The 115343-nt window shown below is 43.5% G+C and carries 93 protein-coding genes and 1 tRNA gene (2 of these 94 running past the window's edge); 44 read left to right on the plus strand and 50 right to left on the minus strand.

Annotated elements, in window-relative coordinates; translation table 11 throughout:
* The 3 genes from X939_RS0119190 to X939_RS0119200 all read right to left on the minus strand — a co-directional run.
* Nucleotides 1-3334, minus strand: the 5' portion of a protein-coding gene (locus tag X939_RS0119190; protein ID WP_025764905.1) for a SusC/RagA family TonB-linked outer membrane protein. 233 nt of this gene lie to the left of the window's left edge; only the first 3334 of its 3567 coding nucleotides appear in the window; its start codon is at nt 3332-3334; its stop codon lies beyond the left edge, outside the window.
* A 123-nt stretch (nt 3335-3457) separates the two neighbouring features.
* Entirely contained in the window at nt 3458-4489 is a 1032-nt protein-coding gene (locus X939_RS0119195; RefSeq protein WP_025764906.1) for a FecR family protein, read from the minus strand.
* Between the two features lie 122 nt (nt 4490-4611).
* The gene (locus X939_RS0119200; RefSeq protein ID WP_025764907.1) at nt 4612-5175 is read right to left on the minus strand and encodes a sigma-70 family RNA polymerase sigma factor; all 564 of its coding nucleotides are present in this window, start codon (nt 5173-5175) and stop codon (nt 4612-4614) included.
* A 1001-nt stretch (nt 5176-6176) separates the two neighbouring features.
* Here X939_RS0119200 and X939_RS0119205 point away from each other — a divergent pair.
* Together X939_RS0119205 and X939_RS0119210 are read left to right on the plus strand one after the other, a co-directional pair.
* Entirely contained in the window at nt 6177-8417 is a 2241-nt protein-coding gene (locus X939_RS0119205; protein ID WP_025764908.1) for a T9SS type A sorting domain-containing protein, read from the plus strand.
* Nucleotides 8418-8679: 262 nt separating this feature from the next.
* Nucleotides 8680-9303: a Pr6Pr family membrane protein gene (locus X939_RS0119210; RefSeq protein ID WP_025764909.1), complete on the plus strand. Its 624-nt coding sequence runs from the start codon at nt 8680-8682 to the stop codon at nt 9301-9303.
* Nucleotides 9304-9378: 75 nt separating this feature from the next.
* Here X939_RS0119210 and X939_RS0119215 read toward each other — a convergent pair whose 3' ends face one another.
* A complete protein-coding gene (locus tag X939_RS0119215) occupies nt 9379-9954 on the minus strand; it encodes a precorrin-2 dehydrogenase/sirohydrochlorin ferrochelatase family protein (protein ID WP_025764910.1) in 576 nt (191 codons plus the stop codon).
* A gap of 218 nt (nt 9955-10172) precedes the next feature.
* Here X939_RS0119215 and X939_RS0119220 point away from each other — a divergent pair, with 218 nt between their 5' ends.
* Together X939_RS0119220 and X939_RS0119225 are read left to right on the plus strand one after the other, a co-directional pair.
* The gene (locus X939_RS0119220; RefSeq protein WP_025764911.1) at nt 10173-12116 is read left to right on the plus strand and encodes an ABC-F family ATP-binding cassette domain-containing protein; all 1944 of its coding nucleotides are present in this window, start codon (nt 10173-10175) and stop codon (nt 12114-12116) included.
* 202 nt (nt 12117-12318) lie between these two features.
* Nucleotides 12319-13623: a type IX secretion system plug protein gene (locus tag X939_RS0119225; RefSeq protein ID WP_025764912.1), complete on the plus strand. Its 1305-nt coding sequence runs from the start codon at nt 12319-12321 to the stop codon at nt 13621-13623.
* A 264-nt stretch (nt 13624-13887) separates the two neighbouring features.
* Here the strand turns inward: X939_RS0119225 and porN are convergent, their stop codons facing one another.
* The 8 genes from porN to sucD form a co-directional block, all read right to left on the minus strand.
* Nucleotides 13888-14925 carry a type IX secretion system ring subunit PorN/GldN gene (gene porN, locus X939_RS0119230; protein ID WP_025764913.1) on the minus strand — a complete coding sequence of 346 codons (1038 nt, stop codon included), beginning with the start codon at nt 14923-14925 and terminating at the stop codon, nt 13888-13890.
* Between the two features lie 57 nt (nt 14926-14982).
* Nucleotides 14983-16575 (minus strand): type IX secretion system motor protein PorM/GldM, encoded by a 1593-nt coding sequence (gene porM / locus X939_RS0119235; protein WP_084299570.1) that lies wholly within the window; start codon nt 16573-16575, stop codon nt 14983-14985.
* 100 nt (nt 16576-16675) lie between these two features.
* Nucleotides 16676-17488, minus strand: a complete 813-nt coding sequence (gene porL, locus X939_RS0119240; RefSeq protein ID WP_025764915.1) for a type IX secretion system motor protein PorL/GldL — start codon at nt 17486-17488, stop codon at nt 16676-16678.
* A 108-nt stretch (nt 17489-17596) separates the two neighbouring features.
* Nucleotides 17597-18664, minus strand: coding sequence for a T9SS ring complex lipoprotein PorK/GldK (porK, locus tag X939_RS0119245; RefSeq protein ID WP_025764916.1), 1068 nt, complete (start codon nt 18662-18664; stop codon nt 17597-17599).
* 328 nt (nt 18665-18992) lie between these two features.
* Complete coding sequence (locus X939_RS0119250) at nt 18993-19970, minus strand: PorP/SprF family type IX secretion system membrane protein (protein WP_084299572.1); 978 nt, start codon at nt 19968-19970, stop codon at nt 18993-18995.
* A gap of 140 nt (nt 19971-20110) precedes the next feature.
* Nucleotides 20111-20893: a uroporphyrinogen-III synthase gene (locus tag X939_RS0119255; RefSeq protein ID WP_025764918.1), complete on the minus strand. Its 783-nt coding sequence runs from the start codon at nt 20891-20893 to the stop codon at nt 20111-20113.
* 44 nt (nt 20894-20937) lie between these two features.
* Nucleotides 20938-22119: a DUF4271 domain-containing protein gene (locus X939_RS0119260; RefSeq protein WP_025764919.1), complete on the minus strand. Its 1182-nt coding sequence runs from the start codon at nt 22117-22119 to the stop codon at nt 20938-20940.
* 65 nt (nt 22120-22184) lie between these two features.
* Nucleotides 22185-23063, minus strand: a complete 879-nt coding sequence (gene sucD / locus X939_RS0119265) for a succinate--CoA ligase subunit alpha (RefSeq protein WP_025764920.1) — start codon at nt 23061-23063, stop codon at nt 22185-22187.
* A gap of 259 nt (nt 23064-23322) precedes the next feature.
* On the opposite strand from sucD, the gene X939_RS0119270 reads away from it, so the two are divergent.
* The 7 genes from X939_RS0119270 (at nt 23323) to X939_RS0119300 (ending at nt 32072) form a co-directional block, all read left to right on the plus strand.
* Nucleotides 23323-23769 (plus strand): hypothetical protein, encoded by a 447-nt coding sequence (locus X939_RS0119270; protein WP_131694639.1) that lies wholly within the window; start codon nt 23323-23325, stop codon nt 23767-23769.
* 96 nt (nt 23770-23865) lie between these two features.
* Nucleotides 23866-24354: an azurin gene (azu, locus tag X939_RS0119275; protein ID WP_025764922.1), complete on the plus strand. Its 489-nt coding sequence runs from the start codon at nt 23866-23868 to the stop codon at nt 24352-24354.
* Between the two features lie 142 nt (nt 24355-24496).
* The gene (locus tag X939_RS0119280) at nt 24497-25186 is read left to right on the plus strand and encodes a response regulator transcription factor (RefSeq protein WP_025764923.1); all 690 of its coding nucleotides are present in this window, start codon (nt 24497-24499) and stop codon (nt 25184-25186) included.
* A complete protein-coding gene (locus tag X939_RS0119285; protein WP_025764924.1) occupies nt 25176-26546 on the plus strand; it encodes a HAMP domain-containing sensor histidine kinase in 1371 nt (456 codons plus the stop codon). Before X939_RS0119280 ends, X939_RS0119285 begins: the two co-directional genes overlap by 11 nt.
* A gap of 74 nt (nt 26547-26620) precedes the next feature.
* Nucleotides 26621-27865: a TolC family protein gene (locus X939_RS0119290; RefSeq protein ID WP_025764925.1), complete on the plus strand. Its 1245-nt coding sequence runs from the start codon at nt 26621-26623 to the stop codon at nt 27863-27865.
* 7 nt (nt 27866-27872) lie between these two features.
* On the plus strand, nt 27873-28955 hold the full coding sequence (locus X939_RS0119295) for an efflux RND transporter periplasmic adaptor subunit (RefSeq protein ID WP_025764926.1): 1083 nt from the start codon (nt 27873-27875) through the stop codon (nt 28953-28955).
* Nucleotides 28956-28961: 6 nt separating this feature from the next.
* Nucleotides 28962-32072: an efflux RND transporter permease subunit gene (locus X939_RS0119300; RefSeq protein WP_025764927.1), complete on the plus strand. Its 3111-nt coding sequence runs from the start codon at nt 28962-28964 to the stop codon at nt 32070-32072.
* 75 nt (nt 32073-32147) lie between these two features.
* Here X939_RS0119300 and X939_RS0119305 read toward each other — a convergent pair whose 3' ends face one another.
* Nucleotides 32148-32681: a TlpA family protein disulfide reductase gene (locus tag X939_RS0119305; RefSeq protein WP_084299580.1), complete on the minus strand. Its 534-nt coding sequence runs from the start codon at nt 32679-32681 to the stop codon at nt 32148-32150.
* Between the two features lie 183 nt (nt 32682-32864).
* Here X939_RS0119305 and X939_RS0119310 point away from each other — a divergent pair, with 183 nt between their 5' ends.
* The 4 genes from X939_RS0119310 to X939_RS0119325 all read left to right on the plus strand — a co-directional run bounded on the left by X939_RS0119310 (nt 32865) and on the right by X939_RS0119325 (nt 36519).
* Nucleotides 32865-34235 (plus strand): tetratricopeptide repeat protein, encoded by a 1371-nt coding sequence (locus X939_RS0119310; protein ID WP_025764929.1) that lies wholly within the window; start codon nt 32865-32867, stop codon nt 34233-34235.
* A gap of 194 nt (nt 34236-34429) precedes the next feature.
* The gene (locus tag X939_RS0119315) at nt 34430-35833 is read left to right on the plus strand and encodes a tetratricopeptide repeat protein (RefSeq protein ID WP_025764930.1); all 1404 of its coding nucleotides are present in this window, start codon (nt 34430-34432) and stop codon (nt 35831-35833) included.
* 234 nt (nt 35834-36067) lie between these two features.
* Complete coding sequence (locus X939_RS0119320; protein ID WP_025764931.1) at nt 36068-36280, plus strand: hypothetical protein; 213 nt, start codon at nt 36068-36070, stop codon at nt 36278-36280.
* Nucleotides 36280-36519, plus strand: coding sequence for a hypothetical protein (locus X939_RS0119325; protein ID WP_025764932.1), 240 nt, complete (start codon nt 36280-36282; stop codon nt 36517-36519). The genes X939_RS0119320 and X939_RS0119325 overlap by 1 nt, the downstream gene beginning before the upstream one ends.
* An 84-nt stretch (nt 36520-36603) precedes the next feature.
* Here the strand turns inward: X939_RS0119325 and X939_RS0119330 are convergent, their stop codons facing one another.
* Together X939_RS0119330 and nhaA are read right to left on the minus strand one after the other, a co-directional pair.
* Entirely contained in the window at nt 36604-37920 is a 1317-nt protein-coding gene (locus X939_RS0119330) for a DUF389 domain-containing protein (protein ID WP_025764933.1), read from the minus strand.
* 87 nt (nt 37921-38007) lie between these two features.
* Nucleotides 38008-39225 (minus strand): Na+/H+ antiporter NhaA, encoded by a 1218-nt coding sequence (gene nhaA / locus X939_RS0119335; protein ID WP_025764934.1) that lies wholly within the window; start codon nt 39223-39225, stop codon nt 38008-38010.
* Nucleotides 39226-39539: 314 nt separating this feature from the next.
* On the opposite strand from nhaA, the gene X939_RS0119340 reads away from it, so the two are divergent.
* The 4 genes from X939_RS0119340 to X939_RS0119355 all read left to right on the plus strand — a co-directional run bounded on the left by X939_RS0119340 (nt 39540) and on the right by X939_RS0119355 (nt 44436).
* A complete protein-coding gene (locus tag X939_RS0119340) occupies nt 39540-40961 on the plus strand; it encodes an alanine/glycine:cation symporter family protein (RefSeq protein ID WP_025764935.1) in 1422 nt (473 codons plus the stop codon).
* Between the two features lie 235 nt (nt 40962-41196).
* Nucleotides 41197-43206 (plus strand): histidine kinase, encoded by a 2010-nt coding sequence (locus tag X939_RS0119345; RefSeq protein WP_198034461.1) that lies wholly within the window; start codon nt 41197-41199, stop codon nt 43204-43206.
* A gap of 2 nt (nt 43207-43208) precedes the next feature.
* The gene (locus X939_RS0119350) at nt 43209-43967 is read left to right on the plus strand and encodes a LytR/AlgR family response regulator transcription factor (protein WP_025764937.1); all 759 of its coding nucleotides are present in this window, start codon (nt 43209-43211) and stop codon (nt 43965-43967) included.
* Nucleotides 43968-44211: 244 nt separating this feature from the next.
* On the plus strand, nt 44212-44436 hold the full coding sequence (locus tag X939_RS0119355) for a hypothetical protein (RefSeq protein ID WP_131694638.1): 225 nt from the start codon (nt 44212-44214) through the stop codon (nt 44434-44436).
* A gap of 56 nt (nt 44437-44492) precedes the next feature.
* Here X939_RS0119355 and X939_RS0119360 read toward each other — a convergent pair whose 3' ends face one another.
* From X939_RS0119360 to X939_RS0119385, 6 genes are all read right to left on the minus strand, one after another.
* On the minus strand, nt 44493-45806 hold the full coding sequence (locus X939_RS0119360; protein ID WP_052353504.1) for a DUF5690 family protein: 1314 nt from the start codon (nt 45804-45806) through the stop codon (nt 44493-44495).
* Nucleotides 45807-45904: 98 nt separating this feature from the next.
* Nucleotides 45905-47272 carry an aspartate aminotransferase family protein gene (locus X939_RS0119365; protein WP_025764940.1) on the minus strand — a complete coding sequence of 456 codons (1368 nt, stop codon included), beginning with the start codon at nt 47270-47272 and terminating at the stop codon, nt 45905-45907.
* A 156-nt stretch (nt 47273-47428) separates the two neighbouring features.
* Complete coding sequence (locus X939_RS0119370; RefSeq protein WP_025764941.1) at nt 47429-48376, minus strand: alkaline phosphatase family protein; 948 nt, start codon at nt 48374-48376, stop codon at nt 47429-47431.
* Between the two features lie 89 nt (nt 48377-48465).
* Nucleotides 48466-49605: a TIGR03364 family FAD-dependent oxidoreductase gene (locus tag X939_RS0119375; RefSeq protein WP_025764942.1), complete on the minus strand. Its 1140-nt coding sequence runs from the start codon at nt 49603-49605 to the stop codon at nt 48466-48468.
* A complete protein-coding gene (locus X939_RS0119380) occupies nt 49602-50297 on the minus strand; it encodes an HAD family hydrolase (RefSeq protein WP_025764943.1) in 696 nt (231 codons plus the stop codon). The genes X939_RS0119375 and X939_RS0119380 overlap by 4 nt, the downstream gene beginning before the upstream one ends.
* A gap of 300 nt (nt 50298-50597) precedes the next feature.
* Nucleotides 50598-51176 (minus strand): helix-turn-helix domain-containing protein, encoded by a 579-nt coding sequence (locus X939_RS0119385; protein WP_025764944.1) that lies wholly within the window; start codon nt 51174-51176, stop codon nt 50598-50600.
* A 144-nt stretch (nt 51177-51320) separates the two neighbouring features.
* On the opposite strand from X939_RS0119385, the gene X939_RS0119390 reads away from it, so the two are divergent.
* From X939_RS0119390 to rbp, 10 genes are all read left to right on the plus strand, one after another.
* Nucleotides 51321-52886: an ATP-binding cassette domain-containing protein gene (locus tag X939_RS0119390; RefSeq protein ID WP_229236115.1), complete on the plus strand. Its 1566-nt coding sequence runs from the start codon at nt 51321-51323 to the stop codon at nt 52884-52886.
* A 96-nt stretch (nt 52887-52982) separates the two neighbouring features.
* Nucleotides 52983-53429, plus strand: coding sequence for a peptide-methionine (R)-S-oxide reductase MsrB (gene msrB, locus X939_RS0119395; RefSeq protein ID WP_025764946.1), 447 nt, complete (start codon nt 52983-52985; stop codon nt 53427-53429).
* A complete protein-coding gene (gene msrA / locus X939_RS0119400; protein ID WP_025764947.1) occupies nt 53426-53968 on the plus strand; it encodes a peptide-methionine (S)-S-oxide reductase MsrA in 543 nt (180 codons plus the stop codon). The genes msrB and msrA overlap by 4 nt, the downstream gene beginning before the upstream one ends.
* A gap of 72 nt (nt 53969-54040) precedes the next feature.
* Nucleotides 54041-54628, plus strand: coding sequence for a uracil-DNA glycosylase family protein (locus tag X939_RS0119405; protein ID WP_025764948.1), 588 nt, complete (start codon nt 54041-54043; stop codon nt 54626-54628).
* A gap of 65 nt (nt 54629-54693) precedes the next feature.
* Nucleotides 54694-56253, plus strand: coding sequence for an acyl-CoA carboxylase subunit beta (locus X939_RS0119410; protein WP_025764949.1), 1560 nt, complete (start codon nt 54694-54696; stop codon nt 56251-56253).
* Nucleotides 56254-56485: 232 nt separating this feature from the next.
* Nucleotides 56486-57430, plus strand: a complete 945-nt coding sequence (locus X939_RS0119415) for a family 16 glycosylhydrolase (protein ID WP_025764950.1) — start codon at nt 56486-56488, stop codon at nt 57428-57430.
* 217 nt (nt 57431-57647) lie between these two features.
* Entirely contained in the window at nt 57648-58925 is a 1278-nt protein-coding gene (locus X939_RS0119420) for a Gfo/Idh/MocA family oxidoreductase (protein ID WP_025764951.1), read from the plus strand.
* Between the two features lie 80 nt (nt 58926-59005).
* Nucleotides 59006-62452, plus strand: a complete 3447-nt coding sequence (locus tag X939_RS0119425; RefSeq protein ID WP_025764952.1) for a 3-keto-alpha-glucoside-1,2-lyase-like domain-containing protein — start codon at nt 59006-59008, stop codon at nt 62450-62452.
* A 250-nt stretch (nt 62453-62702) separates the two neighbouring features.
* Nucleotides 62703-63536 (plus strand): SMP-30/gluconolactonase/LRE family protein, encoded by an 834-nt coding sequence (locus X939_RS0119430; protein ID WP_025764953.1) that lies wholly within the window; start codon nt 62703-62705, stop codon nt 63534-63536.
* A gap of 44 nt (nt 63537-63580) precedes the next feature.
* A complete protein-coding gene (gene rbp / locus X939_RS23970; RefSeq protein ID WP_025764954.1) occupies nt 63581-64108 on the plus strand; it encodes an RNA-binding regulator in 528 nt (175 codons plus the stop codon).
* A gap of 84 nt (nt 64109-64192) precedes the next feature.
* On the opposite strand, the gene X939_RS0119440 is transcribed toward rbp, so the two are convergent.
* The 8 genes from X939_RS0119440 to X939_RS0119475 all read right to left on the minus strand — a co-directional run bounded on the left by X939_RS0119440 (nt 64193) and on the right by X939_RS0119475 (nt 74843).
* Nucleotides 64193-65923, minus strand: a complete 1731-nt coding sequence (locus X939_RS0119440; protein WP_025764955.1) for a phosphoethanolamine transferase — start codon at nt 65921-65923, stop codon at nt 64193-64195.
* 230 nt (nt 65924-66153) lie between these two features.
* The gene (locus tag X939_RS0119445) at nt 66154-67347 is read right to left on the minus strand and encodes a nucleoside permease (RefSeq protein WP_025764956.1); all 1194 of its coding nucleotides are present in this window, start codon (nt 67345-67347) and stop codon (nt 66154-66156) included.
* A gap of 42 nt (nt 67348-67389) precedes the next feature.
* A complete protein-coding gene (gene mutS / locus X939_RS0119450; protein WP_025764957.1) occupies nt 67390-70026 on the minus strand; it encodes a DNA mismatch repair protein MutS in 2637 nt (878 codons plus the stop codon).
* Nucleotides 70027-70121: 95 nt separating this feature from the next.
* Nucleotides 70122-70712 (minus strand): pseudouridine synthase, encoded by a 591-nt coding sequence (locus X939_RS22665; protein WP_044200100.1) that lies wholly within the window; start codon nt 70710-70712, stop codon nt 70122-70124.
* Nucleotides 70713-70831: 119 nt separating this feature from the next.
* A complete protein-coding gene (locus X939_RS0119460; protein WP_131694637.1) occupies nt 70832-71398 on the minus strand; it encodes a GNAT family N-acetyltransferase in 567 nt (188 codons plus the stop codon).
* Nucleotides 71399-71439: 41 nt separating this feature from the next.
* Nucleotides 71440-72210, minus strand: coding sequence for an exodeoxyribonuclease III (locus X939_RS0119465; RefSeq protein WP_025764959.1), 771 nt, complete (start codon nt 72208-72210; stop codon nt 71440-71442).
* A gap of 22 nt (nt 72211-72232) precedes the next feature.
* Nucleotides 72233-74062, minus strand: coding sequence for a hypothetical protein (locus X939_RS0119470; protein WP_131694636.1), 1830 nt, complete (start codon nt 74060-74062; stop codon nt 72233-72235).
* A 145-nt stretch (nt 74063-74207) separates the two neighbouring features.
* On the minus strand, nt 74208-74843 hold the full coding sequence (locus X939_RS0119475; protein ID WP_025764961.1) for a hypothetical protein: 636 nt from the start codon (nt 74841-74843) through the stop codon (nt 74208-74210).
* A 196-nt stretch (nt 74844-75039) separates the two neighbouring features.
* On the opposite strand from X939_RS0119475, the gene X939_RS0119480 reads away from it, so the two are divergent.
* Entirely contained in the window at nt 75040-75555 is a 516-nt protein-coding gene (locus tag X939_RS0119480) for a DUF4494 domain-containing protein (RefSeq protein WP_025764962.1), read from the plus strand.
* A 49-nt stretch (nt 75556-75604) separates the two neighbouring features.
* Here the strand turns inward: X939_RS0119480 and X939_RS0119485 are convergent, their stop codons facing one another.
* Both X939_RS0119485 and X939_RS0119490 read right to left on the minus strand, forming a co-directional pair.
* Nucleotides 75605-76339 (minus strand): hypothetical protein, encoded by a 735-nt coding sequence (locus X939_RS0119485; RefSeq protein WP_025764963.1) that lies wholly within the window; start codon nt 76337-76339, stop codon nt 75605-75607.
* Between the two features lie 53 nt (nt 76340-76392).
* Nucleotides 76393-77742 (minus strand): OmpA family protein, encoded by a 1350-nt coding sequence (locus X939_RS0119490; protein WP_025764964.1) that lies wholly within the window; start codon nt 77740-77742, stop codon nt 76393-76395.
* A gap of 173 nt (nt 77743-77915) precedes the next feature.
* Between X939_RS0119490 and X939_RS0119495 the strand changes: the two genes are divergently transcribed.
* Nucleotides 77916-78713, plus strand: a complete 798-nt coding sequence (locus X939_RS0119495; RefSeq protein ID WP_025764965.1) for a UDP-2,3-diacylglucosamine diphosphatase — start codon at nt 77916-77918, stop codon at nt 78711-78713.
* A 20-nt stretch (nt 78714-78733) separates the two neighbouring features.
* Here the strand turns inward: X939_RS0119495 and X939_RS0119500 are convergent, their stop codons facing one another.
* The 4 genes from X939_RS0119500 to X939_RS0119515 all read right to left on the minus strand — a co-directional run bounded on the left by X939_RS0119500 (nt 78734) and on the right by X939_RS0119515 (nt 81574).
* Entirely contained in the window at nt 78734-79483 is a 750-nt protein-coding gene (locus tag X939_RS0119500; protein WP_025764966.1) for a carboxypeptidase-like regulatory domain-containing protein, read from the minus strand.
* Nucleotides 79484-79574: 91 nt separating this feature from the next.
* Entirely contained in the window at nt 79575-80408 is an 834-nt protein-coding gene (locus X939_RS0119505) for a phosphatidate cytidylyltransferase (RefSeq protein WP_025764967.1), read from the minus strand.
* A complete protein-coding gene (locus X939_RS0119510; RefSeq protein ID WP_025764968.1) occupies nt 80380-80601 on the minus strand; it encodes a putative signal transducing protein in 222 nt (73 codons plus the stop codon). Before X939_RS0119510 ends, X939_RS0119505 begins: the two co-directional genes overlap by 29 nt.
* Before the next feature lie 16 nt (nt 80602-80617).
* Nucleotides 80618-81574, minus strand: coding sequence for a CPBP family intramembrane glutamic endopeptidase (locus X939_RS0119515; protein ID WP_025764969.1), 957 nt, complete (start codon nt 81572-81574; stop codon nt 80618-80620).
* A gap of 120 nt (nt 81575-81694) precedes the next feature.
* Here X939_RS0119515 and dusB point away from each other — a divergent pair, with 120 nt between their 5' ends.
* From dusB to frr, 4 genes are all read left to right on the plus strand, one after another.
* Entirely contained in the window at nt 81695-82684 is a 990-nt protein-coding gene (dusB, locus tag X939_RS0119520; protein ID WP_025764970.1) for a tRNA dihydrouridine synthase DusB, read from the plus strand.
* Nucleotides 82678-83193, plus strand: a complete 516-nt coding sequence (locus X939_RS0119525; RefSeq protein ID WP_025764971.1) for an acyl-CoA carboxylase biotin carboxyl carrier protein subunit — start codon at nt 82678-82680, stop codon at nt 83191-83193. The genes dusB and X939_RS0119525 overlap by 7 nt, the downstream gene beginning before the upstream one ends.
* A gap of 65 nt (nt 83194-83258) precedes the next feature.
* Complete coding sequence (gene pyrH, locus X939_RS0119530; RefSeq protein WP_025764972.1) at nt 83259-83978, plus strand: UMP kinase; 720 nt, start codon at nt 83259-83261, stop codon at nt 83976-83978.
* A gap of 21 nt (nt 83979-83999) precedes the next feature.
* The gene (gene frr, locus X939_RS0119535) at nt 84000-84560 is read left to right on the plus strand and encodes a ribosome recycling factor (RefSeq protein ID WP_025764973.1); all 561 of its coding nucleotides are present in this window, start codon (nt 84000-84002) and stop codon (nt 84558-84560) included.
* 63 nt (nt 84561-84623) lie between these two features.
* On the opposite strand, the gene X939_RS0119540 is transcribed toward frr, so the two are convergent.
* A complete protein-coding gene (locus tag X939_RS0119540; protein WP_025764974.1) occupies nt 84624-85616 on the minus strand; it encodes a UDP-glucuronic acid decarboxylase family protein in 993 nt (330 codons plus the stop codon).
* A gap of 160 nt (nt 85617-85776) precedes the next feature.
* The gene (locus X939_RS0119545; RefSeq protein WP_025764975.1) at nt 85777-87099 is read right to left on the minus strand and encodes a UDP-glucose dehydrogenase family protein; all 1323 of its coding nucleotides are present in this window, start codon (nt 87097-87099) and stop codon (nt 85777-85779) included.
* A gap of 206 nt (nt 87100-87305) precedes the next feature.
* Here X939_RS0119545 and X939_RS0119550 point away from each other — a divergent pair, with 206 nt between their 5' ends.
* From X939_RS0119550 to X939_RS0119560, 3 genes are all read left to right on the plus strand, one after another.
* Nucleotides 87306-88469 (plus strand): acyl-CoA dehydrogenase family protein, encoded by a 1164-nt coding sequence (locus tag X939_RS0119550; protein ID WP_025764976.1) that lies wholly within the window; start codon nt 87306-87308, stop codon nt 88467-88469.
* Between the two features lie 126 nt (nt 88470-88595).
* Nucleotides 88596-89507 (plus strand): SPFH domain-containing protein, encoded by a 912-nt coding sequence (locus X939_RS0119555; RefSeq protein ID WP_025764977.1) that lies wholly within the window; start codon nt 88596-88598, stop codon nt 89505-89507.
* Nucleotides 89507-89944, plus strand: a complete 438-nt coding sequence (locus X939_RS0119560) for an NfeD family protein (protein WP_025764978.1) — start codon at nt 89507-89509, stop codon at nt 89942-89944. Before X939_RS0119555 ends, X939_RS0119560 begins: the two co-directional genes overlap by 1 nt.
* Nucleotides 89945-90052: 108 nt before the next feature.
* Here X939_RS0119560 and pafA read toward each other — a convergent pair whose 3' ends face one another.
* Nucleotides 90053-91690, minus strand: a complete 1638-nt coding sequence (pafA, locus tag X939_RS0119565; RefSeq protein ID WP_374754304.1) for an alkaline phosphatase PafA — start codon at nt 91688-91690, stop codon at nt 90053-90055.
* 469 nt (nt 91691-92159) lie between these two features.
* On the opposite strand from pafA, the gene X939_RS0119575 reads away from it, so the two are divergent.
* Together X939_RS0119575 and X939_RS0119580 are read left to right on the plus strand one after the other, a co-directional pair.
* Nucleotides 92160-92552 carry a hypothetical protein gene (locus X939_RS0119575; protein ID WP_025764980.1) on the plus strand — a complete coding sequence of 131 codons (393 nt, stop codon included), beginning with the start codon at nt 92160-92162 and terminating at the stop codon, nt 92550-92552.
* A 38-nt stretch (nt 92553-92590) separates the two neighbouring features.
* Entirely contained in the window at nt 92591-93106 is a 516-nt protein-coding gene (locus X939_RS0119580; protein ID WP_025764981.1) for an acyl-CoA thioesterase, read from the plus strand.
* 21 nt (nt 93107-93127) lie between these two features.
* Here the strand turns inward: X939_RS0119580 and X939_RS0119585 are convergent, their stop codons facing one another.
* Entirely contained in the window at nt 93128-97723 is a 4596-nt protein-coding gene (locus tag X939_RS0119585) for a translocation/assembly module TamB domain-containing protein (RefSeq protein ID WP_025764982.1), read from the minus strand.
* A 105-nt stretch (nt 97724-97828) separates the two neighbouring features.
* On the opposite strand from X939_RS0119585, the gene tsaD reads away from it, so the two are divergent.
* Genes tsaD through X939_RS0119600 form a run of 3 tightly spaced genes read left to right on the plus strand, consistent with a single transcriptional unit; the run spans nt 97829 to nt 100456 of the window.
* Entirely contained in the window at nt 97829-98827 is a 999-nt protein-coding gene (gene tsaD, locus X939_RS0119590; protein ID WP_025764983.1) for a tRNA (adenosine(37)-N6)-threonylcarbamoyltransferase complex transferase subunit TsaD, read from the plus strand.
* 23 nt (nt 98828-98850) lie between these two features.
* Nucleotides 98851-99642, plus strand: coding sequence for an MOSC domain-containing protein (locus X939_RS0119595; RefSeq protein WP_025764984.1), 792 nt, complete (start codon nt 98851-98853; stop codon nt 99640-99642).
* Nucleotides 99643-99655: 13 nt separating this feature from the next.
* The gene (locus tag X939_RS0119600; RefSeq protein WP_025764985.1) at nt 99656-100456 is read left to right on the plus strand and encodes a hypothetical protein; all 801 of its coding nucleotides are present in this window, start codon (nt 99656-99658) and stop codon (nt 100454-100456) included.
* A 69-nt stretch (nt 100457-100525) separates the two neighbouring features.
* Here the strand turns inward: X939_RS0119600 and lpxA are convergent, their stop codons facing one another.
* The 4 genes from lpxA to X939_RS0119620 form a co-directional block, all read right to left on the minus strand.
* The gene (gene lpxA, locus X939_RS0119605) at nt 100526-101338 is read right to left on the minus strand and encodes an acyl-ACP--UDP-N-acetylglucosamine O-acyltransferase (RefSeq protein ID WP_025764986.1); all 813 of its coding nucleotides are present in this window, start codon (nt 101336-101338) and stop codon (nt 100526-100528) included.
* Nucleotides 101335-102726, minus strand: a complete 1392-nt coding sequence (locus tag X939_RS0119610; protein ID WP_025764987.1) for a bifunctional UDP-3-O-[3-hydroxymyristoyl] N-acetylglucosamine deacetylase/3-hydroxyacyl-ACP dehydratase — start codon at nt 102724-102726, stop codon at nt 101335-101337. Before X939_RS0119610 ends, lpxA begins: the two co-directional genes overlap by 4 nt.
* Nucleotides 102727-102796: 70 nt before the next feature.
* Nucleotides 102797-103846 carry a UDP-3-O-(3-hydroxymyristoyl)glucosamine N-acyltransferase gene (lpxD, locus tag X939_RS0119615; RefSeq protein ID WP_025764988.1) on the minus strand — a complete coding sequence of 350 codons (1050 nt, stop codon included), beginning with the start codon at nt 103844-103846 and terminating at the stop codon, nt 102797-102799.
* A gap of 93 nt (nt 103847-103939) precedes the next feature.
* Nucleotides 103940-105175, minus strand: a complete 1236-nt coding sequence (locus X939_RS0119620) for an HD domain-containing protein (protein WP_084299574.1) — start codon at nt 105173-105175, stop codon at nt 103940-103942.
* Nucleotides 105176-105430: 255 nt separating this feature from the next.
* Here X939_RS0119620 and X939_RS0119625 point away from each other — a divergent pair.
* Nucleotides 105431-105504, plus strand: a tRNA-Ile gene (locus X939_RS0119625).
* Between the two features lie 278 nt (nt 105505-105782).
* Here X939_RS0119625 and X939_RS0119630 read toward each other — a convergent pair.
* The 7 genes from X939_RS0119630 to X939_RS0119660 all read right to left on the minus strand — a co-directional run.
* Nucleotides 105783-108629 carry a type I restriction endonuclease subunit R gene (locus X939_RS0119630; RefSeq protein WP_025764990.1) on the minus strand — a complete coding sequence of 949 codons (2847 nt, stop codon included), beginning with the start codon at nt 108627-108629 and terminating at the stop codon, nt 105783-105785.
* 18 nt (nt 108630-108647) lie between these two features.
* On the minus strand, nt 108648-109853 hold the full coding sequence (locus X939_RS0119635; protein ID WP_025764991.1) for a restriction endonuclease subunit S: 1206 nt from the start codon (nt 109851-109853) through the stop codon (nt 108648-108650).
* A 3-nt stretch (nt 109854-109856) separates the two neighbouring features.
* The gene (locus X939_RS0119640; protein WP_025764992.1) at nt 109857-111485 is read right to left on the minus strand and encodes a type I restriction-modification system subunit M; all 1629 of its coding nucleotides are present in this window, start codon (nt 111483-111485) and stop codon (nt 109857-109859) included.
* A 356-nt stretch (nt 111486-111841) separates the two neighbouring features.
* On the minus strand, nt 111842-113173 hold the full coding sequence (locus X939_RS23220; RefSeq protein ID WP_025764993.1) for a toprim domain-containing protein: 1332 nt from the start codon (nt 113171-113173) through the stop codon (nt 111842-111844).
* 112 nt (nt 113174-113285) lie between these two features.
* On the minus strand, nt 113286-114353 hold the full coding sequence (locus X939_RS0119650; RefSeq protein ID WP_025764994.1) for an AAA family ATPase: 1068 nt from the start codon (nt 114351-114353) through the stop codon (nt 113286-113288).
* Entirely contained in the window at nt 114343-114636 is a 294-nt protein-coding gene (locus X939_RS0119655; RefSeq protein ID WP_025764995.1) for a helix-turn-helix transcriptional regulator, read from the minus strand. Before X939_RS0119655 ends, X939_RS0119650 begins: the two co-directional genes overlap by 11 nt.
* Before the next feature lie 98 nt (nt 114637-114734).
* Nucleotides 114735-115343, minus strand: the final stretch of a protein-coding gene (locus X939_RS0119660; RefSeq protein WP_025764996.1) for a hypothetical protein. It continues 687 nt past the right edge of the window; only the last 609 of its 1296 coding nucleotides appear in the window; its start codon lies off the right edge, out of view — the gene reads right to left on this strand; its stop codon occupies nt 114735-114737.

Below are 115343 nucleotides of genomic sequence, written 5' to 3' on the forward strand. Positions count from 1 at the left end.
TCTTATGGATATTCCCTTCTATCTGATCTCGCTCATACATGGCATTATAATAATATGGAGCCGGCGCAGAGCTGCGATTGGGAACATACTGGCCCGATTCCTTATCCAACATGACCCCATCTCCTATGACACCGAAGCGGCCATCCTGATTCTGCACCCAACTACCAGAGGCCATATCATACTCTGCTCCGGATGGAAAGGGTGCTCCACTTTGGCGACCGTAAATCGTCTTCTCTGACTTACCCGTGTAATTCATCAGAAAATGGGTGATGGAATAGGCATTTCCTCCGTGGGTGTAGTCGAACTGAAACGAAAGACTAAGATTTTTATAGCGAAGGTTATTCACAAGACCTGCTCGCCAATCTGGAAATACATTTCCAAGATAATCCTCTTCATTGTCCCGCTGAGCTAAACCATCTTTAAAGATAATCTGCCCCTCATGCCGATCGTAACCTTTGCCATAGATGCGCCCTAGTTGCTCTCCTGGCTCGGCCTTTACCAATACCCGCGAACCTACATATGAACCAATGACATATACATCGATAACGCCTGGAACGAGTTCCTCTACCCGCCCTCGATTGGTAGACCAATTGGCGGTCACATCCCAATTAAATGATTTAGATTTTATTGCTTTGGCATTTAACTGTACTTCAAAGCCACGATTGGATACTGACCCTGCATTCATCAGTGCACTCTGGTACCCAGAAGCCGGATCTACAGGCAAAGAGAGTATCTGGTCCTTGGTAACGGCCTTATAATAGGTCATATCCAAATTTAACCGGTGATTGAAAAGATGCGTATTAATTCCGAATTCCATAGAATTGGTGCGCTCTGGGCGCAAATCGGGATTGGGCAGTGTAGAAGGATTGCTATACCCCCCGTTGATGGCCGAGGATGAAACATAGTAGCGATTGAGCCGATAAGGATCGGTGTCGGAACCTACCTGTGCATAAGATGCTCGAAGTTTCAGATAGGACAGTACGGAACTTTCAATCCCAGACAATTCGGTCACATCCACGGCCAGGGCAGTAGAGGGATAAAAATAGGAATTATTGCTCTTGGACAATGTTGAGGTCCAGTCATTCCGCCCCGTAATATCCAGGAAAACAATGTCCTTCCACGACATGTTGGCGACCCCATATGCAGAAACCAGTTCTTTTTGTCTCCGACTGTTGCTCACACGAGGTAGTTCTTCTGAATTTTGCAGATTAAAAGCCCCAGGAATTTTCAGGCTGGTAGCTTCTGCATACATGCCATTTCCATTGGTATAGCGATGGTTAAAACCTAAGGTTCCACTGAAGTTAAAATCACCTAATTTCCCGGTTTGTGTCAATATCACGTCGGTATTTAGGAGGATAGTTTTCAGAGCCGTTTCATTATAATTCCCATAGGCATCCCGAGGCTCCGACCAGGCACGTTCGCGAGTACGGAGTTCAGTATAAAAATCGAGACCGGTACGGGCGGTCAGTTGAAGCTGATCCGTAAAAGAATGGTCTAACTGAAGATTTCCAAATACCCGATCCTTATCCAGGGTATTGATCGAGTTATGTAATAACCAGTATGGATTGGCACTTAATGCCCCAATGGTATTCTGCTGTACATCCGTTTGTCCATCGAGCCAGTGTTTATCCTTATACCATTGCAATTGTTCGTTGGCACTTAGCCAGAATACCTGGTAATGCGCATTGGTCCGATCATAGCCTTCGGCAGGTAAGTTTGCCGACGACTGGCGCACATAGTTCACTTTGGTGGCGAATTGGGTCTTACCCGTCTTAATTCCCGAAGAAAGGGATAAGTTTAGCCGGTTATAGCCCGTATTCTCCATGATGTATTTATTACTCAGATGATTGACAGACCCACGGAAATATGCGATATTGTTCCCTGCAGAGACGGAGAGACCCGTCGAATGTGTATATCCGGTTTGGTAAAAATTCTGTTCTATCTCGTTTCCTATCCACGGCGTCTGCCCTCCTGGTTCAAACTCCCAAATCTCATCGCGCCGGGCGGCATCGTAAACAGCCGTATGAGGAGAGTCATATTGATAAAACTTTTGCCCCATAAATTTGGGACCCCAGGAATGTGAGTTCCGGTTCTGAACGCCATCGGGAGAATCCTTAAAGGCGTAATAATCGTTTTCTGAACGGTTTCCAGAGCCAAACATCGTCTGACGGGGGAGCCAACGATTTACCTGCTGAAGGGATGAGGACTGGTTCAGGCTAACTTTTAACCCCTGGTTATATTTCCCAGCTTTGGTGGTAATCATCAAAACTCCATTTACGGCTTGTGAACCGTAAAGAGCGGCGGCTGACGCTCCTCTAAGTACGGTTATATCTTCTATATCCTTGGGGTTTAAGGCAGACAATCCATCTCCATAATCTACTGCTGCACCCAGATACGACTCCTGACCATCGCCATTCTGATCGTTGGTAACAGGAACCCCGTCGATTACTAAAAGGGCTCTATTTTTTTGCATATCTAAGGAAGCTTCTCCCCGAAGTACAATGCGGGAAGAACCCATGGGGCCCGATGAACGGGTGAGCTGCATTCCCGGCACTTTTCCTGCAAGAGAAGTAGCTAAATCAGTATTACCGCCTACATTGATGGCATCGCTTTTCAAATTGGAAACGGCATAACCTAGCGCCTTCGTTTCCCGCTCTATACCAATGGCTGTCACCACTACTTCATTCAATCCGTTGGTGGCCATAACCAGTTGAACATTCAACTCTGAACGCCCTTTTATAGGGATTTCCAGGGTTTCGTAACCGATGAAAGAGAAAACTAATACGGCATTTTCATCCGGGACCGTGATTTGATAGCTGCCGCTTACATCAGAAACTGTACCGATGGTGGTAGACTTTAACAAGACGTTCACTCCTGGCAATGCTTCATTATTGGCCGCATCGGTAATGTTACCTTTAATTTTCAGGCTGGTTGTTTTCGATTCATTGGTGCGTGGAACGACCACGATATTCTCCCCAACTTGCTTATAGGACAGGGTAGTACCGGCCAATAATCCGTCGAGCACCAGGGCGATCTCCTGATTGCGAATACCTTGCTTTTGTACGGTAAAAGGCTTCAACTGTTCTGGATTGTAGACAAACTTTTGTCCGGAAAGCTTTTCTATACGTTTTAAGGCCTCTTCCAGTGAACAGTGATCCAGATTTAATGTGATTTTTTGCCCCTCTACCAGGGTAGGTTCTTTCCCATACGCCGATATCGATGGACTATATAATGCAAGAAATAGTAGCACACCCAATCCTAAGAGAAGGCGTTGCCCTGGCAGCCAGGACGGTTGACCGTGGAGAATATACCGGTTTAGATAATATTTTTTCATAAATTTGAATTGATTTAATAATTATTGCAAATTGTTTCATCTTCCCTTGCTATTGACCGTAGCAAAGGAGACGGGGGCCAGGTCGCTCAGGTGAACCTGGCTCTTAGTTTATCCATAGGCATATTATTGATTAGGTGAACGTATACATCCCTTACCGCTTATAAGCACTCTTTTCTCACTCTTGAATTCATGTTCAGACTCGGACACCAGACAGAGCATATATAAGATTTGCTCTAATGACTCTTGTCCATCAAACCGAGCCGTTACCGGACAACGCTTTATATCAATATTTTGAAAAGTAATTTCCACTTGAAACCGGCGTGCGAGTATTTGAGCTACATCCCCAAATGGCTCCGAATCAAAGATAAGCTGACCGTTTTTCCACTGCTGCATCTGTTGATTGGCTACTAACTGTCTGGTAGAGCGACCACTAGACTTTTGGTAGGCAATTTGTTGGTCCTTAATAAGCTCTCCTATCACCCCGGTCGAATCTGCCACCGACACCTTTCCACTGGCCACTGTAACCTCTATATCGGCCTGCTCAGGGTATGCCCTAATATTGAAAGAGGTTCCTAATACCCGGGTAGAAATGCCTTCAGTATGCACTATAAAAGGCCTCTCTTCATCACGCTGCACCTCAAAAAATGCCTCCCCTTCCAGATAAATTTCCCGTGTGTCACTCAGAAAGGTCTCGGGATATCTAATATTACTAGCGGCATTTAGCCACACCCTGCTACCATCTGGTAAGACGACTTCCCTAGGTGGGCCAATATTTTCAACGACCTTAGCCCTAACCATTTCTGCGTGTGTCCGCTCGTCTGATGCATACCAGTAAAAACCTATGGCGCATATGATTAAAGCTGCGGCTAGCTGTCCAAAATATTTAGCACGTATTTTCCATTTCGGATTATACCCGGCACTACCCTTCTCCCGTTTGTCATTAGCAATTTTTTCAAACACCCGATTTTTGCCCCTTATCAATAGCTCTGGACTTTCTTTTCTTTTTTTGTCAGACCAGTTTTGCTCGATTTCTTTGAACAATTGAAGATTATCCTTAGACTCCTGCATCCAGATCCTTAAGGCGCGCTCCTCTTCTTCCGTACTTTCGCCGGATAGGTATTTCGCTATATTTTCCCAGTTATATTCGTGCTTCATCCTATGCGTTTTCAACACAAGGATCCATTTTAGGGGAAATCTTCCCGTCGAAATGAGTTAACAAATTGTTAAGAGATAAATGCCCAGGACCAAATCGGTGAAGGGGCCAATGGAAACGGTCTTCAGGAGAACCGGTTCTGGAAAGAATTACTGTAGTTACGGAGATATTTTATTGCCAAGCTCATTTGGTTAAGAACAGTCTTCTCAGAAATCTGAAGTAGCTCGGATATCTCTTTGTAAGTAAAAGATTCAAAACGATTTAACTCGAAAATAACCCGCCGCTTTTCAGGAAGGGTATGTACCAGATCTATGATATCCTGGTTCAGTTCCTTCAATATTATTTGCTCCAAAGCATTTGGCATTTCATTTGACTGTTCTTCTGCTTCCTCCAGACATATATAGGGAAGGCTATCTGCTCTACGTTTACATTGAAGGGCTTTATTCTTTACAGATACATACAGGTAAGATTTTAAACTGGTATGGATTTCTAACTCTGCACGTTTGCACCATATGGTATAAAATAGGTCTGCTACCAGCTCTTCCGTAAGGGACATTTCTTGCAAATAAATATTGCCAAAGTTACAGAGAGCAACATAGTATCGATCCATCAGACCAGATAAGGCCTCCTCTTGATTGGCTCTTAATCCTGCGAGCAGTTGTTCATCCGTAACAGTTCGGCTATGCATTTTTTTGAGAATATATAAATTTCAATTCCACCCCTCTACCTTTCTTTACTTTCATAGATTACAAAGAAATAAATAGAGACGATATTCGCTTTACAAAGCAAATCTGTTGAGAGGCAGAATAAAAATTTGGAGGATTAAGCTTTTGTTGTCATTCGAGTCTTTACTGCCGATTTAGATGGCTTGATTTACTCAATCCAATAATTACGGAGATAGATAAATTATAGCAAAGTGAAAGTTTAATCGGATTCAAATTGGAGAAAAGTATATCCATCTTCATTAGCATATCAATTTGAAAACCACCTCATCCATCAGCCTTTCAAACTAATACTATACACTCATACTTTTTAAATAATCTATCCTATAATTTATAGTACTCAAATAGTTAATATATTTTACTATAACTACAATTAACTCATTGACAATACATATTAATTTTAATAGTCATTATACAGAATACTAAATAAAACATATACTTTTCAAATATACATGAACATTACTAGTACATAAAATTTTAGATATAATTTAAGTAAAAAATAGAAATATTAGTTGAATATATAAATAAAACTCTAAACGTTCTCCCCACTAAAGGCGATTTAAACCCCAGCAAAATAGATAATAGCCCCAAAATATCCTTTTTTGAATGAGTTAATCCTATATTTATTAAATCTCATATCAGGTATAGATCTTAACCTTGTTATCTATATTTTTCTATATATAGATTATTTTATTTTGATATTTTCTTACAACTTTATACAAAGTTTTATTTCATTTTTTCAAAATACCTATAATACTTATTAATCACTTAGTATACCAAGTAGTATATATTAATTTAGTGGTAGAATTACTTATTTATAACATAGAATGGTTTTTAATTTCACCATTATTATCCTTCAAGAAAAATCGAGTCAACCTAATCTATCAATTAATCAGTTTAAACACAGATGATCATGAAAAACCGTTTTACAAATTGCTTTTCAAACCTATATAAGTGGACAAATGGAATGTTACCTTGTTCATTATTAATTGCGCTACTTTCATTCACGTCCCTAGCTGCACGATCGCAAAATTGCCCTATTGGGGGTGTCCCCCTAGGTAACCTGACGGACTATTTATTTGTATTCACCGATGGTAACGACGATGCCAACTGGCAGGGAGCAACCAAAGGTTTTGCTGGTAAGGTGGCAGTCAACGGACTGATTGCTTCCGAAAGAACATCTGGCACGGTCCCTTTTAAGGGTGTTATATATACCAATGAATCAAGCTTGAACGCATGGCAGGACATCGTGGACGATAATTTGGGACAAGCCACCGTGGTGGCTAATCAAACTGCAAGGCTTACAAACCTTGATTCTACACTACAGGCAGCTTTCACTTATATCAATGCATTACCGGTAACCCCAGGTTATAATGGGATTAAACCAACTGACCTAGATGGTTTAAATACGACGGATGGCGTAGCACAAACAATTGTTATAAACGTCACGAGTGGTTTTTCAGTGTCGTCCAAAATCAATATCACAGGTGATGCATCAGACGTATTCATTTTACGTTGGGATCAGGATGCCGATTATAGAAATGGATATGATGGTCAGGTAAAGTTTCAAAGTGGAGGCGCCATCGTTCCCCTGGGAGGCCTAAATCCATCTAACTTTATTCATGTCGCTGGAGACCTCAACTCCAGTGGCGGAGGCAGCACCCCTAACAGTCCTTACCCCCAGGGACCCCGAGTAGACAATGGCTCTGGGGCTTTAATTTCTGGTGGGGATGATTTCAGTGGAGGAGGATTCTTTACGGGCTATTGGCTAACAACAGGAAGCCCTTCTGATGGAAAAAACTCCAGTTTGAGCAACGGCATATTTGTCGGAGGTTGGTATACTACTGCCACTAAATTTAGTATGACATCGGGAACAAGTGGTGTATATGTTTCGCCAAACCCATGCCCAGTATCCGTTAGCGGGAATGTTTTTAACGATCCTAATGCTGGCAATGTAAATAACAGCATCTTGCCCGTTGGCCCCAATATGATCACTGAGGGAATAAATGCTTATTTAGTAAAGAATGGCGTCATATTAGCTAAAACTACAGTAGGGGTAGATGGAATATTTAAATTCACCAATGTTCCTAGCGCTACTGGATACACCGTGATGATAAGTAGCACCCCTGCAAATATTGGAGAACCAACTCCAGCGACAACCCTACCCTATCCATGGGTTATCACAGGTGAATATATTGGAACACCCAATACTGGAAATAGTGGCAATGATGGAATAAGTGAAACTTTTAATGTTGCTAATACGGATATCACCCATGTCAATTTCGGAATAGAAAGGCCCTCCACTCCACTGGATGGATTATGTCCCTCTGTAACGAATCCAGGTGGGACGGTACAGTCGGCTGATGCTTCTGAAAAATTCACTGGGACCGATTTCGATGGCGGATTTGTTACACATATTATTATTACGGGATTCCCTGTGCGAGCTAAGAGTCTAGTTGTAAATGGGACATTTTACTTGGCCGATGATCCTATCTGGGCTACTACCGGAATTAAGGTACCTACTACTGAATCAGGAATACCTTTACAAGTAATTACGGTAGATCCTGCAGAGGAAGGTGGAACCACTGTCATCATTCCCTATATCAATGTTGATAATGCCGGGGTTAACTCACCTACATCTGCCACCGTCACTTTGCCGTTTGAAGTACCACTACCCGTTAAATTAATTTCTTTCGAAGCACTGAAAGCTGAAGCAGATATCCTGCTAAACTGGTCAACCGCTGAAGAAAGCAATAGTAATTTCTTCGTGATTGAACGTAGCACAGATGGCCACCAATGGGCAGATCTGGGAATAATCTGGTCCTCAAAGAATAGCAAGGCTGTACAGCGTTACCAGTTCAGAGACACTAATCCAGCATTTGGTAAAAATTTATACCGACTAAAAATGGTGGATCAGGATGAGAGTTTTGCTTACAGTAGAATGGTAGTAGTAGATTCTCCTTTGCAGGTTACCTCACTAAAAGCATATCCCAGCCCGGCCTCAAGGTATGTTCAATTTGAGATTGACGATTGGAGTTCCGTAAACCGGATTAGAGTATTCAATATGTTGGGACAGATTGTATTTACTTCTAAACCATCCACTACTCCCCAAATTAATATACAAACCTTGCCGGAAGGTCTTTATATGATAGAACTTACTAAACAAGATTTCAGCATTTCAGCTGTAAAAATCTTAGTTCGACGATAAGATTTTCAAACCGATTTACCACCATAAAAGTACAATTCCTAAAAGTTCTTTAAAGGGCACACTTTGAAGGAATTGTGCTTTTATGATTTGGTACGTTATATTGTTATCGGTCTTTTATAATTATATTATTACCATTCCAACCCCATTTATAATTTTTTCGATTAATTTAGATAGAAAAACTAATTCTCAAGTTCAGTTTATAAAATCTTTTAGAATAGAATTGAGAAACATAGGAATATGATAGCTAAATAACAAACTAGTTATGCAAAGTAGATTTTCCGCATTTATTGCTGCTGTAGCATGGTTTGCAGTAATTACCCAGTTTATCCTTATGCTTCAAAACCGAATAGCTCCTGTACTTGAAACGACGCTACGGTTCTTTAGTTTTTTTACCATTCTAACCAATACGCTGGTAGCCATTTATTTTACTTATCAATCTTTTAAGAAACCGCTTAGTCCCAACGCTGTCCTGAATAAACCTGGCACCCTAACTGCACTTACCGTCTATATTACGGTGGTAGGCATTGTTTATCAAATAGTGCTTAGGCAAGTTTGGGAACCTACCGGACTCCAGAAATGGGTGGACGAATTATTACATAGCATCATCCCAATTCTGGTAGTCTCTTACTGGTATCGTTACGAAAACATAGCCCAGGTATCTATGAAGCGAATTCCTTATTGGCTAGTCTTCCCTCTTGTCTACTTACTTTATATCTTATTGAGAGGGCATTTATCAGATTTCTACCCCTATCCATTCGTGAATATAGTAGAAATTGGACTCCCTCAGGTTTTGATTAATTCTGCGATCCTTTTTGTCGTTTTTGCCACCCTGTCGGCCGCTTTTATCGGGTTGGGCCGTTTTTTCCAGAAAAGGTCAAGCGAATAATTCCAATCCAACTTTTTGGCCTACCGTCTTAAGAAGAAAACTTTTCGTTTGAGAGTGAAATATCCCTTTCCTTTATTATTTTTTATCTACTAAAACTGAAGTAATTCGGTTCAGCTCTTCTACCTTATAAGCGAAATCCCCACGCAGCATATCACGAACTGCTTTTAGTTGTTCCATAGCTGTTTCTAAGTTATCGGGCAGGGCATCATTAAGCACCTCTTTCAGGCGTTTGGCCATAGTAGGAGACATTCCATTGGTTGAGATAGCCACCTTTAAATTGCCTTTTCGAACCACTGATGATAAATAAAAATCACATAATGCAGGGGTATCGGCCACATTACAAAGCAAATGTTTCTCAGCCGCCAGGGTCTTAATACGTCGATTTTCCTCCTTATCGTTTGTAGCCACCAGGATCAGATCCTTATGTTCAAAGTCCGAAGGGTCAAAACGTTTCGATATCAGCTCTACACCAGGGTTTGCCTCTGCCAGAGCCACGATCTCGTCTCTTATTTGGGGTGCTACCAAGGTGATACGAGCGGTGGGAGCATTATCTAATACGGCGGTAATCTTTTCAAGACCCACATAGCCCCCTCCCACGATTAGCGTATGCAGGTTCTCGAGCTTTAAAAATATAGGAAAAAGATGATTCATAATCAATTGCTAAAATGGTAAGGAGAGTCATCGCTGATACAGGGATCATATGTACTCCCGGTTAGAACCCATAATTTAAACAAAAAAGTGCCCATAAATAGCAATTTATCCGCATTTGGTCCTTAATTCATCAGATCCCCTGAATGGCTGATTTACTATTATAACTATTCCAACAAGCAGTCCTTCAAATTCTGATACATTCGGTGTACCTTTGTGGCATGATCGCGATTACGAACCTCAGTTATTTTCTCGGCGACCGAGCACTTTATGATAGTGCGTCGCTACATATTAAGCCCAAACAAAAAATAGGCCTGATTGGCCTGAATGGTACGGGCAAATCCACCCTTCTTCGGATGATCAACGGCGAGTTTCAGCCAGATGAAGGTAATATTTCTATGTCGGGAGACTGTACCATCGGTTTCCTTAACCAGGACTTATTGTCCTATCAGACAGATGATTCCATCTTATCGGTTGCCATGCAGGCCTTCGAGCGCCAGAATGAGCTACAAGCCCAGATAGACAACATCCTCCATGAAATGGAGGAAAACTATCGGGACGAACTGGTAGACCGGCTGGCACGTGTACAAGACGAATTCGATGCCTTAGATGGATATAGCGTTCAATCCAAGGCAGAAGCTATATTGGAAGGACTTGGATTTGCTACGGCAGATCTAGAGCGCCCCCTTCGCCTATTTTCCGGTGGTTGGAGAATGCGGGTGATGTTGGCAAAGCTGTTACTTCAGAAACCGTCTTTGCTGATGCTGGATGAGCCTACTAACCATTTGGATTTACCCTCGATTCAATGGGTCGAAAAATACGTTCAATCCTACGAAGGTGCTGTCATCGTTGTTTCACACGACAGACAATTCCTGGACAACACCATTGATACCACAGTGGAAGTTTCAGGGGGAAAACTGAATTTATATTCCGGTAATTACTCATATTATCTGGAAGAAAAGGCCCTGAGAAACGAAATCCAAAAGGGTGCTTTTGAAAACCAACAGGCAAAAATCCGTCAAACCGAACGATTTATAGAACGGTTTAAAGCCAAAGCTACTAAGTCCAGACAGGTACAAAGCAGGGTAAAAGCTCTGGACCGGATGGAGGTAATCGACCAGGTAGTCGACGAGGCGGCCAAGGTTCATTTTCGTTTTCAGTTTACTACCCAGCCAGGTCGTCATGTATTCCAGTTAGAAGACGCTTCCAAGGCTTATGGTGATAAGGTGATCCTAGACGCTACCAGTGTTACCATGGAACGGGGCGATAAGATTGCCTTGATAGGTGCCAACGGTCGTGGAAAATCTACCGTATTGCGCATCGTTTCAGGAAGTGAACCCATAGAGGGAAAGAGAAGGTTAGGACATAATGTTTCGTTTACATTCTACGCCCAGCATCAGCTCGAATCGCTGAATGTAAAGCACAATTTGCTGGAAGAGCTTAAATATGCCAATCCAGAAAAAACGGAAACAGAACTACGGACTGTTTTGGGCTGCTTTTTGTTTTCCAGCGACGATGTCTTCAAAAAAATCAAGGTACTATCAGGAGGTGAAAAATCCAGGATAGCTTTGGCGAAAGTCCTTCTTTCTCAAGCAAATTTCCTCCTACTCGATGAGCCTACCAACCACCTGGACATGCAGTCGGTGAATATACTTATCCAGGCCCTTCAACAGTACGAAGGAAGTTATATTGTGGTTTCCCACGATCGATATTTCGTGGAAAATATCGCCAACAAAATTTGGTATATCGAAGATCACCAGATAAAAGAATACCCTGGGACCTACGAAGAATATGAAATCTGGGTGGCAGAAAGAGGTTTGGAGTCGGCTGTAAGTGAAAACGCCACGGTCAGCAGTGCTCCTCCACAAAAACCCAAAAATACAACTGCAGCCCCGGTTGAGGCTCCTACGAAATCTATTTCCAATGAGGACGTTCAGAAGCGTAAAAAAGCGCAAAAATTAGTAGACGAATTGGAAAACAGCATTAATACGCTCGAACAGGAGAAGAAAGTTCTGGAAATCAAACTCGCCAGCCCTGAAATCTATCAGGATCAGGAGGCACTTAACAAAACCAATCAGGCCTACGCCTCGCTCAAGAAACGCCTTGACGATGCCACATCCCAATGGGAAGAAGCGATGATGACCGTCGAAGAATTTGCTAATTAATAATTTACGACCTGCAAAAGACCATTTCCCCGGAGATGGTCTTTTTGTATATACTCCCAGATCCGAAAATCGAATAAATGATTACTCCAGTACGTTACCTATTCGGGAACCGGACACTGATAGCATATCATCCAGTCCTAGCATTTAAACCGTACTCCCCTGAAGGGATTATCAGCTATAGATAACCAATCTTTTACGACGCATGCTGCAAACCAAGAAACTACCAACCCTACGATTAATCTTTGTAATGCTACTGGGTATTCCAGGGTTCTCAAACGGTCAGAGTGAAGAATTGCTTCTTAATGATGCAATTTTCAACTCCAAAATAGCCACTGTTCTTCTTTACCCTGATATTGGCGAACCCGAGAATCCAAAAAGGCTCCTGAGCCCTCCAGTTACATCCCTTCAAAATCCGAACAGTCTCATGTTGGAATTTGACGATTTATCGGGACAATATGATAGCTACCGGGCCAAAATTCTGCATTGTAACGCCGATTGGACCAAATCCAACCTGAATGAAATAGAATATACCTTCGAATATAATGACTATCCCATTCAAGACCAGCAGCAGTCGTTCAGCACGAAGATCCCCTATTTCCATTACAACTTCTCAATTCCGCGTTTAAAACTTTCGGGCAATTATGTGATTGTGGTATACGACCAAGACCGTAAACCAGTGCTGAGCAGGCGATTTATGCTGTATGACCTGAGACTGAATATCAGTGCAGAAGCCCGTTTTTCCCAAGGAATACAGCAACAGTTTACTGACCAACAAATTGACTTTAAAATAGACTATAAAGGTCTGAACCTTGCTGCTCCCCAGTCCGATTTAAAGGTGATTATGCGAAAGAATTTTCGCTGGGATCAGATCCGAACCGGTTTTAAGCCTTCCAACGTCCGTCCCTTTGACAAACTACTTGAATATACTTTTTTCGAGCTGGAAAACACATTTCCAGGAGGGAATGAATTCCGTTATTTCGATAGCCGTTCGCTCACCGGTAGGGGTTATGGAATTTATGAAATTAACAGGACGGTAGATCATACCCAGTTAGTTTTATTCCCTGACAAACCCAGAAACGATGATAGATATATCCAAACCGATGATTTTAATGGTCAATACGTGGTCGATCAAAGGGAAAGTGGTCGGGGAAGTACGGATGCCGATTATACTCCCGTCCTGTTCCGTCTAAAAATTTCGGAAGACCCTACCCGAGATTTCTATGTAAACGGAGCCTTTAATCTATGGAACCTCGACGACCGAAATAAAATGATCTACAACCCCCAGGCTGAAGAATATGAGGTAGAGATCTTAGTAAAGCAAGGGGTAATCAACTACAATTATGTAGCGGTTAATCCCAGCGATCACCATCGGGATGAGACATGGATAGAGGGCGATTATGTAGCGACTGAAAACGACTACGATATTCTCGTATACTACCGCCCCCTGGGAGGCCGATCCGACCTATTGGTAGGCTATAGGACAGTAGAATGGAATAGGAGGCGATGAAAGTCGGTTCTCCTCTTATGGAAATTAAAATAGATTGTAGTTAAACAGGGGGAATAATAACGTTCTAAACTATCCATTTCTCATTCGAATAAATGCAAGAGCAATGGGGACTCAGGAAGCATAATAATAAAGAACCATAACCTTATCACTAGCAAGATAGCCAAATATTGCTGAGCAGTACTGAAAGCCATTACCCATAAACTTGATAAAAAAAGGGGAGTAATCGATAGCGACTACTCCCCTTTTTTAACTAATAAGCAGGTATTAGTATTCCCAAAGTCCATGCTCCAGCTCCATCAATTCTTGCTCATAATTAAGCGATTTGATAAGGGCTTCCTTCTCTCCGCCATAGATGTCCAAGAAGGCCCGATCATTGGCGTTAGAGTACTTTATAATTCTTCCGTAAAACAATCTAAGGTCGAATGCATCCGCCAGATTTTTATTTTGAGCCGTGTTGTGGGTATTATACCAAATGTATTTTTTAGGGTCACTTCTAAATAAACGGTCTACATCCTTATAACGGAATGATGCCACGACCAATTCCAGACCTGTAGCCGTTTGGTCGGAAGGTAACATGATGGTAATGGTTTGGATATCGTTATACAGTCGTGAACGTTTTTTGTCAAAAACCCAGTCCTCTTTAATTTCCAGGAGGGATAGCTGCTGAGGGAAGTATTCTTCCTCAGTAACCATGTTATTTCCAAAGGAATTATCGAAGGATGCTTCTACGCTGGTAGAATCCACCTTAGCCGCTACCTCCGTTTTAGGATCGGCTTTCTTGGTGGTTTTCTTCTTTGGAGGCCCCCAGCCATCGTCTTCGATCGGTTCCTCCTTTTTTGCCGGTGCACCCCAGCCATCATCTGTTACTGCATTGGCCGATTTGGTAGGATCCGTTTTAGCATCACCCCAACCCGCATCTGCTCCTGCAGGAGCGCCAAATCCAGCGGCAAGCTCTTCTTCTGAAAGACCTGCGGCCTGGTTAGGAATGAGCAGGCGTTTATGAAGCTCCTCCTGAGTAAGCAAAGTCACACAGGAATCGGTCCGGTAAGCATCTATCAACCCTGCCTTGGCAGCATCTATCAAGTATCTTGTAATCTCATTATTGGCAGAAAACATGGAGATATTTTGCTTCTCGTTAAGGTCCACCCTTCTCCATAATGTGCGTTTCATCATGATGTCTTCATCACCAATGGGACGCGCCGAAAATTGATTCCCTGTCGTATCTGCACGTTCCTGGGCCGAAACGGCCCCGGCTCCTAGAGTCAGAGACAACATCGTCAATACGATCGATTTTCCATTCATTCTTCTCATATCATGCTTTTATTTTTTCTTTGTTTAAGCAACGTAGAAAAGTCTTGTTTAGTACAAATTGATTTGACGTACCTGGCTTCCCATTTCAACACTGCTCACGGCTCCTTTAAAATTCTGTCTTTCGACTTTCATGATCGTAACTACATAACGATCACCAGGCTGAGCTTGTTGTGCAAGAGATGAAATGGATCCGCCTCCGCTGTTCAAGGTTACCCCTGCAATACGGCGGTTACCCCTGGCAAGTGAAATTTCAACCTGAGAAACCCTGAATCGTGCATCTTCAGGCGAAAAGGTTTTAAAGCTCTCATCAGCAACTGCCAATACCTGTATGCTACGGGCTGCGCTGGCTGATACACCACGGCGCTCATCGAAGCCGGCACCATTGACACGAATTTCCAGTGAAGGCTTAGGCACTCTATTCACCCGGAAGGGTTCAGAACCCAATACATTTCCGCCATTGCTTACAGTAATGTTCAGCTGAGCTTTGCTCGGTACAATTGTAAATTTACCTTTAGCGCCGCTGGGGATGATCTCTCCACCATCGGTAGAAAAAGTAGGAGCCCATAAGGCACCCAATGCCGGGCTCTGAATACTTAGCTTGTTGGCACAACCCAAATATAAAGGAGGAAGTGTACCGGTTTCAATCTGGTAAGAAGGCTTCACCACGAAATATTCCTGCGTCATAGAATAGGTGGTATCACGCCCTGAAGGAGTCGGGATGGTAATGGTACCCTTCAACTCACGACGTGCGATACCCTCCGCATTATATCCACCGCCTTGAGCAGTAAATTCGATTAGCCCTACTCCGTTCTGAACTTTTACCGGCGCACCATTCAGGCTCATCCGGGGGGTCAATCCACTCGCTGAGGCAGCGATAAACATTTGCCCTTTAAATTTGGTACCAGCCACTACAGTTTTGGCATCAGCACTCACCATAGCCAACACTCTATCAAATTTGATATCTGCAGCACCGACCTTGCTCGCCAGGTAATTCAAAGCCTCTCCTTCCATACGGCGGACATCCGTCTGCTTCTGGCTAAGCACAGCCAAGGCTGCTGCTACAGGAGTCTGGGCAAAATTGAGCTCAGCAAAATCCTTGTTTTTTTGTTCTTTATTATCTCTGGTAATGGGGTCGTCTTTACCATCCAGAGCCAGAGGTTGAAATTTATTGGGAACCATGCTGTTCAACTCAGTCACATACTGGTTCAACGTCTGCTTCAGCTTATAGGCTTTACCATTTTTCTGGCCACCGATCATCATTTCGGCAACCTTACCTTCTTCCTGGGGATTTTTAATACTGCCCTCTTCATTAAGGCCACCACCAGCTGTTGTGATCAGCTCCTGCTTTAGGCTGTTGAGCTCATTGATCAGGGCTATGGATGTTTGACGCACCTCATCGGCTTGCTTCATCACCGCCACATCTGCCGCCCGGTTACCCGATTTTTCGACAGCGGCCTTGATTTTTAATACCGTTTCCTGGTTTAATTTATTGGCTGCTCCGGAAGACAGCTCCAGAGAATTGTTCAAGAGAATGAATTTTTCGATGATGGCTGAACTTACCTGCAATGCGAGCATTGCCATAAGTACCAGATACATCATTCCAATCATCTTTTGACGGGGAGTTTCTTTTCCACCTGCCATATTGTTCAGTAATCAGTTATCAGTGATTAATTAGTTTAGATAAACAAACATTTAAAAGGGATCTCAGCAGATATTACAAATGGTTGTTAGGGGTAAGTCCTTAGGCATTGCCGCGCATAGCCGTCAGCATATTACCATAAATACCGTTTAAGGACGATATATTGGTCGTAAGCTTGGACATTTCGTTTTTGAATACCTGCGACTCCTTGGTAGCATCAGCCATATTTTCCATTGCTGTGGTCAGATTACCATAGAAAGCATTCATGGCTTTAAGATGCTTGGTAGTATCTTGTAATTCCAGTTCGTATACCGCATTAAGGGCACCCATATTCTTGGTAATTTCCTGAAACTGTACCCGGTAACTCTGTGCATCTTTGGTAGCGTCAGCCATAGAAGACATAGCCGTAATGGCTACTCCATACGACTTATTCATTTCTCCTATTGAAGAAGATGCCGATTTTACGTTCTTGGCATATTCGTTTGTAGCAACAGTGGCATCGGTTAGATCAGAAATTTTACTTACCGTTTCCGACAGATTTCGGAATCCCTTACCCAGACTGTCAAACACTTCCGGGGAGAGCTTGGCATTATCAAGCATATTATCCAGCTTAGCCGTTACGCCACTGCTAGGTCCTGCACTACGAGAAAGAGGGGCACCGCTATAGTCATCGGCTAATTCAGGATAAACCTTGGTCCAATCGGGATCCTTATCAACGGGCTGAACAAAGGTCTGTAAAGCATATACTAAGAAGATTACTACTTCAGTTCCAAGACCTATGGTCAACATAGGACCACCACCGTCCCAGTGCTGGATTTTGAATAAAGCTCCTAAAATAACAACGGCAGCACCAGCGCTGTATATGGTTGGTACGAGTCTGTCCCAAAAGAAACTAGGTCCGCTTTTCTTAGCCATAAATAAATGTAATCAGTTACAGTGAATAATAAGGAAAAATAGATATATAAAAACATATATTAGCCAAGGCAGTACCTTGCCAATAATTAAGATTAGGCATGCAGATGATTAACGACGTCCCCGGGCACCACCTCTGTCATTGACATTATCCATTACACAACGGAAGCCAATAAAAGCACGGGTTTCTGTTTCGAATTCATAACTTCTGGTACCAGTCTGAAGATAATAAGCAATATCTTTCCATGACCCACCTTTGATTACCTTGCGAGGTTCATCAGGGTTGTCATATCTAGGGTTCATATCCCATACTATTGCTGTAGCGTTGTCCGTGTAAGCATCCAAAGTCCATTCAGCCACGTTTCCAGCCATATTATACAGGCCGAAGTCATTGGGATTGTAGGCATTGGCGGGGGCAGTATACGGATACCCATCGGCATCATAATTCCCTCTTTGAGGCTTGAAGTTAGCAAGGAAACAACCCTTAGCGTTCATGGTATATGGATTACCCCAAGGATATTTGGCAACAGCACGCCCTCCACGAGCCGCCCACTCCCACTCCGCCTCCGAAGGCAATCGGAAGCCTGTAGAGTTAAATTGCCCTTCCTGATTTTGAAAATCGTGTAGAAGATTGGTCCTCCATTTGCTGAAATACTGTGCTCCTAGCCAGCTTACCCCTACCACGGGATAGGTATCGAAACCAGGATGCTGATAATAATATTCCTGAAAAGGATCACCATTTGAATATGCGAAGTCCTTTTTCCATACCGTGGTATCCGGATAATACTTTGACATAATCTCTTCTTCACCTAATACAGAGATAGAATCTACCAGAAGGGCGTCTACAAACTGTCTGTATTCATTATTTGTAATTTCCGTATCATCCATAAAGAAGGAGCTGATGGTAACACGGCGATTCATATTGTTCATCGAAGAGGCAATGTCTTCATCAGCCTGTCCCATGATGAATGATCCCGAGGGGATTACCACCATACCAGCAGGTGTCGATTGCTTAAAACCTTTTCTTGCTGTAGCCGTAATTTCACCATTTGAGATACCGCTTTCCTCTTTCCCTCCCCCAAACTTGTTCTTTACAAAACTACAGCTCTGCATCAGCACAATTGCAGCCAGTAAAAACAAGCCTTTGATTCCATCCCGATAGAATACTTTCACATTCATAGTGGTTCTTATATTTGAGTATTAAATGTCAGCCTAAAAACGTCGGCTAGTGTTTATATAGTATACCTTAAAAAAAACAAAAGTAACATTCTGATTAAAAGGAACTACCATTTTATCTAAAATTAGGCTTTAAATCAGTTTTACCCCGTATTTAACAACCCTTTTGATATATGCCAAGGATAATTTTCCAAAAACAATATCGCAAATATAAATTAAAGTTTGCCAAACTATTGCCATTACCTCCAGTCGCTGAGCAGAATTTAATTTATCATCGTTACGCTATATTACTATTTGAATATAGAATAGTAATTTAATTTAATCATCGAATTTAAAACCGAAATCTCGGAGTACGGATAATTGTTTTTTTGCCTGCCTTGGGGGCTGCCAATGAATAGGTTAGTAATACTTCAAAAGACGAAGGAGCCTTGGATTTATTGCCCCCCATCACCAAATCATATGCTCCAGACAATCTCAGAGACTGATCGGGCAATAAATAAATCCCTCCCATCAAAATAATAAATGCGTCCTGCTGACGGTAAGTACCTCCTAACCAATAGCGATTGTTATAAGTTACCGTCGCACCACCTTCAACGGACACAGTAGAAATATCTGTTTTCGCCAATACAATCGGTTGGATGTCTAATAGATATCCCATATTGATATTTAAACCGGCGTTTAGATAAATGGTTTGAGGTAGCGGGTTAGTTCCTAATTCAGAGCCTAGTTTATATTTGGGTTGAAGTAAATGATTCAGCGATACTCCTACATAATAATCATCATGTTCGAATCGGGCGCCTACGGCGAAGTCTGGATTTATTTCAGAAATTACCCCGGTTTGAATCAAAGGATCATCAGGATCGCGAGCCCTGAGCTGCCCAAAATCCAGTGACTGGCGAAAAAGCCCGGCACTAGCCCCCAGCTGTAGCTTACCCCCAGCTACCGGGAAGTGGTAGGAAGCCGAGAGATTAAAGGCCTGATCGGTTCTTGGACCACTTTTGTCATTTAATGCATAAAATCCAAACCCAAAGTTTTTATAGGGAGTGCTGGCAGAGAACATTTGAGTCGATAGCGCACCACCCATATCATTGGGGTTGCTGGCCTGATATCCGGCGTATTGAGTCCTGTGGGTTAGTTGAAAGGTTGTAAGACCACCTGCCCCTGCCGCCGCAGGATTGAGATACAGTTGATTAAGTGAAAACAGACTAAATTGAGCATCCTTCTGGGCTAAAGCCTGAAAGGAAATCATCAAACAAAAGGCCGTCAGTCCTTTCCAAACTTTTTGTCTCAGGGTAAACGTAGGAATCATGTGGCTGAAATGGTTTACAAGAATGTTTTTGCCGCTGGTTAATCAATAACGCATATTGCCCAAAAAAATTGACATATAATAAAAAATGGCCCGGAATTTTTCCAGGCCATCTGCTTTATTTTCGTAAATCTAATTAAAGACTACAATGCATTTACCTTTTTTATATACAATTCCAAAGCCCCTGTCATAGACGGTGCATTGGGCAAGGGAGCCTGAATATCCAGAATCAGTCCGGCATCTTCTACAGCCTTAGCGGTAGTAGGCCCAAAAGCGGCAATTCGTGTAGAGTTTTGCTTAAAGTCGGGGAAATTATCAAATAAGGACTTGATACCAGAGGGACTAAAAAAGGCAATGATATCATAATATACATCTTCCAAATCGCTGAGGTTCGAAGATACGGTTTGATACATGGTAGCCTCTGTGAAGTGGAAATCTCCAGTATCCATAAACTCGGGTATGTCATTTTTCCGGACATCCGAACAGGGGTAAAGGAATTTCTCCTTTTTATGCTTTTTCATCAACTCCACAAGCTCTACAGCCGTCTTCGTCCCTGTAAAGATCTTCCGTTTTCTGATGACAATATATTTCTGAAGATAGTTAGCTGTCTGTTCAGAAATACAGAAGTACTTCATGGTAGCAGGCACTTCGATACGTGCTTCAGTGCAAATTCTAAAGAAATGATCAATCGCATTCCGGCTGGTAAATATTACCGCTGTATGATCGAGGATATTGACCTTTTGCTTGCGAAAGTCCTTGTAAGACACCCCGTCAATTTGGATAAAGGGGCGAAAATCTACTTTTACCGAGTACTTATTTGCTAGTTCAAAATACGGAGAATTTTCGTCTGCCGGCCTTGACTGGCTTACCAAAAGGCTGGTTACCTTTTTTAACCGATCCTGATCAATGTTGATATTCTCACTCATGTACAATTTTCAATTAGTTTTAAAGCTCCCACATTTTGCAACGATTAAAGAGCAAATTTAATGCCAATTATAAGGGGGATTACTTCCACGACGCAAAGGTAAGAAAATAAATATAGATTAATAAACTTGCCCGCAGGGTTTGCGATCAGATAGAGTGCGACAAATCGTACGAAATAGAAGGCTAGGAAAGGGATATGCATATATGGTTCCAGGTACTCTCCCCATCCTGGAAAGTGTAAACTTAGTACCCAGAAAATAAGAAAAAACAAGGAATGAAATAGAAAACTGGATTGTATTATTTTCAGAAACAGGGTATCGACTAATTTGTCCAGGTTAAGCATATTCCCCACCAGCACCATCAGAAAATACTTTAAGAAAAGTACTATAAAACAGGAGAAAGTCAGAAAGGCAAAGTCACCTATTAATTCCCCTAAAGTAGAGCCATCAGAAAGTAGCGACCCGAGCATAATCAATTGATGATGGCTGTTATTAAGCATAATAAAAACAAATGACATCACCATCGAAAGTACGAGCACATACAATATGGAGAAGGTATTATAAGGTTTATTAACCTTCGACAGCGGGTCCCGATCCGAATACGAGAAAAAATCGTATGGGTTGATCAATCTGGTAAAATACCCTTGATTCAAATTGAAGAGTATGCCACATATAAACGTAACCAGCAAAGCTACAATCACCAAAAAATTATGAATTGGGCTCGCAAAGATGGGTTTTATATTAATGATACTGCTGGCCCCGCCAGGCATTTGCAGTTCATATTCAGGGCGTTTTTTATTGCAAATAAGCAAGGTCTTACCCGCCACGCCAGTGCTTCCGTAAAGGGTAATCAGGAGTTCATCTTTTCTATACTTTTGATATAGACTATCTATGTTAAGCCTTAGCCATTCCTTAGGTAATAATTTTTTCTGAAGAGCCCCTTCAATAAATAAGTAATCTTGTTTTTCTGATTGAAGGAGCAAAAAATACTTTCTATTTTTTACTAAATCGACATAAACACTCACGGAGCGAATATCATTGTCCAGATCTTTAGAAAAAGGTACAAAATTCTCGTACTTCTCACTATATACCAGCCAGTCATGATTGAAATTATAAATGGGAAGGTAGTCCGAGGGGGGGGCTGCTTGCTCCATTCCACGACAATAGCCTGCCACTGCCCCGAAAATCAGTAGCAATGCCCAACATAATGCAAGGGAAACAAACCTCATAGCGAAAAAATAGGGCCGGGTTTCCCCAGCCCTATCTGAAAATTAGATATAAATAATCGGTAATTTTAGCGCTCTCCTAATGCAATCAGCATGGTTTCGCCAATCAGAGCCGGCGACTCAGCCACGTAGATGCCAGAATCCTGCATGATGCGGATTTTCGCCTCAGCAGTATCATCAGCACCACCGATGATCGCTCCAGCATGGCCCATTCTCCGTCCCTTAGGAGCCGTTTTTCCGGCAATAAATCCTACAACGGGTTTAAGGTTGCCAGTCGATTTAATATAATTGGCCGCATCAGCTTCCATGCTTCCACCGATTTCACCGATCATGACGATGGCTTCAGTTTCTGGATCATTCATCAATAATTCAACCGCTTCCTTAGTGGTAGTACCAATGATTGGGTCTCCACCGATTCCAATGGCTGTAGTCTGTCCTAGTCCAGCACGTGTAAGTTGGTCTACTGCTTCATAGGTTAGCGTCCCTGATTTGGAAACTATTCCTACTGTGCCTTTTTTGAAGATAAAGCCAGGCATAATCCCTACTTTACACTCTTCGGCAGTAATGATACCTGGACAGTTTGGTCCGATCAACCGTACATTCTTGCCCTTGATATACTCCTTAGCCATTAACATATCCTTAGTAGGGATACCTTCCGTAATGGCTACAATGACACGAATTCCAGCGTCGGCTGCCTCCATGATCGCATCGGCTGCAAAAGCTGGTGGTACAAATATGATGGACACGTCTGCACCCGTCGATCTCACGGCCTGGTCCACTGTGTTGAATACTGGTCGATCCAAATGCGAAAGCCCACCTTTGCCAGGAGTTACTCCTCCTACTACATTGGTGCCATATTCGATCATTTGCTGGGCATGAAAAGAACCCTCAGAACCGGTAAATCCTTGAACAATAACCTTAGAATTTTTATTTACTAAAACGCTCATGTTGGTAAATCAGTTTTTTTGGTAAAAGTAGGACGAAAAGCACGAAGTAGCAAAATGTAGGTATAATTTGTAAATTGCTTTTTTGAGAACCTGTCCAACTTTTATGAAGATTATAGCCAATCCGCATTTCTTTTCAAACCTTGTACTATGTTTTTTCTGTATTTTTATCCTGTGGAAAAGATCCAAAGATCAAAGGCTATATAATTTTTTACTGCTCGGCGTATTTATCCTTTGCATATTTCTCACCGCCCTGACCGATATGCTTGCCTTCCTGGGTCTAACGGCCTTGGCAAACAGTTATCGTTTCTTCAATGTAAGTGCCATGGTGCTGGGCCCTGTCTGTTTGGTTTCGGTTACCTGGTCTCTTATTCGTCATAAACCTGCGAGCGGCCTTCAATTCTGGACTTCCGTAAGTTTGGGCATCCTTTTGCTCACTTCCTTATACTGGTACCAGGTAAGCTACCTTGGAATTATTATTCAATCATTCTGTATTTTATTAGTCATGCTCATTTCCATTTTGGGCCTGGCCGCCAGACAAAAAAGCGCCCTCTACCTCATTATAGCGATGGTGCTATATGCCCTGATAGCTAAGGCAGGGAAGATCCCGCTCCCGATGGTCCCCAAAGATATGGAGCATTACCTGCTTACCTTAACCCTGGTCAGTATTGGAAAGGCTTTTAACACCGAATTCCGATATATCTTTTGAACATTGTTTTCAAACATTTGTTAACAGACTATATTATTTGTAGACCATATAGTATCTTGCAGGCATTAAATTAACATTTAACAAGTATATCAGAACATGAAAAAGTTGAAAACCGGGATGTTTTTGTTCGCTTCTGTTTTAGCTCTTACCAGTTTGAACACAAATGCATTCGCAGATAAGCCAGTAACTGAGATCGTTGATAGTAAGCAGGTTAAAACAATCGAGATCAAAGGGACAGATGCCATGCAGTTTGACCTTAAAGAAATCAAGGTAAAGGCTGGTCAAAAAGTTAAATTGAAGCTGACGCATGCTGGCAAGCTTGCTAAAGCCGCTATGGGGCATAACTGGGTTTTGCTTAAAGAAGGTGTGGATGTAGCCGCATTCGGCTCCAAAGCTGCCGCTGCTCGTGATAATGAGTATATTCCCAAATCGGAAGAAGCCAGCATCATTGCCCATACAAAGCTTTTAGGAGGTGGAGAAAGTGATACCATCGAATTTACTGCTCCTAAAAAAGGAAAATATACTTATATCTGTAGCTTCCCAGGGCATTATGCACTTATGAAAGGTACCTTTATAGTGGAATAACTTTTTAAATACAGATTAGTACAAAAGCTGCTCCTTATTTCCGGAGCAGCTTTTTTTTGTATTGATCAGTAAAATTTCGGAGTCGGAGGCACAGGCTCCCCATGCATTTACTAAATTTGCTCATTCAATAATTACGCGGCTGATGGATAAAATACTGCTCCTGGAAGATGATCCCATCCTTTCTAAAGAAATATGCGCCTTTTTAAACAGTAAGGGATTTCGATGCGAAGCGGTATATGATGGGGATTTGTTCTTCCGGGCGTTACATGCTAACACCTACTCCCTGTATCTGCTGGATATTAATGTTCCTAAAATAAATGGTCTGGAGGTCTGTAGTATGATCCGACAGAGCGACCAGGTGACCCCTATTTTAATGCTAACCGCCTATGGAGAAATTCAAGATAAACGCGACGCCTTTCAGAATGGTGCTGACGATTATCTTGTCAAGCCCTTTCATTTGGAGGAATTATATATACGTATCCTGGCACTGCTCCGCCGGAGTTCGCGTCCCCAGGAATCAGAAGAACTCCTGCGAATTGACGATTTGGAAATTAATCTTAGTCAAATGACCGTACGCAGGAACCACATGCCCATCGAACTTACCCCCAAGGAGTATCAACTCCTAGTATTTCTGGCCCAGGCCAAGGGCCGAACGCTTTCCAAACAAACTATTGCTGAAAGAATCTGGGATATACACTTCGATACTAATCTGAATACCATAGAGGTCTATATCAATTTTTTAAGAAAAAAGATTGACCGGGATCATACAAATAAACTAATCCACACCCGTCCCGGGTACGGCTATTATCTGAGCAATCATCATGACGCTTAAAAGACGTATCTCTATATATATCAGTTTGGCCTTTTCTATTCTTTTTGGAATAAGCATAACGGTTGTATATATCTTGTTTGCTTCCTTCCGCCAGACGGAGTTTGAACAAAGATTGCAGGAAAAGGCCTTGACAACGGTTAATCTGTTGCTAACGGTAAAGGAGATCGATAAAAAGCTATTGCAAGTAATAGATCAGAATAGCATTAATCAGCTATACAATGAAAAAACCTTGATCTTCGATGAGAACTACCAGTTGATATACAGTAGTATCGACGATGCAGCTATCCACTGGAACCGTCAAGATCTGATCGATTTAAAAAAAACCAAAACTTCTTTCCGGGTAGATCAGGAGCTGGATTTAATAGGGGTATATTTCGATTTTGAGAAAGCCGATTACTATGCATTGGTAGCGGCGGAAGATCTTTATGGAAATAGCAAACTGGAGTATCTTAAATATCTCCTACTCGTAACCTTCTTCGTGGGGAGCCTGTTGGTATCGGTAGCCACTTACTATATTGTTCGGCGCCTTACGCTTCCCTTGGACCTTTTTCAAAAGAAAATTGACCATATATCGGCCGCCGAATTAAATACAGAACTTCCCGTTGCTGTAAACGATAAAGACGAAATATCACAACTAACCAGAACTTTTAACCGCATGTTGGTAAGGATCGATCAATCCTTTTCTGCTCAGCGCGAATTTACAGCAAATGCCTCCCATGAGCTGAGAACGCCCATTAGCCGCATCATGCTTCAGGTCGAAAATTTACTTGAAAACGATCAGATTGATGGGGATACCAGAACCTATCTACAAAGTATTGGGGAAAATGTCAATCAATTATCGGCCCTGATCAATTCCTTACTGCTATTGGCTAAAAATAACCAAAAAGATGCCAAAGAGCGTTTCCGGCCCGAACGAATAGACGAGATTATTTTTGCTGCCTATGAGCAGGTACGCAGGACATATCCTGACTTCAAACTTCATTTTGAAATAGCAGATCAGGGTGATTTTCAGGGGGAGTTAGAAGTTAGAGCGGCACGCAGCGTACTGGAACTAGCCTTCGCCAACCTCTTCAGAAATGCCTATCAATACTCTTCTGATAGGTCAGCCACCGTATCGGTATCACAGCATACCAATGGACAAATGGTAATAGTCATTTCGAATGAAGGAGAAAGTTTAACTGTATCGGAACAGAACAAGATTTTCCAACCATTCACCAGAGGGTCCAATGCACGGCACAGCAATGGCTCCGGACTAGGCCTGGGCATGGTCAAGCGTATTCTTGACTACCATCATGCTACCATAGTTTATTCCACTCCTGGCCCCAATACCCATCAATTTGAACTTACTTTTATAGTTTAAGTTTTTTTTAAGGTTACTTAAAGGCTGTTTTAAGGCTGCTGATACACCTTTGCGAAACATCATTAAATTGTTTCATGAAATCGTATTGGTTATGCCTCTCCCTTCTAATATTAAAAGCCTACTCCCTAAGGGCGCAAACGACTATTTCGGAAGCGGAGGAACTCTTTAGAAAGAATAATATTCAACTGCTTGCAGCTCATTACGACATCGATGCCGCGGAGGCAGGGGTCATACAGGCAAAAATTTGGGAACTACCCTATCTTAGTGGTGAATTCAATGCAGTTAATCCTCAGGACAATCAACTATTTGACTTGGGAAGAGCTGGTCAAAAGGGTATTGCCGTTCAGCAATTAATCTACTTAGGTGGCAAGAAGAAAAGCGAGATAGCCCTGGCCAAATCCAATGTTGCGTTGGCCGAGCTTCAGTTCGAACAACTGCTTGTAACCTTACGCTATAGACTACGCCAACAGTTCTACGAATTGTATTTCAACCGACTAAAGATGGAGTCCGTTGAGAATCAGGCCAGACAGGTAGATACCCTCATTGCAGCCTATGCCCAACAAGTCGAGAAACGCAACCTACCACTTAAAGACTTGGTACGATTGCAATCTTTAGCTCTAAATCTTCGCCAGGAACTGGGTGCACTGAAGCAGGAGACTATCGCCCTAAGTAACGAATTAAGTCTTTTGACAGGCTCGAACCAGCCTATTATTCCTAGTGTGGAACTTAGCCAACTTCAAGATCGGTACGCTAAAAAAATAGATATAAAGCTGGATAACCTGCTACAACTGGCCCAACAAAATAGCCCTGAATATCGCAGCTATTTACAGTTAGCGGAAAATCAGACTTTAAATCTTAAATGGCAGGAAGCACTAAGTCGCCCCGATATAACAGCCGGTCTCGCCTATGACCAGAGCGGGGGAGCATTTAAAAATCAGATTAATATAACCTTCGGAATCCCGATACCCTTATGGAATAGGAACAAGGGGAATATCAAATTAGCTCAGGCTGAACTGACCCAATCTGGCCTTCAGAGGGAATATAAAGCCCAGGAACTTCGGAGTCAGCTGCAGAGCCGATTCCAAACTTGGACTTACTATCAGGAACAATATCTTCAGTTCGCCCAAAACTCTGAAAACATCGAACGGGTATACACGGCAGTGATGCAAAATTTCCAGAATCGAAATATTTCAATTTTAGAATTTACCGACTTCGTAGAAAGCTACCAGCAGAGCATGCTGCAAATTCAGGAAATGCGTAAACAGCTCATCCTATCTCAAGAAAACATCAACCAATTAGTGAACCGTACCATTTTTTAATCTTCCTATGAAGCAACTAATTATTCTCCTTGTGAGTGGCCTGTTCTTGGTCACGGCCTGCCAGCAGGAAAATGAGGCAGTCAAGACGGATCAGTCTTTTGTTCTCAGTGACAAAATGATGAGCACGACTACCTTTTCGGAAGTGACCGCTCAGCCCTTGAAAAATGAGCGTTCCTTTTATGGGAGCATATCTCCCGACCATAATAAAATGATTGAAGTCTACCCCGTGGTAGGTGGAAGTGTGACTAAGGTTTTTGTGGAGCTGGGCGATTATGTAAAAAAAGGACAACTGCTGGCCACCATCCGCAGCACGGAAGTAGCGGGTTTCGAGCAGGAACTCGACGATGCCAAAAATGATGTTATGGTGGCTAAAACCAATTTGCGGATTGCTCAAGAGCTGTATGAAGGAAAACTAAATGCAGAAAGAGACGTCCTGCAGGCCCAAAGCCAGCTAGATAAGGCTCAGGCCCAACTACAGCGAATTCAGGAGACCTTCAAAATATACAATATAAAAAAAGGAGCGATATATGAGGCCCGGTCGCCGATTAGTGGATTTGTAATTGAAAAGAATATCAACGAAAATATGCTGCTGCGGAGCGATAAAACGGATAATATTTTCGATATCGCCGAAATCGACAAGGTATGGGCCATGGCCAATATAAATGAAAGCGATATTAACCAGGTTAGGTTAGGGATGCAGGCGGAGGTTACTACACTAAGCTATCCAGATAAAGTATTTCGGGGAAAAGTGGATAAAATATTTAATTTAATAGATCCCGACACCAAAGCAATGAAAGTACGAATTGTACTTCCCAATGCTGAATACCTGTTAAAACCTGCCATGAGGGCTAATATTAAACTCTCTTATACGGAAGATCAACAGTTTCCAACCATTCCGTCATCCGCCATCATTTTCGACAAAAGCAAGAGCTTTGTCATGGTGTTTCACGATAAAAATAATATAGAGACCAGACCTGTTGAGGTTTATCGCCAGGTGGGCGACTTTGGCTATATAGCATCAGGACTGAAAACGGGAGAAAAAGTAATCACTCGTAACCAAATGCTCATTTACGACGCTTTAAACGACTAATTGGTTATGAACAGATTCATTAGAAATATAATAAGTTTCAGTCTAAAAAATAAAGGATTCACCTTCTTTTGGGTAGGTATTTTAGCCATAGCAGGAGTTATTGCCTTTCGGAACATGCCGATCGAAGCATTCCCTGATGTCACCAATACCCAGATTATTATTGTTAGCGAATGGAATGGTCGCAGTGCCGAAGAGATAGAGCGCTTTGTTACCACCCCGGTTGAAATCGCCATGAACTCCGTTCAAAAGAAAACGAGTGTTCGCAGCATTACCATGTTTGGACTTTCGGTCATCAAAATCATCTTTGAAGACGGGGTAGACGATTTTTTCGCTCGCCAGCAGGTAAACAATCTATTGCGCAATGTTTCTCTGCCCGACGAGGTAGAACCGGATGTCCAGCCACCCTATGGCCCTACCGGAGAAATTTTCCGCTATGTACTCCGCAGTGATACCCGAGATACTCGGGAGCTGCTTACCATACAAAACTGGACCATTGACCGGCAGTTAAGAGGTATCCCGGGAGTGGCTGACATTGTTGCTTTCGGAGGCCAGGAAAAGACCTATGAAGTCAGCGTGGACCCCAACCGTCTATCTAAATATGACATAACTCCATTGCAGGTTTTCGAGGCCGTCAATCAGAGTAATATTAATGTAGGGGGGGATATTATCGAAAAGAATGGTCAAGCATATGTCGTTCGCGGCGTTGGCCTGGTAAGTAGTATCGCCGACCTGGAGAATATCATCGTCGACGAGGCAGGAGGTAATCCTATTTTGGTAAGACATCTGGCCGACGTTCAGGAAAGTTCAATGCCCCGGGTCGGACAGGTTGGCCTCAACGACAACGACGATGTGGTAGAAGGAATTGTGGTCATGCGTAAGGGTGAAAATCCCAAAGAAGTTCTGGAACGTGTAAAAGCTAAAATTGCCGATCTAAATCAGAACACCTTGCCTTCCGATGTAAAAATGGAAACTTTTTATGATCGGGACAACCTAATGGACTTTACCACCCGTACCGTAATGCATAACGTAACGGAAGGTATCGTGTTGGTCACTGTTATAGTCTTTTTGTTTATGGCCGACTGGCGCACCACCCTCACGGTGTCCATTGTGATTCCCTTATCCCTACTTTTTGCCTTCCTTTGCCTCAAACTTATGGGAATGAGTGCCAACCTCTTGTCTTTGGGAGCGGTAGACTTTGGCATTATTATCGATGGGGCCGTGGTTATGGTAGAGGGTATTTTTGTTTCCCTGGACCACCTTGCCAGAAAAAGGGGCATGGAACGCTTTAATAAGCTGGCTCTGGGAAGTGTGATCAAAAAGACAGGAACCGAGCTGGGGAAAGCAATATTTTTCTCGAAATTGATTATAATCACTGCTCTCCTACCCATCTTCGCTTTTCAGAAAGTGGAAGGGAAAATGTTCAGCCCATTAGCCTATACGCTCGGCTTTGCCCTGCTAGGCGCTTTGCTCTTCACCCTTACCCTCGTACCCGTTCTCTGCCATATATTTCTAAATAAGAATGTTAAAGAAAAACATAACCCATTCGTAACCTTCTGGGATAAATGGGTAGGAAAGGGTTTCTCATGGACCTTCAATCATAAAAGAAAAACGATTACAGCCTCGCTGATCCTGATGGTAGGCACTTTTTACTCCGCCACCTTTTTAGGAACCGAATTCCTTCCTCAACTCAACGAAGGAGCCCTGTGGGTGGAGGCCAAAATGCCTATGAGCTACAGCCTCGATGAAACGGTAAAGATGACGGCTACACTCCGGGAGCAGCTAGGCAAGTTCCCAGAGGTCAATGCCGTGCTCAGCCAGGCGGGACGTAGTAATGATGGTACCGACCCCAGCGGTTTTTACTATGTCCAGATGCAGGTGAATCTCAAACCTAAGGCAGAATGGGACCGAAAACTTTCGATGGACGAGCTCGTGAAAGAAATGGACGACACTTTGCGACTTTATCAGGGAATAGGTTATAATTACTCCCAGCCTATTATTGATAATGTGGCCGAAAGTGTGGCAGGAATTAATGCTTCAAATGCCGTTAAAATTTATGGAGACGACTTGGACAAATTAGACCAATTGGCCAATGAGGTAATACCACAGATCGCAGATGTAGCCGGTATTAAAGATGTGGGCATCTTGCGGAATATAGGACAACCTGAAGTAAGCGTCTTACTCGATAGAGAAAAAATGGCAGCCTATGGCATTAAAGTCGCCGACGCCCAGGCAGTATTAGAAATGGCATTTGGTGGTAAGACTGCCACTCAAAAATATGAAGGCGAGAAAAAATTCGATGTTCGTGTTCGATATCAAAAAGAGTATAGAAAAAATGAAGAGGACATTGCCGCGCTGAAAGTGCCAACCATCGATGGAAATAAAATACCATTGAAAGCCATCGCCAGTATCCAGAGGGTCACAGGCCCAGCATTTATTTATAGAGACAATACCAAGCGTTTTATAGGGGTCAAATTTTCAGTACGCGACCGGGATCTCGGCAGCACCATTGCAGAAGCACAGAAAAACGTAGAGGAAAATATCAAACTGCCCCCTGGTTATAGCATTGGCTGGACAGGAGAATTCGAAAACCAGGTAAGAGCCAGTCAAAGACTAACCGAAATGGTCCCCCTCAGCCTGATCGGAATATTCGTAATTCTCTTCGTGATGTTCGGAAATATCAAAGATCCTATCATCGTTTTGGCTAATGTTCCATTTGCACTTATTGGAGGTATTCTGGCCTTACATTTAACAGGAATAAATTTCGGTATTTCGGCCGGCGTAGGTTTTATTGCCCTTTTGGGTATATGCATCCAAAACGGAGTCATTCTGATATCAGAGTTTCATAAAAACCTTCGAGGCCATATGCCCTTGGCTTTGGCAATTCAGGAAGGAATTAAAGCCAGAACCCGCCCTGTGGTCATGACCGCCCTAATGGCCTCGTTAGGACTACTTCCTGCGGCCATTTCTACAGGAATAGGATCCGAGTCACAAAAGCCTCTAGCCGTAATTATCATAGGAGGACTTATTACGGCTACCCTCCTAACTTTATTAGTGTTCCCTATTATTTTCTGGCTCTCCTACCGAACGCGGCCGGAAGCTGCCGTTACAACCCCCTAGCACCTCGCTACTCCTTAAAAAAGCCAGCAAAAATAATTTTTGCTGGCTTTTTATATGGTTAAATCCTAATCGAATTTATATTTCCGCAAGTTTCTGATCGATCAGCTGATGTACTTCTGGACGGTCCCATTGAGCAGCGCCCACCTCCTGAGCCAGTACCTGACCATTATGAATAATATATGTCCTCGGAATAGCGTTGCCATCCAGTGCCGCCGGATAAGGACCGACAAACTGATAAAAAGGCAACTCGTATCCCTTGCGGGCTATAAACGGATTGACGGTAGCAGCATCTTCGTCAGAGACGATATAAAACTCAACTTTCTCGTGGTCTTTATACTTATTATATAAGGCTTGAATTCCGGGCATCTCTATATTGCATGGGCCACACCAGGTCGCCCAGATATTCAGGAAAACAACTTTATCCTCCGCCATGGTTACAGGATTACCCTCCAGGTCGGTAAGCCCAGTCAAATAAGTGCCTGTTGGAGCATTCTGTTGGAGTACTGCCTGATCCTCTTCCGAACCTACCTGGTTATTATCACCCGTAAAGGCATAATATAGAGCTCCGGCCAAAACCAATATTAACAGGACCAGTGCTAGTTTCTTCATTCCCTGCATTTCGAATTTATTTTAGTGACTAATTATGTTTAAAAACAGCGTAAATTTAAATAAATTCCCATAAAACCATTTTGCCATAAAATTAGGCAATTCTGATTTGATGCCCATCTGGAAATTAAATACTTTTATAGCCCGTAACTATCCGCATCAGAATCGAAGAAAAGATTACCATTCATGAAATACTTCTTTTTAAGCCTTCTGGCTTCAATGACCCTCCTGACTATTACTCCTTCCAAGGCCCAACGATCGGCTGCCGATTTTTTTGAAGAAGGCAATACTAAAGCTAGAACCGGCAATTATGTAGGTGCCATTCAGGATTTCACCACCGTTCTCACCATGAGTCCCGATCATGCTCCGAGTCTTTTTAACCGTGGACTTTCCAAAGCCAGTCTAAAAGATTATCGAGGTGCCATCGTGGATTACGATCGAGCTATAGAAATCAACCCGAAAGAGTCTCTCTATTATGAGAGTCGGGGTGTATGTAAAAGCTTACAAGAAAATTATACCGAGGCGCTACAGGATTATAGCAAGGCGATAGAATTAGACCCTTCACAAGCCAAGGCATACTATAACCGAGGTGTGAGTCATGCCAAACTCAATCATTTACGTCAGGCCATACAGGACTTAGACAAGGCGTTATCCTTGGAGCCCGATGATGTGCCTGCTCTGTATGCCCGAGGCAATTGCCGGCAAGATATGCAGGAGTATGCGGGAAGTTTAGCCGATTTCACCCGGGTTATTGAACTAAGTCCTAAGAGAACCGGTGCCTATGGCAGCCGTGGGCTCGCCAAACTAGAACTAGGAGATTACCAGGGAGCCTCCAGCGATTTCACCAAAGCCCTGGAGCTCAGCCCCAACGAAGCCTGGTACCATACCAACCGAGGATTTTGCAAGAATAAGCTGGAAGATTTTCAGGGCGCGTTAATGGATTATGATAAAACAATTGAACTGGACCCTTCCAATTATGAAGCATTTTACGGTCGGGGTTTCGCCAAAAGCAAATTGGGCGATCAGCTAGGCGCCATCAAAGACCTGGATGAGGCCATAACCCTCAAAAATAAGTTTGCAGGAAGTCCACCGAAGAAATTTTATCAGTTTTGGATTAAAACAGAGCATCCTTCAGGTCCCTTGGATCAGTCGACACTAGACCAATTGCGCAAACAAGTTTTGGTTTCCACTGAAATTCAAGATTTGAGCAGTGACCGTGCCGAGGCATATTTTATAAGGGGCCTGAGCAAGACAAAATCGGGTAATACCAAGTCTGCCCTGGCCGATTATACAAAGGCAATAGAAATTACACCTACCTATACAGACGCATTTTACAGCAGGGCCCTAGCCTATTCTGAACAGGGTAACCAATATCAAGCCATCCATGATTTGACAAGCGCCCTTAAATTGAAGCCCAGCTTTACAGAAGCCTTTTATCTTCGGGGAGTTTTTAAGCTAAATCTGGGTGCTACCCAGGAAGGTTGCCTGGACTTAAGCACTGCCGGCTCCATGGGATATAAAGCCGCATATACGCTAATTGATACTTATTGCGATTAAATAATTTCGCCATGAGAAAGGATAACATAAACTTTTTCATGGCCCATTTTTATCCGTCTCCTCCCATTACAATATTTTTAAACTCGAATGGTTAAAAGTATGTTATGATTTAAGTGACCAAAGCTGCGAATCCAATTCCAAAGAGGAAACATTCCTAAAGCTTCCTATTTCGCAATAAATCATACTTACGTTTTATGATCCATAACAATACCTACTGGAAATGTAGGATAACTTTAAATGGTCTATCCAAAGTATTCTGGACCTTAATATTGTTATCAGCTGTGCTTCCCGTGCGGGGCCAGCAAAGCGCACAGGATTTTTTCCAGGAGGGCATCGTCAAGGTGCGAAGTGCTAATTACCTTGGGGCCATTCAAGACTTCAGTAAAGTACTGGCCTTAAGTCCGAGCCATGCCCCTAGCTATTTTAATCGGGGACTGGCAAAGGCCAGTCTAAAAGATTATTCAGGGGCAATAACCGATTATGACCAAGCCATAGAACTGGATCCAGGCGTGGCCCTTTATTACGACAGCCGTGGAGTGAGTAAGAGTCTTCGGTACGATTATAAAGGTGCAGTCCTGGATTATACCAAGGCTATTGAGCGGGATCCCGAGCAGGCTATTACCTTTTATAATCGAGCCGTAAGCTTGGTGAAACTTAATAATCTAAAGAAGGCTCTCCCCGATTTTAATACAAGTCTCGAACTTCAACCCGATTATGTCCCTGCTTTGTATGCCCGTGGTAATTGCTATCAAGATCTTGGCAATTATGCGGCCAGCTTGGCTGATTTTTCCAGAGTGATCACCCTCAGCCCCAAACGTACGGGAGCTTATGGAGGGAGAGGACTGGCAAAACTGGAATTAGGTGACTACCAGGGAGCTATAGATGACTTCACCAAAGCCTTAAGCCTGAACCCCAATGAAAGCTGGTATCATAACAACAGGGGTATGGCCCGCTTAAGATTAAAGGACTTCACTGCAGCTATAGCGGACTATAATAAGACCATCAGTCTAGATCCGGCTAATTATCATGCATTTTATGGTCGAGGTTATGCCAGAAGTCAGCTGAATGATCAGAGCGGGGCTATTAAAGATTATAATCGGGCCATAGAAATCAAAAATAAATTCCTTAAAACGTCCCAGAATAATCATCCAGGAAAGAGCAATAAAACGGAGAGTAAAATCGATCAGGACCGTTTGAATAGTCTAAGGGATTTGGTAAAGGTAGAATTTGAAATCAAAGAGCTAAGTAATGACAGAGCCGAGGCCTATTACATGCGTGGCATAAGCCAATATCGATTAGGCAAAGAAAAAACTGCAATGACCGACTTTACTCGTGCCATCGAGCTTGACCCCTACTTGGCACAAGCCTTCTATTATCGGGCCTTACTTCATTCCCGCAATAAAGATCAATATTCGGCCATTCATGACCTTACCAGCGCCTTAAAAATTACCCCCTATTTCGCTGAGGCGCTCTACCTTCGGGGAATTTTTCAGCTCTATCTGGGAATGGAGGCGGAAGGCTGTTACGACCTTAGCATCTCGGGCTCTATGAACTTTGCACCCGCCTATAAGATCATCGAATCGTATTGTGACAATTAGCACCTACAATTCAGTCTCATTTTTAGGCTGTAATTTCTACACTAATCTGCGCATTCCACAGTATTACCTAAAAATTACCCACTTCCGAACACAACATAAATCATTATATAACAATGATTTATAAATAATAATCGAAATTTCAATTCTAAAAACATTCATTTTTTCATCTGCTGGCACGCTAATTTATTAAATGGGATCAAACGTAATGAAAAAGACCATTTAAACTTCACAGTCATGATAGCATCTATTGGAAATAACGGAATTGAAAATATTAAAGCTGGTTCGGTGATCATGGTATCTGATGTGCAGAACGGAACGGAAGCTCAACAGGAAATCAATCGTTTTTTAGCAGAACAAAATAAAGAAGATCTAGGCTACTTTGCCATCTCGGATCAGTATTTCATATTATTTCATAAATCAGCAACAAGCACTGCAGCAGTAGCATAATGGACAAAAACAGTCAATACACCGCCCCCGAAAGTAAGGGAACCTTTAAACTCCTAGGCCAAAAACTAATTCGCATTATCATTCATCGCAAGGATGTTCTGAATATTTCCCCCATAAAAAAAGGGAAAGCATGTATCATTAGTTTGAAGAATAATGTCACTTACCCTGTGCATGCCTCTCAGGAAGAAGTATACCGAACCTTGCGGTGGGGACAGCCTCAAGAAGTAGAAGTTGCTTAAGCAGGGATTCGAAAACGAATCCCTGCACCGTAACTCGGGGCATTCGCCGGTAATTCGGAGCCTTAATAAATGGGCAGCCCCGCTTTATCGTTCTACAAATAACAGTAGAGAGTCATGGGCCATACGAACCTGAAGCCATTTCTTAATCTTAGGAAGTTCTTTCATGGTTTTTGCCGTCTTCCTAGATCCTAAAACGACCACTTCATAAGGCACCGCACTAGAGTCGGCGAAGATGGTCTGCCGTCGGGCAGAGAAATAATAGATTTCAGGAAAGAAGGTCTTCAATTCTTTATAAATGGCTGCAGATTGCATTTCCACCTTCATCACACTATCTTGGGCGGCAATATTACGAGTCAACGCGGCCTTTAACTGATTAATTTCAGCCTGGTATTTGTCATTAACACTAAGGTCCTGAATTACCTGGACCTCATCATTAATAGAAAATCCCTGTTGAATGATGATGGAGGCATCTTCTAATCCATAAATTGGGAGCCGTTTCTGCAATCGTTCCTTTTCATCTTCTCCTATCTTTCGTCCTCCATAAGTGAGCATTATCTCCCTCTTACTGTAACTGAGATCGGTTTTCAGTAGATAATCCCCCTCAATATAACTTTCATTGGTTACAAATCGATTGGCGTTTTGGGTAAACTGCTCCTGCTGAACCAGCAGATAGCCATAGTACAAACTGGGCACGGCAGTAAGTACCACTATAAATGACACCCATCTATTGGCTGCTTTCTTTTTATTCTCGTCAGTGTAAAATCGGATCGGAAAATTAAGAATACGAACCGTTAATAATGTAGCCGTTCCAATGAATACCGTATTGATCAAAAGGAGATATAATGCCCCGAGAAAAAAATTCCACTGCATGGTAGCTAAGCCGTATCCCGCTGTACAAAGCGGGGGCATCAGGGCTGTAGCAATGGCTACTCCGGGGATAACATTGCCACGGTTTCGACTCGATAAGGCGACCATTCCCGCTAAACCACCCAGCAAGGCGATCAGTACATCATAAATATTAGGCTGTGTGCGCGCCAGCAACTCCGAATGAGCCTGATAAATTGGGGTTACAAAAAAGTAGATTGCTGAAGTTGCCAGTCCTGCGAAAACTGCGAAAAGGTAATGAACTATTGCTTTCCGAAGCAGTGGAAAGTCATAGGTGGCTATGCTGTAACCAATTCCCAAGATAGGCCCCATGAGTGGCGATATTAACATAGCCCCTATAATGACGGCCGTACTATTAACGTTTAGGCCTATGGAGGCTATAAATATGGCGAAAATAAGAATCCAAAGGTTTGTCCCCTTAAATTCTATTCCCAACTCTACTGTATCATGAATTGTAGTATAATCTTCCCGCTCCGACGAAATATCGAATCGGGAAAGTATCTCTTTAAGGCCCATAAATCTCCCCTGATAAAATAAGGATGTTAAATTAGGTAACAGAGGTTAATAAATTGACGAATAGTCATTAAATTTTATGGACTTCGCCTATCTAAGGTCCGAGGTTTCAGCTTCCTGGCGGGCTCTTCTGACGACCGCCCGTTTTTCTAACATGGAAAGCCAGAGATAGCCCATTCCTCCCGAAATAATTGAGCCGAGCAGAATGGCGAATTTTGCCTCGGCCATAATCAATTCTTCGCCGGCAAAGGAAAGAATTGCAATAAATACGGACATGGTAAAACCGATTCCACCCAGCATACCCACTCCTATCACGTGTTTCCACCCTGCTCGATTGGGCAGATTAGAAAAGCCCAGCTTCACCGAAATCCAGGAGAATAGTGCAATCCCAATAGGCTTACCCAATACCAAGCCTGCAATAATTCCCAGCCCTAAGGGAGTAGTAAGACCATCTATCATTTCAGATTGAAAGCGAATATTCGTATTCGCCAAAGCGAAAAGGGGCATAATGATAAAGTTCACCGGATTCACCAAGATATGTTCCAACTTTTCTAGTGGTGATTCTTTAGCATCAGGGGTCGTCGGAATTGCGAAAGCTGTAAGTACCCCAGCGATCGTAGCGTGTATACCTGAATGATGAATGAAATACCAGATAAAGACGCCGGGAATCAAATAGGCCCATAGTTGTTTTACTCCTGCCTTGTTAAGGGCCAGAAGGAATAAGAATATGCCTGCGGCAAAGAATAAGTATTGAAAGTGAAGATCGGAAGAATAGAATATGGCGATAACCAAAATGGCCATCAGATCGTCTACAATAGCTAATGCAGCCAGGAAAATTTTCAGGGATGCGGGCACTTTATCGCCTAGCATATTGATAATAGCGATCGCAAATGCAATATCCGTGGCCATGGGGATTCCCCATCCACTGGCCGTATGGGTGCCCTGATTGATAAATATATAAATACTTGCGGGAAGTATTACCCCCCCTAAGGCGGCAAAAATTGGCAAGGCAGCCTTCTTTAACGAAGAAAGCTCCCCCTCAACCAGCTCCCGTTTTATTTCCAAACCGACCAATAAGAAGAAAATGGCCATTAATCCATCATTGATCCAGAGTAAAATGGGATATCGGAGATGTAAACTCTCAGTGTGAATCCCTAATTCTTTGCTCAAGAGAGCTTCGAATGCGGGACCCGCCTCAGTATTGGCGATGATCATTGATATGAAAACACAGCCAATCAAAATAAGTCCACCGATGGACCCTGATTGGAAAAATTCCTTGAAAGGTTTGAGATTTATAAGCTTTGCCATGGTAGCAAAAATAGCCAAAATTATCGGCTCCCCTTAATATTTCCTCGGCTTGTTCTCCAGCAAATTGATTAAATTAAATAAAATATTAATTACATCATATTTCACAAAATTATCCAAAAACCAACGAACTATTATATACTGAAGCAACAGACCAAATTTTTATTAATACTTTTCATAAATATCGAATTAAAACAGAAGTTTCTATTACTTTACAGCTTTAATGGCGCTTTAATGTTCCTTAAACTAAAATTACCTTTCTTTAGAAAATTTTAAATCAGAATCGTAGTACCCTTACAGTCTACTCAATATCATTTATGGAAGAAATCGTTGGAACGATCAATACAATTGTATGGAGCAATGCGCTCATTATTTTATGCTTAGGAGCGGGGATATATTTCTCGATTATAACAGGCTTTTTACAAGTTCGGTATTTAAAAGATATGATAGCCTTATTATTTGGAGGCAAATCTTCCCAACAAGGCGTGAGTTCATTTCAGGCTTTCACTATTGCTATTTCTGGACGAGTGGGTACGGGCAATATTGCTGGTGTGGCCACCGCCATTGCCATGGGAGGGCCTGGAGCAATTTTCTGGATGTGGGCCATTGCATTTCTTGGGTCTGCCTCTGCCTATATAGAAGCTACCTTAGGGCAGATTTATAAGCAAGTAAATAACGGTCAATATCGTGGGGGCCCTGCTTTTTATATCGAAAAGGGGCTCGGTATCAAATGGTATGCCATCCTTTTCGCTGTAGCCACTATTATTAGTACTGCATTATTTCTTCCGGGGGTACAAAGCAATAGCATTGCCTTAAGTGCCAATACCGCCTTTGGTATACCTGTGGAGTACACCGGAGCCTTTGTGACCGTTGCTTTGGCTATGATTATTTTTGGCGGAGTCAAGCGAATTGGTAAAGTAGCAGAATTTGTTGTGCCCTTTATGGCAGGCGCCTATATGCTGATGGCCATTGTCATCATTGCCATAAATATTAAAGAGGTACCCGCTATTTTTGGCTTAATATTCCGCTCAGCTTTCGATCTGGAGGCTACCTTCTCGGGTATTTTCGGCATGGCCGTAGCTTGGGGGGTCAAACGCGGCATCTATTCTAATGAAGCGGGACAAGGTACTGCCCCCCATGCCGCCGCAGCGGCAGAGGTCGATCATCCTGCAAAACAGGGTTTGGTCCAGGCTTTTTCAGTCTATGTCGACACCTTCTTCGTATGTACGGCCACCGCCCTGATGATCCTTTTCACTGGAAAATATAACGTAGTTAATCCAGAAGGGGGATTTATTGTAGAAAATGTCCCTAGTCTTGTCATAGGTTCCGATTATACCCAAGCCGCTATCAACACCCATTTGCCCACTGTAGGCAGCGGATTTGTTTCGGTAGCACTCCTATTTTTTGCCTTTACTACCATCATGGCCTATTATTATATAGCAGAGACCAATTTAAGCTATTTGCTTGGTCGCAAACAAGGCACGTTTTACATTTATGGGCTCCGACTACTGATTCTGATAGCCACTTTTTATGGCACCATCAAAACGGCAGAGCTCGCCTGGACCATAGGGGATATAGGGGTAGGTATAATGGCTTGGCTCAATGTGATTGCCATTCTGCTGCTTAGAAAACCTGCCCTAGCGGCTTTAAAAGACTACCGACAGCAAAAAGCCGAGGGAAAAGACCCAGTGTTCAGCGCAAAGAAGCTCAACATCAAAAATGCCGATTTATGGGACTGAAAGTCTGATTTACGAGTGGGCCAATCAGATCCACCCTTTCACAATTGAAGACAAAAAATAATCGTTAAGGGAATAAAAAAGGATGCTGCCAGAGCCCTCAGGAATGACAAGAACCGGTTACTAACCGAAAGTCTATGCCGGCTAATCAGTACGAAAATTATCGCAATAAGCTTGTATTTTTGTACTGATCTCAATGACCTGGGACATGCTCAAACCTGTGATAAACATACTGATAATGACCTGCCTAGCTCTGCAAGCGTTAGGACAGGACACGCTAGCCTGGTCAGAAGTAAAAAATTACGAATATCTATGGAAGCATGGCAATCTCTATCATAGTTCAGATTCGTCTCACCTGCCCGGTGAAGTGCCCAGCGCATCATGGAAACTGATAAAAGATAGTAGCTACAGCAGTTTAACTCAAACCAATTGGCTTAAAACTCTGGTTCATAATGACCAGAAGCATCCCATTTATTTCGATTTTGATATCTGGTACGCCGACAGTATTACCATATGGGCCATAGCCCCCGATACTATGTTCATGGCTCATGCGGGCCCTTACACCAGCATGGACACCTGGCCCTTCTACGATGACCCCAATATCGTCCCTATCCTCTGCGCACCTGGCCAAACCCTAACTCTTTATTTCCGCTTATGGAGCGACCGTGGCCGGATGCACTCTATTCAGGATGTTTATATTCAAACCCGGGAACAAAGCCTCCTGGAAACCCTGCAGAGCTACAGAAATTTCATAGGTCAAATCGAATTTAATGGATTCTTTTTAGGAGCCGTATGCTTTGCCATGGTCTTTTTTATCTTTATTTATATAAAAGTCAGGGAGACGCTATTTTTGCTCTATTCCCTTTATTTATGTGGTGCCGCACTTTATGCGCTGATCGTAAAATCACTGCCTTATTCCTTTATTGCACGACTGGCCTACCTGGATTATCCCCTCACATATAAATTAGGAGAACCTATTCAGTACCTTTTTTTCGCCGCTTATGTAGGCTTTGGTAAGTCACTTCTGGATATTGATGATAGATACCCCAGACTCAACAAAGCCTTACAATCCTTCATCCTTTTACTGGTTAGCGGGGGACTGACACTCCTAGCCTATAATCTCTATCAGCTGGATTTTGTCCTACAGAAAAAAGCATTTCAGATTTCAAGGCTAATCATCCTTCCCCTTTCCATTGGAGGGCTTATCTGGATAGGAATTAGTGTTAAAAATTCTTTGAAATGGTTCCTGATTACCGGGAGCTCATTTTTTGTACTGGGAGGCCTTGCAGCCATTATGGTTGATCCCAAAACAAGACATTTCTTTTTTGGAGATATTGGACTAAATCCAATTGTACTCTTTAAGTCAGGAATCCTACTGGAAAGCATCTGTTTTGCCCTCGCTTTAGGTTATAAAATTCGGCTAACTCAGGTTGCCAAGGAGCAGGCCTCCAAAGATTATATAGACCAACTGGTTCTGAACCGCCATATGGCTGCCACCGAAAACGAACGATTAGAGCGCATGGTAGCCGAAAGGACGGCAGAGGTAATTGACAAAACACGGCAGGTAGAAGTTCAGAAGCAGAAAAGGCTTCGTGCCGACTTTGAACGACGGCTTTCTGAAATGGAAATGAAGGCCCTGAGAAGCCAGATGAACCCCCATTTTATATTTAATAGTCTAAACTCAATTCGCTATCAAATTCTTTCTGAGAATTATGAGATGGCTTCCAATTACCTTACCCGGTTTGCAAAATTGCTACGATATATATTACAAAACTCCCGGGAACATATTATCAATCTGGACGAGGAAATTGAAATGAACCGGCTCTACCTGCAATTGGAGAGCCTACGTTTTAGCCAGGGTTTCGAATTTCATTTCAACATCCCTGAAGACATAGACCTTTCCGACATTATTGTCCCGCCTATGCTCCTTCAGCCTTATATAGAAAATGCCATCAAACATGGGCTCGGTCCTAGCCAACGTAATCCCAAACGGGTTGAAATTTCCGTAGCTCACTGGGAAAATGGATACCTTATTACCATTGAGGATAATGGAATAGGCAGAAAAATGGCCGCTAATCATAATCGCTTCCACGAGAAACAAAGTTTAGGAATGATTATCTCCGATGAGCGCATCGCCCTTTTTAACGATCATTTCCAAACCAATATTGAAGTGTCTGTCACCGACCTATATGAAGATACGGAAGCTTCTGGCACCCGCATCAGCTTCATATACAAACCCAATCCATAAAGATGTATACAACCATATTAGTAGACGACGAACTCCACTGTACCGAGAGCCTGGCATTTTTACTTACAAAAAGCCATCCGGAGCTTAAGATTCTGGCCAAGTTCAATGACGCCAGAATGGCCCTCGATTTTCTTAAAACCAATCAGGTCGATCTGGTTTTCCTGGACATTGAAATGCCTGGCATGAATGGCTTCGAACTACTAAGTAGCGTCGAAGATCTGAACTTTGATGTCGTCTTCGTAACGGCTTATGACCAATATGCTATTAAGGCCTTTACCTATAGCGCCATCAGCTACCTTCTCAAGCCCATTGACGATGAAGATCTTCACGACACCATTGCTCGCTGGAAGGAAAAGAAGAATAAAACGTTGGCCCTGAATCAGCTTCATATGATGCACGATCTGCTCACTAACGCCAACCGGCTGAAAACTAAGGTAGCTCTACCGACCTCTGACGGACTAGAGTTTATTGAAATCAAAACCATTATGCGCTGCGAAAGTGAGAGCAATTACACCAGGTTATACTGTATTGACAAAACTAAGCACCTGATTTGCCGGACTTTGAAAGAGGTAGAAAGAGTCCTCCAGGAAAGCGGCTTCGTTAGAGTCCACCACTCCCATCTTATTAATCCTCAGTATATCAGGAAGTTCGTCAGAAATGACGGAGGCTATATTATCATGGATGATGGGGAGCAAATCTCCGTTTCCAGAACGAAAAAGGATCGGCTCTTTGAATTATTCAATCATGTTGAAAGGTTATAATGCAATAAATGAATTAAATTTTAATTGCACTTTTTTAATCTTCAAAAATTCACGTAGCAATAGACCTTAATATTGAAATAGTACAATTTAAATTTAAAAAAGGCCGTTTTTAGCCATTTTTGAAGTTTTTAATATTTTTTCAAAATAATTTTCTTCAAATTGTTTTATAATTGTGAAACATTTTTCTGTACCTTTGTGTTGTAATAATAAAAGAATCAGACAACAACAGAAAAATAACATAACTATGAAATATACAATAAAAAACACCGCTATTCTCGCAGCATTTAGTCTTGCTCTAGTTTCTACAGTAGAAGCATCTAACAAAGATTTGGCAAGCCACCTACCTGCGAATATCCCCGTAATGGAAAGTCCCTCACCAGAGGCACGTAAGACCGTAGAAACGGAGAAACAATACACGCCTACTCAGAAAGCAAAAATTGTGGACCTCAAGTTGGATCACAACAAATAAAACCTTCTATCAGGGATATAAAAAAAGAGGCTGTCTCAATACGACAGCCTCTTTTTTTATGCCTGATTAAAAACCAACCTTTCCCGTTTTCGTCTTATTCTATGCCATTCTAAATAGGAATTGGCCAAAATTAACAACGCCAACCCGCCCCCAGCCTGTAGATAAGCGAATTGCGTAAGTACGGAAACCCAACTTAACTCCTGAAAATAAAATTCCTTAAATAAAAGCAATACCCCACTCCCCAGATAACCTAAACTTTCGCATAGATAAATGAAATATCCAGCATTAGCTTTAAGCCTAAACAAGGCGATAAAACGTTCGAACACGACGGTTTGAAGTGCGGTATAGGACAAAAAAGCCCCTACCCCTAGAAACAGCATCCAATAGAAGCCATTCATCCAACCGATTTCGAAGAGATAAGTAGAGAAGCCACAAAGCACCAGACCTACCAACACGATAAGATTACAAAGCCTAAAGCCCAGTAAATTGCTTTTTACAAACACCAAAAGCCCGATGATCACAAATACCACTAATCCACAAATCAACTCAGTTTGAGCCAATACTCCATTTTCCCAGGCTGCATCGATTTCATTCCAAATTTCCACTGTAAAGTTATCTCTGAAATCCCTAACAACTACAAGGCCGGAATAACAAAGCACCAAACACATAATTGGAAATCCAAACCGGGCTAATACTTCATATTTATCCCTTCTGGTCATGGGCACACGCAGAGTCCTCGATTTTATATCCGCTTCGGTAGGCCCCGGGATCATTCCTAGCATCCATACAAAAATTAAAAACATAGGAAGGAAGATAGAACCCATCAGAAAGGGCATCCAAAACTCTCCTACCTCCGGGAAATAATCGGACAAATTCAGATAAATTGTTTTTAAAATTCCCGAGGCTACTACCACACTTACGCTTAGCCCCATCGCCAGCAACTCGGTAAGCCGCCGACCTTCGACAAAACTAAATACAACGCCATAGACCATTCCCAGGGGCAGTCCGTTTACAAAAAGAAAGATGAAATTATAAGGGAAAGGATTGACTGCAAACAATAATAATGCGAGATGGGCCAGCAAAATTAATCCTATAATGAGCGCCAGACGATGTCCTTTTTTTAGTTCTGAAATGACTTTGATCCCAATAAACTTGGAAAGGGTATAACCGGCTAGCTGGGAAATAATTAAGATAGCCTTATATCCGACACCCCATAATGTCAATCCCTCATAAACTCCGGCACTAAAGGGCTTCCTGAACGAATACATACAAAAATAGACACCAAAAGAAGAAAATATCGTCCAGAGTATCAATAACCCCTTAGAATTTTCCAACCCAGATTTCAATTTACCAATCAATATTGTATACATAAGTCTACCGGAAAAGACTAAAAAAAGCGTAGTTAAACATATTTATCTTCCTCCTAAAAGCTCAATTGGCCCTGCTGCGACACCCCATTCATTTTGAGCTAGGACTGGTCGTCGCGCACACGACCAACCATCTCTAATGCCTCTTCCAAAATATTCAAGGCCCTTTGCAGTTCACTTCTGCTGATATTTAAAGGTGGGGCTAATTGAATGACGTTCCCTTGCGATATTTTAAAACTCAAACCATTTGCCAAGCAGCCGTACATAATTGCCTCGGCCTCCATAATTGCTTTCTCTTTAGTAGCCGCGTCCAAAACCAGTTCAACCCCCCAGAGCAGGCCTATTCCACGAATATCCCCAATAATCGGATATTTTTCCTTTAGGGCTAACAGAGCAGTTCGTACAAATTTCTCGTCTGCCTGCACTTTGACCAACAAATCTTCATGCTGCAAAACCTCCAGCATAGCCAAAGCCGCCACCGCACCCAATGGGCTCTTTTCATGAGTAAAATGTCCCAAAGAAACATTGGCAGCCACATTATACTGCTCTCTCGCTATGATACCCGCCATAGGCATGATGCCCGCACCCAGCCCCTTTCCCAAGCAAAGAATATCGGGCTCGATGTCAAAATGTTCAAAAGCAAACATTTTCCCCGTCCTTCCAAAGGCAATAGGAATTTCATCGAGTATTAACAAGACATCATGTTTGTCACAAATTTCCCGAATTCGTTTCCAATAGGCATTCGATGCGATCTGAACATCGGTATTCCGTATGGTCTCAATGAGAAATGCCCCAATATCTCCCTCTTTTTCAATTACATATTCCAGATAATCGGCATAAGGCAGATCCCCGTTTTCGGCAGATTGAAAGGGTCCTCGATAGGTAGTTGGAGGAGGTATGCGCTCTACCCCCGGCATCATCGGCCCCAGATTCTTTCTGAAGTCCAGTTCCCCACCTGCGGCTATAGCATCCATCGATGCACCATGAAAGGAGTCCCAAACTGATACCACTTTGTGCTTCCCCGTAACAACACGAGCCAACTTTAATGCCATACTGATAGCCGAAGTCCCGCCCGGAGCAAATAATACTCTATTAAGATCCCCCGGTGTTAGCTCCGATAGTTTTTTGGCAAGATTAATGGCAGGCTCATTGGTGTAGCGCCGTGGAGAAAATGGTAATACATCCATCTGCTGTTTTACTTTTTCCAACACATAAGGATGGCGATACCCTATCTGATGCACATTATTTCCATGGAAATCCATATAACGCCTACCTTGCATATCGGTGATATAGATTCCTTCACAGGACTGTAATACGTCTAGGCAAGGGGTCGATAATGACTGATGCAAGAAAGAAGCTGCATCTTCTTTGAGCAAAGACAGAGTCTGAGCGTCATCTATCACGGCATACCACTGCGTTCGAGCCGAGGAAATATTAACATCACCTTCTGTTCTATTCTGTTCTGACATATTATTATTGGATTAAACGCCCTTTTATCGACCTTCAAATACGCAAAACAACCTATCAATACCAAAATTCGGCACCTGGAATCAAATCCCCTACTGCCCCTAATGAGGTAAACCACTGCCATCACCCTCCTGCAGAGTAGCGGCCATAGCTATTGGCTAGTCTCCTATGGAAATATATTCTGGCTCAGGATGACCTTTAAATGCTGCCTTAACAGGGCGTCCGATCCAAGCATACGGCTGGGCAATACCCAGTACATAGGCGATGGTAGCCGCCAGGTCGTATGTATTGACCTGCTGCTTTATCTCATAGGCAGGTTTCACACCGGGCCCCGAGAATATCATGGCAATCTCGGCCTCTTCAGGCGTGGCACCACCATGTCCTTTACCCTTACCTCCATGATCTGCCGTGATAAGAACCAAGGTTTTATCCTGAAGACCAGCCTTTTGAATCCCTTGAAGCACCAAACCAATAAGTGAATCAGCCTTGGTAACGGATTCATAATAAGGCAAGGTACCATGCCCGTCGTGATGTCCCGCATGATCGACATGATCGAGGTGTAAAAAACCAAGCACTGGTTTTTTCTCCATAAAATATCTAACAAAATCTACTGCCGACGAATCTTCTGTAGAGAAATGTCGATCGTAATTCAGAGCATTTTTCTGAAACAGCCTCCCAAAACCTCTCCAATGATAAACTGTCCCAATTTCTGCATCTGGCCGAGCCCGGTGCAGCACACTGAATATAGTAGGAAAACGTCCGTCCTTTTCGGCTACCACCGGGGGCAAAGTATGCTTATCAATTTCCCAGTCGTTATTAATGATTCCATGCTGCTCCGGGCCTGCGCCCATAATCATCGAACCCCAGTTTTGACTACTTGCTGTGGTAAGTACCGTCCTCACCTGCCATTTCACACTGCCCTGATGCAATAGCGTATCCATAACTGGAGTATGCGCCTTCCGGATACCGTCGGGGCTCATCCCGTCCACCCCAATCACTACGACATGTTCTATTTGGTTAACTAACGTTTCCCTCTGGGCATTGGCAGCAGAACAAAAGACGGCCAATCCTGCTGATAATACGGATTTAAGAATAAGATCATTCATACTTATAAGGATTTAGGAATATATTGATTTTAGATAGCCTATACTGCTTTATGCAAATGCAAAAAACAGTGAAGAAAAATATCGGTATACTATATACGACCCTGAACATAATGGCCATTGACCACTTCTTCACAAAGTCCAAATGACAAAGTCATTCCAGCCCCTCCCAAACCATTGATGATTGTCACCCCTTGTACAGGGGACATAACGAGTTCGGTGGCGCCGTTCGTCATTTTAGGATATATCCCGTTCCAGGTCTGCGACACCCTCGTCGATTTAAAATGGGCAAAACTATTTAAATAGTCCAAAATAAGTCTATTTACAATTTCTCTATCGAAAGGGTCAAAAGTGAGTCCATATTCATGCGAATCTCCTATTGTAATTTCGCCTAATCCATTTTGCGAAGCCATCACATGGATTCCCCATTGGATATGTTCAGGATATTGAGCCGCATAACGTTCTTTTAATGCCACTAGGCTGGGTGCCACTTTAAAGCCTTCATAATGGGTTAGAGACAAGCCTCCACATAGAGAAGGACCAATTTTCCAGTCATTAGGCTGAGACTCGAAGCGTAGCATTTGTAGTTTACATTTCGTGAGAGGAGCCTCAGCAAACAGCGTCGGATAAAGGGTCTCAAAATCGGCTCCGCTGCAGATATATATTTCATCAGCCGACCAACGCTTTCCCCCAGCCACAACCGCCGGGTAGTCCACCTGCGTTGCGGCCAGATCCCAATGAAATGTCACCCCATATTTTTCCGCCAAAAACAATGGTATGGTAGCGATAGCTTCTCGGGGATCGACAATCATCTCATCTGAAGAATACAAGGCCCCTAGCAACCCTTCTGCACGTACCGCCTTAGACTTAGCCAGGGTTTGTTCTTTAGACAGAATGGAAAGAGATCGAGATTGGCTGCTCGCAGCAACGAATTCTTCCATAACCATCAACTCATCGGCCTGATACGCCATATGTAAACTACCAGCCTGATGGTGCCATATCCCGGCTTCAACCAAGAGTTCCTTCCAGATGGCCTGGGCCCTTATGGCTCTGCTATAGAGCACACCTTCAGGTTGCCCTATGGGCCATAACATACCAAAATTCCGAATGGAAGCCCCTACTGCCTTACCAGACCGCTCCAGGACCTGCACCTTATAGCCTCTCTTACATAGGGCATGGGTAGCGGCTAACCCTACAATGCCCGCACCTATTACTATGGCCGATTTTGTCATTGAGATAATTTTTCCACGTTAATTTCCAGAATATCTAATAAGGCAGCCATATTGTCAATAATATGCGTGGGTTGATAGGGCAGCAAGGCCTCCCTGGTAAAAGCCCCGGTAGTTATCCCAATGGCGTAGGCGCAACCCGCATTCTTGGCTTCGTTAATATCCACTTCCGTATCCCCCACTTTGGCCACAGCACCGGGAGAACTGATATGCAGACGATGCATTAGCTCGTTGATCATATCGGGATAAGGCCTTCCATGCGCAACTTCATCACTGGCTATCAGCATATCAATCTTAGATTCCCAGCCCAATCGATTTATTATCACCAGAGCAATATCCCTTGAAAATCCGGTATTTAAAGCAATTTTTATTCCTGCTCCTCTTAGCGCCGCAAAGGTTTGTTCTACCTCAGGCAATGCCTCTATTTCCTCCGACTCCTGGTAGAACTGAAGCATAGTCCTGACAAATTCCTCATGAATCTTGGATATAAGATCCTCACTAATCTCACTAACGCCTATCTTCTCCAAGATCATCTTGATGGCCAGAGGCTTCTCATAACCCATAATTGGATTAATTTCAGTAAGGGGCACATCATACCCCCTGCTCTTCATGGCTTGCTGAAATGCAAGCCCAACATAATTTTTGTCTTTGACGGTCGTCCCGGCCATATCAAATACCACAAGCTCTATTTCCATCTTTCAATTAGATAATTTTGGTTTTAAAAGACAGACGATCAAGTAAAATGTCCTCCAACTGGGGAATTATTTAATTTAACAAAATCGCCTTTGCTTACTCCAAGCAAAGGGTAAAGCTAATATCTGAAGATCAACTTAGCAATAGTTTTGTTCAGTAATACTTAATCATCCCCTCCCCTCAACGTTGATATCACAAATTAAAACATAAAAAATAGAACTCAAGTTAAGTGAATGTTAATTAATACTAAACATACAAACTAAACAGGAAAGCTATCTTCAGCAAATGGCACCCGAACGGATTTAAGTCATTTCATTGAAAAAATAGATTACTAACATCAACGCTTCTTCTCCATCAATGCATTCCGGATTATGCAGCTCGTTAGCATCGAAGAACATCGAGTCCCCTTCATAAAGAATATGTTTTTCCTTACCAATGGCATATTGGACAGTACCTTGCAGGACATATTTGAATTCGTAGGCATTGGTCCTGACCATGGGCCGTTTGGCCCCTTTTTCCAGACGAAGTAACACCACATCGATATGATTGTCTTTAAACTGCTTGCTAAATATTCTCTGGTAAAAGAATCCTTTTGCATTCTCCTTGGTAAAAGGCTGGTAGGCATCTTTCCTTTTGATGACCACACTTTCTTCAGCGGCATACGAAATAATATCCCGAAAAAATTCATTAAGATCGACATCCAGCGCTTTGATCAACCCCAACATCACAGGAAGGGACGGTATAGTCCTACTGTTTTCAATTTGAGAAACCAGGCTCTTGGTAACCCCAGCTTCAGTTGCAATTTTCTGCAAGGTTACCCCCTTGCCTTTTCTCATTTCCTTTAGCTTATTACTAATTTGAAATAGGATGTCGTCCTGCATATTAAAAGTTATAGGTGTAAAATCAATGACTCGAATAAAATGATTCTGCGGCGTATACTCCTAAAACCCTAGGATCCATCGAATCAAGTCAAGCTTACAAAAATAGAAAGTTATCGGTGGTTGTATGAATAAAGCTTAGGATATTTGCTTGATATATTCAATACCGAATCTTTCAATCACTCTATGGATCCTATTGAGCTTAAAAATATTTCTGTAAGAAAGCATGATACAATAATTTTAGAAGATATAAACTGGACACTTCTTCCCGGTGAACAATGGGCCATAACCGGCACTAATGGATCGGGCAAATCTACCTTACTGGAGTGCTTAGCGGGGAAACGGCCTGTATGGAAAGGTATTATTCTTATGGGTAGCAGCAAACCACAACCAGGAGAAATTGAGCTTTTGGCCAATGACTATTCCTTTAACCGAATCGTAAATGCCGGCGCAGAATATTACCAACAACGCTTCCATGCCTACGAAGCAGAAAGGGCTCCGACCGTACGGGCTATACTTACTGATCAGCTTAGACCTATTGGTACAATCGATGAAAAATCAGTCGATTTAGCCCCTACATTGATCAGCGATCAAACACTGGACGAGGTTAGCGAACTGCTTTCCATTTCTCATTTACTCGACCACCCGTTTGTAACGCTTTCTAATGGAGAAACCCGACGCATGCTCTTAGCTAAATCCCTGGTAAAAAAGCCCAAAGTACTCCTACTCGACAGCCCATTTGCCGGGCTGGATACCCACAGCAGATCGGTATTGCAGGGTGCATTGGAACAGCTCGCTCAAAAGGGCACCAGAATCGTACTGGTGACTACTCCCGGAGAAATTCCCGATAGCATGACCCATGTTTTAGAGTTGAATGAGGGTAAAATCAGTAATCATTCTTCTCTGACCCAATTCAAGGCCAGGCCCACTCAGCCCTCGTATTTACCACTCCCTACCGCCGAAAGTTTAGCCCAATTCGGGCTTCCTCAAGCCAACAATTTCGAAGTAGCAATAGATCTTCGGAATACTCGGGTACGATATGGTGACAGTCAGATTTTAAAAGGAATAAACTGGAAAGTAAAAAAAGGAGAAAAATGGGCACTCTCAGGACCCAATGGTTCTGGAAAATCGACCTTATTGAGCATCATTACAGCCGATAACCCCCAACGATTCGCCAACGACTTCGATCTTTTCGATCAGAAACGAGGAGGAGCAGGGGCCTCCATCTGGGATATTAAGCAGAAGATAGGGCATATCTCCCCGGAGCTTCATCTTTATTTCCCGCGCAATACACCAGTCCACAAAACCATAGCTTCAGGATTTTTCGATGCAACTGGTGTTTTTTTCAAAAAACTAAGCCCGGCTCAACTCGATAAGGTTCAGGAAGTTGCGGATCTGCTCCACGTAGATGATTTATTGGAAAGGGATTTCTCAGCTCTGTCTAAGGGCCAACAGAGACTTGTTTTACTAGCTCGGGCCTTGGTGAAGAATCCTCCATTACTCATATTAGATGAACCATGCCAGGGGTTGGACCAACAAGCTACAGAAAATTTCAAGGCCATTGTTGACGCTATTTGCAATAATCAGGAGCGCACCTTAATCTATGTTTCTCACTATCCCTCAGAGATACCTTCCTGCGTTTCGCATTTTATCAGATTAGACCAGGGAAGCATCCTATCTATGGAAAGTACCCAGCCCAATACCCAAGGATAATTCATCAGCCCTGATTGATTATGGAGACTTTTTTGGCAAACTTTTTGTTACCCTTAATATCTTGAAAGCAATTGCGGAATTAAACCCAAATTTAATATGCTCACGTGGAATGATATTATCCGCTTTACCAATAACGGAAACCCCGACCCAGACAGACGGGTTGACAAAACAGAGGAGGAGTGGAAGGAACTTTTAACTCCGGAACAATTTAGAATCGCCCGAAAAAAAGGTACAGAGCCGAGCTTTAGCGGCGCTCTTTGTAACAGCCACGACCCCGGGATCTACAGATGTATCTGCTGCAAGACACCCTTGTTCGATTCTACAATTAAATTTGAATCAGGCACGGGATGGCCCAGTTTCACCCAGCCCATAGAAGAAAACGCCATTAAATATACCAAAGATACCTCTTATGGGATGATTCGTGTAGAGGCGGAATGCAATGTCTGTGATGCGCATTTAGGCCATATTTTTCCTGACGGCCCCGCCCCTAGCGGGCTCCGTTATTGTATTAACTCTGAGTCAATAGAATTACAAAAACAATGATAAATAAAGAAATAGCAACTGTTGGTGGTGGATGCTTCTGGTGCGTAGAAGCGGTCGTTCAAAGACTGAAGGGAGTAGAAAAGGTAGTCTCTGGCTATGCTGGCGGCAGTAGCAAGAATCCCAGCTACAGGGAAGTTTGTACCGGAAATACCGGCCACGCCGAAGTGGTACAAATTACATTCGACCCAAGTCAAATCTCCTATAAAGATCTTTTAACGATTTTTATGACCACTCACGACCCTACTACCTTGAACCGACAAGGCGCCGATCGGGGTACCCAGTACCGCTCGGTCGTGTTTTACGCCAATGAAGAGCAAAAGTTGATCACCGAACAGGTAATAGCCGAACTGAAAGATACATTCGATGACCCGATTGTAACCCAGGTATTGCCACTACCTACCTTTTATGAGGCTGAGGCCGATCATCAAAATTATTACAACCTGCATCCAGAAGCTGGGTTCTGTAGCATGGTGATAAGCCCGAAGGTTCAGAAATTACGTAAGCTATATGCTGGACATTTAAAACCATCAGAGGCTTAACCCGTATTATTCCGGCACGAAAGCATAGAAAAGAGGCATTTTCTATGCTTTCGTGCGTTTATATACATGCTTATGCAAGATCTTCATGACCAAATTAAGGCCTGTACGGTCTGTACAGCCCATTTGCCCTTGGGACCTAATCCGGTAATTTCGGTAGGCAGTAAAAGTAAGATTCTCATTATCGGCCAGGCTCCAGGACGAATCGTACACCATACAGGACTCCCCTGGAACGATAAAAGTGGCGACAACCTGCGTCGGTGGATGGGTGTGGACCGGGAAACCTTCTATAATACCGAATATTTCTCATTGATGCCGATGGGATTTTGCTATCCGGGAACAGGCAAATCGGGAGACCTCCCTCCCCGCAAGGAGTGCGCCCCGCTTCACCATCAGATATTGCTGAACAGGATGGAACAGTTAGAGCTTGTTCTGTTGGTGGGCCAATACGCTCAGCGCTACTACTTACAAGATAAGGCCAAGAAGACCCTTACCCACACGGTTCAAAGTTTTGAACAGTATCTACCTCGTTATTTCCCACTTCCCCATCCTTCACCCCGTAATAATATATGGCAAGCCAAAAACCCTTGGTTCGCCGATCAGGTACTGCCTCAACTCTTTGCAAGGGTACAATCGATCCTCTCTCTGTCAGAATCCAGATAAAAATCATAATTAAACCAAAATGGTTTCTATATTTAGGAATCAATCAGGACAGTCAGGATTAATTCATGGAAACGAATAGCACGGGAAAGTCAAAAAAGCAAACCCTAGACCAAAAAAATAGCGAAGCCATGCTGGGTGGCGGCCAGAAACGCATAGAGGCGCAGCATAAAAAAGGCAAGCTTACAGCAAGAGAACGGATAGGCCTTTTAATGGATCCCGGTAGTTTCGAAGAAATCGGAAGGTTTGTCCTCCATCGAAGCAAGGACTTTGGTCTCGACAAAGAGCACTATTTAGGCGATGGCGTGGTGACGGGATATGGTAAAATCAATGGACGCCTCACCTATATTTTCGCCCAAGATTTCACCGTTTTTGGCGGTTCACTTTCGGAGACCCACGCTGAAAAAATCTGTAAAATCATGGATATGGCCATGAAAAATGGCGCCCCTATTGTAGGACTCAACGATTCGGGAGGGGCCCGGATACAGGAAGGCGTACTCTCCCTGGCCGGATACGCTGATATTTTTTATAAAAACACGCTGGCCTCTGGAGTGATCCCCCAGATTTCGGCCATTATGGGCCCTTGTGCCGGCGGGGCAGTATACTCACCGGCTATAACCGATTTTATACTGATGGTAGAAAATACCAGCTATATGTTCGTTACGGGGCCTAATGTGGTCAAAACAGTAACCCATGAAGAGATCAGTTCCGAAGAATTGGGGGGAGCCATGACCCATGCCAGCAAGTCTGGAGTCACCCATTTCGTTTCTGAAAATGAAATAGACTGCCTACTTTCAATAAAAAAGTTGTTGAGTTATATGCCTCAGAACTGTGAGGATGAGCCCTTTTCTCTACATTATCAGTCGGGAGATGAAACTAGGCCCGAGCTGGATAATCTAATTCCTGAGAACCCCAATCAACCCTACGATATACGTGAGGCCATCGACTTAATCGTTGATGAAGGGAGTTTTTATGAGGCACATAAATATTTTGCAGAAAATATTGTGGTAGGCTTCGCCCGTCTGGCGGGCAGAAGTATTGGAATAGTTGCCAACCAACCCGCAGTGCTCGCAGGGGTTCTGGATATTCATGCCAGCCAAAAAGCGGCCCGATTCGTCCGATTCTGCGATAGTTTCAATATCCCCCTTCTGGTATTAGAAGACGTCCCGGGATTCCTTCCCGGAAGCGATCAGGAATGGAACGCCATTATCACGAATGGAGCTAAATTATTATATGCGTTCTGCGAGGCAACTGTCCCTCGTATTACCGTTATTACCCGCAAAGCCTATGGGGGAGCCTACGATGTAATGAACTCTAAACACATAGGAGCGGACCTAAACTACGCCTGGCCATCGGCAGAAATTGCCGTGATGGGAGCCAGTGGGGCCGCTGAAATCATCTTTAAAAAAGAAATAGCCGAGGCTGAAAACCCTGGCGAAAAACTGGCAGAAAAAGTAGAAGAGTATACCCGCAAATTTGCTAACCCTTTCCGTGCCGCGCACCGTGGTTATATAGATGAGGTAATCTACCCCAATGAAACCCGTCATAAACTCATCCGGGCCTTTGAAATGCTGGAGAACAAGGTGGCTCAACTGCCGCGAAAAAAACATGGAAACATTCCACTCTAAAAAAAGTGCTTAAAAATATATTTATTGAAGATACTTATTCCGGAACTATATAAGTGATTTGTGCAAATAGTGAATATCTGATGACTTAAGCTCATCATTCTTTTCAGTTGTCTATTTTTTATCTAGTTACCAATTCAGGTTTTATACAAAATTTCCCCCAAATCGCAATAGTTAACTAAGCCCGACCTGACAAGTTTGGCCTAGTAGTATCTATCACTAAAGCGATTCAGAAATGTTTAAAGCACCTGTTCTTTTTTTCCTGGCGGCGGCCTATTTTTCCTGTAAAACCAACCCGGTTTCAACATCGTCAACGGATAACGAAATAGATTCAATACGATATGATTGGAGCGACATACCTGTGCCGGCACAGCCGGGCCCAGGCATGAAATGGGAACTTCAACACCCGTCTGACGATTTTAACTATCTGGCAGAAGCCTCTGATAAAGGAACCGAATTTTCTAAAAAATGGACCGATTTTTATCATAATAACTGGACTGGCCCGGGCCTCACCATCTGGGATAGAGCACATTCTTTGGTGGCCGACGGTCGTCTGCAGATTCCAGCAAGCCGTGTTCCGGGTACGAATAAGGTACACACCGGGTGCATCACCTCCAAGGAGCGCATTGTATATCCAGTATATGTTGAAGCTTATGCCAAAATCAGTAATTCTACTTTGGCTTCCGATGTCTGGCTATTGAGCCCCGACGATACTCAGGAGATTGACATCCTGGAAGCTTATGGCAGCAGCTATTCCGAAAATACTAAAAAAGACTTAAGCTGGTTTGCACAAAGAATTCACATTAGCCATCATGTATTTATACGCTCCCCTTTTCAGGACTACCAACCCACCGACCCTGGAAGTTGGTATTATGATGGTACCTTATGGAGAGAGCAATACCACCGGTTTGGCATGTACTGGAAAGATCCACTGCATTTGGAATACTATATCGACGGAAAATTAGTCCGAACCGTTTCTGGCCTGGATATCATCGATCCTAAAAATTATACCGGTGGGACAGGGCTCAACAAAGCCATGGATATTATCATCAATGTGGAAGACCAAACCTGGCGCTCCGACCAAGGTCTCACTCCCACAGATAATGAACTGGCGAATCGAGATGACCAAACCTTTAAAGTCGACTGGATCAGAGTTTATAAACCCGTCAAAAATCAATAAAGCAAGCAAAGAATAACTGCAAAGACAGGCATTCTTTAGATGGTGGAAAGGGGATTGGCAAGGTCCCCTTTCCACTTTTTTTTAGTCCATCCAATCAACTACCGGCCTTAGCTTTCAGACTGATTAAGAACTATAAAACATTGCAACTTTCTAAAATTTGTCATAATTTCAAGGTTATTTTTTAATAAAAATTACGATTATTCCAAACCCCTAGAAAATGAACGAAAAGTCTAATCATGCCGCTTCCAGAAGGAAGTTTATTAAAGGGTCCCTGGCTACATTAGCCACCTTTTCTATTGTGCCCAGGCACGTGTTGGGAAAGGGCTTTCTGGCACCCAGCGACACCCTGACCAAGGCCATCGTAGGCGTAGGAAGCATGGGAAGAGGCCATATCCCCTATGCAGGCACCAAAGTGGTAGCCCTTTGCGACGTGGATAAAAAACATTTGCAGCTCGCCATGGATATCGTGGGCGATAAAACTGTAAAAACTTTCTCTGACTACCGTGAGTTAATTCAGCTACCTGAAGTAGATATCGTGCATGTGGCCACCCCACCCCATTGGCATGGAATCATTGCGGCCGATGCTGCCCGGGCTGGCAAAGATGTATGGTGTGAAAAACCTATGACCCGCACGATTGGAGAGGGAAAGAGACTAATGGAAGCCGTTCAGCAACATGGACGTGTATTCCGTTTAAATACCTGGTTTCGCTTCGATTCCAATTTTTATGGCATGAATTCGACTGTAAAACCCATTAAAAAATTAGTACAAAGCGGGATGCTGGGCTGGCCTTTAAAGGTAACTGTCAGCAAGCATACAGGATTCGACTGGAAATTTTACTGGGTGGGCAAGACCGACAATAAGCCCGAGCAAGTTCCTACGGAACTGGATTATGACATGTGGCTAGGGCCAGCACCTTATAAACCTTATTCCGCACACCGGGTACATGGTACTTTTAGAGGCTATTGGGATTATGATGGCGGTGGACTCGGAGATATGGGTCAGCACTATATCGATCCTATACAGTATTTTCTAGGCAAAGACGACACCAGTCCGGTAAGCGTGGAAATAGATGCGCCCCAACAACATCCCGAAGCTGTGGGTACATGGAGACGCATCACTTACACCTATGCTGATGGCTGCCAGATCGTGTTGGATGGAGAAGGCAAAGATAAGGATGTGGCCTATATAGAAGGACCGAAGGGAAAGTTATACCCGAATTTCGAGTCGGACATACCAGATCTTAAAAAGAAATTAGCGGCTTTTCCAGATCCAGAACCTCAGGTTACCGATTTTGTAGATGCAGTAAAGAACAGGAGAAAATTTGCTTTAAATGAAGAAAATGGACATCGTTCCTGCACGATCGTTAATATGGGGTTGATCGCTTTGCGACTGGGGCGATCACTCAAATTTGACCCTGTACATCAGGTGTTCATTGATGATGAGGGAGCAAATCGGCTTATAGATCAGCCCATGCGCGGACCATGGACCATATAGGCAGAAATCACCTCTGAATCCCTTCTATAATTTTATCCTAAACGAATATTCCGTTCTGGTCAACCAGACATTCAATATTTATGAAAAAACAATATAACCTAATCGTTATCCTCTGTCTAATGGCTCTTCAGTCCTGGTCGCAAACCGATGCAGGCCGGACCCTCTCGACCAAGGTAGCGGATGTGCTGGCGCAGGTCCCTGCCGAGCACGCAGCCAAACTGCAAAAGAATAATGAAAATATTGCTTCCTTAGGAAAGGAAGGCTTAATGCAAATTGCGACGATGCTGGTCCCTGCCGAAAAGGGAGACAACAGTAAAGTTAAATATGCGCTGGCCGGTTTCAGCTTTGCCGCAACGAAAGCCGGCAACGAGGCATGGAGAAAAATGGCTGCTTTGGCATACCTGGAAGCCCTGCCTAAGGTTAATGACACTTATAATAAGGTCTTTTTGATTTATCAGCTACAACAAGTAGGCAAGGACGAATCGGTAGACCACCTAAGGACCTACCTGACCGACGAAGCATTGGCTGGCCCAGCAGCTAGAGCCCTTGCCAGAATCGGAACTGAGAAGGCAGGTTCAGCCCTATTATCGGCACTTCCCTCAGCTAAAGGATCGGCTTTGATTTCGATCACAGAGGCTCTCGGCGAAGCCCGATTCAAAGCGGCCCATGTTGCCATCGAGAAAAACGTGAATAGTAGCGATGCTGCGCTCCAGAAGGTGAGTCTGTATGCCCTTGCCGAAATGGCCACACCTAGCTCGCTAATGCTACTCCAAAATGCTGCCAAAGCATTGAATTATAGCTATGATGAGTCAGATGCCACCGCCGTTTATCTTAAATATCTGGCTAGATTATCCCAAACTGGCGATCAGGAAATAGCTGAGAACGCCGCCATAGCCATTATTAAGGGTCGCTCGGCAATCAATAGCGCTACACGATCGGCTGCGCTAAAAATATATACTGATAGCAAAAAGCGAGAAGCCGTGCCGGTTCTTGTGTCCGCTATGAAAAGCAAGGATGCCGCCTATCGGGCAGCAGCATTAAAATTGGGGCAGAAGTACACCATGGCAGATGGCAGTAAACCCTGGCTGAAGGCTTTAAAGAAGGCCAAACCGGAAGTACAGGCTGAAATTATTGGTATGCTGGGGCAAGCAGGCTCTCAAGATGCCCTTCCTCAAATACTTCAGCTGCTTAGTTCCAAAAGCCCGACTACTAAATTAGCAGCCATTTGGGCAGCGGGAAAAATTGGTGGCGAATCGGTAGTGGGTAAGTTAATCTCCTTGCTCAAGACCACTGATGAAGCCGAAGTTAAAGCTATCAAAAGTGCCTTACAGACTATCCCTGGAAACGGCATGGTGGATCAATTAGCCCTGGCCCTACCCCAGCTTCCTGCTACGGCCCAACCGGCGGCCATAGAAGTATTAGCGGGAAGAGGCGCTAGTGCCAGCCTTCCAGTTGTAAGCAAACTGCTAACCAGCAATTCTCCAGCGGTACGCACCTCCGCTTTCGCTTCCCTACCCGCTCTTGCCACTAAGTCTGACTTGCCACAACTCTATCTTCTGGCCAATTCAGAGAGCCAGCCGGAGGAACTAAAATACGTACAAGAAGCCATTGGCAGCACGATAAAAAGGGAAGGGAATGCCACCGAGCAGACAGCCAAAATCCTTCAGCAAATGGAGGCAGCTCCCAAAGGCGCTCAAAGCAACTATCTGGAGATTTTAGCAGCTATTGGTGGTAAAGAGGCTCTTCATTCGGTGGTTAAAGCTTATACAAACGGGGCCGCCTCTGACAAGAAAACCGCCATTCAGGCCTTAGCCAACTGGACCGATGGCAGTGCCGCTCCCGCACTATTTAATATTGGTAAAAATACCACAGACGCTCAGGAGCTTCAAGCGGCAATGGACGGATATCTGGCGGCCATCAAAAAATCTTCAGGAACTGCAGTCAATAAGGTGATTATGTTGCGTGAAGCGATGACCATTGCCAGGACTAAGCCCCAACAACTGATGATCCTGAAAGAACTAGCACGGCAGAAAACCTTCAATGCCATGCTCTTTGCCGGACAATTCCTGAACGATGAAGCCTTGCAACAAGCGGCTGCTCAGGTAGTTATCAGCGCAGCCTTAGCCAATCCGGAATTCTATGGGACAGAGATCAGGGCCTTACTCAGCCAATCGCTGGATTTACTGAAAGGCAATGAGAGTGAATACCAAAAAGCTCAGCTCCGTAAGCACCTTGCTGAAATGCCCAAAGAGGAAGGCTTCATTTCCCTTTTCAATGGGAAAGACCTTAGCGGTTGGAAAGGGCTTGTAGCTAATCCTATTAAACGCAAGCAGATGTCGGCGGACTCCCTGGCTTACAAGCAAAAAATTGCTGATTCCAAGGCGATAAAAGACTGGATAGCAAGAGATGGAGAGCTGGTATTTACCGGCCACGGGGACAATCTTTGTACGGTGCAACAATATGGTGATTTCGAAATGTTTGTGGATTGGAAAATTCAGAAAGAGGGCGACGCTGGAATCTATTTAAGAGGCACACCTCAGGTGCAAATCTGGGATACTTCGCGTGTATCGGTAGGGGCACAGGTAGGTTCGGGTGGACTTTATAATAATCAAAAGCACCCTAGCAAACCCTCACAAGTAGCCGATAATGCCATTGGGGAATGGAATACTTTTCACATCACGATGGTGGGTGACCGCGTTTCGGTAGACCTTAATGGAGTGAATGTAGTAAAGAACGTTACTTTGGAAAACTATTGGGATCGGAACCTACCCATTTTCGCCCGTGAACAAATCGAATTGCAGGCCCATGGTACGGAGGTAGCTTATCGCGATATCTATATCCGGGAAATCCACCGTCCGGAACCCTATCAGCTCACCACCCAGGAAAAGCAAGCGGGTTATAAAATCCTCTTTGACGGCACCAATATGCATGAGTGGATCGGTAATAAAACAGATTATTTCATTGAAAACGGAGAGTTGGTAATCGATCCTACCCGAGGTGGAAGTGGTAATTTGTATACCAAGGATGAGTACAGCGACTTTATTTACAGGTTTGAATTCCAACTCACTCCTGGAGCCAATAATGGTTTGGGAATCCGCGCTCCCCTTACCGGAGATGCTGCTTACGAGGGCACTGAGTTGCAGATTCTGGACAACGATGCCGATATTTACAAAAACCTGAAAGAGTACCAATACCATGGCTCTGCATACGGAATTATTCCCGCTAAAAGAGGCTTCCTAAAACCTGTCGGAGAATGGAACTATCAGGAGGTGGAAGTGGTGGGGTCAAAGGTAAAAGTCACCTTAAATGGCACCGTTATCCTGGATGGTGACCTGGCAGAAGCCAGCAAAAATGGCACTGCCGATCACCGGGAGCATCCCGGCCTGAAGCGTAGCAGTGGCCATATAGGCTATCTAGGTCACGGAAACCCACTACGTTTTAAAAACATCAGGATTCTGGATCTATCCAAAGTGCCGGCACCGGCAGAAAGTTCAAAAAAACCAAAAGTAGGAAAAGCCAAGAAGTAACAGATCAACATTCGTTATAGGTGCCCGAAGAACCTTCGCAACAGGAAGGGTATCTTCGGGCATTTTTCTGTTATCCTGACAAAACAGACCGCTCACTTACTAGATTTATTACTAAGCACAGACCTGAGTATTACTTCTACTTGATTATTTAAAAATTTTAAAATATAAACCTTCCAAAATTTGGCATTTATTTTAATTAAATTTGGGTATAAATCAGTTCGATAAACAACCATTTAGAGCAAAATCTCCAATGAAAAAACGATATTCCGGCCTAGCTGCCGCTGCCATACTCTTTTTAGGCACCCTAGCTCAGGCCCAACCCAACTTGACAAAAATATGGGAAACAAAGGCAGAGTTACCCGTACCCGAGTCTGTACTTTACAGTGCAAAAGACAAACTATTGTATGTATCCAATATTGACGGCCAGGCAGGAGAAAAGGATGGAAAAGGAAGTATCGCAAAGGTAGGCCTGGATGGGAAGATCATTGATAGCAACTGGGTCTCGGGGCTAAATGCTCCTAAAGGTATGGGTAAAATGGGCTATAGCCTATACGTAACCGATATCGATCACATCGTTGAGATCCACACCAAAACAGGAAAAATACTGAATAAATATCCAGTAGAAGGTGCCAAGTTCCTCAATGATCTAACCATCGACGCCAAGGGGAACATCTTTTTTACGGATATGCAAACTAAAAAAATCCATAAACTTTATAAGGGGCAAGTAAGTACTTATCATGAGAATCTGACAAGGCCTAATGGTATCCTTGCCTTGGGCACCGATTTGCTCATCGCCGACAATGGGGTACTCAAACGCCTGTCGGGCCCCGATAAGTTAACAGTGGTGGCCGAAGGTATGGACCCAAGCAGCGACGGAATAGAAGAAATTAGACCCGGAGAATATCTAGTTTCCTGCTGGGCAGGGCTTATTTATCTGGTAAAATCTGACGGTAGTGTAGAAAAGCTTCTGGACACAAGTGCCCAAAAGATCAATTCCGCCGATATTGGTTATGATAATAGAAAAAAAATAGTCTATGTACCCACATTTCTAAAAAACAGTGTGGTGGCTTACCAGCTTAAATAAATATCTTTGTAACTCAAATCAAAACAATCAAACTGGCGTTTAGTATGGACATTTTTGTAGGGAGTCTTTCTTTTAAACTGAAAGAAAGTGAGCTGCGGGAAGCTTTTGAAAAGTACGGAGAGGTAAACTCCGCAAAAATTATAATCGATAAGATTACCCGCCAAAGCAAAGGCTTTGGTTTCGTAGAAATGCCCGATGAGGAACAGGCACGCTTGGCCATTAGTCAACTTAATGGTGCTGAGATGCATGGACGTCCCTTGGTAGTAAACGAAGCTCAGAAAAAAGATGCAGGAGCCCCTCGTCCGGCACGTCCTGGATCTGGCAGGCCTGCCCCTACAGACCGATATATCCCTTCTAACACAGAAAGAAATACAGACTTTAGCCAAGGCTATTCTGCAGGTTCCGGTGAAGAGAAGCGCGGTGAGCGTGTCTTCCGGGATGCGGATAAACCCGCCGGAGGCAGCCGGTATAAGGACTATGGAAAAGGACGCGGAGACAATAAAAGGGGAGCCAGTTCCAAACGTGGTGACAGCCGCCGCGGAAGAGGGAATGACTACGGCGACGATTGGTAGGAGTGAACTTCAGTTCCCATAAAAAAACAGCCGATAAGGGATGCCTTATCGGCTGTTTTTTTATGGGAATCCTTTCATTTGATTTTATCGATCAAAAAGAATTTTATTTCCCACCACCCTACGTTTCTTCACCTTGTAGTCCTTCATAAGAAACGAAGCTGAAGGGTCGAATAGGGTCGATTCAAAACCGGATAACACCTGTATATCATGAAAGAAATTATCGGTCATAGCCGGAATACGGCCAGCCCGAACCAGCTGCCGGGCCAAAGTAGGCTGTCGGTCCATGTAACCAGGGGAAAGGTATACCAAAAAAGGGATGGTGGACATTCCTCTGCGATAATTTTCCTGGTTATGCTGATATTTCATGTCTTCTCCATGGTCTGATAAATAGCAGATCAAATCGAAACCTCGTTCCCTAGCCGTTTTAATTAATTGACTCACTACAAAGTCATTATAGGCTACCGTATTTAAATAGCTATTAAGATCGTTAACCTTATTAGACTTAAATGCTTCAAAATCCTTGGGGTACCGATCATTATAAAACCAATGAGAACCCATGAGATGCACAAAAAATACCTGCTTCTCCTGATCGGAACTATCCGTATAAGCTTTAAATATATCAATCAATTCATGGTCATAATAATTCCCGGAAGCCGACTCTGCATTCTTTAGACTATTGCGGGAGGCAGTGAAATAGCGATGGTCTGCCGTCGCCGATATCACGGCATTGGGGGTATCATATTTCCCCAGCGGAGCCTGATTAGATAGCCAGAAGGAAGTATATTCCCCCTTATTGAACAGGTCCAAAATGGTGACAGAATTCTGGAATGCTATATTGTTTTCATTATTTATATTGGTAAGGACTTTCTTGAGAGCGGGCACTGTATTTGCCTCGGGAGAAATCATATCCCATAACTTGAAAAGCCGACCCTGACTGGTATCTGCTTCCAAGGCCCGTAGATGCGGACTAGTCTCTCTAGGATATCCATAAATCCCCATATATTCCCGGTTGAGAGATTCCCCCAGAATGATCATAACCTTCCTGGCTGCCCCCTGGTGGTCCTGAATCTGAAAGGGATTCTGGCTTAAACCCTTGGTCCTGTCCTCTACCATCTTCTTTAAAGTTGCCTTGGACTTAAGATGTAGTAAATACTCGGTGGTGAGTGCACCCACAGGTCCAGAGAAGGTCGATAAAGCGAATCCTAATAACATTACCGGCAATACAAACTTATTGACCCCGGGCCCTCTGGTTACCCTGTTTTTAGGATTCAACAGGACATATATCCCCCCTACAAGTATCAGTACAACGAATAAGTGACCATATCCCAGCTTTCCACTGAGGTATTCTTTTGACTCATTATCATTGGTAATGAATAAGGTGTTGATAATTGCACGGGAAATTTTGGAGTGTTCTGCTATGAAATACAATAGAGAAACTATATTGATACTACTGAAAATCAGGAGGGGAACAAATAGCCAGCGCTGTATTTTATTATCGCTGTTATAAAGTACTAATCCAGCATACAGATAAGATAAGGTGGCAAATAGAAACACCCCAAATCTTAAAAAATGAGGAATGATATACCAGGAGAAGAAATAGGCCGCAATGATAATAGAGAGCATAATAGCCTGTGACCTGCCAATAGGTTGAAGATATATCCTGGACACGACAAACAGGATTCCCAGAAGACCACAAAATATCCAATAAACGAATTGATAAGCAGAATAATAATATTGGTCGATGCTGATATAAAGGCCAAAAATTATGCTGGCAATGAATATCAGAAGTAGACCGTACTTTTTAAAAAATTGCATTTATACTAACGTTGAGTTCCCTTGTTAACGACTGGGGAAACGCTTATCGGGAAATTTGGCGTTCCTAACTGCTAAGATAAAAACTAACTCTACAAAACATACGAAATCGGTCTAGATTCCCTACAAAAGTCCCTGGATATTGCATTTTCATTCAACATTTATACAAAAAGCCTGGAAGTACGGTGTACCTCCAGGCTTTTCACTTTAACTTTAACCTTCAATAGGAGCGGTTAATTGGCTGCCTTAATCTTATTGTCCTTAAAGAATAACACAAAAAGCACCAATACTACCGCCGTGATACCCGCCGGCACCATCCATATACTCGTCCAGTTCTTCACTCCGTCGATGGTATACATATCAGCAACTAGGCCAGCCATCCAGGAACCAATCCCCATCCCGATACCATATGTAGCGATCGAAATAAGTCCCTGAGCCGACGATCTATATTTTTCTCCCGCTTTGCTATCGGTATAAATCTGACCGGTAACAAAGAAGAAATCGTAACACACACCATGTAGGATAATGGCCAGATACAATAACCATTCGCTGTTAACGTCCCCATATCCAAAACCGATAAATCGAATGACCCAGGCGATCAGCCCAACAATTAACATCCATTTAACTCCCCACTTGCGGAAAGCTAAAGGAATAAGGAGCATAAAAACGACTTCGGAAGCCTGACCTAACGACATTTTATTCTCAACATTGGTCATGCCCGCGTCGGTAAGAGACGGGTTGGCCATAGCGTAATAGAAAGAGAGCGGAATACAAATCAGCAGGGAAGAGATAAAGAAAATCGTGAAAGACCGGTCTCTGAAAAGTGTGAAAGCATCCAACCCTAGGATATCAGAAAATGAGTTACCCCTGGCGCTGGGTTTGGGAGGCGTATTGGGTAAGAAGAAGGAATAGACCCCTAATAAAGCCGAAGTCACCATCGAAATTTTAAAGATCATAACATTATCCCCAAATCCGTAGAAGCCAATAATGTTAGAAACTACAATCCAGGCTACCGTGCCCATTACGCGTATGGCAGGAAAATCTTTTTCCGAATCTTGCACCTGCTGCATAGCAATGGAGGTAGTCAGAGCCATGGTTGGAGCGAAAGTGATGCAATATACGAGGATGCCCCAAAAGAAAATATTGGCATCGGTGACACTGGTAAGGTAAAATAGAACTGCAGACCCGGCCAGGCTTAGCACTCCGAGGACTTTCTGAGCGGCGAAATACCGATCGGCAATCATACCCACAAAAAAGGGTGCGATGATCATGGCTATCGAGAATGCGGCATAGGCATTTCCCACTTGCTGACCCGTAGCATCTAGCTGGGTAAACATGTATTTACTCATTTGGCCGTACCATGAGCCCCATACGAAATAGAGGAGAAACATCATGGCCATTAATTGAAATCTCGTCGAATTTTTCATTTACTGGATAAAAAAATATAGGTTAAGGAATTGTTTAGGAATTTACTTTTTCATTATCTTCTGAAGCTCATTAAGCTTCAAAAGGGCTTCTATGGGGGATAGGGTATTAACATCTATCTGGCCCAATTTTTCTTTGAGCTCCTCTATACGCGGGTCTGCTGGCTCAAAAATACTCAGTTGATAATTGTTCTTAGGTACCTCTTTAATTTTCTTTTTATGATGCTCAGCCTTATGATCCTTTTCAAGATGCTGCATAATCTCGCTAGCTCTCAGCACAATAGGCTGCGGCATGCCTGCAATCTGGGCTACGTGAATACCGAAACTATGGGCACTCCCGCCGGGTTTTAGCTTCCTAAGAAAAATTACTTTATTATCCACTTCCTTTACGGCCACATTGAAATTTTTGATGCGGGGAAAGTCCTCTGCGAGTTGGTTTAGCTCGTGGTAATGGGTGGCAAAAAGGGTTTTGGGCTTTATTTTTTTCTGGCTATGCAAATATTCTGTAATGGCCCAAGCGATAGACACGCCGTCATAAGTGCTGGTTCCACGACCAATTTCATCCATTAAGACCAGGCTTCTATCACTTAGATTATTAAGAATACTAGCCGTTTCGGTCATTTCCACCATGAAAGTACTCTCTCCACGGCTAAGGTTGTCACTGGCTCCAACCCGGGTAAAAATCTTGTCAACAATTCCCAGTGTAGCTGCATTGGCCGGAACAAAAGATCCCATTTGTGCCATCAGAACGATCAGCGCAGTTTGTCGTAGCAGCGCAGACTTCCCCGCCATATTGGGACCGGTAATGATAATAATCTGCTGGGTACTATCGTCCAGATACAGATCATTGGGAATATAGGACTCCCCTACTGGGAGCTGTTGCTCAATTACCGGATGTCGGCCGGCTTTGATATCGAGTTCTTTCCCATCGCTCATCATGGGTTTGGTATAATTATTCTTTCGCGCTACGCTAGCAAATGAGCTCAGAGCGTCCAGGGTAGATATCACCAGAGCATTTTGCTGGATAGTACCTACATATTCCATGGCCGTGAGCACCATTTCATTGAAAATGCGAAACTCTATAGCCCCAATACGGTCCTCTGCATTTAAGATTTTCTCTTCATATTCTTTTAACTCTGGAGTAATATACCGTTCCGCATTCACCAGAGTCTGTTTACGAATCCAGTCGGCAGGTACCTTGTCCTTATGCGAATGAGTCACCTCCAGATAGTAGCCAAATACCCGGTTATAGGCAATTTTTAGAGAGCCTATTCCGGTTCGTTCCATTTCTCTATTTTGTAGTTTTACCAGATAATCCTTTCCCTCATAGGAAATGGCATGTAGCTCGTCCAACTCTTCATCCACACCTGAACGGATCATTTTACCCTGATTAGCCAGAACCGGAGCATCTTCTCGAAGCTGAGTCTCTATACGTTCTACCAGGAAGCTGCAGGCATTAAGCTGGTCGATATACCTGTTTAATGTGGCCCGCACCGTACTTGATTTTTCGGTTTGATTGCTATCACGGAGCTTACCCAGTAACTCCTTAATGGGACCAATCTGCTTTAAGGATTTTTTAAGTTGCACCATTTCCCTGGGACTGATCCTGCGCACAGCTACCTTCGATATCAGGCGTTCCAAATCCCCGATCTGCTTCATAGCATGTATCAAATCCTCATGCAGGTCGGCATTGCCTAAGAAATAAGCGACCGTGTTGAGGCGTTCCTCTATGGGTGCGCGTTCTTTCAATGGAAGCACCATCCATTTGCGCATCATGCGAGCCCCCATGGGCGTTACCGTCTGATCCATGATCTGGATCAGTGCTACTCCTCCTTCCTGTTGCGGATAAACCAGTTCCAGGTTTCGAATAGTAAAGCGATCGAGCCATACATAACGCTCCTCTTCCAGCCTTGTTACGTTTCCGATATGGCTGACCTCACGATGCTCCGTTTCTTTCAGATAGTGAAGGATAACTCCAGCGGCCACAATCCCCAGTGGAAGGCTTTCAATTCCATACCCCTTGAGCGTGGTGGTCTGAAAATGGGTGGTAAGTTGCTCATAGGCATAGTCATAACCAAAACACCAGTCTTCCAGCATATAGGTATGAAACTTCCCTCCAAACAGCGTATTAAATTCACTTTTATGTTTTTTGCAATAAAGCACCTCCGAAGGTGAAAAGCCCTGAAGCATTTTATCGACATAAGCCGCGTTTCCCTGAGAAGTCATAAACTCTCCAGTGGATATATCCAGAAAAGCGACGCCGTAGAGATCCTCATTCGTAAGGTGTACCGCAGCTAAGTAGTTGTTTTTGCGTATATCCAGAACATTATCGTTCATGGACACACCGGGTGTTACCAGTTCAGTTACGCCTCGTTTGACTATCCCCTTCGCTGTAGAAGGGTCTTCTAATTGGTCACAGATAGCCACACGCTCCCCAGCCCGAACCAATTTGGGAAGATAGTTATCCAGTGAATGGTGTGGAAAACCTGCCAACTCCTCATGAGCTCCCCCATTATTCCGCTTCGTGAGTACAATACCTAGGATCTTAGAGGCCCTGATGGCATCCTCACCAAAGGTTTCGTAAAAGTCGCCTACCCTGAACAAAAGTAATGCTCCTGGATACTTGGCCTTTATCTGATTGTACTGCTTACTGAGTGGAGTCTCCTTCTTTGCCTTTGCCAATGAATCGATATTTATGAAAAATGTGTAACTACAAAATTAACGCTTCTATCTGGTTAGGCAAGGCATATTAAGTCGAAAACCTGTCAAATATCCAATTATCGATACAGTTTAGGAAGATCCTCTTTTGGAAGCTCCAGCACTTGACCTGGCAGGCTTATTCTATAGTCAGCCAGGTTGACCGAGCCTATAGCCTGCCTTACAAGCCGCAAGGTAGGAAGGCCCGCCGCCGCCGTCATTTTACGCACCTGCCTGTTCTTACCTTCATGAATGATCAGTTCCAGCCAGGAAGTAGGAACTGTTTTACGAAAGCGCACTGGCGGAGTCCTTTCCGGCAGTTGCGGCTCTTCAATAGCTCTGGCTCGTGCGGGTAAGGTTTTGTATTGTTTCCCATTGATAGAAATCATAACCCCCTTTCGAAGCTGGGCACAAGCCTCCGGGTCTACCATACCCTCGACCTGAGCGATATAGGTTTTGGAATGTTTATTTTTGGGATCCAAAAGCTTTGTCTTCAAAAAATTATCATTGGTCAGTAGTAACAGCCCTTCACTGTCGGCATCCAATCGTCCTACAGGATAAATATCTTTGTCAAAGGAATAATCCAAATCGGCCAACGTAGCATGCTCCCCTTCCCGGCTAAACTGCGACAACATGCCAAAAGGCTTATAGATAATATAATACTGGTACATTAAATTACAAATTTATAAATCATCATATTATGTCGGTGGCTTGCTCCCAACCTAGCCCCATATTCAAAAGACAGCCGACCTGAGTATATGCCAATCAGGTCTTATTCCCCATTCCTGAATTAGGAATTAAGCTGTAAATGTTCCATCATCTTCCCCATTAACGGCTTTTCTTTTTTTACCTCAAAACCCAAATTTAAATATAAACGCCTGGCTCTGGAGTTCTCCATATCTACTAACAGGCCGAGCGTCCCCTTTTGCCGGACTACATACCGGTCAATCAGCGTCTTCAACAAAGTGGATCCGAGTCCTTGGCCCTGATAATTAGGGTCAACGCCTAAGGTATCGATATACCATTCTCCCACCTCCGATTCGTCTTCAGGAGTGAATGGTAAATGTAGTTGCTGGTTAATATATTCAGCAATCGGACGGCGTAAGTGCGGCAGGTAAGCCCCGTTATATACATTGACCACTGCGATTACCCTACCCTTATGTTCCGCCACCAAACAATTTTCATAGGAATATTGATTGGCAGGCAATGCAGTAAAATAATTTAAGAACGCCAGAGCCTTAGCCTCATTTTGATCATGAATAAATGCGGATACAATTTCTCGCATAGCCAAAAGTAGGAGCCGGGCAATGGACCCTGCATCTGCTGCCTGGGCATCTCTTATGATAATATCTTTCATGGATCAGAAAAAAGGGCAGTCACCCATTCAGGTTACGTACTTTAAAGTACCTCTATATCGACCCATACCGGGCAGTGGTCGGAATGAACGGCATCGTTAAACTGACGGCTGCCTCGAATTCGGTCTTTAAGGGGTTCAGATACGGAGATATAATCGATACGCCAGCCTTTATTATTAGCCCGGGCCCCCGCCCGGTAAGTCCACCAACTATATTCGGTAAGGTCCGGATTAAGATAACGAAAAGAATCCAGCTGACCACTTTCAAACCACCGGGTCATCCAGGCTCTCTCTTCCGGCAAAAAGCCCGAGGACTTCTGATTTCCTTTCGGATTGTGGATATCCATTTCCGTATGGGCGATATTATAATCCCCACAAATAATCAGATTAGGTCTTTCTTTCTTAAGGGCTTCTACCCAGATAAAAAAGTCATCTAAAAATTGCATTTTCAAGGTTTGCCTCACATCCCCCGTTGTCCCGGATGGAAAGTAACAGTTCAAAACAGTGATGTCTCCGAAATCGGCTCGAAGAATGCGCCCCTCACTATCAAATACGGGAATCTGCATACCCATCGCAATAAAATCGGCAGGTATTTTTGAAAATATTGCTACCCCACTATAACCTTTTTTCTCGGCCGCATACCAGCCCACCAGCTGATATCCCAAGCCTTCGAATAGAGTTAAATCTACCTGGTCGGCTGTCGCTTTAACCTCTTGGAAACACAGCAGGTCAAAATTTTTGTCTCGAAGCCAATCGATCAGTCCATTTTTGATTGCAGCACGAATGCCGTTCACATTATAGGTTAGTATTTCCATGGTCTCTAATTTGTGGTGGGTGTTATTTAAGCTCTAATCGTTTGTTTGTATTCCAATAGGTCTGGGCACCATCATGCTCAGTAACCAGCCAAACCTGATAGCTCTGGCTACCTTTTGGTAGTTTGATTCGAAACAGGCCATAGCTATATGCTTCACTATAATAATTCTGACTGGACAACATGGTCACCCAATTATTTGGCACTGGAATTGCAGGTAACAGAAGCATCTGTTTCCCATTTTTCAATACAAAATACTGTAGTCGCTCCTTATTTAATGGTTGGGCCTCCAGGGTTAGATATAAGTCAGGCTGATTGTCCCAGCTCGTTCGCATGGTCGAGCGCACCTGAAACTGTCCAGGAAAAGGGCGGGTGGCGTTTTTGGTCTGGGCAAAACGAAGTAAAGCCTCTATTTCCTCAGGAACCTTCACCTTACTCACCCCATCCGCTTCAATAGCCGACATCAGCTCCTTCATCCGAGTAGGATGATTCCAGAAGGGTACATCACCATAATTATAGCCTTGTGTAAGGTATGTATGATGCTCTCGCCAGTAGTACCCGTCCAAGTCCAGTTCCGCATACTGTTTACGAACATCCACCAAGGTGCTATAGTAGCTATGAAAATGCAACAGCAACATACCTGCGCCAGTCAGAATTGAGGTCGCCATGAACCCTTTCCGCATGTTTTTCAACATAATTAGTACACAAAGGTACATGAGCGCCATGAGTACTACTCCAAAAATCATATAACGCCTAGAAAGTATGGCACCACCGTGCATAAAATATCCAGCTGAAGGCCTGCTAAGTACGAACATGGCTCCCGTTCCCATTATAAACATAATGGCGCCCAACAGAAAGTAATAGGACCAGTGGAGACGGGGGATAATCAGCAGGCGGAGAAGCCAGAACAATAAAATGATGGTAAAAATGAAGCCCAATATGGCACACCAGACCATGTCTGGGTGAAAATAGCTAACCAGGGGATGAGGCACATTCAGATACAATGCATTACCCCAAAAACCCCATAACAGCAGCAAATTATATATAGGGTGCTTCAACACACTTTCACTTTCTGACTGAATAATGGTATAATCATAAGTGAAGTAAAAGAAGACAATTGCGGTCGCTAACACCACCCACACCACCAGGCCCCTGTACGATTTCTGGTAAACCAAAAATAACACACCGATGACCCATACCAACAAGCCACTGCCACTTATAAAAGTCGTTACGATTGCGGAAATCAGGGCTAGGACATACCCACCCCGACTCATAAGGCTGAGACCATATACGGTAATAAAAGCCATCAGAATCAGGGGCGTGTTCTGAATGGCAGCGATCCCCCAGAACGCATTTTCACTGTAAACCAGATTAAACAGTATATAGGGGACGGGGATAAAAAAGTACCAATGAATTTTCTCGGAAAGTAAGGTTTTATAAAACAGGAACAGAATCCCTACCATTGCCAGATTACCAAGGATTATCAAGGTAGGTAAATGAACGGTTCCGGTAGAATAAAAAAGAATGAGCATCACGATTCTTTCAAAAGCAAAGCGATGTTGATTCACCTGTTCGAACAGAGCGCTGGTATATTCCTGCCAACCATCGGCCCTGTGTAATTTGGAAATGGTTTCAAACAGATTGTAGTCATCCGTAAAAGGAACTGTACTGGTATGGGTCCACAGCAACAGAAAGAAATAGAAGACAGGAACAACCATCAAAACCAGGGCTAATGGCGACCGCAAAGCATGTAAAGAGGAAATTCTATGGCTAAGTCCGAATAAGACAAAGAGCAAAATTACCAGCATTACATACTGGGGAAAAAGCGGATTCAATATAAATGTGCTACACAACATGGGGATGCATATTAGGCCTAAAATAAGGGACCTCCCACACCTCGAGGGTATAGAAGGTCCTTTGTCATTTACCGTGGCTGGTATAGTAATCTGGTATTAATTCCCATAGAAATACAGGAGACCTATCCAGTCAATTTTTATATGATCAGCGGGACACTCCTGTAAGCATCTCGGCGGTAATCTCTTTTTCAAATGTAATATATCCAGGATAGTTAAGCTTTTTACCTCCCAGATCCAAAGTCGGCTTCACCTTTACCACAAACTTGGTAGGATCCGCATCCTTTTTTCCTGACAGGGCCGAAATCATATTAATAAGCTCATCCCGGGTATCGTTATTGGAAACCAAATCATAAACATTGGCCTTCAGTTGAATGGGAACACGGGTACTACCAGTCCCCGGCATTACCTCAATCAGCCGACTTAAATAGCCATTAAATATTTCACTATCGGTCAACAGTACTTTGTATTCTATCTGATTGACGGCGGCACGACGGCGGGTAGGATTGGTAATATCTATATTGACACGAAGGTCTAAAGGAATATCCTTCCGCAATAACGCCAGCCCCAGTTTGGGATATTTAGCCATGTCAAAATCACTGATGCTTTTAATATTCTTGAACTCCCGGATATCGATCCCGGCAAGATATACGCTATCTACCGACGCTAAGTCGTATTTACATTCGCCAAAGGTTTTGGCTTCGGAGACCTGCTTGCTTACACCACAGGCACTCATAAAGTACACTGTAGCCAGCATGGCCACCATCCATAATTGTCGTTTCATGTTTGTTGTTAATTTTCTTGCAAGATATAAAGTCCCATTCATAACGCATAGCGTATGCAGAGATTATTCCACGGAGCCCATTAGTTTTGAACCTGACCTTATGGTGCTTCACCACGACCCTCAAAAAACGGTTTGCACGCCAAGGCCTAAGAATATACCTTTGTATTTTTCACACTTAAATTAATCGAAATAAAGCATGGCGAGCTGGTATTTAGGAAAAATTCGTTACCAAAAAGAAGATGAGGCAGGGAGTTTGAAGACCATCAACGAAGCCTACTTGGTAGATGCCGTGTCATATACTGAAGCAGAAGCGCGGTTGTATAGTCAAATTGTTACACATGCAAGTGACTTTACGGTCATGAGTATCTCTAAAATGCGACTCGCCGATCTTTTCACTTACGAAGCAGGAGATCAGTGGTTCAAGGTGAAGGTAATCTACTTCTCAGTAGACGAGCGAAGCGGGAAGGAAAAGAAGGTTGTCAATTATATGCTTATCAATGCAGATGGTATTCACCAGGGGCTTGAGCGAATGACCGATAGCTTGAAAACCATGTTGATCCCCTACGAGATCACCGATATTAACCTTACTCCTATCCTGGATGTATTCCCCTACTCTTCAGAAGAAGACAAGGAGGAAGAGATACCTGCAAATCTCAGACCTCTGTCAGAGGTAATGGCCGAGCAACAGGCAGCAGCAACTTCTGCCGAATAAGGAGTTAAACTATAAACAGCATCCTGAAACTGCGTTTCAGGATGCTGTTTTAATCCGCAATTATTATTTCCCGGTAGGGTGAAATATTCACCGTTACAGGGCTTGCTTCAATACGATTCAGCTGAATGTTCACCTCTTTGGATTCATAGGACATCAGGAGTTGATTCTTACCCAACAGATCTATAAAATCGAAAGATACAGGCAAACTCGCTGTCCCTTCCATCAATTCAAAGCCATACAAATGGGTGACGCTGAAAGGAGTTTGAAGCAACCACATCTTGTCGGAAGTTTCGGAACGCGGAAACGCACGAACATATTCCAATGCCGGCCATCCGTAAATCACCTTGTTGCTCCCTGTGGGTGTACAAAACTCCTGAAAGTCCGACACGCGTTGTTGCAGGGTTTCTGGATCGGACTTTACTTCCACCACCATCTGTTTTATCCTGAATTTCTTTCCCGCCTCGTCTAACCCACAGGAAATGAATTTGCCATCGGCAAAGCCTAAAATAAAATCGAAATCCGAAGCCGTTTGCCCAAATGACGTTTCCCTGAGAAAGCATAAGGTCCCTGTGGTAAGGTCCAGACCAATCTCCAGCGTCCCTTTGCGTCCCTCATTACGTTGGTCGTAATCATATATCAGTTTATGACCAAAATAGTATTGCCCCTTTTCTGGTTTCCACTGAAGAGCCCTCCGCTTGTCCGGTGTGAGTTTGTCGGCGGGCTGGGCAAATAAGGAGCCTAATGTGAACCAAAGAATTCCTAATAACGGTGTTATTTTTAACATGATGATGAACCGGAAAAATTGAACTACAAAGTTGACAATTTTCCTTGAATCCACTACAGCTTTATAAATTCAACCCTTCTATTATTCGCTTTGCCTTCAGCACTGGTATTGGGAGAAACAGGCTCCATCTCCCCTTTTCCATCCGCCTCTAACCTTTCTTTAGCTATTCCAAAGTCGGAGATCAATGCCTGCTTCACCGATTCAGCCCTTTTTTTGGAAAGGAGTAGATTACTGGAATCATCTCCGTCTGAGTCCGTATGACCGACAATATTTACTTTCACGCCTGCATTTTCTGAAAGGACACCAGCGATCTCCTTCAATACTCCAAAGGAGGCAGGCTTGATCGTTGCTGAATTCACATCGAAAAGAATTCCTGTGGTGGAAAACTTTCCTTCTGTAATCAGCTTTGAACGCGTGTCGGGAGCGCCCACCGCGAGGCGTAGATTGGATATAAAATACCGATCCGACTCAACGGAATATCCGCCATTAGAGAAGGCTATAAAATTATACTCTACCTCGGGCATAAAGGCCCTGGGCAGGTCCCATACCTTGTAATCATCAACATATAAGCGTAGTCGCGACTTTTGCCTCCACACCGATACTTTCACCAGATTATGCTCTGGAACATGAAATGCGGGGAAACTCTTATCATTTTTCATTACTTCCTGCCCCTGTTCTTTCCCAAAGACTGTAAAGGCAGTATTCCCCTGGCTTCCTCCAGCATCTTTGGGGTGGAGCCCTACCTCCAAGCCATTATTTTTATAGCCGTTATAACTGCCCCAATGGCCAAATTCTGCCTGGGGATTTTCTACTCTGGCAATAATAGTCCTCAATACGGCAGTATAAAAACTTAGCTCGGAGGTACAGGCGAGGTCAAACTCTAAAGTGAAATTTTCGGGTAAGCTCTTTATAAATTCCGGATGAAACACCCCCTCTGGACCAAGCATTAACCATTTCCCCTCCGTCCCCTCAATGGTGACAATTTCTCCGGAAGAATTGGTATTCCATTTGGCAGGAAAATCCCCAACGGCATCCTGAGAGAAATCTTCAAAGGCCACCACCTTTTCTCCCGGGATAAAATCAAATTTACTGTAGGACTTAAGATCCATCCGCCTAATGGCAGTACCAGCTTCGGTTTGACTTTCGGGGGTAGGTTCGCTCACTGTTCTGTCTTCGGAATCCTGATTTGTCGATTTCTCCTTCTTATCTTTTTTCTTAAATAAGCTACCAATACCCTCTTCAATTTTATCAAAACCTTTATCAACGGCCTGGTCTATCTTCCGATTTGCTCTGTTTTCGGCTTGCCGCTCGGCTACCTTTCCCGGATCATTGATCCTGATCTGGGCCTGCAGGTTAGGTAGGGTAACTAAAATTGTTCCTATTAGTAAAAGTGCGTTTTTCATGCTCAAGAATTCGTTATGAAATTCATTTCCAGTTCAAGTTGATGCAATGAATTTATGGAAACCCGATGAGGTATGCTACAGCTACTTAGTAAATGGTACGGATCAGGGGCAATATGTTCCTTTAGGCTGATTAACCAGAAGATCGTAACTTGCAGCCGTATCTATTTTCTTGTATGGAGTTCAATTTCGAAACAAAGACCATTGCCCTGACAGAAGGCAAGAAGTTGTATTTTTCTTCTGATTATCATTTAGGTGTTCCCACCCCAGCTGCCAGCAGAGACAGAGAACGCAAGATTGTTGCTTGGCTTGAAAGCATACGTTCCGATGCTCAGGTTATATTTCTGGTAGGTGACATTTTTGATTTCTGGTTTGAGTACCGGCATGCCGTTCCCAAAGGGTCCATACGATTATTAGGCAAACTAGCAGAACTTGCCGATCAGGGCATAGAAATGATCATCTTTACTGGAAATCACGATATGTGGATGTCGGGTTACCTTACGGACGAATTGGGAGCCACCATCTACCGAAACCCGGTTTCATTTACAATTACTCATTCGTCTGGTTCGGTGCGTAACTTACTGGTCGGACATGGGGATGGCCTCGGCCCCGGGGACCATACCTATAAATTCCTGAAAAAAATATTTGAAAATCGCTTTTTCCAAGGTCTGTTTCGATTTGTGCATCCTGACATCGGTATAGGCATAGCGAAAGCATGGTCCAGGAGGAGCAGACTCGCCAATGTAAATAAAGGTGAAGAGCGCTTTATGGGGGAAGATAAGGAATGGCTTCTTATATACTGTCAGAAGGTAGAACAGCGGCAGCACCACGATTATTATATATTCGGTCACCGCCACTTGGTTCTCGATCTGCCGGTAAATAACCACAGTCGCTACATCAACCTGGGTGAATGGGTGAGCCAACAACATTATGCTCAATTCGATGGAAAAGCAACACGAATATTGTCCTTCTAAAGTACAATAGCTTTCAAACTTTATTCCTTTTTATTCTTATAGATGCTCTCCTCATCATTGGGTGCCAGAAAATCCTGGCTAGTGATAGTTTCCCTGGGGGTATTTCCTAGATCTCTGCGGAAGTCCTTCTTTTTCAAATCTCCATTCTTAACAGACTTGATAAAATTAGACCAGGCAAAGGGATTTAGGAATGGAAAAGAGGTAGCAAAGTTCTTATTGGCGGCCGACTCCCTACCAAACATCTGCTGGTCCATGGTGTAGCGATAGTTTGTTTGGGCATTGTTTGGAACTTGCGAGGCCATGCGGTTAATATAATCGATGTCGGTACTCCGAGCCAAAGCGTCCCGGTCGGCCTGATCGGGAAGTTTCAAGGCTAGGAAAGCCTTTTTAAATTCTTCTTCTGTAGCATAAGGGTAAATTCGAACCTCCGAAAGCAATTGGACGTCTTCCTGCATCGCTACAATAGCCGAATAAGTGTTGGCGTTATAACCTCTGGGTATTTTATGATACTGTTTTTTATACCCTACGTAACTATAGACGATGCTATCACCTGGAAATACGGGAATGGTAAATGAGCCTCCAGCATCCGCCAGTGTTCCCTTCCCCGCCCTAGGAATGAAGATATAGGCACCAGGGAGCCGTTCACTAGATTTGCCTCCTACTACGATACCAGTAAAAATAATGGCTTTCTGCTCTCCCTGAGCACGTAATTCATGCTGCCCTAGGGCAAGAGCCAAAATTAAAAATATGATTACGATACTATGTCTCATTCTTCCAAAAAAATACTCAAACGTCTCATGCCGTCTGAAGGGTTATGAATATATGCTTACAACGTTTAAAACACCGTTGCTATGTCTTCTACTAGGGAAATATCTTTATAAAAGTAACGATAAAGGGAGCTGAAAGCAATAAGCCATCGAACCGATCAAGGAATCCCCCATGTCCGGGAATACTCGTCCCGGAGTCCTTGATGGCAATACTCCTTTTAAACAGAGACTCTACCAAGTCACCATAAGTACCCACCACTACAATAATCGCACCAATACAAAACCACTTCCAAGGTTCATAGGTGGTAAAGAAGAGTCCTAGCAAAAATGCTATCAGGGTGGCGAAAGCAGCGCTTCCCATGGCCCCTTCCCACGATTTTTTCGGAGAGATTCTTTCAAAAAGTTTGCGTTTCCCAAATTTGGTTCCTGCGAAATAACCGCCAATGTCAGAAGCCCAAAGTAGCAGGAGACTGCCTAAGACAATTTCATAATTATAGCTGCTACCTCCAAGTGCGAGAACAATGATCAAAGAAAAGGGCAGAGCCACGTAGATGATCCCTAAAAACGTAAAGCCAATATTCATAAATGGCTTAAGATCACGTTTTTTATATAGTTTGATAAAAAATATCATGGACAGTACGGGGCTGATCAGGAAGTAATTCTCAAAGGGAACAACCCCCTGTTCAATCAGGTACGTGAGAATCATCAAAACTGTGCCACAAAAGGTCCCATAATAAGTTAGCGGTTGATTTCCGTCTAAGCCCAAAAGTTTATAAAATTCCATTTGGGTAAGCCCACTAATGGTACAGAACAACAAAAAACAGGTCCAATCGCTATAAAGAATACAACCAATAATGATGAATACCCCAATCAGGCCTGTAATAGTCCGTTGCTGCAGGTTACTCAGATTGTTCAGTCGACTCTTCATTCTTTACAATAAGTTGGGCATTTACAAGATCGGAAGCACGAACCAGTACCTCAGCATTACCTAGGAAAGGATAGCTACTATCCTGTTTGTTGACGATGACTGCAGGTACACCTCCCTGCTCAAGTAGTTCCCGCATCACTTCTGCCCGCATCAATCGTTCACTCTTAAATACGGTTATCCAATTTTCTTCCATTCTCTACTAGTATTTACTAATTTTGTTTAATATCCCGAAGGCCTTTTCCTGCCCTGTTGATCCGGTATAAAACATATAGGGTACTCAATAACGACACAAAAACTGTCAATATCGGCATTGTTTTCGTTTCTTCAATATTTATTTCAAGGACTTTTACATTATAGAGGTAAACCATCAACAGTACAAAACCATTATTAACAAAGTGTGCCAGCACTGCTACCCAGATATTTCCCGACCAGTAATATAGATATCCAAACAAGGCTCCAAGGAGCATACGGGGTAGAAAACCATAAAATTGAAAATGGATGGCACTAAATATGGCTGCGGCGGTCCATATAGCTATATGGATATTCCATGTCTCGGCCAATTTTCGCTGTATAATACCTCTGAATATAAATTCCTCCCCCGCTGCAGGAAGCAAGACGACCACAACCATAGCGATGAGTAACTGTCCAAATTGGTCGTAGGTCGTAAGAAACTTGGTTAACACCTCCATTTGAGACTCTTTTTCCCGCATCCAGCGTTCAATTCCCGAGAAGGCATCGGGGAACTTCATGGCCTGATTCCATTCTATAAATTTCCCATTTAAGGGAATGAAAAGCAAAACCACCAATAATGCTAAAATAAGTATCTGAAGACTTAATTCTGGCTGGGTATTAATCTGTCGGATATTTCTCCTTTCGATCCAGTATATAAACAAGAGGGAAGGTAGAAGGTAAGAAAAGAAGTGTACCATGCCCTGAAAAAGCATCATCATATACCAACCATCAGGGACATTGGCCGGGGAATACATGAGCTGATTAATCAGATCAGCCGTTCCTTCGAGGTCGGTGCCCGACATAGCCGTAAGAAGCCATACTGCCAACAAATTGCCGACCGCCATGCCAATCAACACGAAGCCAACCAGAATCAATAAACTACTTCCCGTGCCCGAAACCCGGGATTCCATTAAATTTGGAGAATTTTTAAGCATAATTGGTGTAAATTTACAGCTAATTCTGTATTGTAAAAATAATGCTTAGGCCTGGAGGAAACTATTCTTTGGCCAAAGCCTTACAAAAACGGGTCCAAAACCCGGCTCTTTATTATCGACATGGTGAAAATTGGAAAAATAGAACTGGGCGATTTCCCACTCTTACTGGCTCCTATGGAAGACGTAAGCGATCCCCCTTTTCGTGCAGTGTGTAAGGAACATGGGGCCGACCTGATGTATACCGAGTTCGTTTCTTCGGAAGGACTCATACGTGACGCAGTAAAAAGTCGGAAGAAACTCGATATTTTCGAATACGAAAGACCTGTAGGCATACAACTCTTTGGCAGCGATATAGAAACAATGGGCTCCTGTGCGGACATAGCCACCCAGGTAAATCCTGATTTGATCGACATCAACTACGGTTGTCCGGTAAAAAACGTCGCCTGTAAGGGTGCTGGTGCCGCGCTGCTTCAGGACATCCCCAAAATGGTAAAAATGACCGAAGCTGTCGTCAAATCTACCCATTTGCCGGTTACTGTCAAGACACGTCTCGGATGGGATGAGTCTACTAAAAACATTACAGAAGTAGCGGAAAGACTTCAAGACATCGGCATACAAGCCTTGTCCATACATGGGCGTACCCGTGTACAAATGTACAAAGGTGAGGCCGACTGGTCGCTCATCGCCAGGGTAAAAGAAAATAGCCGTATTCAGATTCCAATTTTTGGTAATGGAGACATTGATTCACCGGAAAAAGCGGTGGAATATAAAAATCGGTACGGCGTGGATGGGGTAATGATTGGCAGGGCTTCTATTGGCAACCCCTGGATATTTGACGATATTAAATATTTTATAAAGACCGGCCAGAGACGCCCCAGCCCTGCAGTTGCCAATCGGGTAGCTACCTGCCAAAAGCACCTAGACTTTTCAATTAGATGGAAGGGACCGGTTCTGGGAATTTTAGAAATGAGGCGCCATTATACGAATTATTTCCGAGGTATGGATCATTTCAAACCCTTCCGCATGCGGTTGGTAGAATCCATGTCTTACGACGAAATATGTGAGATACTTCAAGAAGTCAGTCACCATTATTCAGAGATAGCATGCTAAAAGTGGAAGTCACAGGGTCCGGTGCAGGAGACAAGCGTATTTTTGAGTTGTCTCATGAAGAGGGTAAATTACTGATCAATGGGGAAATTTTCTCAGGAGACCTTATCAAGCTCTCCGACCGGCACTATCATCTACTATGGGAACACCGGTCCTATGATATCGACATTATTGATTATGACGGGGAGGGCAAAGTGGGCAAGATGCTGATTAATGGGGTAGAACTGCAAACCCGCTCCCAAACCAGTTTGGACCTGCTACTCGAATCTATGGGCATGCAAGCTGGGAAAAGCAAAAAGCTGAATGTCCTTCGAGCTCCCATGCCCGGCCTGATCCAGTCTTTGTCTATAAACGAAGGTGAAGAAGTGGCCCCAGGCGACAACCTTCTCGTTCTGGTAGCCATGAAAATGGAAAACGTGCTCAAAGCTACGGGCAGCGGAAAGGTAAAATCTATAAAAGTTCTTCCGGGCGAAATCGTTGAGAAAAACCAGGTATTGATGGAGTTTCATTAAATAACTTGGTTTTCTGACCTACCTACCCTTATTTTTACGCGAAATAAACAGCAAAAACGAAAAAAATGTCACAACTAAAGTATAAACGAATTCTGCTTAAGCTCAGCGGGGAGGCTCTTAATGGAGGTGATAAGGGTCAGGTAATTGACTTCAATATTCTGGATAGCTATGCTGTTGAAATTAAAAAAGTAGCTGATGCCGGCGTGCAGATTGCTGTAGTAATCGGAGGTGGAAATATCTTCAGGGGTGCATCGGTTGAAAACTCAGGAATTGATCGTGTCCAGGGAGATCATATGGGCATGTTGGCCACCGTCATTAATGGAATGGCCATTCAAAGCTCCCTGGAGAAGCATGGCCTGAAAACTCGCTTGATGTCGGCAATTAAAATGGAACAGGTCTGTGAGCCGTTAATCCGCCGAAGAGCCATTCGCCACTTAGAAAAGGGCCGTGTGGTAATTTTTGGTGCCGGAACCGGTAATCCTTACTTCACCACAGACACCACGGCAGGCCTAAGAGCCGTTGAATCAGAAGCAGAAGTTGTACTTAAAGGAACACGCGTTGACGGAGTCTACACGGCTGATCCGGAGAAAGATTCATCTGCAGTAAAGTATGATAACTTATCGTTTGACGAAGCGCTTTCAAAAAATCTGAAAATTATGGATTTGACTGCCTTTACGCTTTGCAAGGAAAATAATGTTCCCATTATAGTGTTTGACATGAACAAGCCTGGAAATCTCTACGATCTTGTAATGGGCCAGACCGTAGGAACGCTTATTTCGAACTAACGTAAAATAAAATATATAAGAATGGAAGAGATAGAATTATATCTGGAAGATGCCCAACAAACTATGGAAGGCGCCATAAAACATTTGCTGATCGAACTGGGTAAGATACGTGCCGGAAAGGCTACCCCCCAAATGCTCGAGGGCTTACAGATCGAATACTATGGCTCAATGACACCAATTCAGAATGTAGCGACCATAAATACCCCAGATGCACGGACCATCGCTATTCGGCCATTTGAAAAGAAAATTATTAACGACATCGAAAAGGCAATTCGTAATGGTAATCTGGGCTTCGCTCCCTCCAATGACGGGGAAATGATCCGCATCTCCGTTCCTCCTCTGAACGAAGAGCGCCGGCGGGAGCTGGTAAAGCGTGCCAAAGTAGAAATTGAAACGGCAAAAATCAACGTTCGAAATATCCGTCAGGACGCTAATAACTCGCTTCGTAAACTAACGAAAGAGGGGGTAGCCGAAGACATGGTAAAGATGGGCGAAGATCGGGTACAGAAGCTGACCGACACTTATGTTTCGAAAATAGAGCAGATTCTTTCTTTGAAGGAAAAAGAAATTATGGAGGTATAGTCTACCCTATTATAAATGTTAAAAAAGCCGGTTCGTAAACGAACCGGCTTTTTTAATGACTGCTTATTTTGTCTCGCTAAATGTTTCGAAGGCACGGTGATTAGACTCCTCGTATAACCTCTCCTTAGGCAGATTTCTGAAATAATCGTAAGTAAGCTTGAGTCCTTCCTCCCGCAATACCTTAGGTTCCCAACCCAGAATCTCGGTAGCCTTGCTGATATCGGGTTGCCGCTGCTTAGGATCGTCCTGTGGAAGGGGCTTGTAAATTACCTGCTGATCGGTACCGGTAAGTTTGATAATCTCTTCAGCAAATTCTTTAATGGTAATCTCAGCCGGATTTCCAATATTAACGGGCAGGGCATAATCGCTTAACAACAAACGATATATTCCTTCTACCAGATCGTCAACATAGCAGAATGACCGGGTTTGAGACCCATCCCCAAAGACCGTCAGATCTTCACCACGCAGTGCCTGCCCAATAAATGCTGGCAACACACGCCCATCATTGAGTCGCATACGAGGGCCATAGGTATTAAAGATCCTTACGATTCTCGTTTCCAGGCCGTGATAGCGATGGTATGCCATGGTAATGGCTTCCTGATAGCGCTTAGCCTCGTCGTAGCATCCGCGAGGGCCAATAGGGTTCACATGCCCCCAATACTCCTCAGTTTGAGGATGCACCAACGGATCGCCATACACTTCGGAAGTAGAGGCAATGATGAAACGTGCCTTTTTTACCCGGGCCAGCCCCAGCAAATTATGCGTTCCCATCGCTCCCACCTTCAAAGTCTGGATAGGGATTTTCAGATAGTCGATAGGGCTCGCTGGAGAGGCAAAATGCAAAATATAATCCAACTCACCTGGAACGTGCACATATTTCGTGACGTCGTGGTGGTAGAATTCAAAATTTGGATTGGGCATCAAATGTTCGATATTACGCATATCGCCAGTGATCAAATTGTCCATGCCAATCACATACATGCCTTCCTTCAAGAAGCGCTCACAAAGGTGAGAGCCTAAGAAGCCCGCTGCGCCTGTTATTAATACATGTTTCATTTAATGATTTTGCTTATTTATGTTTCAAATTCTAGTCAAAGACTAATATTAGGAAGATATTAGGGGATTATCCAGAAAATATTCCATTAATCACCTACTTATTATTGTTCACCTTCCCAAAATTAATCTTCCACTACCCCTTGGGAGGGCTACAGGACCTCTAGGCCTCTACCTGAACAACGCCTTCCCGACCTATACTGTAATAAGTGTAGCCCATTTCGCGCATCTGCTCAAGCTCGTACAAGTTACGACCATCAAAGATCACCTTATTTTTGAGCAATTTGCTCATCTTATCGAATTCAGGTGTACGGAACTGAGGCCATTCAGTAAAGATCATCAGTGCATCGGCATCGTCCAGGGCAGCATACGGAGTATGGCAATAGGTGATGCGGTCGCCTAGCACTCCTTTTACATTTTCCATTGCTTCCGGGTCGTATACGACAATATTGACACCAGCGTCTAGCAGGGCGTTTATATTTTCCAAGGCTGGAGCCTCGCGAATATCATCTGTATAGGGTTTAAAAGCGAGCCCCCAAATGGCCAGGGTCTTCCCTTTCAGGTCGTTTTGAAAATAATCCTGTACCATAGGAAGTAGCTTTTTCTTCTGATCCTCGTTGACCTCCATCACCGATTTTAAGATACGGAAATCGTAATCATAGTCGGCAGATGTTTTTGCCAAGGCTTGAACATCTTTGGGGAAGCAGCTGCCCCCATAACCGATTCCTGCGAAAAGAAACCTCTTGCCAATACGGCTGTCCGTACCAATTCCTCGCCGGATATCGTCCACATTGGCTCCTACCTTCTCGCAAAGATTAGCTATCTCATTCATAAAGGTAATCTTCATGGCTAGGAACGAGTTGGCCGCATATTTGGTCATTTCAGCTGAACGTTCATCCATAAAGATCACGGGATTGCCCTGCCGCACCAATGGTGCATAAAGCTTTTCCATGGTTTTTTTAGCTCTGTCGGAGGTGGTACCTACCACTACCCGATCTGGCTTCATAAAGTCTTCTACGGCAACTCCTTCCCGTAAGAATTCGGGGTTGGAAACCACATCAAAATCGACCTTCGCATTTTTAGCTATGGCGGCAGTCACCTTCTCCGCCGTGCCTACGGGAACTGTACTTTTGTCGATCACCACTGCGTAATGGTCCAACAGGTTACCCAAATCATCTGCCACCTTTAAAATGTATTTCAAGTCGGCAGAGCCATCTTCGCCAGGAGGCGTGGGCAGAGCCAGGAAAATTACTTCTGCTTCCTGAATCCCCTCAGCAAGGTTGGTTGTAAATTGTAAACGCCCTTCCGCCACATTGCGGTCAAATAATACATCCAGCCCAGGCTCATAAATGGGTATCTCCCCACTCTGAAGTTTTTTTATTTTTCTCTCATCAATATCGACACAAACCACCTGGTTTCCCGTTTCGGCGAAACAGGTTCCGGTCACTAACCCTACATATCCTGTTCCTACTACTGCAATTTTCATAAATTGTATATTGTTAAATCTGCAATGAAATGTTAAAACGGATAACAAAATTGTATTAAATTAAGTATCCACCCTTTGTATAGTGACGCAAAAGTAATTTTTTTAAATGAATCGGTATGGGTCAATTTTATTTTTGTTCGTAAATGGTACGGGAATTGCGTGGTTTTCTTTCTATAATTAGGAAAACAAATTAAAAATCAAACATCATGAGCAAGCTACAACACACTGAATCTGGCGAACATCGGGAGGAAAACTGTCGATTAATCCAAGAAACCGTTCGGGATTTCGCCCTAAAAAATATACAGCCCCATATCATGGAATGGGACGAATCCCAACATTTCCCAACCGAAGTATTTCATTCATTAGGGGAGCTAGGCCTGATGGGCATGCTCGTACCAGAGCAGTATGGAGGTGCAGGCTTGGGGTATCAGGAATATATCACGGCCATCATAGCACTTTCGAAGGTAGATCCTTCCATAGGCCTTTCTATGGCCGCTCATAACTCTTTATGTACCAACCATATTCTCATGTTTGGGAATGAGGATCAGAAAAACAAGTACCTCCCTAAGTTAGCCTCAGGCGAATGGATCGGAGCTTGGGGACTTACCGAGCCCAACACCGGATCGGACGCCGGGAATATGAAGACTACTGCCGTTCGGGATGGAGAGGACTGGATCTTAAATGGGGCTAAGAACTTTATTACCAATGGTCAAAGTGGCCGCGTTGCCGTGGTGATCACCCGTACCGGCGAACCAGGCGACAAGCATGGGGCTACCGCTTTTATCGTAGAGCATGGAACTCATGGGTTTACTTCAGGACGGAAAGAAAATAAGCTGGGTATGCGTGCTTCCGAAACCGTAGAGCTTCTTTTTGAAGACTGCAGAATTTCGGATTCCCAACGTCTGGGCCAGATTGGCGAAGGATTTATTCAGTCACTTAAAATACTCGACGGTGGCCGTATCTCCATTGCAGCACTGGGTGTAGGCACGGCCCTGGGCGCATATGAGGCCGCCTTAGCCTATTCCAAAGAGCGTCATCAGTTCGGAAAAGCCATTTCCTCTTTCCAAGGTATAGCCTTTAAGCTCGCAGATATGTATACTGATATACAGGCTTCCACGCTTTTAACTTTCCAGGCGGGGAAGGAAAAAGACCTAGGTCAGAAGGTGAGCTTATCTGGAGCAGTTGCCAAATATCACTCCTCCGAAACGGCGGTAAGGGTAGCCACCGAGGCCGTACAAATTTATGGGGGCTATGGTTTCACCAAAGATTATCCGGCCGAAAAGTTTTATAGGGACAGTAAATTATGTACCATCGGGGAAGGGACCAGCGAGATTCAAAAAATGGTAATATCCAAAGAAATACTTAAATAGATTATTGGGCTTACCGTCCATCCTTAGCTTTTACCGATAGCCCCCACGGCATCCACGTTCTTACCAGTTCTCTGGCATAAATGAGTTATCAGGCTTAATTTCACCTAAAAACAAACCATAACAGATATGCCAGCATTTGCTATTCTCCTCGTATTGGTGGTGCTCACGGTACTAATGACCGTTAAAGTAGTACCCCAACAAAAAGCCTATGTCCTCGAACGACTAGGAAAGTTCTATGCTGTTTTACAGCCTGGAATCAATTTTATCATTCCATTTTTTGACCGCGTAGCCTACAAATACAATCTGAAGGAAGCTGCGATAGATATACCGGAGCAGATTTGTATTACCCGCGATAATGTTCAGGTGCGAATGGACGGGGTAATATTCATCCAGGTCATCGATCCTAAGAAAGCAGCTTACGGAATTTCTGATTATACCTTCGCGGTTATTCAATTGGCACAAACGACCATGCGGAGTGAAATAGGCAAGCTGGATCTGGATAAGACTTTTGAAGAAAGGATGCTAATCAATAGGGCAGTGGTGGATAGCATCGATGAGGCCGCCATTGGCTGGGGAGTCAAGGTTCTGCGGTACGAGATCAAGAACATCACCCCTCCCCAGAGCGTGTTGATTGCGATGGAGAAACAAATGCAGGCTGAAAGAGAACGACGTTCTGTCATCCTCCAGTCGGACGGTGAAAAACAAGCTGCTATTAATGTTGCCGAAGGGCAGAAACAAAAAGTCGTCTTGGAATCAGAGGCACTAAGACTCCGTCAGATCAACGAAGCAGAAGGAGAAGCTGCGGCCATCAGGTCGGTTGCCGAAGCGACAGCGGAAAGCATACGTCTGGTTGCTGAGGCAATTCAACTCGATGGCGGAATTGAGGCCGTGCAACTTAAAGTGGCCGAAAACTATGTGGAACAGTTTGGCAAGTTAGCAAAAGAAGGTAATACACTAATTTTGCCCGCTAATTTGGCCGATGTAGGATCACTTATCGCCACAGCGCTTACTGTTGTTAAATCTGAACAAAAGAAATAATGGACTTATCGCTTCCACAAATTTGGCTTATCATTGGGCTGATTATGCTCGTTCTCGAACTGATCAGTGTCTTATTGGTATTCGTATTTTTCTCTGTAGGTGCCCTTGCAACGGCCCTATTGGCATGGGTGGGTCTACTACCCACGCTGGAATGGCAAATTTTAGCCTTCTCGGCAATTTCTATATTATCCATGCTACTCCTACGTAAACAAGCCCGAAATTTGCTAGAACGTAAAGGTAAACAATACGAATACAACGAATTTGTAGGAGAAACAGCGATGGTAATCAAGGATATTGAGTCGGATAAACAGGGAAAAATCTATTATCGGGGAGCCGAATGGAGAGCGATTGCCGAAGATAACAAACCCATCGCAGCCGGCAGCAAGGTGGAAATTGTCGAAACGAAAGGAATTACCCTGGTTGTAAAGGAATCTTAAAGGCAAATATTTTCCATAGATCAATAAAAAAGCGGGAAGTCGTCATGCTGACAGCCTCCCGCTTTTTATTGTTTTTTTTAAGGTATCATAATCCCTAAGGTTGACTGATTATTTCAAGGCTTCCATAACGGGTTCTCCCACGTTTCCACTCGGAGGCAAAATTTTCAGTAAAGCAGAGATGGTAGGGGCTATGTCGCAAACCGATGTTCTACGCAATGTTTCACCCTTTTTCACGCCCCATCCAAACATAACGAAGGGAACCTGCGTATCATAGTTGTAGGGAGTTCCGTGTGAAGTCCCTGTGGTATTTCCGAACAGATATCCAGGCTGAATAATTATTTGGATATCACCGCTACGCTTGGCATGAACATTATTCTTAAATAATTCGGCCTGATAGCCGTTCAGACTTCCATTATTCAGCTCATTCAGGTTGACAATGTCTGCTATACCATCCATGGGTAGTAAGGCTTGCTTAAGGGCATCCTTCACTTGATTAACGGTAAAGCCCTTTTCTGCTAGCAAATCGTGATTCAGATAAAGTTGGTGATTTTCGTCGGCAACGATATAATCCGCCTTTCCAAATTTAGTATCCAGAGTCTGCTGAATTACCTTTTTTACCTCAGATCCACTTACCAGCCCACCAGGGAGCTTGTTGGCCTTAGCGAAACCAGGCACATCAGCCACCCCGTGATCGGCAGAAAGAAACACGGTGTATTCTCCTTTTCCTACCCAAGAATCTAGAAAGTTGAATAAATCGGCAAATTCACGATCAAGCTTTAAGAAATCATCCTGTTGCTCTATGGAGTTAGGCCCTACCCTATGGCCAATTTTGTCAGGTGTCGAAAAGCTGACAGCAAGGAAATCAGTCTCTCCGTTTCTACCCATATTTTCTCCTTTGATAGCTTCAATAGCCATTTCTTTGGTAAGCGTATTACCCCATGGCGTGTTGGTAATCACCTCGAAGGCATTACCGGCTGTTCCTGCCAGTTCGTAAGGAAAGACCGGACGCTTGGCTCCGGAAAGAATGCCTTCCCAAGGCACATCGTCGGCGGTACTCTGGGTATATTCTTTGGCGGGTAATAGTAGCTGCCAACCCTTTCTGAGATATTCGGCAGGTTTCTTTTTGTTATTATAATCGGTCGCCCACTGAGGCAGCTCATCCATATAATAGGTACTGGTTACCCAGTTACCAGTTCTCGAATCGAACCAATAGGAGGCATTAGCGGCATGGCCCGCAGGCAGGATAGAACCTCTATCCTTAATGGACACTCCTACTACTTTGGAGCGAAAATTAGAGGCAATTCGAAGCTGATCCGTTACGGTACTACTATACAGGTTACGGGGCGACATCTTCCCTACCGATACATTATCACTACCTACAGTGCTCACCGTGCTATCATCCACACAATAAACGCCTTGGCCCGTTGCCCGGTCATACCACTCATTTCCTACGATTCCGTTGATGGCTGGAACAGATCCTGTATAAATGGAGGAATGTCCGGCTGCCGTTACGGTGATGGCATAGCTGTAATGATTGTTACGGCAATTAAAACCTTCGTTCATCATACGCTTAAATCCACCCTCCGTATACTGATCGTAATAGCGATACAAGTAGTCGAAACGCATTTGATCGACCACAATGCCGACTACCAGTTTAGGCCCGGAGGCTGGCTTACTCGCTTTTTTTTGGGGTGCCTGTGCCGCCGCTATTCCCAACTGAGCTGCACATACTACCAACAAGAACAATTTTTTCAAGACTTTAGGATTTGGAATGAATAAATGTTAAACTGTATAAGGTTATTAAACCGAAAGAAAAGGCGATACCTACGCCAACCCTTGTGACTCTTAAAAGCCAAAAGGCTACAAAACAAGTTATTGCCTAAGTTTCATGGCAAACTTACTATTTCCATTTCAAGTTACCATTTACATCTGACGATATTACCAGATAAAACCTTAAACAGGCCTCTTTCAAAGCCAAAATTTGAAATGCCCTCCAGGTATTGCCCTTGGAGAGAGTGGCCCCTAAGGTATTTGCTTGAATAGGGTATTTCATGTAGTTTTACTCAACAGATGGGCTCGGAAAAACCAGGAGTAAAGTGATACTACACTTACCTTTAACTTTTGCGGCCAAGCCAGGCATGCTAATGCCACAAAAGGGGATTTTTATCCGAAGTATTCATTAACAGACCTAATCATAAAATTCGTATTAATATCCATGCAAATTAAAACCAGTATTTACAGCAAATCGGCTATCTTCTTTCTGCTTGCTACCCTATTGAGCTGTGCCATTCCCATCGCCACAAACTCCAATAAATATCCCATTGATGTTTTTTATGAAAATCAGCCAGTTGACCGCCCTTACACGGAAGTTGGATTTCTGGAAATAGGGAGTGAGGACTCCCTGACCAAGCAACAGACAGGAGACAACCGCATGATTATGCGAGGCAATGACGCTCGTACCAAGGAACTACTGCTGGCTAAGTTGGTGTTAAAAGCCCAAAAAATCGGAGCGGATGCATTGATAGAGGTTAAATACAAGTACTACACCTCAGTGGATCAGGAAGGTTATATGCTCAGTGGATACGCCGTCCGTTACAGAGGTGAATAACAGGTACTTATACATTCCTATTACAAAGATTAAATATTATGCTTTTTAAAACTGATATTGCCAATATGCCTATAGAGGCAGAATCCAGAGTGATCGTCCGTTTTCAAGATTGTGATCCCCTGATGCATCTAAATAACTCCAAGTACTTCGATTATTTTTTCAATGCCCGGGAGGATCAGGTTTCGAAGCTGTATGGCTTCAGCTATGAGGCTATGTTTCGCGAACTAAAGACCAGCTGGGTGGTATATCAGCATCAGATAGCCTATGTGCGTCCGGCCATGATCAGCGAGTGGATCCGGATTACCTCCAGGGTTATCTATTTTAATGAGGATACCATGGTTACCGAATACTTTATAACCAACGACCGCAAAAACCAGCTTAAAACTGTATTATGGACTACCTCTAAACATATCAGTATTGAGAATGGAAAAAGGGTACCTCACCCTGAGGAAATCATGGATTATCTGAAAGCAACCTGTGTTAGAAATATCGATTTCCCTAATACCGATTTTAATGAAAGAATTCATACCATCAAGACCTCATTAGCAGTCTAACCATAAGTTTAAGACCAGATACTATCTCCCACCCTTGCTGATATTTAGCCGGTTTCCGGCTGTTGGCTCCGCAATGCTATCCGGAAAGGTCTTCTGAAGACTGTCCAATCCCGAAGGTTTTGGCAAGGGGATAAAGCGGTTAAAACTATGGCTAAACTGCATGCTTACCCCACCTGTTGTAAAGCTGTTTAAATAAAATGAATTCTGTATGTTCCGATTATAAGCTTTTACCCGGACCGACCCACTTCTGTTCAACCAATACTCTAAGGTCCACTCACCCAATAAGCTTGCAGCATCGTATTGGGTCACCCCGCCTACCGATCCATTGCTGATCCGCCCGTCCCGAGTGACCCGAAAGCGATCGTTCAGAAAACGATAAGAAAATCTGAGCTGAAGGTTATTTAAGGCATTTTGGTCCAGCGAGAGGCCGGTCACGCCCACCTCCAGATTTTCATTGATCTCCGAAGCCCACCGGCTTATTTGGTTAGAAACCAGCTCACTGATACTGTTGCCGAGAAAACCTTGTCCGGATGACTGTGCAGCCAGGCTAGTTTCGGGCTGTAGCTGGTTGAGGACCAGTAAGCTGGTCACCTGACGGCTCAATTCTTGCTCATTGGTTTTGAGCTTATTCTGAAATGCCTCCAGATATCCTTGATAATTATTGGAACTGAGGGTAGGATTGTCCAATATTTTAAGATCATACTTGATCTGAGGAGCCATCAACTTATCCGAAAGTCCTATGGTAACTTCTACAGGGTAGCGGCGGGAAAGTACATCGCTATTGGTATTAGAAGAGCCATTGGATGGTAATACGCCTATCAGTGAGACGGGCTGCACATATCCCGCTTTTACGTCCAGTTGCGCCCCGTAGGGGTCGCCCGACCAAATAATGCGACTCCCAGGCTTGATTATAAACTTTTTGTTAATAACATTTTGTAGGGTAAAATTATAACTCCCTTTTTCAATCTCATAGGTGCCGGCCATGGTAAAATCGCCCTGAGTATCAATGTTCATGTTAATACGACCACTTCCTACCCCGCTGATTACATCGCCGGTCTGGCGGTCAAAAATAATCTCACATAACGCATCGGGTGTGAGATTAAAATTAAAATCCATTTTAATTCCGCTCAAGGTTTTCTCCAACGCCGTATCTTTCTGCCCCACCGCACTATCTTCCGTGCTGGGAAGTTGGCTTATAAATTGAATGTAATCCTGGGTTGCGACCTCAGTAGCCCCATCCAGGGGGATATATATTTTAGTGCCCTTATTGCTGGTGGCATTCGCCTCTATATTGAGTTTATTAATGCTTCCATAGACACTTACCGGGCCAGTAACATAGGCGGTCCCATAATAGGTTTCACTATCTCTTGCCGTAGTATTCAAAATTTTAAAGCCTCTCAAATCCGCATTGAAGCCCAGTGAAAAGTACTTAAAACCGTCATGAAATACTCCTCCACGCACGACTGCCGTATTCCCCTCCGGATCGGTAAGCACCATATTATTGACCGAAATTTCGCCCTCACTAATGTTCACCTGATCGCTAAAAGTAAAAACTGATTGCAGGTAATCAAACTTCATTTTCCCCTTTTCAATGGCCAGAGAGCCTTCCAGAGCCGGGGCGGTCGGCCTACCTTTTATGCGTACATTCCCCTTTACAAGTCCAGACACATCGGACACTAAACCGCCGGCAAACGGTTCGATCGCTTTCAATTCAAAACGGTTAAAATTCGCATTGAGATCCAAAGGATTCTGATCCGAGAAGGGCCGATACACCCCCTTGATATTGAAAGCATCTTTGAGATTTTTACTGAGTTTTGCATCTACCAATAATTCAGCCAGCACAGGATCCCAGTCCCCAGCACCCACAAAATTTCCAAACTCATATTTACCGTAGCCGAGTCCTTCAATACTGGTCTGGGCTTCCAGGAGCATATTCTGGTAAACATTACGCATATTGGCTGTTGCATCCATGATGCCCGAAAGTCGGGTCTCAAATAAGGGGTTCAGAGCATTTAATCTAAAGTTCTTGATCTCAAGAGTCAATGTTTTAGAAGGGTTACGGGTAATGGTGCCATTCAAAGCCAACCTTTGTTTTCCGCTGACCAGTCCCAAATTTTTGAATACAATGTCACTCCCATCGAAGAGTAGTTGACTTCCTGAGGGAACTGCCCATACTTCTTCTAACAAATTAAGTTTCGAATCGTTAAAACCCACGGTAAGCCCATCAGATAAGAATCGAATCTCTCCTTTTAAATCGGCATTATTGGTACTCATAACCTGCTTAATCCCACCGTTAAAATCGATATGATCGACATCCCAAGCCCCTTCAAAGACCATTTTTTCGGTAGGCACCATAGCGCTAATCTGCTGATTTTCGGAAAGGACTAACATGGAAGCCAAAACCTCTGATCCATTGGTAAACTTTGAAGTAGTAAGATCTATTTCAGATTTAAAGAATTGGTTGTTTCCATAGCGAAGGGTATCGGCAAGGGCCGTCATAGTTAGGAAGGCTGTATTGTCCAGACGAAAGCTTCCGGCAACTGAAGCCCCTTTGGACAAGTATAAATCGGGCGTCAGAAAGGCGAAAAAGTTAGAAAGATCCTTAGTATTGACCCCATAGTCGATACGATACCGTTTGTTCTGAAGCAATTTGGGCCGTCTGGCATAATATTCCTTCCTACTGGCCTCCGTATCGAAAAAGTAAAGCTTGTATTCTTCTAATAAACGCCCCAGGTCAGCCCAGGCTTGGGTAGGCAGGAAATCTCCTTTTAGATAGGCCGTTAAAAATTCGCTATTTAAATTGATCTGGCGATCCTGATGGGTGATGGTAGAAGTCAGGGACAGTGAGTCGATCACCAGGTTACGCTTATTACCCGTGTGTACTAAAAATGTGTTATAGAAACGCGCATTGCCAGTCAAGGCATCAATATCGTTGCCTTTTAATTGTACATCTAGCCTGGTGCTAAGGGCAATACTATCCCTGGCATAGCCCAATTCTCGTAGATTAGCCCTGTCTACAGATCCTTTTACATCGAAGAAGTTCTGTTCTTTACTGAGGTCAAATTCCCCATTCAGGGCAAAGATAAAATTGGAATCCCTTGCACTTACTGCTCCCGAGAAATATTGGTTTTGAAGTTTCCCATTGAGTTTTATATTTTGATAATTATAATTTTGAAAACCAATACGGCTAATCTGACCTTCCATATGTGTAGCCACATAGGCCAAGGCCAGGCCCTTACCCTTCAGGTTCCCACTGAAATCTAGCTTCTGATAGTTCTTAGTATCGTCCAATAAGATTCCCAGGTCTAACCCTGCCGTTTTGAGCATCCCCTGATAGGTAGTTTCCCGATCATCTACGATATGAAACTGCAGATCACAAACAAACTTTCCTAGTAAGGACTGGACATCTGCTTTCACCGAAAAGTCTACCAGATCACCCAGATATCTACCCGTAATAGTTGAACCACCAAACTTGGCCAGTGTAGGATGTGCGGGAAGATCGGGGTAGTATTGGACGATGTCTTCGGGAATAAATATAGACTCCTGCAAATCCAGATCCATATGCACAGCATCCAAATCCGGGAGACCCTTAAACCCAAGGTCTCCCCGCAGGCGACTACCTTTTCCGAACTGAATATCAGCACGAGAGAAAACAAAGTCGTCCACTTTCCCATCAAATAACCCCGACACCATCCAATGCTCATGGAGGCCATCGACATAGGTAGAAAACAAGCCTAGATCCCTGGCACTAATCCGGCTATCGCGCAGCCTACCCTTTAGAAAAACCTTATGGTTAAAATCACCAAGTTCCCCGGATCGGTTATAATAGAAAACAATTTCATCGCGGATATGTGAATCGCCTATATAGGCGTTCAATTCCTTGAGCTCCATCTTTTTCTGACAAAACAGAAATTTGGTATCCAGTTTACGCATATCCAGACCGGTCTGTGCGTCGACAGACTTGAGGCCTTTAGCCCTAAACGAAATGGTATCACCTTGTACAAGAAAGTCACGCAAATCACCAGAAATCTGCTGAAGTTTGAAATGCGAATAATCGAAGGTACGGGAACCCATACGCCGTGGTTCCCTGGGGTCGTCATAGGATAGCTGCCCGTCGGTAACCAACGATTTTCCAATGGTGAAGGGGATATTGTTTTCCGGTGCATCCGGGGCTCTGGGCACTGCCGGTGCCGTCAGCTCCGCGATACGTTCTATAAAACCATCAATATTAAGCATGCCCGCTTCTGGCACCACCACGAGTTTTACCTTAGGCTGGTATACATTTACCTCATCTAAATGTATATCCCGATGCGAATTCTCAATGAGTTTAGACAGGTTCAGGTTTACATCTATACGCCCAACATCGATCATATCCAGCTGGCTGGTATCTTTAACCGTAACCTGCTCCAAAGAAACTACATCGAACCATTTGATATTCACCCTTCCTATCCCTACCGGATATCCCAACCGTTCAGAAATGGTATTGGTAGCATAACGTACCGCCCTGGTTTGAACTGAAGGAAACTGCAGGGCCATAGTACATATCCCCAGCGCCAAAAGGGCGAAGATAATGACTACAACGAGCCCGTTCAGAAATGCCTTCAGGAATGCTACCATAGACGATTTTTTTCGATACGAAAGTCAGGAATTACTTGTTTCCGGCCTGAGCTGACCATCAAAATATTAAAATGCTTACTTTTGTTCCTTATTATAAAATGATTTATGAATATTCTCGCTATTGAATCGTCCTGTGACGAAACATCGGCAGCCGTACTAGTTAACGGACAGATAGCCTCTAATGTTATAGCCACTCAGCTTATCCATGCCCAATACGGGGGCGTAGTACCTGAGCTAGCCTCTCGTGCCCATCAGCAGCATATACTACCAGTTGTCACGAAGGCTTTGGCCGATGCAAAAGTAACAAAAAATGACCTGGATGCGATAGCATTTACAAAAGGTCCGGGTTTATTAGGGGCATTGCTCGTAGGAACATCTTTTGCAAAATCCATGGCCCTGGGACTTGGACTACCTTTGATTGAGATTAATCATATGCAGGCACATGTGCTGGCACATTTTATAGAAGATCCTCGCCCCGCATTTCCCTTCCTTTGCCTGACGGTGAGCGGGGGTCATACCCAGATCGTTAGAGTCGATAGCCCACTGGAAATGGAAGTGATTGGTCAAACCCGTGACGACGCCGTGGGCGAGGCCTTTGATAAGTCGGCTAAGCTCCTGGGACTTCCATATCCTGGAGGACCCTTAGTCGACAAATATGCTCAGGAAGGAAATCCTCATGCATACCCCTTCCCACTATCCGAGATGCCAGGACTGGACTTTTCTTTTAGCGGCATCAAAACTTCTATTCTGTATTTTTTACAGAAACAAGTACAGAAAGACCCCCAATTCATACCGAACAACCTTGCCGATATCTGTGCAAGCATTCAGTATACTCTCATTGAGATCTTAGTCAACAAACTCAAAAGAGCTGCAAAGGAGACTGGAATCCGGCAAATTGCCATAGCGGGTGGGGTATCTGCCAATTCGGGTTTACGCCATCGACTGCAGGAAATGGCCTCCAAACAACGCTGGGAGGTCTTTATTCCCGGCTTTGAATACTGTACAGACAACGCTGCCATGATTGCTATGGCGGCTCATTATAAATTTATAGCAGGGGACTTCGCCGACCAAACGGCCTCTCCCATGCCTCGTATGCATCTATAATCTTTTGATAAACGCCCCTAGTGATGATCTTATCTGAAATCTGGATTTACCCTATAAAGTCGCTGGGTGGCATTCGGCTCACCGAAGCGCTGGCTTTGGAGCGAGGACTCCAGCACGATCGACGCTGGATGATTGTGGACATTCAAGGACGATTCCTAAGCCAGCGTCAACTGCCGCAAATGGCCTTATTGCATACCACATTAGAATCACATGGCATTGGCATCTCCAGGGCTCAGAAAGGAGCTATTCTTGTTCCCTTTATTCCCAGAACGACCCATGTCATTCCCGTGAGGGTTTGGGACGACGAGCTGGATGCGATTCAGGTTGACCCTGAAATAGACCAGTGGCTCAGTGAGCAGCTCGGACAGACCGTAAGACTTGTGATGATGCCCAACGATGCGGAACGTCGGGTCGATCCTGAATATGCATTTCGCCAGGAGAATGTAAGCTTCGCCGATGGCTTTCCCTATCTGCTCATCTCTCAGGAATCTCTGGACGATCTGAATCAAAAATTAGACAGCACCATAACCATGCGTCGTTTCCGGCCTAACTTGGTTGTAAAGGGTTTTACCCCTTTTATGGAAGATCATATCAATACGATACAAATAGGCTCTCTGTCATTCCAGATCGTAAAACCCTGTTCCCGCTGCAACATGACAACTCTCGACCCGTTTACGGCCATCAGGGGGGTAGAACCTCTGAAAACACTGGCCACCTACCGGAGGGTGAATAATAAAATATTATTTGGTCAAAATATGGTATGTCGAGGAGAAGGAACGATTCGGGAAGGAGACCACATCATGATTATTGCCTGAATATAACGCTTATATGTTACCTCGTCTAGTACACCTCATTACCAGTATCCGATTTTTAAAACCCGAGATTCCGGCAACTATCCTCTCTTTATACTGGCTGATCGCCGTATTGCCCGATGGCACATCCCATCCCGACTGGCGGATAAGTCTTTGGCTAGTATGGGTCACTTTCTCTGCATCTCTATTACATCGGTATCTGATTCCCTCACCCGACCATAAAGAGGGCTTAGCATTCCTGCAAAAGCATAAAATACTTTTAGTAAGAAGCATAACCATATGCCTCTGCCTGGCTTTAATTCTTACATTTTATATTCCAAAGCCTCTTCCTTTTATTGCCACAGGAATAGCGTTATCCATTTATTTTATACTGTGCACCCGCTTTTTTCGCCAGCAAAAGTATAGCCCATGGCGCCGGCTGGTTCTTATTTTCATATCAATCATACTGATCTGCTGGAGCAATTCTACACTAACTTCCCCCACTTTATTATTAATTGCCTCGATGACTCTGGGTATATTTCTGCAAAATATCCTGCTGATGCGAAGCATTTCTGATGCAAGAATACCTGTAAAAGCCGGTCAGGCACACGACTGGCAGACCCTGGGGATGAAGTTAGTCACCCCGTTGATTTTAATTATGGGCATTTGGTTGATGTATCATACACCTTTTCGGCTAACCCAGCGGACGGTACTATTTTTTATACTAATCAGTCTTATGCAAGCCTCTCTATTTTTCTTTGGCCTGTACCTTTTCTCTAAGCCCAGATTAGCGGTTATTCTGAATTGGATTTTACTCACCCCAGTTTTTATACTTTGAACTACGCACAAAAAAACAACCCACATAGGATGAAGGTTGTTCCGCTTTGTTTCAAAGGATATTATGGCATCAGGAATGGCCATCACCTTCAGGTGAGGAATGAGTTTGAAATGGACTACGCATAATCCCTCTTTCCGATGTCCTTACAAAATTGATAATATTATCCCGCTCATCAGAAGGTGGTAAGCCTAGCTCTATCTGGTGGAGAGCTTCAGCATTATTCAGACCCTTCATATAGATATAACGATATACATTTTGGATCTCTATAATTTTATCGTTGCTAAACCCACGACGGCGCAAACCTACAGAGTTGATACCTGCATAGGAAATAGGCTCACGGGCCGCTTTGGTATAGGGAGGAACATCTTTTCTGACGAGAGTAGCACCCGACACAAAGGCATGGGCGCCAATTTTTACAAACTGATGAACCGCGCTAAGCGCACTGATAATAGCCCAGTCACCTACATGTACGTGCCCAGCCATCTGAACATTATTTCCAATGATACAGCTATTACCCACCCTGCAATCATGTGCCACGTGCGCATACGCCATAATCATACAATCGGAACCTACCACGGTCTTCCAATGCTCCTCGGTACCCCGGCTGATCGTGGCATATTCCCGGACGGTGGTATTGTCGCCGATGATGGTAAAAGTATACTCGTTATTATATTTAAGATCCTGAGGGGTAGCAGAGATCACTGCTCCAGGAAATATACGACAGTTTTTACCAATACGAGACCCTGAGTTGATCACCGCATGCGAACCTATCCAAGAACCTTCACCGATTTCTACATCGTCATGGATCATGGCAAAAGGTTCTATTTCTACATTCTGGGCGATCTTAGCACCAGGATGAATATAGCTCAAAGATTGTGTCATTTTTTCTTTACTAGGCTAGCAATCATATCCGCTTCACAAACAAGTTGACCCGACACATAACCGCGCCCGCTCATTTTGACAATCCCACGTTTCATGGGGGAAGTGAATTCACATTTAAATATTACAGTGTCACCAGGGAATACGTTCCGGCGGAAGCGACAGGCATCTATACCGATCAGATAGGGCCAGTAGTTATCAGGATCTGGCACGCTAGAGAGCACCAGGATCCCCCCCGTTTGGGCCATTGCCTCCAGCTGCAACACGCCGGGCATCACGGGATTCCCCGGGAAATGGCCTATAAAGTATTGCTCGTTAATCGTTACGTTTTTGACTCCCACTACACTCTTTTCGTCCAGGGCAATGATCTTGTCGATCATCTGGAAAGGATAGCGATGTGCCAATAGCTGACCAATCTGATTAATATCGAAAACCGGAGCCTTGTTAGGATCGTATTGTGGGATATCATCCTTGGCCGATTTAATTAGTTTTTTAATCTTTTTGGCCAGGGCCACATTTGCCGCATGACCAGGTCGGGCGGCAAGTATTTGCGCCTTGATGGGTCGGCCAATCAGGGCTAAATCTCCGATAAGATCCAGAAGTTTATGGCGTGCCATTTCATTAGGGAAATGCAAATCCACATTATTCAGAATTCCATTGGACTCGTCTACACTAACCTTTGGTTTGTTGAGCAGCTGAGATAAATGATCCAGCTCTCCATCTTCCACATCACGATCTACAATCACAATAGCGTTCGTAAGATCTCCTCCTTTGATCAGGTTCTGCTTATAAAGCGCTTCCAGTTCATGCAAAAATACAAATGTTCTGCATTGTGCAATATCGTCCTTAAAAAGGGTAATATCGTTTAGGGAGGCATGCTGGCTACTGATTACCTTCGAATTATAGTCCACCATCACCGTAAGGCGATAGTCGGATAAGGGCAAGGCAACCATTTCGGTTTTATTATCCTTATTTTTATAATGGATAAATTCAGGGATTTCGAAGTAGTTCCGATAGGCATTCTGTTCTTCTATGCCCGCACCAGTCAAGGCATCTACAAACTTGATGGAGCTACCATCCATAATGGGTGGTTCGGGGCCATCCAACTGTATGAGAACATTATCGATCTGCAGGCCCACAAGAGCTGCCAGGGTATGTTCTACTGTGTTAATTCGTGCGCCATTTTGCTCAATAGTCGTTCCTCTGGAAAGGTCCACTACATTATCTACATCGGCATCCACTATTGGTTGCCCGGGGAGGTCGACACGCTGAAACTTATATCCATGATTTGCTGGTGCGGGTACAAAGGTCATTGTTGCCACCACACCCGTATGTAAACCTACTCCAGTAACGGATACTGACTTGGAAATGGTTTGTTGTTTTTCGTTCATTATTATCTACCAATTACGAATAGGGACTCATCGACAGAGTTCACTAGTTATTATAATTCGATTTAGAAAACTAACCTTTTACAAAGGTCTGGGAATTCTTTCTGTTATTTTCCAAATCTCTTAATCTTTTCTCCATCTCAGGAAGCCTTTTTACGGAAGCCATAGACCGAAGGTGCTCGGTTAGGTCACGAGAAGGGGAACCGGATAAGGAAACCCCTTCTTTCTTGATGGATTTACCCAAGCCACTTTGTGCACCAATTTTAGTATGATTGGCCACCGTCAAATGCCCGGCAATACCCACCTGGCCAGCGATAATACACTGTTCTCCAATTCGGGTGGAACCCGATACCCCAGACTGTGCAGCGATCACGGTGTTCTTTCCTATTTCAACATTATGGGCGATCTGAATCAGATTGTCCAGTTTTACCCCCTTGCGAATGATGGTAGAGCCCATCGTAGCGCAATCGATCGTAGTATTAGAACCAATGCTGACATGATCTTCAATGACTACATTACCCAGCTGAGGAATGGCCCGGTAAGAACCATCAGCTTGGGGGGCGAAACCGAATCCATCACCGCCGATTACCGCATTGGCAAAAATCGTACAGTTATTACCGATAATAGTATCGTCATAAAGCTTTACGCCAGGGTGAATGGTACAGTTGTTACCAATCTGCACATTATTACCTATATAGGCATTGGGGTAAATTTTTACGTTGTCGCCTATCTCACAATTGCGACCCACGTAAGAAAAAGCTCCCCTGTAAGCACCTGAGCCCATAGTGCTACCTTCCCCAAAAAAACTGGGCTGCTCTATTCCCATTTTGGCTCCAGAAATGCGCTTCTGATACTCTTCCAAAAGAATGGTAAAAGCAGAATAGGCATTATCTACATAAATTAATGTAGTACTAACCTCCGATTTGGGAGTAAAATCCTTGTTGACTATAACAGCAGAAGACTTCGTGCCGTATAAATGCGTTTCATACTTACTATTAGCCAGGAAAGAAATTGAACCAGGGTGGCCCTCCTCAATCTTTGCAGCTGAATTAATTGTAATTGTCTCATCGCCAACAACTTTTCCATCAAGCATTTTTGCAATTTCGCTGACAGTAAATTTCATATTTCTTAGGCTAAATTCAGATTACGTAATGATAAACGTATAAAGTAATTGGTAATATAGACCGTCAAGCCCCATTTTTCCGGAAGCCATACATTACGAACCTCGCAAAGATACAGGTTTAGTCCAACATACATAATACTTACGGACAATCTTCGTAAGCGCTTCAATGGTCGGAACGTCCGAAGCATCTGCTATATCGAGTAGCTCCCCAGTCTTCATTTTAACACGGATAGGATCCCTCCTATTTTCGTAAGCAGAATTTGTGGTCACGCCCGAAACCAGGAAATACTCCAGTAATTCCTTTTCTATCCCCTGTTCCAACAACTCCGTTTTAAGTACATTTAGTACGTCTTGGTTGGGCTCTGAGTCAAAAAAAGCAATTTTATACAAATTCCTATTAAGCAGATCTCTGGATAGTCTGGAAAGCACAGGATCGTCATATCCTACCCAAGCCTTTACAGAAGCCCATACGTCGTTATCATCCAAAGCGTTGAAGGCCTCCAGCAAATCAGTGTTTTCTTCAAAATCCTTAAGACTATATTCCTGGCTCAGGAATTTACTAAATGCCGGAGTGGCAAACAGCACGGCTCCTTCCATAGACAGCTTACGCGCACGACGCATCAGCTGGGTAAGCATGGCCTGGGCACATAACAGAGTCTTATGCAGGTATACCTGCCAATACATCAGGCGGCGAGCGTGCAGGAAGCTTTCAATACTCAATAGAGCCTTTTCTTCCACTACCAATTCGTCCTGGCTTAACTCAAACATTTTTATCAGCCTGTCGGCGCCTATGGAGCCTTCTACTACACCCGTATAGAAGCTATCCCGGTTCAAATAATCCATCCGGTCCATATCCAGCTGACTGGAAATCATCTGATGAAAAAAACGACGGCGATAAGTCCCTTCAAACATCTGGATTGCCATCGTAAGTCTGTGGTTCATCTGCCGATTAAGATGCTTCATAAGCACGAGGGTGATGGCTTCATGGGCAACGCCAGGCATAAGCACGCTTTCCAGGACATGTGAAAAGGGACCATGCCCCAAATCATGCAATAATATTGCCGCCTGGGCCGCTTCCTGTTCCTGATCCGAAATCTGATGTCCCTTATCTTTAAGGGTCTGCAAGGTGAGCGTCATCAGATGCATAGCACCTAGGGCATGGTGAAACCGAGTATGCAAAGCTCCCGGATAGACCAGATCGGCCAGTCCGAGTTGCTTAATGCGCCTTAATCTTTGAAAAAAAGGATGCTCCACCAAATCAAAAAGCAAATCCGATGTGATGGTAATAAAGCCGTATACGGGATCGTTGATGATCTTTCTCTTGTTCAAAATCGATTTTTTTTACAAAAATAATAAACCTATTCCTGATCAAATAACAATATCTTAGCAATATCGTTTGGAGAATTAAAGTCTTTGTTTAATTTTGCAGTCCGATAGCGCAGCTGACCCCGAGCCTTCCGCTCATCATCAGTTGGTAGTGCCGGGTCGCGTAGACCGGGTCGCGCAGACCGGGTCGCGTAGACCGCCGTCGCGCAGACCGTGTCGCGCAGACCGGGGTCGACTTCGATTCTAATAAGTATAAAAGGGCCTATAGCTCATTCGGTTAGAGCAACTGACTCATAATCAGTAGGTGCCTGGTTCGATTCCAGGTGGGCCCACTTGAAAATCAAGGACTTAGCTTTAAAAACTAAGAAAATCAAGGACTTAGCTAGGTGGGCCCACTTGAAAATCAAGGACTTAGCTTTAAAAACTAAGTCCTTTTTTATTTGACTCGCCTACAAACTCGCCTACAATTATCCGTTTAGTGTTCGCTAGGCACCCGTAAACCTACTTTTGGCGGTGATTGGGAAGTACTCTGACATTAATTATTAGGCGAAATCTTTTCTAAAGAATAAGCGGGCATTCTTTAGACCACCTTATGTAAAGGACAGAGCTCTCACCCCTCCATAAACTTACCTACAAACTCGCTTAGCTTAACGACCAGCCGCTCCCCTATCGAAATCCTTTTCCTAAAGGAAGGCTTTTTGTTTAGGGTATCTACCAATTCGTCTTTGGTCGGAAATCGTCCTGAGAACTCTATGGAGTCCATGGTCTTTTGAAGCAACTCAGGATTAATATCTTCCTCAGCCGTGAGTTTTTCGAAGGCTACCCGCCTTTCTACGCTGAGGAAATCTTCATATTCTCGCTCCAGCTCATCTTCCGATACTGTGGGTAAGTTTTCTAAGATAAACTTTTCTATTAGTTCTCGCTTGGTACTCAGGACAGGATCCGAAGACACCATGGTTAATATCTCCTGTTCCCGCTTCTTACGTGTGGACTCATCCCCTCCCCGATTTTGAGCCAACAAGCGCAAAATATACATGACGTTGATTTCATCTCGCCGAATCAATTCCAATTGGAAATCGACCTCGTTCAAGATGGATTCCTTTTTCTTTTCGGTACTGCTTTTCGTTGCATTGTACAAGTCCAGGTATTTGGATCCATAATCGGCGAAGGTCTGCGCATCCATCGACAAGCTATCAAAAGTAAAATCTACAAAGGTCTCCATTGCATTTTTGATCCGCATCAGGTTGCGGTAAGCCCTTATAAACCTCAATTGTTCATCTTCACCCAATAAATCGTCTACAGAACTCACCGTAGGAACAACGGATAATAACGTAGCCACGGCCTGATCAAATTTTTCTACATAGTCCTCGTAAGGCTCTATCAAGATCGTCTCTTTGGCGTCTAAGGTAGAGAACAGTTCTATAGAATCGTCGGTAGCCTGTTTCAAATTACGGAATACCACTATATTTCCATGTGATTTCTTTTCGCCGGTAACCCTATTGGTACGGGAATAGGCCTGAATCAGTCCGTGGTATTTTAGGTTCTTGTCTACATACAAGGTATTTAGCTTTTTACTGTCAAAGCCAGTTAAAAACATATTGACCACGAAAAGCAGATCGATTTCCTTATCGATTACACGTTTGGCCACGTTTTTATAGTAATCGTTAAAAGACTGGCTATCCTTGGTCGAAAAGGACGTCTTAAACTCTTGGTTATACTCCTCTATGTATTTGTCCAATACATCACGGGTATGTATATCGACTTTGCTATTGTTAAAATCCAGATCCTCCTCAGGTATTTCGCCTGTATCACTGTTTGGGGCTTCATTGGCTGTATAGCTAAATATCGTGGCTATCCTTAAATCATGCTTACCCTCTCTTTTTAGCTTTCTGAACAGGTCGTAATATTTGATAAGCGTCTTAACATTGCTGATACAAAACATACCCGTAAAGGCCCTATTATAGGTCTTCGAATCGTGAATACCAATGATGTAGTGGGCTATCTTACTGAGCCGTTCCTCACTTTCCAATAGCTCCGCCGTATCGATGGCCTCCACATCAATATCCAGATTCGACCGACTGTTGTCTTTGTACTCGTACCGACCTGTATACTCCACCGAAAAAGGCAGTACGTTCTGGTCTTTAATGGCATCGGTAATTACGTAGGTATGCAGCCTTTCCCCAAACAGCATGGCGGTAGTCACCTTGTGTCTTTTTATCGTAGCGGCATTTTTTGTAAAGATAGGCGTACCGGTAAAGCCAAACATTTGGTGGTTGTTAAAATACCGTACTATGTTTTTGTGGGTATCTCCAAACTGGCTTCGGTGGCATTCATCGAATATAAAGACGACCTTTTTATCTTTCAGTCCGTCCATGGTCTTCTGGTGCCGCTCCCGGGTAATGGCCGTGTTGAGTTTCTGAATGGTGGTCACGATAAGCCGCACACTAGGATCGGCAAACTGTTTTACCAGCTTTTTGGTATTGTCCGAACCATCGACCGAACCAGGACTAAAGGCATTAAACTCTAAGGTAGTCTTATAATCAAGATCTACCCGATCTACACAAAATACCACCTTGTCTACTTTGGGAATCCGGGAAAGGATCTGACTGGCCTTAAAGGAAGTCAGTGTTTTGCCCGATCCGGTGGTATGCCAGATATAGCCATTTTTGGAGGGCCCCACGGTTGGGGAGTTCTTCACCCGCTCCAGTATTTTTTCTACTGCGAAGTATTGGTAGGGCCTTAGGATCATCAAAGCCTTATCGCCTTCGTGTAGTACCGTATAACGGGTGATCATCTTGGACACATGGCATTTGTCCAGAAATACTTTTGTAAAGGACTCCAGGTCGGAAACACGGCGATTGTTTTCGTCTGTCCAGTAAAAGGTAAATTTAAAATCTGGTTTTTTGGTCAGGGCAAAATATTTGGTATTCACCCCATTGCTGATCACGAAGATCTGAATATATTGAAATAGCCCCATACCGATATGGTAGGAATGTTTTTTGTAGCGGTCTATCTGGTTAAAGGCCTCCCTAAGCTCCAGCCCTCGTTTCTTGAGTTCTATCTGTACGAGTGGAAGTCCATTGATGAGCAAAGTGACGTCGAAACGGGTCTGGTACTTACCATCAACTGTGATTTGCTTGGTTACCTGGTATTCATTTTTGCACCAATGTTCCATATTTAGGAAACGGACGTACACGGTTTCATTATCGGCATTTTTGAAAGAAAACTTATCCCTTAGAATTTTAGCCTTTTCAAAAACGTTGGTCGTTCTGGTAAGGTGGTTGAGGATCTGTTTAAACTCCTCATCGGTAAAAGTCCTTTCATTGAACTTCTCCAATTGGGTTTTGAGGTTGCTTAACAAATCCGTCTCATTCTTGATGAAGACGTTTTCATAACCATTCTCCACCAGCTGAGCGACAAGGCTCAGCTCCAGGGCTAATTCCGACTGTGTACTCATAACGATAGGGATAAGGCACTACACAAACATCTTTTGCAACAAGCCTTTTTTATATTTTTGGTTGAGGGTAATTTGTTGTTCTACTTTTTGAATTTGAGCATCGATAGATGAACTAAATTCTGCGATTTTCCTTTGTTCGGCAATACTTGGTAATCTAATAGGTATCAAAGAAAAAAGGTTATACCATAAATAAACTCTAACTCCTCCCTCACCATAATCCACAATGCTTTTTTTTGTAGACTCCAAATCTAAGAAAATTAGCAAAAATTTATCTAACAGTTTATCAGAGACATTGAAACACACATAGAGCGAACTAATCAAACCTATCTCATCCTCAAATTGAGCAATGGAACCAACATTAATTCTTGCAGGATTATAAGCAAAACTATTTTTTTCGACAATTTTATAATTACTTAAATCATTTCCTGCAATCTTTCTGTCTTCAAATTGTTCACTTTGCAAAACAAAGCCATTTGAATTAGTTACAGAATAGACTTCCGCCTTGATTAGTTTTTTATTCCTCTTAGAGAAATAATGGCATACCTCTCCCAACCTCCTCTCCTCCCACTCCGGTGGTTCGACAAGCTCACCATGACCATTATCGATTTTAAACCTTAATTCCTGATTAAAGATCTTTTGCATCACGCCTTTTTTATAAAGGGTGAGTTTCTCCTTTTTGGCAGTAAGAAGCTCTATACGCTTGTCTACGGCCGTTAGAAACTCGGCTATTTTGGTTTGTTCGGGGAGGGTGGGGAAAATAACGGGTATTGAATTACAATTGGTCTTGTTCATATATGGAACCGCCGTTTTTGTTGCGACTTTATCCATATAAGGTTTTTGAACAGTTAGTGCATAAAGTAAAAATCTATAATTCACCTCATGTTTTGGAATAAATGCGTGGAGCTGCTGATTTATAACCATCTCCGTTCCGGATATTGCGACCAGACCCAGTTCTCCTACACACGATATAATGACGGAGTCTTTAGGCACAACTTTAGAACCTACATCTTTCGCCTCATCTAGTGATATTGCCAAATTACTTTTCGAAAAATAAACTATAGAATTATGTTTAATATCTGGAGTTGTTATCCAGGGAATATTTCCATCGAACTTTGTGGGTTTATTTCTCCCGGGGACAATAAAGTTACATACGGACCCTACAGCCCTCTGTTCCCAATCCCCATTAAACTCAGGAAATCTTAATTCAGGTTGTAATTTTTCCATGGCTTAAAAAGGGGCTTTAATGTTGAGTTCTTTACAAAAAGCCAATATGCTCGCTTCAGTGGCGGCAAGTTCGGCATTAATCTGCACCAGCTCATCGGCCACGGCATCCAGGTCTATGCTTTCTTCTTCTTCAAAAGTATTGACGTAGCGGGGAATATTTAGGTTGTAGTTGTTTTCCCGCACCTCATCCAGGGTGGCCCTATAGGCATATTTGTCTACGCTGCTGCGATTTTGGAAAGTATCTACGATGGCATCAATATGCTCCGGCAGTAGGTAGTTCTGTGTCTTTTGCTTGTCGAATCCTTTGCTGGCATCTATAAATAGAATATGCTCGTTATCTTCCCGGCATTTTTTGAGCACCAATATACAAGTGGCAATGGAGGTACCGAAGAACAAATTGGCGGGCAAGCCGATTACGGCATCGATGGCATTGAGTTCTTCAATAAAATGTTTACGGATATGTTCCTCAGCGGCACCCCGGAAAAGTACCCCGTGAGGCAGTACAGTAGCCAGTACCCCATTATCGGCCAACTGGTAATACATATGCTGCACAAAGGCAAAATCGGCCGTTCCCTTGGGGGCTAGTTTACCAAACTGGCTATACCGGTCGTCATTCATCAATAAGGGGTTGGCACTCCATTTGGCGGAAAAAGGCGGGTTGGCCACGATGGCTTCGAAACGTTGACCCAAATGCTGCGGATGCTCCAGGGTATCTTCGTTTTTGATATCGAACTGCAAATAAGATACGTCATGGAGTATCATATTCATCCGGGCAAGGTTGTAGGTGGTACGGTTCATTTCCTGCCCGTAAAAATGCCCTACCTCATCCACTTGCTTCGCTACCCGTAACAATAGCGAACCCGATCCACAGGTAGGGTCATATACTGATTTTAGTTTTTTCTTCCCCGTGGTCACGATCCTGGCTAATACGGTAGAAACCTGCTGAGGCGTGTAAAATTCTCCTGCCTTTTGTCCGGCTCCCGCTGCAAACTGTCCGATCAGATACTCATAGGCATCGCCCAATACGTCGGAATCGGTACTACCCAGATCGAAATCAATAGTATTGAGAGCGGTCAGGATTTTTACAATTACCTTATTCCGGTCATCTACCGATTTCCCTATCTTGGTAGAATTAAGGTCTATATCATAAAATAGGTTGTCGAAGTCATCCTGTGAATCCGTCCCCAGGGTGCTGCGTTCAATATTCTTTAGAACCTTTTCTAGATCTTCTAGAATAAAGGTCTGCGCATACTCCTCGTCAGTATCCTCCGCTAAAATAGCGGCCGCATCGGTAAGGGGTTTCGTTTCATCTTCAGTAACGTTCCCACGCCGGGCCAACGTACCGAATAATTCGGAAGGTTTCAGAAAAAAGCCTAGTCTTTCAACCGTAATCTCTTTGAGATGTTCTAGGTCTTGCTTTCCTTCTTCGGTATTTTCATCGATATCGGCATAGGTGAGGCCATCGGGTTTTAGAAGCTCGTTTACTTCATTGACCAGCTTATCGGACAGGTATTTATAAAATATAAACCCTAGGATATAATCCTGAAACTGACTAGCATTCATTTTACCACGGAGGATATTAGCTATCCCCCACAGCTTACTTTCTAATTCTCTTTTTTGACTCTCAGACATATTACTAACTAAATGAAAGCCGTAATATATCAATATTTCAAATATGAATGTTCTATTTTTTAATAGAAAAAAGGAACCGATGAGGAAGATTTATGGGGGAGGACTACCGTCGTGGTCATTCCGTTTATTAATCCTTTGTAACCGAAGGGCAATGCTTAAACCTCCACTTCGCAATTAGAAAGACAACTGCCACGAATCAAAAATGGCTCCCCGACCTGGAATTATGACACGACGTACAGACGGGCGGGGGTGTGGTTGTCAGAATAATACCATAAAACCTTTACTATACCCCTCCCCCCTTACTAACATCCGCTAATGATTACGCCTTCTCTGTATCATATTTAGGGCTTAATCACTCACTTTCCTGTTGACAGTATAGTCCTGAGCCGTTCAAGCTGTCTTATAAATTGTATTTTATTGCCTGGTTCCCGATAATTGGTAAAGGCATCAATATGATTTAAACAACCATGAACAAAATCCGAAACATTGTAGACTGTCAAATCACCCTCTATATAAATAGGGCTCTCCGGTTTATTAATTGAGTCAAACCAAAGCCTGTATTCTTCAGTGTTGAACGCTTTGGATGTGGGTTGGGAGTGATCGAAAGTATCACTATTCAAGAAATCCAATGAGTCAAAGACACTTTCCACTTGTTGAGGCTGAGGATGAATAACCGTAGATTTGATTATCTCAATCTTTTGCTTAATCCTTATGTTATGAGGATCCTTATAAATTAACAGGTCACGCAAATCATATTTTTGATTTTGGAAAACCTCATATTCAATATCCAATATCTTCGCTTGCTCTTGGGCACTTTTTACAATTACATCTTTTACATGTACATTTAAACCAGCCATCTTTAAAGCTTCTGCCCTTGATACCCATTCATCATGCGCATCGATATCAGGCCACAAAGTCACCTTACGACCCATCAAAACTTTATACTGATCATATTCACCCCATTTACAGCCATTTTTACCACCTGTGGCAAGACATACACAGTTTGGATAAAAGACACTAGCATAGATGGCAGTCGCCTCAGATTCGAAGATATATACGTCTTTTTTGTTCCCCCTTAAAAGATGTTCACCAAAAAAGCAGGCTACAATATTAATTTGCTCAATACCTGATTTTTTAGCAAGTTCTTTACCTACCTGCATGATTCTTCCTGGCTCTTTTACCCTTTTGCCCGTATTGCGGCAATAGTCCATCAACTTAATTTGTCGAACGTTTTCGTTCAAGTCAATATATATAAAAGCAACTCCACCGTTGTATCGGTCGGTTCCTCTAATTCTATATCGCTTGACAATCGCCCGTACCTGCTCTATATTAAAAGGCACCTCCCCTTTACCCCGTCTTTTCTGATCTGACAGCCATTCCAGTAGCCTGACTCCTTGCGAACTAGTGACATTCTCCTTTACCAGCTCGTTTGGTATTATCGTTACCGGAAGTATGGTTTCCGGTTTCCGGTTTCCTGTAAGCTTAGGAATACAGGAAACGGAAACCTTGTTATTAATATTCTTATTTAAGTCAGAAGGGTAAAAAGTCCTATCGCAGCTATGACAATAACCATACTTATCTTGACCTTTAAAATTTGCAAACTTCAAGCTTTGATTACTCTCCCCGCAAGGGCATAGCTTTACCCGCCTCCGTTCCTCACATGAGGCGAAGATTTGTTTTTCAACCATTCGTTTTTGTATTTGATTTTGAAGCTATATGGTTTCCGTTTCCCTTATTTCCAATATTTCAGGAAACAGGAAACTAGGAAACGTAGGTTAATATACCGATGACCAGGGTCGATCATTCCTGCGTACTTGGCCAACCTTGAGCTTTACCTCTCTTCAGAAGTTTAGATACTCCGCCCTTATTAGCATAGCCTATAACCCGAGCAATCGAATCCTGACTTGCCCCCTCTGCCTCTAATCTAACAGCCTTCTGATATTTTTCAATGGAATCGTCTTCTTTGGGCCTTGGTCGTGAAACCACAAGATCGTCAAACGGTCTTCTTTCTCCTGTATTGGTAAATTGAAAAGTTTCAGGATCAAAATGTAGAACAAAGCTTTCGGTCTTGAACGACTGCGATAAGCCATTCGCTTTTACTATACAAAAATGTCGCAATGCATCATTTTCAGTATCTTTCCTTAACTCTATAAAACATCGCATTTTGGCCTCAAAGGACTGTGCACCTAAAGCATTATGCTTTGAAGGGGGTTTGTTATCCGTCGTTTTACCGGTATGATGAAGAAAGACCACTAAACATTTATATCGGTAAGCAAGTTGAGACCACGCTTTTAATACTCCTCTTACCTTTCCATTGTCACTTGGATCAATACCAGAAACATCTCCCCATGGATCTACTATAATCACATCAAATTGTTTTTGTAAAAGCTGTTCTTCCGCCTCCTTGACCCCGTCCTCGGGTGAAACGATAACCGTCAAATTATTTAGCTGATCTTCAGTGAGTCCAATAGCTTTCTTTTTAATACGAAAATTCAGGTCATATTCTGAATCTTCTGCACATAGCATCAAAACCGAGTGGTGTCGGGGTTTCAATGCAAAACCAATATGATTTTCTGAGCCCGACACAGTATCCAGGGCAAGCTGAAGCAAATACATACTTTTTCCAGTATCACTTCCACCGTATACAGAAACAAGTCCCACTCTCACAAAAATGGGCTCTACAAAGTTATCCGCATCCTGCACTTTCATATTCCAAAGTTCCGTACCTGTCCAAACCCTTTTTTCTTCCGGAATATATGGCTCAGGGGATGGCCTATCAGTACAGTCTTCAAACAAAGCATTTTCATCAATTGAATCCGCCAATTCCTTGGCTAGATCATTCAAAGGAATTTGGCTGTTACTTTCCATTTCTCACCCCCTTTCTGCTACCGTTAATCAAATAATCCTCCAGTTCAGATTTTAGGAATACCAGTTTACCGAATCTTTTACGACGTGGAAGTTTCTCGCCGAGTTGATAAATCGTTTGATCCGAAACGCCAAGGAATTTAGCTGCGGCCTTGCGGTCAAAAAACTCTTCTCCAGATTGTACCTGATTGGTGGCCTCTAGCAGTTGGCGCAACTTTTGTACTTCGCAGGTAAGCGAATAGACCGCTTCCGGGAGTTGATCGAATGTTAATACAGTACTTTTCATTCCGTTTTTTATCTAGTTATTGATAAGTGCAAAGGAATGAGGTGATTTATAGGTGGGGAAGTGGTGATGAAGTGGTTATTATGGTGATTTTCATAAAATCAATACTTTATACGCTCGCAGTCCTTATCGTAATCCGAGCCATACTCATTAAATTTCCTTGAAGTCGTATCTTCGGCGGTATTAGCGAACTGCTTGAAACGTAAATGAATAAAATTGATCCACAACCTTCGGCGATCAGCATTTCTACCTGGATATAGATTGGAATAGAGCAACTGAAAAGTTTTTCTAATGAATGTTACAGGGAACCGTAAGTCAATCATTTGTACCCTGTCCGTTGGAAGTTTTCCTTTTTCACACAAATAGACTAAATCCTCTACCAACTTTTCGAACTCATCAGTTTTAATTTTTGTATTTCCATTCCAAGAACCACTCAGAGGCCTTAATCCTTGGGTAACTGTTGCCAATAAAGGAACGTTGGAAGAAACTGAATCAACCAAGCTCCGATTATCATCAATTGAATTGAACAGCGTCTCATCGTAAGCCTTTAAAAACGCAATTCTATGAAGTAGGGATATTCTTTTAATTGTAGTCCTACAGAGACCAGTTAGATACTCACTATCCAAATGACAGAGTATTTCGGCCAAATTCAGGAACTCTACTTGGAACCTTTCAGGATCCTTTAAAACACTATCGATAATTAGATTATT

It is taken from the genome of Dyadobacter tibetensis Y620-1 (genome assembly GCF_000566685.1).
In the GTDB taxonomy this organism is placed as follows: Bacteria; Bacteroidota; Bacteroidia; order Cytophagales; family Spirosomataceae; genus Dyadobacter; species Dyadobacter tibetensis.

Bases quoted from the DNA above. Each gene is read 5' to 3' on its own strand.
- X939_RS0119195 (WP_025764906.1), bottom strand. From the start codon at position 4,489: ATGAAGCACGAATATAACTGGGAAAATATAGCGAAATACCTATCCGGC.
- X939_RS0119200 (WP_025764907.1), bottom strand. From the start codon at position 5,175: ATGCATAGCCGAACTGTTACGGATGAACAACTGCTCGCAGGATTAAGA.
- X939_RS0119205 (WP_025764908.1), top strand. From the start codon at position 6,177: ATGTTACCTTGTTCATTATTAATTGCGCTACTTTCATTCACGTCCCTA.
- X939_RS0119210 (WP_025764909.1), top strand. From the start codon at position 8,680: ATGCAAAGTAGATTTTCCGCATTTATTGCTGCTGTAGCATGGTTTGCA.
- X939_RS0119215 (WP_025764910.1), bottom strand. From the start codon at position 9,954: ATGAATCATCTTTTTCCTATATTTTTAAAGCTCGAGAACCTGCATACG.
- X939_RS0119220 (WP_025764911.1), top strand. From the start codon at position 10,173: ATGATCGCGATTACGAACCTCAGTTATTTTCTCGGCGACCGAGCACTT.
- X939_RS0119225 (WP_025764912.1), top strand. From the start codon at position 12,319: ATGCTGCAAACCAAGAAACTACCAACCCTACGATTAATCTTTGTAATG.
- porN (WP_025764913.1), bottom strand. From the start codon at position 14,925: ATGAATGGAAAATCGATCGTATTGACGATGTTGTCTCTGACTCTAGGA.
- porM (WP_084299570.1), bottom strand. From the start codon at position 16,575: ATGGCAGGTGGAAAAGAAACTCCCCGTCAAAAGATGATTGGAATGATG.
- porL (WP_025764915.1), bottom strand. From the start codon at position 17,488: ATGGCTAAGAAAAGCGGACCTAGTTTCTTTTGGGACAGACTCGTACCA.
- porK (WP_025764916.1), bottom strand. From the start codon at position 18,664: ATGAATGTGAAAGTATTCTATCGGGATGGAATCAAAGGCTTGTTTTTA.
- X939_RS0119250 (WP_084299572.1), bottom strand. From the start codon at position 19,970: ATGATTCCTACGTTTACCCTGAGACAAAAAGTTTGGAAAGGACTGACG.
- X939_RS0119255 (WP_025764918.1), bottom strand. From the start codon at position 20,893: ATGAGTGAGAATATCAACATTGATCAGGATCGGTTAAAAAAGGTAACC.
- X939_RS0119260 (WP_025764919.1), bottom strand. From the start codon at position 22,119: ATGAGGTTTGTTTCCCTTGCATTATGTTGGGCATTGCTACTGATTTTC.
- sucD (WP_025764920.1), bottom strand. From the start codon at position 23,063: ATGAGCGTTTTAGTAAATAAAAATTCTAAGGTTATTGTTCAAGGATTT.
- X939_RS0119270 (WP_131694639.1), top strand. From the start codon at position 23,323: ATGCTTGCCTTCCTGGGTCTAACGGCCTTGGCAAACAGTTATCGTTTC.
- azu (WP_025764922.1), top strand. From the start codon at position 23,866: ATGAAAAAGTTGAAAACCGGGATGTTTTTGTTCGCTTCTGTTTTAGCT.
- X939_RS0119280 (WP_025764923.1), top strand. From the start codon at position 24,497: ATGGATAAAATACTGCTCCTGGAAGATGATCCCATCCTTTCTAAAGAA.
- X939_RS0119285 (WP_025764924.1), top strand. From the start codon at position 25,176: ATGACGCTTAAAAGACGTATCTCTATATATATCAGTTTGGCCTTTTCT.
- X939_RS0119290 (WP_025764925.1), top strand. From the start codon at position 26,621: ATGAAATCGTATTGGTTATGCCTCTCCCTTCTAATATTAAAAGCCTAC.
- X939_RS0119295 (WP_025764926.1), top strand. From the start codon at position 27,873: ATGAAGCAACTAATTATTCTCCTTGTGAGTGGCCTGTTCTTGGTCACG.
- X939_RS0119300 (WP_025764927.1), top strand. From the start codon at position 28,962: ATGAACAGATTCATTAGAAATATAATAAGTTTCAGTCTAAAAAATAAA.
- X939_RS0119305 (WP_084299580.1), bottom strand. From the start codon at position 32,681: ATGAAGAAACTAGCACTGGTCCTGTTAATATTGGTTTTGGCCGGAGCT.
- X939_RS0119310 (WP_025764929.1), top strand. From the start codon at position 32,865: ATGAAATACTTCTTTTTAAGCCTTCTGGCTTCAATGACCCTCCTGACT.
- X939_RS0119315 (WP_025764930.1), top strand. From the start codon at position 34,430: ATGATCCATAACAATACCTACTGGAAATGTAGGATAACTTTAAATGGT.
- X939_RS0119320 (WP_025764931.1), top strand. From the start codon at position 36,068: ATGATAGCATCTATTGGAAATAACGGAATTGAAAATATTAAAGCTGGT.
- X939_RS0119325 (WP_025764932.1), top strand. From the start codon at position 36,280: ATGGACAAAAACAGTCAATACACCGCCCCCGAAAGTAAGGGAACCTTT.
- X939_RS0119330 (WP_025764933.1), bottom strand. From the start codon at position 37,920: ATGGGCCTTAAAGAGATACTTTCCCGATTCGATATTTCGTCGGAGCGG.
- nhaA (WP_025764934.1), bottom strand. From the start codon at position 39,225: ATGGCAAAGCTTATAAATCTCAAACCTTTCAAGGAATTTTTCCAATCA.
- X939_RS0119340 (WP_025764935.1), top strand. From the start codon at position 39,540: ATGGAAGAAATCGTTGGAACGATCAATACAATTGTATGGAGCAATGCG.
- X939_RS0119345 (WP_198034461.1), top strand. From the start codon at position 41,197: ATGACCTGCCTAGCTCTGCAAGCGTTAGGACAGGACACGCTAGCCTGG.
- X939_RS0119350 (WP_025764937.1), top strand. From the start codon at position 43,209: ATGTATACAACCATATTAGTAGACGACGAACTCCACTGTACCGAGAGC.
- X939_RS0119355 (WP_131694638.1), top strand. From the start codon at position 44,212: ATGAAATATACAATAAAAAACACCGCTATTCTCGCAGCATTTAGTCTT.
- X939_RS0119360 (WP_052353504.1), bottom strand. From the start codon at position 45,806: ATGTATACAATATTGATTGGTAAATTGAAATCTGGGTTGGAAAATTCT.
- X939_RS0119365 (WP_025764940.1), bottom strand. From the start codon at position 47,272: ATGTCAGAACAGAATAGAACAGAAGGTGATGTTAATATTTCCTCGGCT.
- X939_RS0119370 (WP_025764941.1), bottom strand. From the start codon at position 48,376: ATGAATGATCTTATTCTTAAATCCGTATTATCAGCAGGATTGGCCGTC.
- X939_RS0119375 (WP_025764942.1), bottom strand. From the start codon at position 49,605: ATGACAAAATCGGCCATAGTAATAGGTGCGGGCATTGTAGGGTTAGCC.
- X939_RS0119380 (WP_025764943.1), bottom strand. From the start codon at position 50,297: ATGGAAATAGAGCTTGTGGTATTTGATATGGCCGGGACGACCGTCAAA.
- X939_RS0119385 (WP_025764944.1), bottom strand. From the start codon at position 51,176: ATGCAGGACGACATCCTATTTCAAATTAGTAATAAGCTAAAGGAAATG.
- msrB (WP_025764946.1), top strand. From the start codon at position 52,983: ATGCTCACGTGGAATGATATTATCCGCTTTACCAATAACGGAAACCCC.
- msrA (WP_025764947.1), top strand. From the start codon at position 53,426: ATGATAAATAAAGAAATAGCAACTGTTGGTGGTGGATGCTTCTGGTGC.
- X939_RS0119405 (WP_025764948.1), top strand. From the start codon at position 54,041: ATGCAAGATCTTCATGACCAAATTAAGGCCTGTACGGTCTGTACAGCC.
- X939_RS0119410 (WP_025764949.1), top strand. From the start codon at position 54,694: ATGGAAACGAATAGCACGGGAAAGTCAAAAAAGCAAACCCTAGACCAA.
- X939_RS0119415 (WP_025764950.1), top strand. From the start codon at position 56,486: ATGTTTAAAGCACCTGTTCTTTTTTTCCTGGCGGCGGCCTATTTTTCC.
- X939_RS0119420 (WP_025764951.1), top strand. From the start codon at position 57,648: ATGAACGAAAAGTCTAATCATGCCGCTTCCAGAAGGAAGTTTATTAAA.
- X939_RS0119425 (WP_025764952.1), top strand. From the start codon at position 59,006: ATGAAAAAACAATATAACCTAATCGTTATCCTCTGTCTAATGGCTCTT.
- X939_RS0119430 (WP_025764953.1), top strand. From the start codon at position 62,703: ATGAAAAAACGATATTCCGGCCTAGCTGCCGCTGCCATACTCTTTTTA.
- rbp (WP_025764954.1), top strand. From the start codon at position 63,581: ATGGACATTTTTGTAGGGAGTCTTTCTTTTAAACTGAAAGAAAGTGAG.
- X939_RS0119440 (WP_025764955.1), bottom strand. From the start codon at position 65,923: ATGCAATTTTTTAAAAAGTACGGTCTACTTCTGATATTCATTGCCAGC.
- X939_RS0119445 (WP_025764956.1), bottom strand. From the start codon at position 67,347: ATGAAAAATTCGACGAGATTTCAATTAATGGCCATGATGTTTCTCCTC.
- X939_RS22665 (WP_044200100.1), bottom strand. From the start codon at position 70,712: ATGTACCAGTATTATATTATCTATAAGCCTTTTGGCATGTTGTCGCAG.
- X939_RS0119460 (WP_131694637.1), bottom strand. From the start codon at position 71,398: ATGAAAGATATTATCATAAGAGATGCCCAGGCAGCAGATGCAGGGTCC.
- X939_RS0119465 (WP_025764959.1), bottom strand. From the start codon at position 72,210: ATGGAAATACTAACCTATAATGTGAACGGCATTCGTGCTGCAATCAAA.
- X939_RS0119470 (WP_131694636.1), bottom strand. From the start codon at position 74,062: ATGTTGTGTAGCACATTTATATTGAATCCGCTTTTTCCCCAGTATGTA.
- X939_RS0119475 (WP_025764961.1), bottom strand. From the start codon at position 74,843: ATGAAACGACAATTATGGATGGTGGCCATGCTGGCTACAGTGTACTTT.
- X939_RS0119480 (WP_025764962.1), top strand. From the start codon at position 75,040: ATGGCGAGCTGGTATTTAGGAAAAATTCGTTACCAAAAAGAAGATGAG.
- X939_RS0119485 (WP_025764963.1), bottom strand. From the start codon at position 76,339: ATGTTAAAAATAACACCGTTATTAGGAATTCTTTGGTTCACATTAGGC.
- X939_RS0119490 (WP_025764964.1), bottom strand. From the start codon at position 77,742: ATGAAAAACGCACTTTTACTAATAGGAACAATTTTAGTTACCCTACCT.
- X939_RS0119495 (WP_025764965.1), top strand. From the start codon at position 77,916: ATGGAGTTCAATTTCGAAACAAAGACCATTGCCCTGACAGAAGGCAAG.
- X939_RS0119500 (WP_025764966.1), bottom strand. From the start codon at position 79,483: ATGAGACATAGTATCGTAATCATATTTTTAATTTTGGCTCTTGCCCTA.
- X939_RS0119505 (WP_025764967.1), bottom strand. From the start codon at position 80,408: ATGAAGAGTCGACTGAACAATCTGAGTAACCTGCAGCAACGGACTATT.
- X939_RS0119510 (WP_025764968.1), bottom strand. From the start codon at position 80,601: ATGGAAGAAAATTGGATAACCGTATTTAAGAGTGAACGATTGATGCGG.
- X939_RS0119515 (WP_025764969.1), bottom strand. From the start codon at position 81,574: ATGCTTAAAAATTCTCCAAATTTAATGGAATCCCGGGTTTCGGGCACG.
- dusB (WP_025764970.1), top strand. From the start codon at position 81,695: ATGGTGAAAATTGGAAAAATAGAACTGGGCGATTTCCCACTCTTACTG.
- X939_RS0119525 (WP_025764971.1), top strand. From the start codon at position 82,678: ATGCTAAAAGTGGAAGTCACAGGGTCCGGTGCAGGAGACAAGCGTATT.
- pyrH (WP_025764972.1), top strand. From the start codon at position 83,259: ATGTCACAACTAAAGTATAAACGAATTCTGCTTAAGCTCAGCGGGGAG.
- frr (WP_025764973.1), top strand. From the start codon at position 84,000: ATGGAAGAGATAGAATTATATCTGGAAGATGCCCAACAAACTATGGAA.
- X939_RS0119540 (WP_025764974.1), bottom strand. From the start codon at position 85,616: ATGAAACATGTATTAATAACAGGCGCAGCGGGCTTCTTAGGCTCTCAC.
- X939_RS0119545 (WP_025764975.1), bottom strand. From the start codon at position 87,099: ATGAAAATTGCAGTAGTAGGAACAGGATATGTAGGGTTAGTGACCGGA.
- X939_RS0119550 (WP_025764976.1), top strand. From the start codon at position 87,306: ATGAGCAAGCTACAACACACTGAATCTGGCGAACATCGGGAGGAAAAC.
- X939_RS0119555 (WP_025764977.1), top strand. From the start codon at position 88,596: ATGCCAGCATTTGCTATTCTCCTCGTATTGGTGGTGCTCACGGTACTA.
- X939_RS0119560 (WP_025764978.1), top strand. From the start codon at position 89,507: ATGGACTTATCGCTTCCACAAATTTGGCTTATCATTGGGCTGATTATG.
- X939_RS0119575 (WP_025764980.1), top strand. From the start codon at position 92,160: ATGCAAATTAAAACCAGTATTTACAGCAAATCGGCTATCTTCTTTCTG.
- X939_RS0119580 (WP_025764981.1), top strand. From the start codon at position 92,591: ATGCTTTTTAAAACTGATATTGCCAATATGCCTATAGAGGCAGAATCC.
- X939_RS0119585 (WP_025764982.1), bottom strand. From the start codon at position 97,723: ATGGTAGCATTCCTGAAGGCATTTCTGAACGGGCTCGTTGTAGTCATT.
- tsaD (WP_025764983.1), top strand. From the start codon at position 97,829: ATGAATATTCTCGCTATTGAATCGTCCTGTGACGAAACATCGGCAGCC.
- X939_RS0119595 (WP_025764984.1), top strand. From the start codon at position 98,851: ATGATCTTATCTGAAATCTGGATTTACCCTATAAAGTCGCTGGGTGGC.
- X939_RS0119600 (WP_025764985.1), top strand. From the start codon at position 99,656: ATGTTACCTCGTCTAGTACACCTCATTACCAGTATCCGATTTTTAAAA.
- lpxA (WP_025764986.1), bottom strand. From the start codon at position 101,338: ATGACACAATCTTTGAGCTATATTCATCCTGGTGCTAAGATCGCCCAG.
- X939_RS0119610 (WP_025764987.1), bottom strand. From the start codon at position 102,726: ATGAACGAAAAACAACAAACCATTTCCAAGTCAGTATCCGTTACTGGA.
- lpxD (WP_025764988.1), bottom strand. From the start codon at position 103,846: ATGAAATTTACTGTCAGCGAAATTGCAAAAATGCTTGATGGAAAAGTT.
- X939_RS0119630 (WP_025764990.1), bottom strand. From the start codon at position 108,629: ATGAGTACACAGTCGGAATTAGCCCTGGAGCTGAGCCTTGTCGCTCAG.
- X939_RS0119635 (WP_025764991.1), bottom strand. From the start codon at position 109,853: ATGGAAAAATTACAACCTGAATTAAGATTTCCTGAGTTTAATGGGGAT.
- X939_RS0119640 (WP_025764992.1), bottom strand. From the start codon at position 111,485: ATGTCTGAGAGTCAAAAAAGAGAATTAGAAAGTAAGCTGTGGGGGATA.
- X939_RS23220 (WP_025764993.1), bottom strand. From the start codon at position 113,173: ATGGTTGAAAAACAAATCTTCGCCTCATGTGAGGAACGGAGGCGGGTA.
- X939_RS0119650 (WP_025764994.1), bottom strand. From the start codon at position 114,353: ATGGAAAGTAACAGCCAAATTCCTTTGAATGATCTAGCCAAGGAATTG.
- X939_RS0119655 (WP_025764995.1), bottom strand. From the start codon at position 114,636: ATGAAAAGTACTGTATTAACATTCGATCAACTCCCGGAAGCGGTCTAT.